This is a genomic window from Oceanobacillus iheyensis HTE831 (assembly GCF_000011245.1).
GTDB classification, from domain to species: Bacteria; Bacillota; Bacilli; order Bacillales; family Amphibacillaceae; genus Oceanobacillus; species Oceanobacillus iheyensis.
Genome location: NC_004193.1, coordinates 794557 through 909899 on the forward strand (window position 1 = coordinate 794557; position 115343 = coordinate 909899).

Below are 115343 nucleotides of genomic sequence, written 5' to 3' on the forward strand. Positions count from 1 at the left end.
TAGACCAGATAGTGATGTGAACTATGTGAATGTCCATGCGTCGAGAAAACAAATGGGGAAAGAGTTAGCGAAAGAATCATCCGTTGATGCGGATATCGTTGTCGGTGTACCTGATTCTAGTATTTCTGCTGCAATCGGCTATGCGGAAGAAAGTGGACTCCCTTATGAAATGGGCATCATAAAAAATCGTTATGTCGGACGTACCTTTATCCAACCATCTCAAGAACTCAGAGAATTAGGGGTGAAGATGAAGCTTTCACCTGTTCGAAGCATTATTGAAGGAAAACGAGTTGTTATGATTGATGATTCAATTGTACGTGGGACAACAAGCCGACGCATTGTTCAGATGTTACGAGAAGCGGGTGCAAAAGAGATTCATGTTCGGATAGCTTCTCCAGCGATTCAAAATCCATGTTATTACGGAATTGATATGTCTACTAAAAAAGAATTAATTGGAGCCAATTATTCTGTTGATGAAATCAATGGAATTATAGGCTCAGATACGCTAGCTTATTTATCAGAAAAAGGGTTGGAAAAAGCAATCGTAAAAGACAAAACGATTAATCAAGGTGTTTGTATGGCTTGTATGACTGGCAAATACCCAGTAAAACAAGACGGTGAATTGGAAATTCATTATACAAGTTGTTAAAAGAAGTTTACGTGGAGGGATTACCATGTCAGAAGTCTATAAACAAGCAGGAGTAGATGTTGAAAAAGGGTATGAAGCTGTAGAACGGCTAAAAAAACATGTCGCTCGTACACATCGTCCAGAGGTATTAGGGGGCATAGGTGCTTTTGCAGGAGCGTTTGATCTATCGTCGTTACAATATAAAGAACCCGTTCTCCTTTCTGGTACAGATGGGGTTGGAACAAAATTAAAACTAGCTATTGACTTAGATAAGCATGACACGGTTGGGATTGATTTAGTGGCAATGTGTGTCAATGATATCATCGCCCAAGGTGGAGATCCTCTGTTCTTTTTAGATTATATCGCATGTGGTGAAAATGATCCTTCTAGGATAGAAGCAATTGTATCTGGTATTGCCGAAGGATGTGAACAAGCAGGAGCTGCGTTAATAGGTGGAGAGACTGCTGAAATGCCTGGTATGTATGATCCTGATGAATATGATTTAGCAGGATTTGTCGTTGGAATTGTGGAAAAATCAGCGATGATCACAGGTAAAGATATCAAATCTGGTGATGTAGTAATTGGACTTTCATCCAGCGGGATTCATTCAAATGGCTATTCACTCGTCCGTAAATTAATAGCGGATGTCGATTTAAATCAAACATACCCTGGCTTAAGTCAAACAGTAAAAGATGCAGTAATGGCACCAACTAAAATTTATGCAAAATCGATTCAAGCATTAAAAAAAGAAGTGAATTTAAAGGGAATATCGCATATTACTGGTGGCGGATTTGATGAAAATATTCCGCGTATGTTACCAGATGGATTAGGTGTTCTAATTGAGACAAATAGCTGGGATATACCAGAGGTTTTTCACTTCCTAGAAGAAAAAGGGAATATTGATAACAGAGAAATGTATGGCGTGTTCAACATGGGAATTGGAATGGCAGTGGTTGTGGCTGAAGAAGATGTTTCTATCGCATTACAGTTACTCGAAAAAGTAGATGAACAAGCATATGTGATTGGTAAGGTAACAGAGGAGGAAGGAGTGCACTTTACATTATGACTATAAAAGCAGCTGTTTTTGCTTCAGGTGCGGGTAGTAATTTTGAGGCAATAATGGAAGCAAACGATTTGAAGTGTAAGATTTCTCTTCTCGTATGCGATAAACCAGGAGCATTAGTGATAGATAAAGCAGCGCGTTATGGTATTCCCACATTGGTCTTTAATCCAAAGGAATACGGTTCAAAGTCTGAATACGAAGAAATGATTCACCGTCATTTACAACATTATGGAATTTCATGGATTTTTTTAGCAGGGTATATGCGACTGATTGGCGATACGCTGCTGAATGAATATGAAAGTAAAATCTTAAATATACACCCTTCTTTACTGCCATTTTTTCCTGGAAAAGATGCTATTGGTCAAGCATATGATGCGGGAGCAAGAGAAACAGGGGTTAGCATTCATTATGTTGATGCAGGGATGGATACGGGACCTGTTATTGCTCAGGAAAGCGTCATGATCGAAGAAAATGATACAAAAGAAAAATTAAAAGAACGTATACAGAAGGTAGAACATCAACTTTATCCAACAGTAATTAATCAAGTATTGTCTAATAAAGTGAGGTAATAACAATGAGTAAACGTGCGTTAATTAGTGTGTCAGATAAAACAAATATAATCGAATTTGCCAAAGGTCTCAAAGAAAGTGGATTCGAAATCTTATCTACAGGTGGGACATTAAGAAGTATAGCTGAAGCGGGAATCGATGTAACACCAGTAGATGAAGTAACTGGATTCCCAGAGATGTTAGATGGACGTGTGAAAACGTTGCATCCAATGATTCATGGGGGATTACTTGGTAAACGTTCCAACCACGAGCACCTTAGCCAAATGGAAGAGCATGGCATCAGATCAATCGATCTAGTAGCAGTTAATCTTTATCCGTTTAAAGAGACTGTGCAAAAACCGGACGTAAGCCATCAAGATATTATCGAGAATATAGATATTGGCGGTCCATCGATGTTACGCTCTGCTGCAAAGAACTTTGAAGATGTACTAGTTGTAACGGGTCCTACAGATTACAATCGTGTGCTAGCAGCAATTACATCTGAAACAGATACATATGAATTTCGTCAGCAATTAGCAGCAAAAGTATTTCGACATACTGCTAGCTATGATGCGATGATAGCGAATTACTTCCTATCTCAGACAGAAGAGCAATATCCAGAAAGTTATACAGTTACGTATGAAAAAGTGCAAGATTTACGTTATGGAGAAAATCCACATCAGCAAGCCGCATTTTATAAAGAACCAATTCAATCTCGTCCTACATTAGCAACAGCAAAGCAACTTCATGGTAAGGAGCTTTCTTATAACAACATTCAAGATACGAATGCAGCGATAGAAATTGTAAAAGAGTTTGCAGAACCTGCTGCAGTCGCAGTAAAACACATGAATCCTTGTGGAATAGGAATTGGCGAATCGATTTCAACTGCATTTGAGCGGGCATATCAAGCAGATCCAACCTCGATATTCGGAGGAATTGTAGCGTGTAATCGACCGGTGGATGCGGCTACTGCAGAACAATTAAGTCAGATATTCTTAGAAATTGTTGTGGCACCATCCTTTGAATCACAAGCGCTAGAAATTTTAACTCAAAAGAAAAATATCCGACTATTGGAGTTAGATGTTACGAGTGATAATAAACAATCCAATCGTTTAACAACAGTAGATGGTGGCGCATTAATCCAAGCTTATGATGCAAAAGAAGTAAGTGAAGCGGACCTTGAGGTAGTCACCAATAAACAACCTACGGAACAAGAAATCAATGATATGTTGTTTGCTTGGAAAGCAGTAAAACATGTGAAGTCAAATGCAATTGTCTTAGCTAAAGACTCACAAACAATTGGTGTTGGTGCGGGTCAGATGAATCGTATTGGAGCTGCAGAGATTGCTATTAAGCAAGCGGGAGATAAAAGTGAAGGAGCTGTTTTAGCTTCAGACGCATTCTTCCCGATGCCAGATACGGTGGAAGCTGCTGCTAAAGCTGGTATTAAGGCAATCATTCAGCCTGGAGGATCAAAGCGAGACCAAGATTCGGTTGATGTATGTAACCAATTTGGGATTGCTATGGTTTATACAAAGGTAAGACACTTTAAGCACTAATAGTAGGAGGGACGCTCTTGAACGTTTTAGTAGTCGGCCGAGGCGGCAGAGAACATACCATTGTAAAAAAACTGAAAGCAAATACAAAAATTGTAAATCTTTATGTAGCACCAGGAAATGGCGGAATCGCAAATGACGCTACATGTGTGGAAATTGATGAGATGGATATCGATAAATTATGTGCATTTGCAAAACAAAACGAAGTGGATTTTACCATCGTCGGCCCAGAAAATCCTCTAAACGCTGGCATTGCAAATAAATTTCATGAAGAAGGATTAGCGATTTTTGCTCCAACTAAAGAAGCAGCATTATTGGAAGGAAGTAAGAGCTTTGCAAAAGACTTTATGAAAAAGTATGCTATTCCAACTGCTGCATATGGCGTATTTATCGATGTGAACGAAGCGAAGAAAATGGTAGAACAACAAGGTGCTCCTATTGTTATAAAAGCAGATGGCTTAGCAGCTGGAAAAGGTGTAATTGTGGCTATGACAGAAGAAGAAGCCTACCAAGCAATTGATGATATGTTAATAGATAAAGCATTTTCTAATGCTGGTGCAACTATCGTGATTGAAGAATACCTCGAAGGTAAAGAATTTTCTTTAATGGCTTTTGTTCATGAAAATCATGTGTATCCTATGCAGGCTGCAAGAGATCATAAACGCGCCTTTGATAATGATCAAGGTCCAAATACAGGTGGTATGGGTGCTTTTTCTCCGGTTCCCGATCTAACAGAAGAAGCATATGACTTTTCTCTTCAGCATATTTTACAAAAAGCTGCAGATGGAATGGCGGAAGAAGGGCGCCCCTTCACAGGTATCTTATACGCCGGGTTAATGATGACAGAAGCAGGCCCAAAAGTCATTGAATTTAATACCCGTTTCGGGGATCCGGAAACACAAGTTGTCCTACCACTGCTTAACAATGATTTATTGCAAGTAATGCAGGATGTGCTGGAGAAGAAAGACCCACGATTAACCTGGTATGACGAAGCTTGTGTTGGTGTGGTGCTAGCATCGGCAGGCTATCCGAATGCCTATGAAAAAGGACATATAGTACCAGAATTTCAATTGCAAGATAAGGATTTTGTCATTCATGCAGGTACAAAAGTGAAAGATGAGAAATTAGTGTCTGATGGGGGACGCGTTCTTTTAGTAGGCAGTCGTGCGAACACAATGGAAGAAGCAACAGCAAATGTATATCGTCAACTGGATAATACAACGATTAATATAGATTCTTTCTTTTACCGAAAAGATATAGCAACAAAAAATGATCATAAAGCTAGAACTTAAGAAATTTATATAAAATGTGAGAGGGTGGGCTTTGCAAATTAAATGGAGGCCCACCCTTTCTATGTCTGAACCGCCAATAGTATTTGGAAAATTTTAGATCATAGAAGTGTTCTAAAACCCAAAACAGCTGGAGAAATCGGTAAAAGTGGTGAATAGAGTGGTTCTAAAACCCAAAACAGGCTGAAAAATCCGGAAAATTGGTGAATAGAGCGGTTCTAAAACCCAAAACAGGCTAAGAAATCTGGGGAATTGGTGAATAGAGCGGTTCTAAAACCCAAAACAAGCCGAGAAATCGGAAAAATTGGTGAATAGAGCAGTTCTCTAAACGAAAAAAGCCCGACATACTCAAAATAGTAGTAAATAACCCGGCTGTACACTTCAAAAAAACTTCGGGATCTCCTCTAAAAATCTACATATCTTCTATCATATTCTACAATAGATATATTATAATGTTATTATATACCTATTAAGTGAAAGTACCTGATTAATGGTAGGAACACAAACTCAAAAATATCACAATAATAATATTTGGTAAATTTTACTAAAATATACACATTCTTTACTTTATTAAAGCAATATATATGATAGAATAAAAGAAATTATAATTACTGGAGAGTTGCCGTATGGAAAACGGAAGGAACTGGAGAAATCGCGAATTGCGCCAACATGTAAAGGTGATAGATGGAACAGTATCACCAACTTTACTTTTAAAGAATGCAACGTATTTAAACGTTCATACAAAACAATGGTTAGAGGCAAATATTTGGATTTATAAAGATCGGATTATATACGTAGGAGAAAAATTACCAAATCAATCGCAAGAGACAGAGGTTTATGATTGTGAAGGTAGGTTTGTTGTACCAGGCTATATTGAGCCACATGCTCATCCATTCCAATTAGCAAATCCGGAGATAACAGCAATGCATGCAGCAAAAACAGGAACTACTACCCTCGTAAATGACAATTTGACATGGTATTTGCTAACTAATAAAAAGAAAGCGTTTTCTATCATTGATCAATTTAACAAATTACCTATTTCGATGTTTTGGTGGTCAAGGTATGATTCTCAGACAACCTTACAAGAAGAGAATCATTTTATTAATACAAACGATGTGCTTGATTGGATAAATCATCCGTCTGTAGTACAAGGTGGAGAATTAACAGATTGGCCGAGTTTGTTAGCTGGAGATGATCGACTATTATATTGGATTCAAGAGACAAAACGAAATGGAAAACCAATTGAAGGTCATCTACCAGGTGCATCATTACGAACATTAACAAAGATGAAGTTATTAGGAATTAGTGCTGATCATGAAGCAATGACTGGAAAAGATGTCATGAATCGTCTGCAGCTCGGATATATGGTTGGTCTACGTTATTCACCAATTCGACCTGATTTGCCTGCTATTTTAGAAGAATTATTAGAGTCTGGGCTAACTACATTTGATCAACTTACATTTACCATGGATGGTCCAACTCCTTACTTTATGAAAGACGGGGTAATTAATACCTGTATTCAAATTGCTATCGATAAAGGAATTCCATTAGAAGATGCTTATCGCATGGGATCTTTTCATGCTGCAAAACACCTGCGGATGGATGAGGAACTTGGAAGTATTGCACCAGGTAGAATCGCACATATTAACATTTTACAAGAAAAAGAAAATCCAAATCCGATAGGTGTGCTTGCAAAGGGCGAATGGATTGTGAAAGAGACAAAGGAAATCGATATTCCATCAATTATTGATTGGAGTAAGTATGAGATTAATGAAATGAATATTGATTGGAATCTAACGGAAGATGATCTACAATTTTCTGTTCCAGTTGGAATGGATGTAGTCAATGATGTCATTATTAAGCCTTATACAATTGATTCAGATGTTAGTTTTGAAGAATTAAATGAAGAAAAGGGCGAACAATTTATCCTGCTAATAGATAGAAAAGGAAAATGGAGAGTAAATACGATTATTCGAGGGTTTGCGCCGAAACTTGGGGCGCTCATAAGTAGTTACTCTGCATCGGGAGATATTATTATAATCGGAAATAGCAAAAAGGATATTTTTATTGCTTGGAATCGACTTAAAGAGATAAAAGGTGGCATTATTTTAGTTAATAATGGTGAAATATTGACGGAGATTCCATTAACACTTGGAGGATCTCTGCCAAATGAGCCAATGGAACAAATGATAAAGTACGATAAACAATTAAAGGACACATTACAAAAATATGGATTTGCCTTTTACGATCCAGTTTATAGTCTATTATTCTTGTCCGCTTTTCATCTACCTTTCTTTAGGATCACACAGAAGGGTCTATTGGATGTAAAAAATCGTGATATACTCTTTCCAGCAACGATGAGGTAGCCTATAATAAAAGATAACTTAAGTACAAAAAGGTGTTGTCTATGAAAAGAGTAGGGTTCATTATATTGCTTATTATATCTTTATTAATTGCTTGCGAAGAAGAGAATCATGATGCATCAACAAACACACAAAAACAACCAGGAGTAGATAAAAAAGAACAAGTGACAGATAGCCGTTCTCAAGAAATATATCCATTATCAGGGACGATTTCTGAAGACGGGGATATTGATCAACGTCCCATTGGTGTAATGGTTAACAATCACCGATCTGCTCGACCTCAATCTGGTTTATCTAACGCTGATATTGTCTATGAAGTATTAGCTGAAGGTACAATAACTCGATTTCTTGCAATCTATCAAAGTGAGTTGCCGGAAGTAGTGGGTCCTGTTCGGAGTGCAAGAGAGTACTATGCAGATATTGCGAATGGATACAATAGTATATATGTATATCATGGTGCCGCTAATTTTGTAAATGATATCATTGCTTCTAAAGGAATTGATCATTTAAATGGTTCTACTTATGATAACGATGGACATTTATTTAAAAGAGAGAGCTTTAGAAAAGCACCACATAATTCCTATTTGCAACTATCAGCCGTGAACGAAGTAGCTAGCGAAAAAGGTTTTGAAATATCAAATTCGGTTGAACCGTTTGAGTTTTTAACAAATACGGATGTAGAAGGCTTAACTGGAGATTCGGCGAATAGAATTGAAGTTGTCTACAGTAGTAATCCTACAAATGTGGTAGAATATATATACCAAGAAGATAAAGGTACTTATACTCGCTTAAGTGATGGGGTCCAGACCGTTGAATTACAAACAGATCAACCAATAGAAGTGGAGAATATATTTGTCTTAGAGACCGGCCACGAAGTAATTGATGATGCAGGCAGAAGAGCAGTTGATTTAACAAGCGGGGGATCTGCTTATTTAATTCAGCATGGACAATATCAGAAGGTGGAGTGGGAAAATAGAGACGGAAGAATTGTACCAATAAAAGATGGTAAGGAACTTGGATTTATTCCAGGAATGACTTGGGTAAACATCGTACCAAGCAGTGATCCTGGCATGGAACAAGCTGTTACTATTTCTAATTAGAAGGGCTAAGGGTAAGGAGGAAATTTCGTGCAAATCGATAAATTACGAGGAGAGCAATTAGATCTTTTGTTTGATGCTATTCTATCGTTAAAAGACAAAGAAGAATGCTATAAATTTTTTGATGATATTGCTACGATGTCAGAAGTTCAATCATTGTCGCAACGATTTCAAGTAGCGAAAATGCTAACGGAAGGAAATACGTATAGTGCAATTGAGAAGGAAACAAAAGCATCTACTGCGACAATCTCTAGAGTAAGACGTTGTATTAACTATGGTAGTGACGGATACAACTTAGTATTAGAACGAATGAATATAAAAGAATAGCGGCAGCACCTTCCAATCAGGAGGGGGTTTCTTTTATGTGTGCTAGGCACCCAATTCCACTGTAGAGGTACATATTAACCAACCGCTAGAGAAACGAAAGTACTTATTTCGAGGTAAGGGATGAAGGAATTGTGCCATAGGAAATCCTATGAAAATAGTTAATAGGATAAAGGTTCCCAAGAACATCTCTCGCTCATAATTGTCCCGCAACATAAGTGGATTTCCACATAGCACCGAGTCCAATCAATTGAGGTAACTACTGATGAACTTATAAATTGAAAGGAAAGCACAAAGCTTTCCTTTACAATTCCGTACGAAGCTCCCACAACTCCGGGAAAAAGTACTGATCGATTACTTTTTTCAAATAAGCAACACCGCCGGAACCGCCAGTACCACGTTTAAAACCGATAATTCGTTCAACAGTCTTCATATGTCTGAACCGCCACTGCTGGAATAGATCTTCAATATCCACTAGCTCTTCTGCAAGCTCATAAAGCTCCCAGTACTTATCAACGTTCCGATAAACAGTTAACCATGCTTGTTTTACACTCTCATTTGATTGATGTGTTACACGTACATCACGATTCAGCACTTCTTCATCGATTGGTAAACCAGCCCTCACTAGTGCCTGAATAGAAACGTCATAAAGACTTGGTGCATCGTAAGCTTCCTGTAAAATCTCTAGCAGCTCTGGGTCTTTTTCATAAATCTTCAGCACATATTCTGTCTTGTAACCAAGAGCAAACTCAAGCATCCTGTTTTGATATGACTGAAAACCGGATGCGTTGCCCAGCTTGTCGCGGAACTCCATATATTCAGCTGGAGTCAACGTGGAGAGAACATCCCATACATTTTTCATCTGCGCTTGTATTTGTGATACGCGTGCTAATTTTTTAAAAGAAGTAGACAAATTATCAGCCTGAATATCGCGAATAGCAGAATCTATTTCATGTAGAATCTGTTTCATCCAAATCTCACTCACATGATGCACTGAAATAAACAGCATTTCATCATGATGGTCACTCAACGGATGATGACTGCTCAATAATGTGTCCAATCCTAAATAATCACTGTATGTCATCTTTTCTTTAAAGTCTGTATGAATACTTCTTTCATTTTTAAATGCTTCATGTTTATTTTGCATCGTGATTTCCTCCATTTATTGGTTTAATCACAGCCCTAACCAGACTTCCGTCAGCATCCTGAAGCGGGAGTGGCAGAGCAATCATTTCATAGTCGCCTTCAACCACCTGATCAAGCATGACATTTTCTAAAATGTTAATGTCATGCTTGAAAAGTGCATGATGTCCAACTAGCTCCTTACTTGAAAGCGGATCTACCGAAGGGGTATCGACACCGACCAGTTTAACTCCAAGAAAATGCATGTAAGCAGCGCCGTCCGATGTAATTGGCGTGACATCAGTCGGAAATTGTTCCGGATTATTCGGCAGTGATGTCCGGATTAATAATCGTTCTGTATCTTCTTTCACTTTACTTTTTAAAGCTGTTTCATCTATTTCGTCAAATGCACTGAGGTCTATTACTTTACAAGGACCAATATACCGATCGATTTCCAGGTCAAGAATCCGTTTTCCATCTTCCATAAAATGATAAGGAGCATCCGCATGGGTCCCCACATGCGTGCTCGTCGTGATCCTTCCAATATTCACAGAACCGGTCATTTCCTTCGTTACCGGTGTATGAAAATGAAATGATTGATCCCCCGGCCAACAAGCTAAATTATTATTTATCGGTTGCGAAATATCAATCCATACACCCATTTAGGAAACAACCTCCCTTACATTTTCAAATTGCTTATATAATTCATCTTCCATAATCGTTTTAAAAATTTGTACGCAATCATAAACATCTTCAAATGTATTATATAAAGCAACAGGTGCTAGGCGAATGCCGCTAGGGGTTCTGAAATCCGGGATAACCTTTTTCATTTTTAATGCTTTACATATTCGAGCAGCTTCAGGATGTTCGACATATACGTGACCGCCGCGTTGTATATGATTTTCCGGATTACAGATCACTACGCCATGCCCATCGAGTTCATGTTTAATTAACTCCATTAAATAGTCCGTTAGCGCGAGTGATTTTTTACGTACTTTTTCAATTCCGGCTTCATGAAATAAATCTAGTGATCCAATCAGAGGTGCCACACTAAAAAGATGAGGTGTTCCAATTTGAAAAGCCCCGGCATTATTAGCGTGTGTTAAGGTATGTTCCATGTCAAATTGCTTATCCTTAGCAGAACTGAACCATCCCGCCAGTCCAGGTGCAACACCAAAATGTTTTTCATGTAAAAATAAACCTGCAACACTACCCGGTCCTCCGTTTAGATGTTTGTAGGTGCACCAGAAGGCAAAATCAACACCCCATTTATGAAGGTCATGTGGAATAGACCCAATTGAATGGCATAAATCAAAACCAATTTTAATATTGCGTTTATGGGCCTCCCTTGTAAGTCGTTCCATATCAAGAATTTGTCCACTCCGGTATAGAACACTTGGAAGCACGATCAGCGCAATATCATCTGTCATCGCTTCAATAAGGTGTTCCTCGTTTAACAGATTTCCATCCTCACTCTGCACCTGTACCAAATGGGATTCATCATACCCTTTTAATTGTAATTGTGCCTTCAATGCATAAATATCACTTGGAAACGTTAATGCATCTGCTAAAATCTTTGTCCGCTTTCCTTCCGGCTGAAAAAAAGTTGATACAAGCTGATGTAAATTAATCGTTGTAGAACCGGTCGCAATAACTTCATCTTTTTTTCCACCAACTAGGACTGACATCTTTTCACCTAGATGTTCAGACAGATAGTACCACGGATGATCTCCTTCCATCCAACCGTCGATGCCATATTTCTTCCAAGAGTCAATTATGTTATGTAGTGCGTTTTCTGCCCTTTTAGACATTAAACCTAATGAATTCCCATCCATGTAAATGCTTTCATTTTTAAGATGAAATTCACTACGGAACTGTTTCAATTCGTCCTGTTCATCCATTTCCTGCGCATGCGATCTAGTGTATTTTTTAACCATATGTTTCCCCCTGGAACTATAATTTTTAACTTGAATTGTTTATTTATTGTATGGTTAAATTATATTTAATAACTGACATAGTGTCAATGACATAATGTCAGTGATTTCGTATCATTGACATTGTAGGAGGTTGTCATGAAAAATAAATTGACCAATCGAGATAAGCAAGCGCAGGAGACAAAAAGAAAACTAATGAAATCTGCGCATCATGTCTTTTTACAAAATGGTTTTGAAAAAACGACTATTTCTCAGATTATAAAAAATGCTGGTGTTGGATATGGAACTGCATATGTATATTTTAAAAATAAACATGAACTATTTATTACTGTTATGGAAGAAGTCATGCAGGATTTTTTCAAAGTAGCCAATCAGGAATTTCGCCCTGCTACACCTGAAGAAGCATGTTCACGGATAAAAAATCAGGTGAGAGATTATATGTCTCTAGCAATTAAACATAGACCGATCATGAAAGTTGTGAAAGATGCGATTGGCTCTAGTGAGGAGATTGAAACAGAATGGGGAAATATACGAAATGAATTCATTCAAGGTATTACTACCGATATTAAACACTCCCAGGATAAGCAGCTGGTCAATACGGCCTTTAATCCCTTCATTACTGCAAAAAACTGGTATTACATGAATGAGATGTTTATGTGGGAATTGGTTGACGCAGATAACAATGAAAACCTGGAACTTATTGTCCAGCAATTATCACTCTTCTATACCAGCGCATTGTATGGGGTTAGTGACAGCTGATTATAAAAATTAATACGAAAGCCTGCATAGATGAAAATTGCCCGTTCAAATCCGGGCCTTCTATCCTCTTTAGAATAAATCATAAATGTTTTATCATTTGTCTCCTTAATCTACGAATTGTTTCAGTACCCACTAGGGGGGAACCCTATAGACTATCTCTACTCCAAAAAAGCAGAACACTAGCTACGTTTCTAATGAGCACATGCACTTCTGTTCTTTAAATTCGTCAGATTATGGTAGGTAATAAAAATTTCGCTCAATCACTAAATTCCGTATACTATTTTTGGTATAATAAAGTAATGAATTTATTGATGGAGGAATTACGGTTTGAAAAATATAAATGAGTGGCATCATATTTTTAAATTAGATCCTGCGAAAGAAATATCGGATGAACATCTCGATCAAATTTGTGAGTCTGGAACAGATGCTATTATTGTTGGCGGAACAGATAATGTCACCTTAGATGGTGTACTAGATTTGTTATCTAGGATACGCCGTAGTCATATGGTTCCCGTTGTATTAGAAGTTTCAGAAGAAGAAACGTTAACTCCAGGTTTTGATTATTACTTTGTTCCAATGGTATTGAATTCAAAAGAAAAAAAATACATGATGGATATTCAACATAAAGCTATCAAAGAATTTATCGACATGATGGAATTTGCTGAAGTATACTTTGAGGGATACTGTATTTTAAATGAAGATGCGAAGGCATTTCAATATACAAATTGTGTAATGCCTGATCTTGATGATGTAAAAGCATATGCCTATATGGCAGAGAAGGTATTTCATTTACCATTCTTTTATATAGAATATAGTGGTGCATATGGAGATCCTACGTTGGTAAAAGAAGTAAAAGAAGAACTTCAAAATACTCAACTTCTATATGGTGGAGGAATTGAAACAACGGCACAAGCGAAAGAAATGAAGGAATATGCTGATACAATCATTGTAGGCAATAGCATCTATACTAATATAAATGAAGCATTAAAAACAGTAGAGGCAGTTAAAGGGAATTAAACAGTAGTAAGGACGGTGCACGTATGAATCAATCATTGGAAAGTATGATCAATACGTTAAATAAACAACAGCAAGAGGCTGTGCGACATACAGAAGGACCATTATTAATTATGGCAGGAGCAGGAAGTGGAAAAACACGTGTGTTAACCCATCGAATCGCATATTTAATGGGAGAAAAAGATGTATCGCCACGAAATATATTGGCCATTACATTTACGAATAAAGCCGCACGAGAAATGAAAGAACGTGTGAGCAAATTAGTCGGACCACAGGGAGAATATATGTGGGTATCCACCTTTCACTCCATGTGCGTCCGTATTTTGCGTCGAGACATAGATCGGATTGGATATTCAACGAATTTTTCTATCTTAGATAGTAGTGATCAATTATCCGTAATCAAGCAAGTACTAAAAAATTTGAATATAGACCCAAAAAAATTCGATCCACGTGCTATGCTGGGACAAATAAGTACAGCAAAAAACGAATTAATTACTGAAGAAGAATATTCGAAAAACGCTGGGGATTTCTTTAGTCGTCAAGTGGCTCAAGTATATGAAGGATATCAAAAAATGCTCCGCAAAAATCAATCACTCGATTTTGATGACTTAATAATGCAAACCATTCATTTATTCCAACGTATACCAGAAGTGTTGGAATATTATCAGCGTCGTTTTCAATATATTCATGTGGACGAGTATCAAGATACCAACCATGCACAATATTATTTAGTGAAACAATTAGCTAGCAGATTTCAAAACCTATGTGTAGTGGGAGATTCTGACCAGTCGATATATCGTTGGAGAGGTGCGGATATTGGTAATATCTTAACTTTTGAAAAAGACTATCCTTCTGCTCGTACGGTTTTATTAGAGCAAAATTACCGATCTACAAAATCTATATTACAAGCTGCTAATCAAGTGATCTCTAATAACTCTGGCAGAAAGCCGAAAAACTTATGGACGGATAATATTGATGGGAAAAATCTAAACTATTATCAAGGCGGAACAGAACAAGAAGAGGCTCTCTTTGTTACAGATAAGATTCAGCAGTTAATAAGAGAGAATGAGTATAAACCAAGTGATGTTGCCATTTTATACCGAACAAATGCTCAATCACGTGCGATAGAGGATACTTTATTAAAATCAGGTATTAATTATCAAATGGTTGGAGGCATGAAGTTCTACGATCGTAAAGAGATTAAGGACATGATTGCTTATCTAAGATTAATTACAAATCCAGATGATGACATTAGTTTTGTACGTGTAGTGAATGAACCGAAACGTGGTGTTGGTAAGACGTCAGTTGAACGTTTACAAGCGTATGCTGGCGAGCATGATATTTCATTATATGAAGCGGTAAAAGAAGTTGATTTTACAGGAGTATCGAAAAAAGCAGCGAATGCGCTAGCGGGCTTTGAAAGTCTTATCCGTACTTTATCGCAACAACAAGAATTCTTAACGGCAACAGACATGGTAGAAGCTATATTGGAACGAACGGGCTATGAAGAAATGTTAAAGAATGAGCGCACTATCGAGGCACAAAGTCGCCTAGAAAACTTAGAAGAATTCATGACAGTTACAAAAGATTTCGAAAAAGCAAGCGAAGATAAAACACTAATCGCCTTCTTAACGGACCTTGCGTTAGTCGCGGATATTGATCGAGTGGACGAAGAAGATCCAGATCATAATGAAAAAATCACTTTAATGACATTACACGCCGCAAAAGGATTAGAATTTCCTGTTGTATTCTTAATTGGAATGGAAGAAAATGTCTTCCCGCATAGTCGATCTATTATGGATGAAGATGAAATGGAAGAGGAGAGAAGACTTGCTTATGTAGGGATTACCCGTGCAGAAAAAGAATTGTATGTAACCCATGCAAAAATGCGTACACTGTATGGTAGAACGAATATGAATCCAATAAGCAGATTTATTAACGAAATACCAAAAGAATTAATTGATGGTTTAGAAGAAATAAGTAAACCGATGTTTGGCGCAAAATCTCTCGAACGTTCCCCACAACGACCAGCTCCAAAGAAACGACGTGCTGAAAAAATGCAATCTTCTACAGGTGCTGAAAGTAAGGAATGGGCTGTTGGTGAAAAAGCAAACCATAAAAAGTGGGGCATAGGAACGGTTGTGAAAGTACAAGGCGAAGGAGAAAAAATGGAATTAGATATCGCTTTTCCTGCACCTATAGGTATTAAACGGTTATTAGCTAAATTTGCACCAATTACGAAGGAAGAATAGGGGCAACGAAAATGAATAAAGAACAAGTAAGTAAGAAGATAGAATCCTTAATTGAATTGTTAAATCAATATGGATATGAATATTATGTGTTGGATAATCCTACAGTTCCTGATGCGGAATACGATCAGAAATTAAGGGAGTTGCAACAATTGGAGCAGGACTTTCCAGACTTAGTAATGGAAAATTCACCTACCCAGCGTGTAGGTGGAGCTCCGTTAGCATCATTTCAAAAAGTAACCCATAATGTTCCTATGCTAAGTCTTGGAAATGCATTTAATGAACAAGATTTACGTGATTTCGCAAGACGTGCTAGTAACGGAACAGATCAACCAATCAGCTTTGTATGCGAGCTTAAAATCGATGGTCTTGCTATTTCTCTTACATATGAAAATGGTAAGTTTGTCCGAGGAGCTACTCGTGGAGATGGAACAATTGGAGAAGATATTACCTCTAATTTAAAAACAATCCGCAGTATCCCTTTATCGATAAAAGAACAAGGAACATTAGAAGTCCGCGGAGAAGCATATATGCCACATAAGTCATTTCTTGCATTAAATGAACTACGTGAGAAAAATGAAGAGGAACCTTTTGCGAATCCGAGAAATGCTGCTGCTGGATCATTGCGTCAACTCGATCCAAAGATTGCGGCAAAGCGGAATTTAGATATTTTTCTATACGGTGTAGGAGAATGGGAAAATAGCGACCTTACATCGCATAGTGAGCATTTAACTCGTTTAAAAGAATTAGGATTTAAGACAAACAAGGAATGGAAAAAATGTAATACGATAGATGAGGTTATTGAATACGTAAACTATTGGACAGAACATCGAAATGACCTGTCCTATGAAATTGATGGAATAGTAATCAAAGTAGATAGTCTCGACCAGCAGGAAGAATTAGGATTTACAGCGAAAAGCCCCCGTTGGGCAATTGCTTATAAATTTCCTGCAGAAGAAGCGATGACGACCCTAAGAGATATTGAATTGAGTATTGGAAGAACGGGTGTTGTAACACCAACAGCAATATTGGATCCAGTGCGAGTAGCAGGTACGACAGTTCAGCGTGCTTCTCTACATAATGAAGATTTAATTCGCGAACAAGATATCCGTATTGGTGATAAAGTAGTGATAAAAAAAGCAGGAGATATTATTCCAAAAGTAGTCCGTTCTGTAGTCGAACAACGAAACGGGGATGAACAAGAATTCCATATGCCGGATGAGTGTCCTGCATGTGGCAATGAACTTGTCAGATTGGAAGAAGAAGTCGCTCTTCGGTGTATCAATCCGAATTGCCCTGCTCAATTAATGGAGGGATTAATCCATTTCGTTTCTCGTAATGCTATGAATATTGATGGGCTTGGCGAAAAAGTAATTATTCAGTTGTTCCAAGAGAATCTTGTTCAAACTATGGCTGATCTTTATCGACTGGATAAGGAAGAACTCTTACAATTAGAAAGAATGGGAGAAAAATCAGTTACAAATCTTTTAGAAGCAATTGAGAAATCGAAAGAAAATTCATTGGAACGTCTTTTATTCGGATTAGGAATTCGATTTATAGGTTCAAAAGCAGCGAAAACACTGGCGATGGAGTTTGAGACAATGGAAAATCTTCAAAAAGCAACCTATGAAGATGTGTTAGCGATAGATGAGATTGGAGATAAGATGGCTGATTCCATTGTACAATATTTTGCTGAAGAAAAAGTTACAGAACTCTTAAGCAACTTACGGGAGCTAGGAGTTCAAATGGAATATAAAGGTCCGCGTAAATCGGAACAGGCAACAGATAGTGTATTGTCAGGAAAAACAGTGGTACTTACAGGCAAGATGGAGAAGTTTTCTAGAAAAGAGGCAAAAGAAATAATTGAATCATTGGGTGGCACTGTAACAGGAAGTGTCAGCAAGAAAACGGATATTGTTATTGCTGGTGAGGATGCTGGTTCAAAATTGGATAAAGCAGAGAAATTAGGAATTGACGTGTGGAGTGAACAACAGCTAGAAGATGTTGTTGGGAAGTAAGGAGGGAGCAGCTTGAAAAAAGTCAGCTTGTTAATGTTAGTGCTACTTCTTTTGTTAAGTGGATGTCTTCAAAATCAAAATAGTGAAGAAGAAGTAGTGCAAGATGATGCGGAACAAGAGACATCAATTGTACCTAGTTATCAATTATCTGGTGAAAACTATCGTATGATTTTACCATACAAGACGAGTGCAGCTAGGGGAGCGATTGTGAATCAGATGGCGAATCGTGTCGATATCGACGAAATGGAAGAAGGGCTAAGAAGATTGTCAAAGGATGTATACGATCCAGAGGAATTATACTTCCAAGAAGGACAATACTTTGATACAGATCGTGTATATACGTGGATTGATGATTTGAATCCTGAAGTGGAAGAAGGGTCTGAAGTTCAAGAGTATAAAGATAATCCTCGTTACCTCACGCATGTACTAGAGCAAAACTTTATGCGACATACGGATGACCAAAGTGTTGAGCTTGAAGGTATTTCTCTAGGTATTGCAATGAAGTCAGTATATAGTTTCCAGACGCAAACAGGTGGGACTACTTATTATCAGGATATACCAAAAGAAGAAATGTTAAGTGTAGCGAATGATGTTGCGCAAAATATTGTAAAAGACATAAGAGAGAATGATGAAAATTTACGTGATGTACCAATAATGATTGCAATATATAGAGAAGAAGAAAAAGCATCTCCTGTTCCAGGTAATTTTGTAGCAAGAACAAATGTCCCAGGTGGAAGCAGTACGATTGACGATTGGGAAGAAGTTAAAGAAGAGAATATACTATTTCCATCGGATGAGGGATCAGAAAAATATTTTGAGGATCAAGAACTTGTAACAAACTTTGGTAATGAAGTAAGAGAATTCTTTCCAAATTATGTAGGATTGGTAGGAGAAGGGTTCTATATTGATGAAGAGCTGCAAAAGCTACAAATTGAAATACCTATCGAGTTTAATGGTAAAGGTGAGGTGATTGGCTTCACTCAATATGCTTATGGACTTGTACAGGAGATCTTCCCTAATTATTATGATATTGAAATAAATGTCGTTTCTAGTCAAAAAACAGAGAGTATCATTTATCGAAATGCTGGAGAAGATCAGGTTAACGTCCATATATATGATTAGGTACGTTGATTCAAGTTTCATTCAAAATAACTATAAAATAAACAAATATTGGTAAAAATGAAAATTTACTGTTTCTAGTTACTTCTACTTAAAGAAACAGTAAATTTTCTTTGTTTAGGAAAACAGGAAAACTTTTTATATATTAAACAAGTGTATCACTCTATGATTTTCCCAATATGAAAATATAGGAAACATGTTATAATTAATTTAACGAAAAAGAATCAAGAATTAATTGATAGGGTGGGTACAATGATTGAGATTGGATCCTTTATAAAATTACAACGAAATAAACAAGAAATGACGCTAGGTGAGTTGTCAGACGGGATTGTTTCAGTATCTTATCTATCAAAAATTGAGAATCAAAAGACTCAAGCGAGCCCGGAAATCATTCAAATGCTCTGTAATCGACTAGGAATAGAGGTCGATAATAGTCAAGAAGATCTAATTAAGCAACGTTGTGAAGAATGGTATGGAATGTTGTTTGATAGTCACGATAAAGACGATATTGTCGAACATTATCATGAAATTCAGGAGCTAATGGATAAAAATTTGTCGGAAAGTTTAATGATGTTTGAAATCCATAAAATTCGATATTATTTAGTCTTAGGAGAGAGAGAAATTGCTCTACAAAAAATTAATGAGTTGGGAGAAATTTCTAATTCATTTGATAATGCACAGTTGTATTATTTATTTAAATTTAAGGGCAATTATTATTCGATTTCTGGAGATTTAACTCAAGCAATGCATATGTATAAAAATGCAGAAGATAAACTACAGAATGTTAGATTAGAAGAAAAAGAAATCGCAGACTTGAAGTATGTAATATCAATAACTCATAGTAAACTTATTAATACTTTAGAGTGTATTGAATACGCTAATCAAGCTTTAGATATTTTTATGAAAGATTATAATTTTACACGATGTGCTCAATGTCATAACCTTTTGGGTATCTCGTATAGAAGGATAAAATTATATGATAAGTCAATTAAGAATTTTAATCTTGCTCTACATTTAGGAAAGCTAGAAAAAAATGAACAATTAATACAGTTAACAAATCAAAATTTAGGTTATCTGTATTCATCTAAAGGTGATTCACTAAGTGCGATTAAAAGTTACCAGGAAATAATAAATGATAAAAATTTATATATTGGAGAAAAAATAGAAACCTTAGCATCGTTAATTAGAGAATATTTTAATATTGAAGCTTTTGAAGAAGCACAAGAAAGCATAAATTATGGTTTAGAATTAATTTCAGAGTTAACAGTTCAAGAACCTTACTTAATTTTTATATATATCATTAATACGTACAACTACCTTTTAACCGAGCAATATGATAAGTTTGAAAACTTAGTTGTTAAGGAATTTATTCCTTTTCTAAAAAAAATTAACGATTATGCCAGTTTAATTATTTATGCTGAATTGATTGCTATTCATTATGAAAAGCAATATAAATATAAAGATGCAACAAAATATTACAAAGAGGCTAACTTTGCCTATGAGCAAATTTCTAATATATAAAATTCCTAAGGAGGGAAAGTTTAATGAAGAAATTAGTTGTAGGTGCACTAACTGGATTATTCATACTATCTGGATTTAGTTTGGTTGGTGATTCCAATATAGCTATGGATAAACATCCGGGAGTACTAGATTCTGAAATTGAAGTAGCTATGGATAAGCATCCGGGAGTACTAGATTCTGAAATTGAAGTAGCCATGGATAAGCATCCAGGGGTATTAAGTTCTAAGGGAATTGAAGTAGCTATGGATAAGCATCCAGGAGTATTAAGTTTTAAAGGAACTGAAGTAGCCATGGATAAGCATCCAGGGGTACTAAGTTCTAAAGGAATTGAAGTAGCCATGGATAAGCATCCAGGGGTACTAAGTTCTAAAGGAATTGAAGTAGCCATGGATAAGCATCCAGGGGTACTAAGTTCTAAAGGAATTGAAGTAGCCATGGATAAGCATCCGGGGGTACTAAGTTCTAAAGGAATTGAAGTAGCCATGGATAAGCATCCGGGGGTACTAGATTCTGAAATCGAAGTAGCTATGGATAAGCATCCTGGTGTCCTATCCATCAACACTACTTCACAAGCTTAATTTTGAATTATTAACACATGTTTTTTTACCCTATACAAATGACAGATTTCCTGAGACGGTGTGGAAACCAGTTTCAGGTATTTTTTTGTCCATTTTTAGAAATAATGTATGCCACTATGTATTTCAATTATATTATTATGGCTAACTAGAAGATTTGCCTTCAATAAGCTATCTTTGCTATTATCAATAGTGTTATAATAGGGGAATGAAAAAAATGTAGATACATGTTAGAAAACATATAGGAGGTACATACAATGGCAGAGATTTCAAAAGATCAAGTGAAGCATGTTGCTCACTTAGCTCGTCTAGAATTAGACGATGAAGCTGTTGAAAAGATGTCGGACGAGTTGAGTGCGATTATTGATTTTGCTGAACAATTAAATGAACTGGATACGGATTCTGTAGAACCTACTACACACGTACTTAATCTTAAGAATGTAATGCGAAAAGATGAACCGAAGAAATGGATAAGCCAGGAAGACGCATTGCGTAATGCTCCTGATCATAAAGATGGTCAAATTCGTGTTCCATCGATATTAGAATAGGGAGGAGAAAATCATTATGTCTTTATTTGATTACACTATAAAAGAATTAGAAGAAAAGCTACATAATAAAGAAATTACGGTTGAAGATCTAGTTAAAGAATCCTATCAACGTATTCATGAGGTAGATCAAGAGGTCCATGCTTTTCTTACGTTAGATGAAGAAAAAGCGTTAGAAAAAGCGAGAGAATTAGATCAACTTGAAGATAAAACAGGTATCTTATTTGGAATGCCTGGTGGTATTAAAGATAATATTGTAACAAAAGGACTTCGTACAACTTGTGCAAGTCAATTCTTAGATAATTTCAATGATCCATTATATGATGCGACTGTTGTTCAAAAGTTACAGAAAGAAAACATGGTTGCTGTTGGTAAGTTGAATATGGATGAATTTGCCATGGGCTCTTCCAATGAAAACTCTGGTTATGAACCAACTCGTAATCCTTGGAATACAGAACACGTACCAGGTGGATCTAGTGGTGGTTCTGCTGCCGCAGTAGCTGCAGGAGAGGTACTATTCACATTAGGCTCTGATACGGGTGGTTCAATTCGTCAACCAGCAGCATTCTGTGGAGTAGTCGGTATGAAACCAACGTACGGAAGAGTTTCACGTTTTGGATTGGTTGCTTTTGCATCTTCTCTTGATCAGATTGGACCAGTTACTCGTACAGTAGAAGATAATGCACGCGTACTTGAAGTTATTGCTGGGCATGACCAAATGGATACAACTAGTGCGAATGTAGAAGTTCCTTCCTATACAGAAGCGTTAAAACAAGATGTAAAAGGACTTAAAATCGCTGTACCAAAAGAATATCTTGCAGAAGGTGTATCGAAAGAAGTAAAAGACGCGATTTTAGAAGCATTAAAGGTATATGAATCCATGGGTGCTACATGGGAAGAAGTTTCCTTGCCGCATTCTAAATATGCACTAGCAACTTACTATTTACTTTCATCTTCAGAGGCGTCTGCTAACTTAGCTCGTTTTGATGGCGTACGTTACGGTGTGCGTTCAGAGAATGCAGATAACATGATTGATATGTTCAAAAAATCCCGTAGTGAAGGATTTGGAGAAGAAGTAAAGCGTCGTATTATGTTAGGAACCTTTGCGCTTAGCTCTGGTTACTATGATGCTTATTATAAAAAAGCACAAAAAGTACGTACATTAATAAAAAATGATTTTGATAAAATTTTAGAGGAATATGATGTTATCGTTGGGCCAACAACTCCAACTCCAGCATTTAAAGTCGGAGAAAAAACAAGTGATCCATTAACGATGTATGCGAACGACATTTTAACTATTCCAGTTAACTTAGCTGGTGTACCAGGAATTTCTATTCCATGTGGATTCTCTACAGAAGGTCTACCTATCGGGTTACAAATTATAGGTAACTATTTCGATGAAAGCACAGTATACCGTACAGCTTACGCATATGAACAAGCAACGGAACATCACAAGAAAAGACCTCAACTTGGAGGTGCAAAATAATGAATTTCGAAACAATAATAGGTCTAGAAGTACACGTAGAATTAAAAACAAACTCAAAGATTTTTAGCCCAAGTACAAATGAATTTGGCTCTGATCCGAATACCAATGTGAACCCGATTGACTTAGGCTATCCAGGTACATTACCTGTACTTAATGAAGAGGCGGTTAACTTTGCAATGAAGGCTGCAATGGCTCTAAATTGTGAAATCGCAACGGATACAAAATTTGACCGTAAAAACTATTTCTATCCGGATAATCCGAAAGCTTACCAAATCTCTCAATTCGATCAACCAATAGGCGAAAACGGATGGATTGAAATTGAAGTAAATGGTGAGAAGAAGAAAATTGGTATCACTCGTCTACATTTAGAAGAAGATGCTGGTAAATTAACACATGGTGAAGATGGATATTCTTATGTCGACTTTAACCGTCAAGGTACGCCGTTAATCGAGATTGTATCGGAACCAGATATGCGTTCTCCAGAAGAAGCATATGCATATTTAGAAAAACTAAAAAATATTATTCAATATACTGGAGTTTCTGATGTGAAGATGCAGGAAGGTTCTTTACGTTGTGATGCGAATATTTCCTTACGTCCAATTGGACAAGAAGAATTTGGTACAAAAGCGGAATTGAAAAACTTAAACTCCTTCTCTTATGTTCAAAAAGGATTAGAGTTTGAAGAAAAGCGTCAGGAAAAAGAATTGTTATCAGGTGGAGAGATTCTACAAGAAACTCGCCGTTATGATGAGAAGACAAAAGAAACCATTCTTATGCGTGTTAAAGAAGGTTCGGATGATTATCGTTATTTCCCAGAGCCAGATCTAGTTCCACTATATATTGATGAAGAATGGAAAGAGCGTGTAAGAAGCGAAATCCCTGAATTACCAGATGCACGTCTGGAACGTTATATCAATGAACTTGGACTTTCAGAGTATGATGCCAACGTGTTAACAGCTTCTAAGCAAATGTCTGATTTCTTTGAAGAAGCAACAGCAGAAGGTGCTGATATGAAGCAAGTCTCAAATTGGTTAATGGGTGAAGTTTCTGCATATATGAATAAGCATTATAAAGAGTTGGACGAACTGGCAATTACACCAGAAGCACTTGCGAAAATGATTAATCTAATTGAAGATGGAACCATTTCTTCTAAAATAGCTAAAAAAGTATTTGCAGAGCTAGTGGAAAATGGTGGCGATCCTCAGAAAATTGTAGAAGAAAAAGGGCTCGTACAAATTTCTGATCCAGCACAATTAAAACAGATTGTGAATGAAGTACTAGATCAAAATGAACAGTCTATTATTGACTTTAAGAATGGAAAGAACAAAGCAAAAGGCTTCTTAGTTGGACAAATTATGAAAGCAACAAAAGGACAAGCAAATCCACCATTAGTAAATAAAATTCTTGCAGAAGAACTTAATAATCGCTAATACTCTAAGAGAGGCTGTCATTATAAATTAATGGCAGCCTACAAAATTATCAAATATCCTTTTCAAACTATAAAAAAAGGACTATGATATTGGATAGGCATGATTATTATGGTCGATATTAAGAAACCTAGGAGATACTTCTTCAATAAGTAAAACACCCAAGGGTTCTCCGATAATATGATAAAGTTTCTATCTGTTGAACGTATGGGGAGGAAATAACATGAAAAAGGCCCGAATCATCTATAATCCAACTTCGGGACGCGAAGCAATAAAAAGAGCTTTACCGAATATACTTGAAAAATTAGAAGTTGCTGGTTTTGAGACATCCACACATGCCACAACATGTGAAGGAGATGCTACGGAAGCTGCAAAAATAGCTGTCGAACGTAGATATGATTTAGTTATCGCGGCCGGGGGAGACGGAACGATTAATGAAGTAATAAACGGACTAGCAGAACAAGAACACCGTCCGCAATTAGGAATAATCCCAGCTGGTACTACGAATGACTTTGCACGAGCTCTACATATTCCTCGTGATATTGACAAAGCAGTAGATGTCATTATTGAAGGAAATAGGATGAAGCTTGACATTGGTAGAGTCAATGATGACCATTATTTTATCAATATTGCTGGTGGAGGAAAATTAACGGAATTAACCTACGAAGTTCCAAGCAAATTAAAAACACTCCTTGGTCAGCTAGCTTACTATATAAAAGGTATTGAGATGCTCCCATTCTTGAAAGCAACAAGAGTGAAGATTGAATATGATGATCAGGTCCTAGAAGATGATATTATGCTGTTTCTTATTTCCAATACAAACTCTGTAGGAGGATTTGAGAAGCTTGCTCCAGATGCAAAATTAAATGATGGATACTTCGATCTTCTCATACTAAAGAAAACAAATCTTGCAGAATTTATTCAAATCGCTACTTTAGCTTTACGTGGAGATCATTTTAAAAGTAAAAACATTATCTATACACAAGCAAAGCACATAAAAGTATCGAATGAAGAAAAAATGCAATTAAATATTGATGGAGAGTATGGCGGGTTACTCCCGGGAGAATTTTTAAATCTACGGCAGCATATCGAATTTTATGTTCCTAAGGAATTTATAAAAGCACAGGAAGACTTGGATTAAAAGTCTTCCTTTTGTATGTTTAGAAGGATAAGAAAGATGGGATTCTATTCTTGAGACGGCGCTTATGGTAGAATAATTATTTAAGACGAATATCGTAATAAAAAGGAAGAGTGTTATGGCAAAAACAAAGCCTCCAGTAAATAAAAATGAAATATATACACTAACCTTCGAGGATCTAACACATGAAGGGAACGGTGTTGCTAAGATAGAAGGATACCCATTGTTTGTACCAGAAGTTTTACCTGATGAACAAGCAAAGGTAAAAGTGGTAAAGGTCAACAAGAACTTTGGATTTGGAAAATTACTTGAACTAACGAAAACAAGTTCCCATCGTGTAGAACCTACATGCCATGTACATTGCGGTGGATGCCAATTACAACATATGAGTTATGATTTACAGCTTCAAATGAAGCAAGGTCAGGTGCATAATGTGATGAAGAAAGTAGCTCACCTGGATCAAGTACCAGTACATCCGATATTAGGGATGGAAGAGCCATCGCACTACCGTAATAAAGTACAAATTCCTGTAGGGGAGAAGAATGGAGAAGTCATTGTGGGCTTTTATCAAAAACGAAGCCATCGAATTCTTCAAAATCAAGATACCTGTCATATCCAAGATGAAGCAATCAATGAGGTATTACCTTTCACTCGACAACTGATGAATAAATATGGCATCCAAGCTTATGATGAAAAATCTCACCGAGGTCAACTCCGCCATATTATGGTTCGTGTCGGTCACTATACGAAAGATATTATGATCGTATTTGTGACGAAAACGTCCAAGTTCCCGGAAAAGGATCGAATTATTAAGGAATTAACAGAACAGTTCCCTCAAGTGAAATCCATTGTTCAAAATGTGAATGATCAACGAACGAATGTGGTACTTGGTAAAAAGACAAAGGTTCTTTGGGGAGAGAATTATATATATGATAAAATTGGGGATCTTACATTTGCGATTTCCCCTAAATCGTTTTTCCAAGTAAATCCTGTTCAAACAAAGGTCTTGTATGATAAAGCATTAGAATATGCCAATATTGATAAGGACGATGTAGTAATTGACGCTTATTGCGGTATCGGTAGCATTTCCTTATTCTTAGCTCAAAAAGCAAAGAAAGTATATGGCATTGAAGTCGTTCCAGAAGCTATAGAAGATGCGAAAATGAATGCAGAGATAAATGGGATGAACAACGTGGAATTTTCTGTTGGACAAGCAGAAAAAGTGATGCCGAAGTGGAAAGAACAAGGATTAGATCCGGATGTCATTGTAGTCGATCCGCCTCGAAAAGGATGCGATGTTGATTTCTTAGAAGCAATGATAGCAATGAAACCTAAACGTATTGTCTATGTTTCTTGTAACCCTTCCACATTAGCTCGCGATCTGCGTATATTAGAAGATGGTGGTTTTGAAACAAAACAAGTACAACCTGTTGATATGTTTCCGAGCACCAATCATGTTGAATGTGTAGCGGAATTAACTCTGAAATTGTCTAACTAAAATAAACTCTTGCTAAATCGACCCTGATTCCGTAAAAATAAACATTTGCGAAATCGGGGTTTTTTAATAATAACCAGGTGTTTCATTAAATAAAAAACTGTCCAATTTAGTGTAGCTTATTCAATAACAACATTGCCTACATATTGAGCTTTTCCAGCTGAATTGACAAATTCAACTTCTAAAACATAATTTCCTGTTTTTTTAGGAAAGAGCAACTCTCTTGATTCATCCAATTCAAGCTCGATTCGTTCGTTGTCATTTAATAACGAAACTGTTATCTTTGAATCAGTCCAAATATCACCACCCCCACCATTCTCTTCGTTCTCTATTAAATCCAAAAATACCTTTTTACCTGAAGAAATATTTGTTTCATTTAATGATGATGCAAATTGTTCAATATCCTCTATTGTTTTTTGTGAGCCTATATAATCTGTATTCCAACTGATATTTGCCTCAGTCAGTCCAACAATTTTATTATCAATATATAATAAAGCAATTGGAACATCGCCATCATATTCTTCACCAATTCTATCTTCATATTGGCCGGTATTATCATAAGAATAAATTATTTTAGACAGAAATGGTACGACTACACCCAAGAGAAACAAAGCAATGACGAAGTAAAAGATGGTTCCAACTGTTAGCACAATCCATTTTCTTTTCTTGTAGGATTGGTACCAGTAATTCCACCCCCAGATTAGCAGCATTACAATAATATAGCCAAATATGAGACCATAGGGTTTTGGGCCTGGGCTGATATTTACCACCAAGAAAAATGCGATAAAACCGATAAATCCGAGCAAGATCCAATTGACAGTATGCACGACAATTCCATAAATAGTATCATTGTTTTTCATTAAATCTTCACCCCAATCACTTTTAGTTCATCATTTCAATTTATTAATAAATTGAGTGAGACTCTCCTAACGAGAGATGGTTTCTTCGTTAACACCCCGGTGTGTTACTCAATAAAATTTCAGTATCTTCAATAATTATTATTAATAATAATCCAATAAAATTACTTATATGTTATCCAAAACAACTTGCTTTGTAAAAAAAGAATGAATGTATAATTATTCGGGTACATATATGGATAGGCTTTTAAGATATTAATTGTCCCAATTAACATAAAGTCAATGAAAATTGGAGGATATTTATGGATGATAATGGTAACAAAGAATCTACAAACCAAACAAAAGAAACGAAAGAAATCCCAGAAAGGCAATTTTTATTTCCAGTCCAGGTAATGCAGTCCTTTAGTAATAAAGGAAAAGAACATCTTGATACAAATACTCCCTCACAGTTAGTGCTTGCATTAAAAGCAGGTTCATTTATGACCTTTGGCGCTGTCTTTTCTGTATTGTTAGCTATTGGTGTGGATGCAAAAGGACTAACATATATTTTACAGGGAATTGGCTTTACTGCAGGTTATCTAATGGTATTTATGTCACAATCCGTATTGTTTACGGAAGTTAATGTTCTTTTGCCAACATATTATTTACAAAAGTCTTACTGGATAAAGCATAAGTTTATCAAATTCTGGGCGGTCGCATATATTGGCAATCTTATAGGTGCGTTATTTGTGGCGTTATTAATTATTATCTCAAACTCTTTAACACCTGAATTCTCAAAAGAGCTTGAAACACTAATCTCACATAAAATGAAATTTGCCGATTATGGATGGGCAGGCTGGTTCCAAGTACTGCTGTCAGGAATTTTAGCCAATTGGCTTATCGGTATGGCTACATTTCTAACAACATCTGCTAGGGACGTAGTAGGTAAGATATTAGGAACAGCTCTTCCAGTTATTTTGTTTGTGGCAGGTAATTTTCAACATAGTGCAGCAAATATGGGATATTTCAGTTTAGGGATTTTAACATCTGATAACTATGCGTGGTATGAATATATATTGTTAAATTTAATCCCAGCTAGTATCGGAAATATTATTGGTGGAGCTATATTCATCTCCTTGTTGTTCTTATATGCTTTTCGGAAAGAGATGCGAAGCTAAACAAATTTATGGATCTCTCTAACCTGAAAAAGTGTGACGTTTATTGTCTCTCTTTTTTAGGCCTTTTACCTAAAATGTACAACTAAATAAATTATTACTAGTAAAAACACAATTGTAACACCACCCTGATTCCGTATAAACATTTGCGAAATCAGGGTTTTATCGATAAAATACCAGTGCTTAACTGAAGGATAAATATTCGAAATTCTTTTGTTCGAAAATACCTAAAAATCCCGCTAGATAGTATCATCCTGACTAATAAACACTTTTATAAAGGATTATCCATAATATTGTTTTTTCTTTCTTGTAGATCTTAAAGCATGTTCTCTATTATTCTATCAGCATAAATAATTGCAACAAGAATTTTACGTACTGCTTCCATTTTAAGTCAATAAAACTATGCGGAAACGATTCAATATAAATTACATGTTGTTATATAGTCACTTACTATATTGTATTGTATGATGGATAAGGATTCGATTAATTTAAATGCCGTAAACAAAACTTCCATTTATGAATTTGCAAAGTGTGAGGTGTATGTATGAAATATAAGAATTTTTTAATATTTATTATCATGACTATTATACTATTAGTAGGTTGTAATGTGGACCCTGATTTTGATGATGAAACCACATCAAAGCTGAAAAATGTTACTGAGAGTTATATTGAAAACAACTTTGAAGCAGTTGAATCTATTGAATTGGATGAACCTTATATAAGTCCAATGGGTGGAACAAAAATTGATGGAACTGTAAACGGTCAAGGAGGATTCTCTATTTCATTAAATGATGACCTTACCGTGGCCGCCATCAGTACAAAAGAAGGTTTCCCAGATACAAAAGAAAAATGTAAAGACCAAATTTGTGATTATTAACTCGAAGGGAATTACTGGTTCGTTTATGGTCTTACTTCTATTGTCCTAAGTTTTTAGTAGGTTGCTTTGGTTATGGAAAGGAAATTACCAAAATTATGAGAGAAACAAAATCGAGATGGGATATCTTATATAATATGGTTCCCTTAAGTTAAAACAGATTTATATTTTTAATCTGTTTTAACTTAAGGGAATTTTTATGTCCATACATAGTCTCTCTACTATTCTAGAACAAATCTATATGAGGATCGTCACTCACCAAAAGTTTGTCGAATTTTCAATAAAAATGTAGAATATATGTTGATTCTAAATAGGGAGAGGTATAGAATAACATTAATTATCAAAATAACTAGATAAATTACGGTTTTCTATTTATTGAGATAAAGTTTATAGCGAAAGGGATGTAATGATGGACAACCTTGTAAAACAACTAAGTGAATTAAACGGTCCTTGTGGCTACGAACAAAATGTTGCTTATTTTATTCGTGATTATGTAGAGGATAAAGTGGACAGTGTTCAAGTTGATGCCATGGGAAATGTGATTGCAAGAAAAAAGGGCGGAAAACCGGGGCCTGTAACACTTATAACAGCTCATATGGATGAGGTCGGTTTTATTATAAAGAAAATTGAGAATAATGGGTTATTACGTTTTGAAAAATTGGGTGGACATGACGATCGCATTTTGCTGGCACAGTCAGTAAAAGTACTAGGTTCGAAGCAAGAGCTTGATGGAGTAATTGGAACAATGTCTGCACATTTTGTGAAATTTGACGATCCTAAAAAAGTACGCCAACATGCTAATTTATACATAGATATTGGGGCAACATCGAAACAGACTGCTCTTGAAATGGGAGTAGAAGTTGGAACACCTGTTACATGGGCGACTAAGAGCAGGATTATTGGTCCTGAAGATAAGCAATTGATTGTTGGAAAAGCACTTGATGATCGGGCAGGATGTGCTGTACTTTTATCTGTATTAAATGAGATTGACAAACAAGAATTTGCTGGAGAAATTGTTTTCCTTTTCACTGTTCAAGAGGAAGTTGGATTACGTGGTGCACAAACGGCAATTAATGGTTTGGAAGACGTAGACGTAGCTATCGCAATTGATACGACTGCTGTAAGTGATACTCCTGAAGAAACCATGGATCAAAGTCTTTTCCTTGGTGAGGGAACTGGAATAAAGGTGTTGGATTTTAGCTTGATTGTACAAAAGAGCATATTAGAAGAATTGAAAAAAATCGCAGTCCAAGAAGAAATTATTCATCAGTTGGAAGTCTTTCCTGGAATTGGAACAGATGGAGGAGCAGTAGCTGTAGCAAATAAAGGCATACCAACAGGGGTGCTATCGATTCCTTCCCGTTACGCACATTCTCCTGTTGAAGCAATCAGCCTATCCGATTTAATTGCAACAAAAGAACTAGTGAAAGCATTTATATTTAACTTAAATGAAGATACAAAATTTACATTTTAATACATAAATGGGGGAAATCAGCATGAAATCGCGTAAAGTTTTAGTCGGTTTTATCATAACACTTGTGTTTAGTTTATTGCTTGCTGCATGTGCCAGTGAGCCAGAAGAAAATAGTGATAGTAACTCAGAAAAAAGTACGAGTCAGGGTGGGGACTTAGTAATTGCTAGTCAAGCAGATGCGGTATCATTAGATCCTCATGCAACAAACGATACACCTTCTGCAAATGTTCGCATTAATATATTTGATAATTTGGTTACACAAAATGAAGATATGGAGCTTCAGCCTTCTCTAGCAGAAAGTTGGGAGCAAGTAAATGATACAACATGGGAATTTAAGTTGCGAGAAGACGTCACTTTTCATGACGGATCTGTCTTCAATTCAAATGTAGTGAAAGCAAATATAGAACGTATACTAGATCCTGACATAGGGTCACCAGTAGCATTTATGTACGATATGATAACAGAGGTACAAGTGGTTGATGATTATACGGTACGCTTTATCACTGAATATCCTTTTGCTCCGTTGCCAGCTCATTTAGCACATCCGGGTGGACAGATGGTGTCGCAAGAATTAATTGAAGAGGATTATGCAGCAATGGAGAATGGGGAAGAACCAAGCAGTGTAATTAATTCAAACCCAGTGGGTACTGGTCCTTTTACATTTGAGAATTGGCAAACTGGTGAATCCGTGAAGCTAATGAAAAATGAGGATTACTGGGATAAACCAGCAATGCTTAATTCTGTTACCTTTAAAGTAGTTTCAGAGGATTTAACTCGAATCTCTGAATTATCTACGGGTGATTCTCATATTATTACTCCTTTAAGCCCATCTGATGTTGCAGAAGTTGAAAATACAGATGGAATGAATGTGCAACGCCAGGAAAGTTCTTCTTTAGCTTATATAGGTTTCAATATGGAAAAGGAACCATTTGATGATGTGCGTGTACGACAAGCAATTTCGATGGCTATCAACAAAGAAGAAATCATTAACGGAATTTATGAAGGTGCTGGCATTCCAGCCAAGGGCCCACTAGCTCCTGGGATTTTTGGATATGATGAGCAATTAAATGGTTTGGAATACAATGTTGAAGAGGCAAAATCTTTATTAGAAGAAGCGGGTTATCCCGATGGATTCTCTGCGACGATCTGGACGAATGATGATCGTCAACGGATTGATACAGCAACAAATGTTCAAGCTCAACTTGCGGAAATCGGAATCGACTTAGAGGTAGAAACGGTTGAATGGGGGGCTATGCTGGATCAAACTGCTAAGGGCGAACATGAGATGATGGTATTTGGTTGGACGACTGTTACCGGCGATGCAGATAATGGCATGTATCCACTATTCCATTCTGAAAATGTTGGATCACCAGGAAATCGCACATTTACAGTAGATAAAGAATTGGATTCTTACTTGGAAGAAGCACGTCAAACAGCTGACCCTGAAAAGCGTCTAGATTTATATAGTAAGGCACAGGAAAAGCTAGTTGAGCTTTCTCCATTTGTGTACTTACTTCATCAAGAATATTTACTTGGAGTTCGTGATGAGGTGAAGGGCCTTACCCAGTTGCCAACGCAGTTATTGCAATTAAAGAATGTTTCTTTAGAAGATTAAATAATATAAAGTCTGATGTCCACTGGTTGGATATTGGGCTTTTTTAAATGGGTTAGTATTAAGCAACTTATTTTAATAACAGAACAATATATTGTTGTAAATCACATTGTACGGTTTCCTTTTTGAAAATGAAAACGCTTAACTATTTCCTCCTTGCACCGGAAATAGGTTAGGTTTAGTTAAAAAATCGTATCAAATAAAATAAAAGTATAAAAGAAAAAGTTTTTAGTGAAGCGTGTAAGCTGGTGGTAATAACTAGCCGCTCGCATATTTCAAACGATTAGGCATCTAAGAATGAACCCATAAGAAAAAAATCCAAGCTATCTGGCTAGCGTTAAGTAATTGAAGGGTAAGAAAAAACATGAAGACTAGCAGAAAGGAGTTGTTTGTCTGAGGTAAGTTATTTTTTAAAATATCTGTATTTTTTGGATATTTTTATAGAATTATAGGATACCAAGTAAATACATGAATTGCTACAATCTTTGTAAGCGCTTAATAAACGAGGGGGAATATGATGAAAACGATTAAGCTTTTACTATTGGGTGTAGCAGTTATTTTTATTTTAGCAGCTTGTGGGGACAATGAAGAGGCACAATCCGAGGATGGGGTGATTGAACTAACATTATGGAATGATTGGACAGAGGATCGACCCGAAAATACTGTGTACAAAGATATAATAGAAAAATTTAACGAACAGAATGAAGAAATTCAAATTGTTAATGAAAGTATTCCACATGATGATTATGAGATCAAGCTGCGGACACAGGCAGCTGGTAATCAGTTGCCAGATATGATGCGTGTCTGGCCTGGGACTCGTGTTCAGCCATTAGTTCAAGGTAATGCACTTCTTCCTTTAAATCCGATAATTGATCATTGGGAAGGGATGATTCCGGAAGAGATTCTACAGGATTATGCAGTAGATGGAAATTATTATGCTATTCCATCTAATATTAGCGAAACAAGCTTGGTTTTTTATAATAAAGAAATTGTGAGCGAAGCTGGGTATGATGAATTTCCAACAACTTATGAAGGGTTTAAAAGTTTAATAGAGGAATTAAAATCAAATGATGTTACACCAATTTCTCTTGGCAATAAGGCAATTTGGCCATTGCAATCTGTATATATTTCAGGAATTGCTGATCGTTACACAGGAAGTGATTTCCTGGGAAATGTTCTAAACGGTGAAGGTACGTTTGAAGATGAACAGTTCATTAATGCTTTATCTGTCATTGATGAATTGACCAAATTAGAAGCGTTTAATGAAGATATGAATACAGTAGATGAGGCTCAATCTAGAAACGAATTTATTAAAGGATCTACTGCAATGCATTTTGCGGGTTCCTGGGCAATCGGACCAATAATGGACAGTGTAGAGGATGTGGAAAATATCGGGGTTGCTGCGTTTCCGTCTTTTGAAGGTGGAGAGGGAGATCCATCTAAAATATCTGGAGTTGCTGGTGGTGGAATTGCGGTTAATAGTAATTTAAGTGAAGCGGAGCAAGAAGCTGCATTTGAGTTTCTTAAATTTTACTATAGTGAAGAACTATTCCAGCAGCTTGTTCAAGCAAATATAATTGTACCCGCTGATGTGGAAATGGATGATAGTATTCCACAAGTATTTAAGGATGCGAACAGCATGGCCCAAAATGGGTTATCACCAGTTTATGATGCGACATTAACTCCGGAATTAACGGACATTATTAATAATGGTCTTCAATCAATTACACTTGGTGATAAAACACCAGAAGAGCTTGCTGCTGAAATGCAGGCGGAATGGGATAAATCTAATGAGTAAACAATTAGTTCACAGGTTGCCGGCATTTCTGGCAGCCTGTGAAAATTGGGGTGATAGAAGATGCAGCTGACGCGTAAAAGCAAAGCAGCGATTATCATTGGGTTACTACCAGCTTTTCTGATTTATGCTGTTTTTGCTATTTATCCAATCCTTCAATCATTTTATTACTCATTAATGGAATGGGATGGATTTACCGATATGACCTTTATTGGTCTTGATAACTTTAGAAATTTATTTGAAGATCCGTTGTTCTGGAATTCCGTCAAAAATAATCTTTATGTTGTTATTGCTTCTGTATTAGGTCAGGTACCAATAGCGCTATTCTTCGCACTCTTACTGAACCGTAAGATTAAAGGAGTAAAGTTTTTCAGAACAGTCGGTTTTCTCCCTGTAGTCTTATCAACGGTGGTAATCTCCTTAACATGGAGTCTTATTTATAATTCTCAGAATGGTATGTTAAATGAATTTTTGCGTAATATTGGTCTAGGATTCATGGCACAAAATTGGCTTGGTGATACGAAATGGGTCATGATTGCCGTTTTAGTTACTGTGGTTTGGCAATTTGTTGGGTTGTACTTCATTATTTTTCTAGCGGCGTTGCAAAACGTGCCGACAGAAGTACTGGAAGCAGCAAAAATGGATGGCGCTTCAGAATGGATGACGACATTTAAAATTACGATACCGATGATTTGGGATTCGATTATCGTGGCAGTTATCCTTTGTATTTCTGGAAGCTTGAAGACATTTGATCTGATTTATGTAATGACGAATGGGGGTCCAGCCCATTCTTCAGATGTGATGGCACTCTATATGTTTCATGAGACATTTAATAACTTGCAATATGGGTACGGTAGTGCAGTTTCTGTATTTATTTTCTTCTTTAGTCTCATTTTAATTTTTATAGTTACGAAATTACTCGGGAAGAAAATGATATGAGGAGGGATGTATATGGAGTCCATTGTTACTACAAAAAATAACCGACGTACCAATGGAAAGTTGAAAAAACGACTATCAAGAATCATCATCTATACCTTGCTGGGCCTATTCGCAATTGTAAATGTCTACCCAATTATATGGATGGCAATCAACTCTTTTAAGTCTGAGCAGGAATTTACGGTGAATCAGTTCGGTTTTCCAAATGAATTTATATTGGAAAATTATGCAAATGCATGGGAAATAGCTAATCTTGGTGTATTGTTCAAAAATAGTATATTCGTCTGTGTCACAGCTACACTTGTCACCGTAATTATCGGTGCATTGGCATCGTATTTCCTAGCTAGATTCAAGTTTAGATTTAATAAGATAATGTATACATTTTTTATATTTGGTTTATTAATTCCGATTCACGCTACGCTCGTTCCGATGTTTATTCTGATGAAAAACCTCGGATTGCTTAATACTGAAATTACATTATTATTCCCGTATGTGGCTTTCCATCTGCCAATTACAATATTTATTTTAACAAGTTTTATGAAAGCTTTTCCAAAGGATATTGAGGAATCGGCAATTATGGATGGGGCTGGGATATTTCGAATCTTTTGGTCGATTATCCTTCCTATGTCAAGACCAGCAATAGCTACGGTTGTTATTCTTAATTTCATCTATAACTGGAATGAGTTTTCTTTTGCATTAGTACTAATTAATGATCCAGCGTTGCAAACATTGCCACTTGGATTAGCTAATTTTGCTGGTCAGTTTACAACCAACTATGGGGCACAGATGGCAGGATTAACGATGTCACTAGTTCCGATTGTCATCTTCTATTTATTCTTGGAGAAAGAGATTGTGAATGGAATGACTTCTGGAGCCGTAAAGGGTTAATGAGGAATTAACTGTTAAAGGACTAGATTGGATGAAAAAGTGGGGATTAAAAAGAAAGTTCATTACATTTTTTCTTGCATTAATGATACCGATATTGTTTGTTAGTTTATTAATTTATTATCAAACAAATGTAGCGTTGAAAAATCAAGCAATTGAGGAAGCAACCGAAAGATTAAGCAGAAATGAACAAAATTTATTGACCGTATTTTCAACAGTAGAAGCGATGTCCTCGTATATGATTTACGATCGTAATTTCCGGAAAATTTTTATCTCCCAAAAAGATGAAATGTATCAACCTGATTACCAAGAGGCGATGGAAGTTATTAAGGGCTATTTTACATTTCAACTTATATCTAATCCATATATTAATTCTATTTTATTAGAGGGAAGAGATGGGCATTTGGTGAAGCATGGAGAACCAGTTACTGGGAATGAGCAAGAATTGGATAAAGTCGCCAAGGAAGCGAAAGGGAGTCCAGTATGGAGTAATCCTTATCAAGTTAAAAGTGATTGGAATGAAGATAAATATGTAATCAGCTTAACTAGAATAATTAATGATATGAATAATATCAGTGAACAAATTGGGATCGTGCGTATCCGGCTTGATCAAGCGGAATTATATAACCAAATAGAGGTACGGTCTCAACAGAGTGACTATTTTATTGTCTCTGATAAAGGAGAGGTCATCTTACATCCGGATGTAGATCTGGTTGGCAAGCAATTTCCAGACTCCGGCTTAATTAAATGGATTGTGGATGGAGTGGAGAAATCATATAGCTATCAGGACGGAGAAAGCCACTTAGTAGTTGTAAAAAATCAGCTTACGAATACCAATTGGTTTTCTGTTACTGCTATCGATGAAGATAAGCTAGCTGAGGATTTAACAGAAGTGCGGGCATTGATCGGGTTTCTAATTGGCATTCTTTTTCTTGCAGGCTTGCTTTTCTTTACCTTCTTTTATCATTCTAATATTAAACGGATACTAGAATTGACTAAACAGACAAAGCAAGTGGAAACTGGGAACTTAACTGCAAGTGTCCATGTAGACTCCAATGATGAGATTGGGAAACTAGGTTACCGTTTTAATAAAATGGTTAAAACTATTCAAAAACATATTGATACAGAATATCGATTAAAAATAAAGCAGAAAGAGTCGGAACTTAAAGTCTTACAGAATCAAATAAATCCACATTTTCTGTATAACACACTGGATATGATCCGTTGGAATGCAAGACTGGAAAACGCACCAGAAACTAGTCAATTGATAGAACGGCTTTCTAAAATATTTCGCATGAATCTAAATAATGGAAAATCCTTGGTAAAGTTCGAGGAAGAAGTGGAATATAGTCAGGCTTATCTGGAATTGCAGAAGAAGCGATTAGGTGAAAAACTTGATTATCAACTTGTGATGGAGGAGCAACTTAAAGGCTATTATGTTATGAAACAAATGATTCAACCTTTAATCGAGAATAGTATTCAACATGGTTTTAAGAACCTTCCGAGACAGGGGATAATTCGCATTCATTGTTATCGTGATGAAAATCAAGCAGTAATTGATGTTATCGATAATGGTTGGGGATTTAATGAACACAAGAAGAACGGTGAGCTACGTGCTGGATATGCGTTGAAAAATTTGAACGATCGGATTTCTATTGTTTTTGGAAAACTTTATGGACTAACTATTTTGGATTCAGATGAAGGTGCATTTCTTCGCATGATCTTACCACTATTAAATGAGGATAAATCAAAAGAATTAGGTGATTAGATGTCGTCTTACAGAATATTGATTGTCGATGATGAACCGATAATTCGATTAGGTCTTCAACAAACTATACCTTGGGAGAAATATCAGATAGAAAAGGTCGAGATAGCTTGTGATGGATTGGATGCCATTCGAAAAATAGACGGGTTGGGCGGTATTGACCTTGTGTTATCTGATGTCCGTATGCCGAACATGGATGGATTACAATTAGCATCTTATTTACACAAAAACCATCCACAAACAAAAACGATGTTAATTAGTGGATATGATGAGTTCGCATACGCAAAAAAAGCAATTCAGTCAGGTGTAAAGGATTATTTATTAAAACCGGTGGATATAAATGAATTGGAATCCAAAGTGAATAGCCTTGTAAAAGAACTTGAAGCAGAACAACATGTGAAAAACAAAACTAGACAAAAGGAAATAAGGAATATTATTTTTCAACAGATTTATCATTTCCCAGAGGAAACGATAAGTGTTAATAGATATCCAGATATAAAGATTTATCCATTTATCAGTACGCTAAAATATGGTAAAAAAATTAATCAACTATCTGAACAAGGTCTAACATTCTTTAATCAACAATGGAAGGACACGATAAATCAGGCGACGGAAATGCTTGGATTTGACGCTGAATCGATTTTTGTTCATCGCAATCAATTGCTTACCTGTTTGATACAGCCAATAGATTCTCAAATTAATCCAATTGAGGTAGCTGAATTAATCACTCATAAACATTCTTTTTCTTTTATATGGAGTGATTCAGTTATTAATGTGACGGATTTAAAAGCCAAATATAATCAACTAAAGACTATCCACAACTATTTACCCTTAATTAGAGAACATGATGTTATTTTTTCCAATTATCAAATGGACCGTTCTGATATGCAAGCTTACCCTTACGAAATAGAGAGGGAATTGATAGAAACGTTATTCCGTAGAAAACCATTACAACATAATCAAGTAGAAAAATGGATAACTACTTTATTTGACTATTTTCGAAGACATTCATTTCTACTTCAAGAAGTACAAGACGTGTGCAACCATATGTTAAAGGTGATTATGAAGGAATATGAAGCACTACTTGGTGAAATATCAGTAAAGTTAGATTGTCATTTCTTAAATGATGTGGATCTATTCCTTTATAATTCTTATTCATCAATACAGTATTTATTTGAGCAGGATTTGGAGCTAATTATGAAAAAGCTGGCTCATCATAAGCTGGAAAAAGCGGATTGGCTAATAAAACAGGCGGAGAGATACATCAATGAATATTTTCGCACAACAATAAAAGTTCAAGAAGTTGCGGATGTCATAAATGTATCATCCAATTATTTCAGTACTCTTTTTAAACAGAAAACAGGAGAAAATTTTAATGAATATGTCAATAAATTAAGAGTAGAAGAAGCTAAATCATTGCTTATAAATACCCCTTTCAAAGTAAGTGAAATCTCAATACAAGTAGGCTTTCAAGAATATAAATATTTTGTCAGTGTGTTCAAGAAGTTTTCTGGATTGACTCCAACGAATTACCGAAAATTAACTGCAATTGAATAGAAGCTATAAAGGAGGAAGTTTGAATGGAAAATGTAACAATAAAGGTGCCGAATAATTTTATGTTAGGGGCAGCTGTTTCAGCGTGGCAGACCGAGGGATGGATTGGAAAAAGGGACTCTCAGGACTCCTATTTGGACATCTGGTATAAAAACAATAAACATGTTTGGCATAATGGTTACGGTCCTGCGGGAGCAACAAATTTCTATCAGCGTTATGAGGAAGACATAGATTATATGAAAGAAATAGGATTAACTCATTTTCGAACATCGATTAACTGGTCACGTTTTTTAATAGATTATGAGAATGCTATTGTTGATGAGGAATATGCAGCTTATGTGGATGATGTTATTGAGAAATTAATACAAAACGGTGTAGAGCCAATGATCTGTCTGGAGCATTATGAGGTTCCGGCTGTTTTATTTGAAAAATATGGAGGCTGGGAATCAAAGCATGTAGTGGAATTATTTGTTCAATATGCTAATAAAGTTTTTGAGAGGTATGGAGACAAGGTAAAGCATTGGTTTACCTTTAATGAACCAATCGTAGTACAGACTCGCGTATATTTAGATGCTATTCGCTGGCCGTTTGAACAAAGCACAAAAAAATGGATGCAGTGGAACTACAACAAAGTGTTGGCGACAGCCAAGGTAGTAAATTTATTCAAAGACTTGCAACTTAAAGATAAAAATGGAGCAAAAATTGGCGTTATCTTAAATCCAGAAGTCACCTATGCACGTTCTACTGCTACACATGATCAACAAGCGGCAAAGATGTATGATTTGTTTTTTAATCGTATATTTCTGGATCCCTCGATTAAAGGAGAATACCCGAAAGAATTATTTGATGTAATGAAGAAACATGGGATTACATTTGATTTTACGGAAGAAGAGTTAAATTTGATTAAGGATAATACGGTAGATTATGTCGGTTTAAATCTATATTTTCCACACCGAGTTAAAGCACGTACAGCTGGGTGGAATGAACAAACCCCATTTCATCCTGCGTATTATTATGAGATATTTGAACTCCCAGGTAAGAAAATGAATCCCTACCGTGGATGGGAAATATATCCACAAATTATGTATGATATGGGAATTCGAATGAAAGAGGAATATGACAATATTGAATGGTTCATTGCGGAAAACGGGATGGGAGTAGAAAACGAGAAGAGATTTAAGGATGCGTCGAATATGATTCAGGATGATTATCGAATTGAATTTATTCGTGAGCATTTAAAATGGCTATTAAAGGCAGTAGAAGAAGGTGTTAATTGTAAAGGGTATATGCTTTGGGCTTTTACCGATAATGTATCACCTATGAATGCTTTTAAAAATAGATATGGATTAGTAGAAATTGATTTGGAGGATAATCGTAATCGTCATCTGAAAAAATCTGCTTACTGGTATAAACAGCTAATAGAATCAAGAAAATTTGAAGCGGAAAATGATGAGAATTACAAATAGAAAATAATTTTCTAGCCAGAGATTTATGGATAAATCGTTAAGGGGTGGATAGATGGACAGGTATTTAGCATTCGATATTGGTGGAACTTTTTTGAAATATGGTGTGGTATATGAAGATATGACTTTATTTGAAACTAATAAATTGAAGACACCAAACTCATTGGAAGGGTTATTACGTGCTATGAAAGAAATCTCAGTTTTGTATAAGGGAGTGAACGGAGTAGCAGTGAGTTGTCCAGGGGCAGTATCGGGTGAAGGAATCATAAAAGGTTCGAGTGCACTGCATTATTTACATGGACCAAATGTAAAGCGTTTAATAGAAGATCGGCTAAATGTACCTATTTTTATGGAGAATGATGCACATTGTGCAGGATATGCAGAATTTTGGAAAGGGGCTGCAAAAGGCAGGAAAGACGTACTTGTTATGGTGCTTGGAACGGGCATTGGTGGTGCTGTATTTAAAAATGCTGAGTTGCATAAGGGAGCAAATCTGCACGGTGGAGAGTTTGGCTATATGCTTTTGAACTCTGAGGTTCAAGATAGTAATGATGTTTGGAGCAGAGTAGCTTCAACAAAGGCATTAGTAAGAGTGGTCGCGGAACGGAAAAATATTGATGTAGACTCTCTTACCGGTGAACAGATTTTTACCATGGCCGAGGCTGGAGATGAGGTTTGTTTGCAAGCATTAGATAGATTCTATCATCTATTAGCAGTAGGTATTTATAATCTCCAATATATTTATGATCCCGAAGTAATCTTACTTGGTGGAGGTATTAGCGCTAGAGAAGATTTAATTAAAAAAATTGATGAAAAGCTGGACGGAATATTGGCAGTAGTAGATTTAGCGAAAGTCAAACCCAACATAGAAGCTTGCAAATTCAAACAAAATGCTAATTTATTTGGAGCTGTATATGGGTGGTTGAAAGAATTTGATTGTTCAAAGGTAGCTCCTATCTAATAGAGATCGCTGTGGGTAGATTTTAATAGAGTAAAGAAATTACAGTAGGAATGGTAGATGGCTTGGATGGAGAAATACTGGGTTAATACAATCGATCGTGAGTCTAAAGGCTTTACTTTAGTGGTTGATTATAATCGTAACCTGGGACAAGGTAGCTTAATGAGCTTTAAAAGATAAAAGTATTAAATAAATGAATAATAAAAGGAGTTTAAAATGGAAAATAGCAAATTTATGCAGCTTATGGAACGTTTTTTTTTACCAATTGCAGATAAGCTTAATAATAATCGTTATTTAAGTGCTTTGCGTGACGGATTTATGGTAGCATTGCCTATCATTATCTTTGGATCAATATTTGTCGTTATTGCTAATATCCCATTTTTAGACCAATTACTAAGTGAAGATGCGTACAATGCGTATAAAGATGCGCTCGGACCAGCTTCAGCTGCAACGCTATCGATTATGGGAATGTTTGTCATTGTTGGGATTGCCTATAAACTGACTGCCTATTATGAGGGGGACGCTATATATGGAGGAGTTACTGCATTAGCATCCTTCCTCATTTTGACACCTCAAGTGTTAGAAGATGTTACAGGTGTAATCCCGACATCTAGTTTAGGAGCAGAAGGGCTTTTTCTCGGCATCTTAACGGCATTTATTTCAACAGAGATTTTTCGTTTCTTTGTACAGAAAAATTGGATGATTAAAATGCCACCTGGTGTTCCAGAGGCAGTATCAAGGTCCTTTAGTTCCTTAATTCCAATTTCCTTTACACTAACTATATTTTTGTTAATTCGTATTCTTTTTAGTATCACACCTTTTGAAACAATACAAAACTTTATTTATTCTGTTATTCAAGAACCAATAACTGCATTGGGAAGTGGATTGCCTGCAGCGATTATTGCAGTCCTTTTAATCCAGGTTTTTTGGTTCTTTGGTTTACATGGTCAGATCATCGTAAATTCTATAATGGATCCAATTTGGATGACACTGTCTTTAGAAAATTATGAAGCATATCAAGCGGGAGAAGAAAGACTGCATATCGTAAACAACCAATTTATCGATACCTTTATTGTTGGAATGGGTGGATCAGGAATGACGATGGCAGTTATCCTTGGTCTATTTATAGTGGCTAAAAGTAGGCAATTGAAACAACTCAGTAAAATTGGTGGTCCACCTTCAGTATTTAATGTAAATGAACCGATCATTTTCGGGTTACCCATCATTCTTAATCCGCTAGTTTTAATACCTTGGTTATTAGCACCAGTTGTTATTACAATTGTTACTTATTTTTCTATGGCAATAGGCCTTGTTCCCTGTTTCTACTGGAGTACATGTACCATGGACGACTCCAATCTTCATCGGTGGAATGCTGACAACAAATTCGATTGCTGGTGGAATTATGCAGTTAGTTAACCTAGTAATTGTCACGCTCATTTGGATCCCATTTTTAAAATTATTAGATAAACGGTATTTTAGTGAGGAATTAGTAGGTGCGGGTAAGGAAGTGGCAGCGGGTAAAGATAAGTAATGTATTATTTAATGATACCAAAGGGAAAAAATGTAAATTGTTTAATAAAAGAAAAAGCTCTGCGACGTTGCAGCAGGGCTTTTTAGGTTAATAGCTGATGACACAAGAGTGGTAAGATTCTTGTTATAAGGAATATCTTTTTACCAGTCTTTTCGTTTACACAAAGAAGTGATATGTGCAAGATGGTGCTTACCATGCCAAGCATAAATTCCTATGTTTTTACCTATAGAAATACTACCTGATTCGGGATGCTTGAATGTTCTTTCCATGTCAGTAGGACTTAAATCACGTAATAAACTACACCATCTTTTATGCAATGCTTCAATTAGTGATAAGGAAATCTCAATTGGTAAGTTATAATCATATAATTCTGCCCACTCTTTTTCGTCATACGGCTTTATCACAGGATTTTCCTCCGTAATAGCTAATTTCAAGCGTATGTAGGCATTCATATGACTATCGGCAAGGTGATGGATTACTTGTCGAACAGTCCATCCTCCTGAACGATAAGATGTATCAAGTTGTTCATTATTTAAGTCTATTACAGTATTTTTTAATAGTCTTGGTAAATCTTCAATTTCATTAATCCATTCATTTATAATAATGTTTGTAATTTCTCCATCAAATTGAAATTCTCCAATTGGATATTTTTCATTCATTTACTAATCCCCTTTGTATTATTGTAATTTTTATTTCTAGATGTGTATTTCGACATCTTTTTCTTAAACCCTTTTAAATTATCTGTAAAGGAAATTATGAAGGTAGGTTTCGCATTTATCCAATGTCCTTTATAATATAATAGTGCTCTATCCAAAGCCCACCTAGTGGCGATTATTGGAAGGGTTTATTTTAGGCAATCCGTTTGTTTAACTTACGGAAAAATGATATAAGTGTAAAAGAAGAAAAGATATATTGGGATAAGGGTTATTTATTACCCACAATGAGAGGATTGAAATGTAACAATGATAGATAATTTTTGGCGTGATTTACCACGTCCGTTTTTTGTACTTGCACCAATGGAAGATGTGACGGATGTTGTTTTCCGTCATGTTGTGACAGAAGCAGCTAGGCCGGATGTGTTTTTTACGGAGTTTACAAATTCAGAGAGCTATTGTCATCCAGATGGTCGCCAAAGTGTACGCGGACGTCTGACATTTACGGAAGATGAGCAACCGATTGTCGCTCATATTTGGGGAGATAAACCAGAATACTTCCGACAAATGAGTATTGGTATGGCTGAAATGGGTTTTAAAGGTCTAGATATTAATATGGGATGCCCTGTAGCAAATGTAGCAGGAAATGGAAAAGGTTCTGGTCTGATTAATCGTCCAGAGATTGCTGCAGAATTAATACAGGCAGCAAAAGCTGGAGGTTTGCCTGTAAGTGTGAAGACAAGGCTTGGTTACACGTATATTGATGAATGGAAAGAATGGCTGAAGCATGTGTTGGAACAAGATATTGTCAATTTATCGATTCATCTTCGTACAAGAAAAGAAATGAGCAAAGTAGACGCTCATTGGGAACTTATTCCGGAGATTAAAAAACTTCGTGATGAAATTGCACCAGATACTCTATTAACGATCAATGGGGATATTCCTGATCGTCAAACGGGTTTGAAACTCGTGGAGGAGTACGGCGTTGATGGAGTAATGATTGGACGAGGTGTGTTTAAGAATCCTTTTGCTTTTGAAAAGGAGCAGAAAGAGCATAGCAGTCAAGAAATGCTTGATCTTTTACGTTTACATTTGGACCTTCATGATAAATATGACGAGTTAGAATCTCGTTCATTTAAACCACTTCATCGTTTCTTCAAGATTTATGTTAAAGGATTTAGGGGTGCAAGTGAATTAAGAAATCAAATGATGAATACAAAATCCACTGCGGAAGTGCGCGCATTACTAGATAACTTTGAGATAGAAAATACGATTGAAGTTGATCAGTAGAAGTAATCTACTGATCACAAAAAAGGCTGAAAACATTATTCCAGCCTTTTTTGCTATATACAACGCTTGTAGAGTGAAACTGTTAATAGCAGTTTGAATTTAAGAGGAGGGTGCATAGTGGTAAAAGTCTATGGAAAGGTTGTCGATCATCAATCTCGGTGTGAACACTATCATTCTAAGAAAGATATTATCAGTATTAAATTTAAATGTTGCAACGCATACTATCCTTGTTACAAGTGTCACCAAGAGTGTGAAGACCATGAAATAGAAAGATGGCCAAGAGAAGAATTTGATGAAAAAGCTATCTTGTGTGGTGCGTGTCAGACCGAATTAACAATAAATGAATACTTGAAAATGAATTCTTGTAAAAATTGTAATGCCTCATTCAACGAAAACTGTCAATACCATTATCATCTTTATTTTAATTATAAATAATAAGAGAAACCCGCCGATTAAGTTAGGCGGGTTTCAATTAGTTAGCAGAGTAAATATCTAACTTTTTGTTTTTATGAATATCTTCTGTTCCTGCATTTAAAGCAGTCTTATAATAATCGCATTTATGATCGATAATTGCCATTGTTTTAGTTAATTCTTCTAATTGTGCTTCTACATTTGCTTTTCTTTCTACAAATAAATCATACCTTTGTTGCAACGTAGCATCGCCTTCTCCACACCAATCTATAAAATTTTTAATTTCTTTAATTGGCATTCCAGTGGATTTAAGACACTCGATAATGTGTAAAGCTTCAATATCGGCGTCTTTAAATAAGCGTGTTCCATTGTCTTTTCTCTCCACAAAAGGCAATAAGCCTTCCTTGTCGTAATAACGTAGGGTATATACAGTGAGATTCAGTTTATTGGCAACTTCACTAATAGAATATGTTTTCATCTTTAGTTTCTCCTTTATAAATGAGTATAGACTTAGAGCTAACTCTAGGATTTTAGAGTAGTTTATCATACTAATATGAAGTAGTCAAAATTAGTATGATGTGTGGAAGTTTAAAAAATAAAGGATAAACCTCTTGACTTAGAGTTAACTATAACGTTTACCATTAATTTGTAAGTAAACATAAATTTCTAGGAGGTTCTTTATATGTATACTGCTAAAGCAAGGGCTGTCGATGGGCCACATCAACCATTTCACGCAACGGAAATTAAACGGCGTAATCTTGATTCACATGATGTTTTAATCGAGATTAAGTATTCAGGTATATGCCATTCTGACATTCATACTGCTCATGGTGAGTGGGGAGAAGTAAATTATCCCCTAGTACCAGGACATGAAATTGCTGGGGTAGTATCAGATGTTGGACCTGAAGTTACCAAATATAAGGTTGGTGACCGAGTAGGAGTAGGATGTATGGTTGACTCTTGTGGCGAATGTGAAAATTGCCGCAGAGGAGAAGAACAATACTGTCATCAAGGAAATGTCCAAACTTATGGCGGTGTTGATAAATATGGTGAACCAACTCAAGGCGGATACTCTACTCATATTGTCGTAACAGAAGATTTTGTACTCAGAATTCCTGATAATATCGAATTGGATGTTGCAGCACCGTTACTCTGTGCTGGTATTACAACGTATTCTCCATTAAATCATTGGAATGCTGGTCCAGGAAAGAAAGTAGCTGTTGTTGGTATGGGCGGCCTCGGTCATATGGCTGTTAAGATTGCACATGCTATGGGAGCAGAGGTTACGGTTTTATCCAGAACATTAAATAAAAAAGAAGATGGACTGGAATTCGGAGCAGAAAATTATTATGCTACTAGTGAGAAAGAAACTTTCGAGACACTTGCGGGATCATTTGATTTAATTATTAATACAGTAAGTGCCAAGCTTGATATGGATGCTTACTTTAGTCTTCTAAATCTTGATGGTTCCTTGGTAAATGTCGGAGCACCGGCAGAACCATTGTCCGTTAATGTATTCTCTCTGATTGGACATCGCCGTTCATTTGCTGGTTCTTTAATCGGAGGAATTCGCGAAACTCAGGAAATGCTAGATTTCTGTGCAGAGCATAATATTGTTCCAAAAATTGAAGTGATTTCTGCAGATCAAATTGATGAAGCATATACACGAGTATTAGATTCAGATGTGAAATATCGCTTTGTTATTGATGTCAGCACAATTTAACTTTAATAGTTTAAATATAAGGTGTTCTATAAGCTATGCTTATGGAACATCTTTTTTTTAAGCAAATGTTTCCGGTGGATAAGGCTTCAGTCTTTACAAATAACATCATACTAATTATAGTTATTAAAGAGTAATTATATCTGTAATTAGTATGAAGTATAAAGGAGATAGAAACATAATGGAATTTTGGGAAGCGAGTTTTTTAGATAAACAAGCGATGTGGGGATATGAACCAACTGATGCTGCTATTAAAGCAAAGGACGTCTTTATTGATAAAAATGTAAAGAGTATTTTATTGCCAGGAATCGGCTATGGGCGAAATGCGAAAGTATTCCTAGAAAAAGGAATAGATGTTACAGGTATAGAAATATCAAAAACAGCAATTAATCTCGCTAGAAAAAGTGGAATAGATATTCCTATTTTTCATGGTCCTGTGAGTGAAATGCCATTTGATGACAAGCAATATGATGGGATATTTTCTCATGCACTTATTCACTTATTGAATAACGAAGAACGAGACAAGTTCATCCAAGATTGTTATGACCAATTAATACCAAATGGATATATGATTTTTACTACAGTTTCAAAAGAAGCTCTGATGTATGGTAAAGGCAAGCAATTAGGTGAGGATTACTATGAAACAAAAGACGGTGTAAAATTGTATTTTTACGATGCTGAATCCATCGACCAGGATTTTAAAGACTATGGGTTAGTAGATTTTCGCCAAGTGGAGGAGCCAAATAAAGATAATAATCATAAACCTTCAATGAAATTTACGATGATTATTTGTAAGAAAGATGCAAAGTGAGAATAGAAGTTTGGAGAAAAGCTGCTTGAATGCGTTTACTACACAATCAATTTTAGTTATAGTTAGATTATCATTAAAAGTTTAAATTTTAAAAAAATAAAGAGGTGAATAATTGAATAAAGTAAATGGCTATTAATTATTGTTACTCTTTATTTGTTTGTGATTACTTTTTTTATTTCGAAATCTATTTATCTGTTTTTTGCTGTTCATATAGATAAATGGAATAGTGCGATAGATATTATTGCGATAGTCATTTTTGTAAGTATTATCCTACCGTTTTCCATATTTATATCTGAGAAACTAACCACTTTTATTTTAAAGACAAGGTTAGTAGAGAAAAAAGTATATTCTGCGCTGTTTACATTACTAATTTTAATACCGATTATCGTGTTTTCCATTAGCTTGATGAATAATTATAAAACAAAAAGTCTAGAAGAAATACTTGAATACGATCGATCCAGTTTTGAAGCAATATTTATTAACCATCAAAATATGTCAGAAGATTATTCTGTAGCTAAGGAGTTGTTGGATTTCCTTAGTCAATACCAAGTGAAGAAGATGAGTGATCGACATTGGAACCCCGATGTCAGTAAAGAGGCAGGTTTTATGATTGAGATTAGAAGTGAAAATGAGGTTGTCATAGCTAGTATTTATGAAAATAGATTACTATTGATGAATAAAAATGGTGATTATTATAGAGTAGTGAATGGTCCAATTGAAATACAATGGGTATATGATTTTATAGCAGGTTTTGATGATTTTTAGAGGTCTTTGAAAAACATTTAAAGGATGATATAGATGAATGAACAATCGGTTAAAGATATTTGGAATGCATTTACAAAAATACAAAGAAATGCTCCGAATTTTGATGAAGTAGATGTATGGGCTTTTGGAGATGCACCGGATCATGCTGACGGTTTGGCGAAATTGGTACTGGAAGGAAAGAAGACAGCTACCTCATCGAGCTATCGGAATTATCTGGCGGATGGGGATTCCTTACCTGAACGAGGCCTGCATAATATTATTCTTAATAGCTATGGAGAGGCCGTTGCAATCATTGTTACGACGGATGTAGAAATAGTACCTTATCATGAAGTAACGGAAGAACATGCTTATTTAGAAGGAGAAGGAGATCTATCTTTGCACTATTGGCAAGAAGTTCATGAAGCTTTTTTTTCGAGGGAGCTGAAAAGAATTGGAGAAGAATTTAGCGGTGAAATACCAGTTGTTTGTGAGAGATTTGAATTGGTATATAAATCAAAAAGTAATTGATTTATAAGGAAGGATAAAAAGAAAAGTAGTAGATCAATGTTCAATAGGATTCGCTATGTATTAAGAGTAGTAGATATAAGTTAATATTTATCCGGTTATATTACAGATTTGGGTGAACATGTTCTTCATTATTTTAATTTTTAATGGAAGGAAGAAGTACATTGGAAAAATGGAAGACTTTACAATCTGAATATATACATCAAAGTGATTTTGGTAACATTAGACTAGATAAATGTGAATTACCAAACGGCACAGTAATCGAAGCTTATCATGTAAATGAACATCCTGATTGGGTTAATGCTGTAGTGATAACGAAGGAGAAGGAGATTGTAATTGTTGAACAATTTCGCTATGCAGGTAATGATATTTTTTTTGAGATACCTGCTGGGAATCTTGAACAATATGAAACCCATGAGGAAGGTATCGTAAGAGAGGTGTTGGAAGAGACGGGATATATATCGGTTCATCAACCAATTCTACTAGGTGATTGTAAGGTTAATCCTGCAACGCAAACGAATAATATGAAAACATTTTTAATCCTAGATGCTGTAAAAGAGAAGGAACAAAACTTAGATAAGATCGAGGATATAAAAGTTCATCTATTTGATTTTGATACATTCGGTCGTATGCTCTGGAGAAATTCGGTTAATACTCAATTATTTACTGCGTATGCTTACTATATGGCAAAAGATTATTTAACCTATAGAAATAAAAATGATGAATCTGAAAATAACGAGGTTCAAAGTTACAGAGGTTAATACCTATATCTGTATATTGGAATGAATAGATTATTACTATAAAAGTAGAATTATATCTGAAAATGGGCTAGGAGAACCTAGAATGCAAATAAATATACATAAAAATCATGATTATAATAATCCGCAGTTAATGCCTTTTATACTGAAAAATAATGAAGAAGAATTATTACTATATCTATTAAACAATAATAAAGTAGATTTTATTTATACTGCTTTAATTGAAAATAATATAGTTGGAGTACTTTTAGCATGGAAAAATAGTATGCATCCATATTGTTTATATTTTCGCATTATTACCGATGACTTGATTTACACCGTGGATATTGAGAAAGGGTTATTAGATAAGCTTAGTAAATCAACAAATCAACTACCTTTACAAACATCTATTGCGGATATTTATACTGACTCCAAAAAGGTTTATGAAGATATAGGATTTAAACTAATTCGAAAAACGTATATGCCTAAGTTAGATTTAATGAATGTGAAAATTGATTGGTCTAAGAGTGAAGGTTACGAATTATTTTCATTAGAAAAATGGCTGAATAATGATAAAAAATTATTGGAACTAGCATCGCTTGTAAAAGAAAACTATGAAGAAACTCATTTAGATAATCCGGTAGTAGAATTATCTTCTGAAGAGTGGAAACGTATGATTTTTACAAATGACCTTATTATTGAAGGTAGTTTTGTGAGTTATGACTCTGTAAAACAGGCCATAATTGCTTACTCATTTTTGCATGAAGGAGAAAGTAGTAGGGAATATGAACTTGGATTGTGTGGCTCATCAAGTGGATATTGCCTTGAAAGTATAGTGCCTCTAGTTAACAGGCAAATAAATTACTGTATAGAACAAAGAATTGAGATGTTAAAGGGAGAATTCGATACGACAAGTAAATATGCAATGAAAGTAATATCTAGCTTTCCATTTTCTCCATGCTCAGTATGGCTAACGTATCAGTTGCGAAACTAATTTAGATTCGTCAATATATTACAAAATATAATAAATAATCAAAATAAATTGACAATTAATGAATAAAATCATATATTGTTGTATAGACATCTATATATCCTCGTGTATTGTAATAATTTATCATCATAAAAAGACTAGATGTCAAAAAATATTAGAGGGGAATGAAGTGTTGTTGAAAAAGAGAAAGTCTATTGTTTTGGTATCTAGTTTTTTGATGTTGTTTTGTTTAGTATTCATGAGTTTCTTTGCAGTAAACTCGAAAGTTGTACAAGCCGAGCAAGGTGGCAATATTGTTTTAGGATATTATTCATCATGGAATCCTCCACAAAATTTAGATGCGAATAAGTTGACGCATATTAACTATGCCTTTGCCGATGTGTGCTGGGAAGGGATGCATGGGAACCCGGATAACGAAGAAATACCTGAAGGAGAAGTAAAAACCTGGCCATGTCGTGATCTACAAGGAAATGAAGCAGATATAGAAAATGGCTCAATCGTTCTATATGACTATGAAACTGATTTAGTAGAATTACCAAAATTAAAAGCATTAAAAAAGCAGAATGAAAACTTAAAAACATTGATCTCAATTGGAGGTTGGACGCTCTCGAATAATCTATCTCTTGTAGCAAGTACAGAAGAAACCAGAGAAAATTTCGCAGAATCTGCAGTTGAATTTGTTAGGGAATTTAAATTAGATGGATTGGATTTAGATTGGGAATATCCAGTTGCTGGAGGAATGCCAAACAATGAGCGGGATCCAAGCGATAAAGAAAATCATACCTTATTGTTACAGGAAGTACGTGATGCTTTTGATGAAGCGGAACAAGAAGATAATAAAGAGTATTTAGTAACCATTGCAGGATCTGCAACATGGGCATATGCCGATAATAACGAGTTGGGCGCAATTAGTGAAATTGTTGATTATATGGCTATTATGGCATATGACATTAATGGTACATGGAGTGAAATCACAGGCCATAATGCACCGCTCTATTATAGTCAATTAGAGGCTGATGTACGAGGGTGGAGTTTTGGTGTAGATTCAACTCCTAATGTGTACAGTGCTGTGCCAAAGGACAAGCTTTTATTAGGACTCCCGTTTTACGGGCATTCATGGGCTGGTTGCAATGCAGATAATGATGGGAAAATGGTTGTTGAGAATGGTGCTTATCAAACATGTGCTCCCGGGTGGCAGCAACCTGGAGTTGAAGGTGGGACAGTAAATTACAATGTCGTCAAATCTTTGATCAATCAGGATGGCTATAATTACTTTTTTGATAATGAGGCAAAAGTTCCTTATTTGTATAATGAGCAAAAAGGAGAATTTATTTCTTATGACAATGTAGAATCCCTCGGTTATAAAGTTAATTTTATAGAAGAACAAGGTCTTGGGGGCGCTATGATTTGGGACTTAGCTGGAGATGATCAAGAGTATAATTTGTTAAAAACTGTTTCTCATGGGTTAGGAGTATCTAGTGAAGCACCAGAGCCAGACCCGATACCAGAATTGGAGGTAGAAATTACAGATGCCATTCCTGTTCTACCTGGTGGTATTATCCATGTATTAGAAGATGGAAAGAAGACAGGGGTGCAGGTTCAACTTCCAACGGATTTACCTGAAGGAACTAAACTTAGTATAAAACATGCGGAGAATTTAGATAAACTTTCCGGTCTAAAACAAACTGGTCCTGCTTATACATTCGCTATTGAATATCCAGAAGGAAATTTTATAAGTGAGGAAGGATTTCAGTTAACTTTTCCATTCAATGATGAACAAGAAAATCAGTCTATATATTCCTTTAATTCAGTTGAAGATGAATGGGAGAAGAACAATAGTAAAATAGAAAATAACCAGATAAGAACAACAGTAGATTCGCTAGCAACTCATGGTTTATTTGCTATGGAAGATGAAGAAGATCCAAAAGATGATAATAATGACGAAGACAATAATAAAGAAGATGATGGAAATGGAAAAGATAAAGATGATGGAGATGTTGGTGGAGCCGGAAATCCCGCTGATAAAGATAAGCAAGGAGACGATGGGGGAGGCGGCAGTAATGGGGGAACAGTAAAAGGTTCAGACGACAATAAAACTCCCCAACCAAATACGAACAACAAGATTAAAGGTACAACACTTCCAGATACTGCAACCAATCTGTATAACTATTTAACTATAGGAATCTCCATTATATTAATAGGATCAGGAATTTTATTCTTTCTACGGAAAAGAAAGTTAGCTATGAATTTATCCAAAAAAGGTAACTCATAAGGGTGAGGTTGATGAGTGCCGAAAAATCTTGAGAATCAGAAAAAAAGTAACTCATTAAGCCAATGAGTGCCCAAAAATCTTGAGAATCAGAAAAAAAGTAACTCATCGAGCCAATGAGTGCCCAAAAATCTTGAGAATCAGAAAAAAGGTAACTCATTGACTCCATGAGTTACCAAAATTATTAGATCCACAAAAAAAGGTAACTCATTTAAACAATTTCTTAGTCTACGGAATAATCATATTTATACATAATATGTCCATTGACTATTCCCCTTGACTTCATAGTTTTCACTTAGAATTTTACGTATCCGTTTTTTTGAAGAAATAATGGCGCACCAGTCTTGGACTCTGTTTGTAGTTATTTTTAGGCCAGGGAAGAGAACTTTTATTTCTTCCACACATCTACTAACAGCAGCATTTACATCTTCCTCCTCCCCGCAATAATTACACACAAGATATTTGTATTTACCACAAGCATGATTAAAATAGTGGCTACAATGACGGCAGTAGATTCCTTTTTGAAGTTCATCGTATTGGTAGTCTGGGACGTTACTAAAGTGAGATTGCGCAGATGATGATGTAAGAGCTCCTCTGCTATTATATGGTGTCGTTCTGTAATATTTTTGGTGGAATTACGCTTGAGTTTTTGTACAAATGATTGGACTTGAGTTGGTAAGACAAAGGGGGTTTTTACAGGAGCTTGATATAGCGTGAAGTGCGGGTGTATAAAGATAACCAAGGTCTTAATAGGAAGAGTATATTTAAATCCGGTCATCATATTACGAAATAATGCTTCACTTCGATGCAGTTGATGAAGTGGTTGTATAATTTCAGTATTCGGCATTTTAATTAATTTGTCATTTTCATAAATATATTCTCCTTTATAATTTTTTATTTCTATTAAATAAATAGTATCTGCAGTAATAATCACCGAATCGATTTGGTAAGTTGTATTATTATGTGTAAATAGTAAATCTTGTAGTATTAAGCTATAACCATTCATCTCACCGTTTAATTGGTCGAATCTTTTTTCACCTTCATATCCTTGTTTTATCATTTCATAGATTTGCCGATCTTTAATAGAGAAATCCATTCTGTGAACCAAGAAATCATACAACATTAAATCCCTCGTTTTTTCTCTGTGCTTTATAATCATAAATCACTTCCTATCCTTATTTTCTCTATTATATATGAATATTTCGATAAGTGTATCAACGAATAGAAAAAGAATGATATAATTTGTAATAAATGGTTTAAAAGGGTGGTCTAATGAATTATATATTTTTCACACTTTATGCTATATTACTAGCAGTACTAGCATTTTTCACTGGAGAGATTGTTACTTTTATTATGTTGGGGGTTATATTGGTAGCGTTGCAGAATATTCATGGCACTTTAAAAAATATTCTTAAAGTCTTAAAGGAAAATAAATTAAAGTCGTAAAGTGTGATCATATTGGTGTCCTTACATACGATTACTCAACCGTTTAATAACCTCTCCATCAAAAAATGATCAAGATCATAAAAATTCGGGAATAATAATAGAAGACGTTTGATAAGGAGAGAGGATTAATGAAGACAGTAGCAGTCATAGTAAATCCGAACGCTGGAAATCAACAATTAAAAAATGAAATAGATACGATTGAAGCGAGATTAAAAGATGTTTTTGAAGAAGTAACCATATATAAAACAGAAAAAGAAGGCGACGGTAAAAAAATTATTGAAAAAATCTATAGTAAAGTGGATTTAATTATTGGTGGAGGTGGAGATGGGACAATATTTGAGCTTGTAAATGCGCTAGCTCCACTAGATCATCGACCAGCTTTTGCGGTGTTGCCAGGCGGTACATGTAATGATTTTTCTAGAACAATAGGTATGAATCAAAATCCGCTAGTTGCACTGGAACAAATCTTACAAAAACAAATAAAAACGGTTGATGTAGGAAAATACAATGAAAATTATTTCCTTAACTTTTGGGGGATTGGAATTATCTCTAAAGTAGCTAAAGAAATGGAAGGCGACAATAAAAAATTACTTGGAAAAATGTCCTATTACATTAATACCTCCAAAGTTGTTTTTCAGAATGAAACATTTCAATTAAAAGTAACTAGTGAGGAAATGAATTATGATGAGGAAGCGGTAATGATGGTCGTTGGAAATGGAGCTTTTCTAGGAGGAATGAAATCATTTTTCCCTCATGCTGATATTCAAGATGGAAAATTTGATGTGCTTATTATTAAGTTAGCAAAGTTACAACACTTTTGGACATGGTTAGAAACGCAAATGCAAAATGATTATCCAGATAATAGAAATGATGAAGTTATGTATTTTCGAACAAGTAAACTTCAAGTGGAGAGTTCTCCAGAGCAAAACATTGATAGTGATGGAGAGATATTGACGCAAACGCCTGCTGAAATTACGGTACTTCCCAAACATCTAAAAGTAGTTATAGGTGATGAAGCATTTGGCACAGTATAGATTATTAATTAGGGGGATTGTATGAAAAAAGCAACAATATTTATAAGTAGCATGATTATAGTGTATTTTATATTACAGTTAGGTACGGGGATGATTTTAACGACATTATATGTACCTAATGTATCGCAGGCGTGGCAAAATATTGAAGGATTATTACCTGAAATTGCTTTCGGACCGAGCTCCATTGCTTTAGCTCCTGTTTTAATATTTGGGATTCTATCAGTAGTAATTGCCTACGGAATAACATCAGTGTTCAGCAAAAAATTAAACATAAATTAATCAAAAGGAAGTCTGAGCTATCATTAGCTTGGAACTTCCTTTTTATAATTAAGGCTCTATAATATTTGTTGGGGTAAAAGAAAAATAAAAAACACGCAATCTCCTATTTTTGTTATCATTGTTTAAACCACTAAACCAAACAAAAAGGAGATGCGTGCAATTGAATTCTAACATAACATTACCTGGGTTGGAAGAAGGAAATATATTAGATACAGAAGTACGAGAAGGTATTTATTACATTAGGTGGGAGTTGGAGAGAGCCTCTCATCGTTGTCCACAGTGTGGAGAGTGGACAAACAAGGTACATGATTATCGTACGCAGAAAGTCCGTCATCCTAGCATATTCGGAAGGCAAACGATTATTTTTTACCGAAAGAGAAGATATAAATGCGTTTTCTGCGGAAAGCGATTCTTTGAAAGAAACCCTTTAGTCAAACGTTATAAAAGACAATCCATTGAGTTTAATCAAGTATTGTCATTAGAGCTTGTTCATGGAAAAAGCTTTCGAGACTTGGCGACACGTTTTCATACATCGCCAACTACCATTATGCGTCGATTTGATGAGATTACTGCATCGAAGATGAAGGAAACACAAGCATTGCCTAAAAAGTGATAGCGATTGATGAGTATAAAGGGGATGCAGGGAACGAGAAGTATCAAACGGTTATAGCTGATCCGATTAATAGAAAACCTTTAGAGATTTTAAAAGATCGTAAAAAAGATACATTAGTGGATTATCTAAGAATGCATGGTGAGAAGGTAGAATTTGTAGTCATGGACATGAGTCCATCCTTTAAAGCAGCTGTTGATAAGGCATTAGGGCACCCCATTGTTATCGCCGATCGTTTTCATTTTACACGATATATATATTGGGCTTTAGAAAGAGTGAGAATTCGTGTACAGAGAGAGTTTCATGATTATGATCGGAAGAAGTGTAAACGTATGCGACATGTGTTTTATAAAAAGCAATCGAAGTTAACGAAAAAGCAACAATGGTATTTAGATCGCTATTTACACATGTCACCAGATTTAAAACGCGCCCATGAGTTAAAAGAAGCGTATAATGTCTGGTTTCAACTAGCCAAGGCCAACGGCCCTAATGCTTTAAAAAATACTAAAAAGTATCTCTATCAGTTTTATGAACTTGTGCAAAATGCAGGGCTGCCGGAATTCCTAAAAGCAAAAGAAACCTTTCACAATTGGCAAAAAGAAATTATGAATAGTTTTGCTTTTGATTTACATAATGGTTATATCGAAGGAATCAACAATCAAACAAAGGTTATAAAACGAAATGCATTTGGATTTAAGCGATTCGATCGCTTTCGAGCAAGAATACTATTACATCATCAATATAAAAAGAAAGTGGTTTAATATAAATAGGAGTGAGCTAATTGCTCACCCCAACATTTGACTTAGAACCATAATTAAAAGGGAACGATAATATGAAAAAGAATAACTGAAATAGTCTTACAACATGCTACCATCAATTGAACAATTATAGAATCCAAAATGTGCCCATAACTAGTAGGGTGCATTTTTTTTGTTCTTTCATAATTCAAGTTCCTCATTCGCCAACTAATTATAATTTGAACATTTTCACCCAAGTGAATTCCTTTTATCAATCCTTTATACCTATTTAATTAATATAGTAATGAATAAACAATACTTTAAGACTGATACTTTATAATTATGAAAAATATTTATTTTCTTAATTTACAAAATATTAATGTTAACTCCATAATCTATTAACAGTACTCTACTATACTTCAAATGTAGAGAAAGTAAATCTATTAGAAAATAATAGAATTAAGTAGGATTTTTGCTAAATAAATGTAAAACCGGAAGAAGCCAGGCACATCTATAAATTCCCGGGAGTGATTGAATGAAAAGAAACCCGATTAGAAAAATTAAGTTCCATCTTCTTATTCAATTAATCGCTATATTATTTTTGTCGATCTATATTTCTACGATGATAACATCACCAACAACCGCTGTATTTCAAACTGAAACGGAGTTGTTGAAAGGAGGCATATTGGCTTCCGATACATATGCTGGATATGATGATCCTAATAAAGTAGATGAAGCAATTGAGGATGGGTTGGAAAATGAACCGACAAATAATTTGAACAAGCAATCAATTGATGATTCAACGAATGGATCAACCAATGGTACGAGCACTAAACCAATGGAGGAATCAAATGATTCTAACAAACCGGTGGCAGAAGAAGAGCTTGAGCAAAGAGAAAAAGATGAAAATGAATCACAAGAGAAAGATGCAGATGAAGAGGTTGATGATACAACTGGCGATGAATAACAGCTCTCAAAGTTTATATAAACATGATTAAAAAAATGAAACATTCAAGGAAAAAACAATGTGAGGTGAGATTAGATGATGTGGCGAAGCATGAAAAAGCTTACAAGCGGACTGATAACAACCGTACTATCTATGTTACTGATTGTTACTGTGTTCACAGTCATTTTACAACAAGCAACCGATGGAACACCAAATGTATTCGGATATCAATTAAAAACAGTTTTATCCGGATCTATGGAGCCAGAATTTCAAACAGGATCTATCATATCAATCCATCCACAAGAAGATACTACACAATTTCAAAAAGGAGATATCATCACTTTCCAAAATTCAGATGGGATGGTAATTACCCACAGAGTTGAAGAAGTAAAGAATAACGGAGAGCAATATGTGACTAAAGGGGATAACAATAATAGAGCAGATTCTGAATTGGTGGTCGCTGACAGTATCCTTGGGCAATATACCGGGTTCACCATTCCATATGTAGGATATGCGACTCAATTTGCTAATTCTGAAGAGGGTGCACTTTTCTTATTGATCATACCTGGTGTAATGCTAGTTGGCTATTCGATTATTAATATTGGACGAGCGTTAAGGCAAGTAGAAACCTCAAGTAAAGAAAAAACAGAAGTAAGTAATCATCAGTGACTTCGTCTTATCAGGCTTACCACCTGATGATGCGTTCACAATAAAATTAAATCTTTTTAAGGAGGAATCATGATGGGAATCAAAAAGCAATTAGGTATGGGTGTAGCTACAGCAGTATTGGGATTATCATTGATAGGAGGTGGCACGTTTGCATACTTTAGTGACAGCACAGAAACAAGCAACACATTCGCTGCGGGCACACTGGATCTAACAGCAGAGCCTACGGAGATTATTAATGTGGAAAATATGGCACCTGGAGATTCGATGGTTCGTGACTTTGAGCTTCAAAATAGTGGTACGCTCGATATTAATACAGTGTATTTAGAAACGAATTATACTGTTGAGGATGCACAAGGTGATAATTCCGAGGATTTTGGAGAACACATAGAAGTAGAATTTCTTTATAACGTAAATAACTTGGATGAAGTGATTTATCAAACAACATTAGCTGAGCTGCAAGACATGACACCTGAAGCGATTAATGAACATATTTTTTATCCAGCTATTGGCAATGAAGGTCTTGCGGCAGGAGACTCACATGATCTTGTCGTTCAATTCAACTTCAAAGATAGCGGAGAAGACCAAAATCAGTTCCAGGGTGATGCTTTAAACCTTGAGTGGACATTTATTGCAACACAAGGTGAAGGAGAAGATATCTAGGTAAATACAGTGATGATCGAACAAACTTGAACGAACTTGTAGTGCAATTTTTAATATTACTCTAATAAACTAAGAATCTTAATTTTTCAGGGAGGGAAGTTATTTATGAAGAATGTATTAAGAGATTTGAAAAGTGAAAAAGATTTCAAATTTAAAAAGCGCTCTATAGCTGCGTTGCTTACAGTTGGAATTATTTTACCAAGTGCAGTTGCTGTGGCAGATCAGCAAGAGCATCCTGATGCAGAAACGTATAAACCTAGCCCAGTTCCGGATCGAGTTTTACTAGGATGGGAAGGGGATACAGCTACAACTCAATCTGTTTCATGGAGAACAGATGAAAGTGTTACGTCTCCTGTGGCAGAAATTGCAGTAGCCGAAGAAGGGCCTAATTTTACTAGTAATACATCAACGATTGAGGCAGAAACAAGTGAAGAAATTGAGGCTAACCTTGGCTATACGAGCCAATACCATACAGTGAACTTTGAAGGTCTTGAACCAGATACACAATACTTGTATCGCGTGGGCGATGGTGCAAATTGGAGTGAGTGGTATGAGTTCACTACGGCATCAGAAGAAGACGAGCCTTTTTCATTTATTTACATGGGTGATGCTCAAAACGATATCAAAGAGCACTGGTCAAGGGTGATGCGCAGTGCGTATTCAGACTTATCTGAAGCAAGCTTTATTGTTCATGCTGGAGATATGATAAATCATGGTGATGCAGATGAGCAATGGGGTGAGTGGTATGAAAGCGCTGGATGGATTAATGGCATGATACCAAGCATTGCAACAGCAGGAAACCATGAATATTATAGAATTACAAATGGACCTAATACACTCTCTGAATATTTTGGACCTCAATTTGCCTATCCTGGTAACGGTCCTGAGGGACTAGAAGAGCAAGTAGGCTACTGGGATTACCAGGATATGCGAATTATCTCTTTAGATTCCAATACAGGACATGTAGATATTGATCAGCAAGCCGAATGGTTGGATGAGGTCCTGGAGAACAATCCGAATAAATGGACAGTTATTACGTTCCATCATCCAATTTTCTCTTCCGGAGAAGGACGTGATAACGTAGCGCTACGTGAAGCGGTATTGCCTGTGATTGAAAAGCATAATGTAGACTTAATCTTTCAAGGACATGACCACACATATGCTCGAGGACATTTGAGTAATGAAGAAGATGGAGAAAAAGAATACAGCACTGGTACGATGTTTGTTAACTCCGTCTCTGGTCCAAAGATGTATAATAGATCTGAAGTAGTTTGGGAGGAAAATAACGCTTATGTGAGAAGTGGTGCAGAAGATACTCAGATGTATCAACACATTTATGTTGATGGAGATGAATTGAAATATGAATCATATAACGCTTTAGGTGAAATATATGATGAGTTTACAATGACAAAGCAGTCAGATGGTCAGAAGATTATTACTGAAACAGAGGGGTCTGAAGAACCAGTTGAATCTACTATCGAAGAAGTGAAAACACAGGTTGATGAGTTATTGGCTGCAGGAGATATATCAAGTGAAGAAACAGCTAGGCATTTAAAGACTCACTTGAATTCAGTCGCGCATTATCAAGAAAATCAATCCGTGGATAAGGCAATAAATCATATGAATAGTTTTATAGAGTTATTGCAAGTTATAAAAGAAGAACAATTAATTACTGAGAATGCTTTCAATGTACTAAAAGCTAGTGCTGAAGAATTAATTGAACAGTGGAGATAAAGGAAGAGGCCTAATTAGAACATCTCTTGTAGTGAAAAAATCTACTGCAAGGGATGTTCTATTTTTATTGTTACTACCTTAGGGTTTATTCAATTTCTATTAAGTAGGAATGATTTTTCTTATCCATTAAACGGAAAATGTTGAATACCATAGACAAATAAAAAGGAACTAAGCATGAGAATAATTGCTATAATTAGTAAAATATAAACGACTCTCTTGCTCATATATCATCACCTCTTTTTTAATAAGGGATTTAGCACATAATCAAAATTTTACAAGTGACAATCGAATACGAAGAAATATGTAGATTGTTTTGGGAGAAGGGGAAGGTGATACCGCTGATGTATAAGTATCAGCGGTATCACCTATTCGCTGGATAAGCAAGTACATTTCGTTATGGATTCAGCAAAAGTGTTTATTCGGATGAGCCTTTTTGTTAAAACACCTATTTCCCAATCTCATTTCCAAATATATTCAAATAACCTAGTTGATACGACGTGTAATAAGCAATGATTAATGCAAAAATCATTCCAAAAAGGAATATCCAATCTTTTCTATTAACCTTCATTCGATGATAGTACGTACGCTCGCGTTCTCCAGTAAAGCCTTTGGATTCCATTGCTATTGCAACTCGTTCGGCTTTTCTTATCGAATTTGCTAGCAAAGGAATAGCATATTGTTTCATATTTTGTAGCCGGTTCTGCCACCCTTCTGCTCTGCTGATTCCTCGGATACGATGCGCTTGTTTCAGTAATTCAAATTCATGTTGTAACATTGGCAAAAAGCGATAACCAGCTAAAATACCATAGGTTAATTTTGGAGATAACTTACATTGTTGCATTAAACTTAACATAAATTTTGTTGGATTTGTCGTGAATACAAATAATAAGGATAATGCTATAAAACATAAGGAACGTAAAGCAAGGCTTATTCCGACTTCAGCACTACCTGTCGTCACTTCAAACCAAAGAAATGTAAAAATAACGTCTCCAGTTGCGTAGGATTCATCGGTGTAAAGCATTGTCATCCAAGCGAGTGATGTAGCAAACAACGAAAGTGGCATGAAAATCAGGAACCATTTCTTCAATGGGACGCTTGCTAGGATAAATGTTATTGCTAAGATATACAATAAATAGATGAAGGGTGTAATCATATCGAAAGAAAAACTAAGAAATATTCCAGGAATTAAAACTGCCAGAGCTTTCATGCTAGGATTTCTATTCTCAATCATTGCATATGCACCACTTCTCGTTTAACAGATTCTCGAACACGATAAGGTTCTCTTAATCTAGTATCTTGTAATAACTCTTTCTGATTCCAAAGCGATTGTGGATTCCCATCAAAACGTACGCTTCCTTTATCTATCACTAATGCCCGTTCACAATATGTATCTACTAAATCCATATCATGTGTTACAAAAATAATAGCTGTTCCTTGAGCTTGCAGTTCCAATATCATGTTCATCAATTCTTTTGTAGTATGAGCATCCTGTCCAAATGTAGGTTCATCAAATAAAAGTAAATCTGGTGTTTCATCTAACATTGTAGCTACACTTAAACGACGTTTTTGACCTCCGCTTAGTGTAAAAGGATTCTTCCATTGATGATCCAATAGTCGAAATGCCTGCAGTAAAGAAATCGTACGATGATTAATTTCACTAGTAGTATAATTGTTTAAGCGCATACCAAAAGCGACCTCATCAAATACCGTATCACAAATAAATTGATGCTCGGGTTGTTGAAAAACAAACCCAGTATGTTTCGATAATATTTTCCGATCCCATGCTTGTAAATCTTTTCCTTGAAATAAGATATTACCATTGTGATACTTTTTTAATCCGATTAAGCATTGTAGTAGGGTAGATTTTCCAGCACCATTTTCTCCTAATATCGTAATAAATTCACCTTGCTTAACTGAAAAAGAAATATCCTTTAATATAGCAGACTTCTTCTGGTAATAGTGAAGATGATGAACTTCTAAACACACAGGCATAGATTTTTCGTGCGATACTTTCTTAATAGTTTCTTGGTTATCCAGATACTTCATTGGAATTGCAATTTGTTGGTTTCGCAGCATATTTTGATGTAATTGGAAAGCTGTTTCGGGCTTTTCATCTATTAGAATGTGATTATCTTTACTTAATACGACTAGCCGATCTGCATACATTTCCCAATCATCGACTTGATGTTCAATAATTAGTACGCCGGTATTTGTTTTCTTTTGTATTGCAATTATAAGCTCAATAAATTCTAATCTGGACATAGGGTCGAGATTCGCTGTTGGTTCATCTAAAATGATATACTTTGGCTCCATTAGTAAGACAGAAGCTAAAGCTATTTTTTGTTTCTGGCCTCCGGATAAACGGTGAATGTCGGCATCTATGTACTCGAGCATTCCTATTTGTTGTAATACCTTCTTTATCTTTTTTTTCATTTCAGAACGTGGAATAGCTAGGTTTTCTAGTACAAAAGCTAATTCATCTTCCACTCGAACCATACAAAATTGACTTTCCGGGTCTTGAAATACGATGCCAACCTCTTGGTTAATTATACCTCTTGGGTACTCGGCAATATTCTTACCCTTATATAAAATATTTCCTTTTGTGGTTCCTTCTACAGCTTCTGGATAAAGTCCATTTAAACAAAGTGCCAAAGTACTTTTCCCAGAACCACTTGCCCCCATTAGAATGGTAATGTCATTTTCATAGATCGATAAAGATAACTGATGAATACTAGCAGTTTCGCTTGTATTGTACATAAATGAAAAATTATCAAGTTTAAATAGGGGTTGATCAAGATGCGCTTTGTTCACGTTGTTTCTGACGCTCCCTTCCTAGTGGATAACCACTAAGCACTCCAGTTTTAGCTAGTTGGTCAGCTGTTAATTTTCCAAGAAGACCAGATAAAATTGCGCCGCTTATAATTCGAGTGACAAACATTAATCCTACTAACCACGAGGCATAAGCATCGTATCCAGACATGAAGTAATGGTAAGGAAAACTAATCACTGCGGCTCCAATTCCAGAAAAAATGAGTATTCTCAGGCGGTAATCTTTCCAACCAGTAGCTGCGAAAGCGAGTTCCGCACCGAGACCTTGTACCATACCGGATAATATTAATGTTGGTCCTGAGGTAGAGCCAATTAGAACTTCAGTTAGAGCAGCAATTGTTTCGGAAGTGAAAGCGACGCCTGGTTTTCTAATAATGTAGGCAGCAACAATAGATACAATAAACCATATCCCGAATATAAATTCATAACCTAATGGACCTAATCCTAATGGAGTGAGTGCTCCAAATAATATATTTCCCACTCCAAAGAAAGCAAGATAAATTAACCCGAAAACTACTCCAAGCATTGACATTAAAACAACATCTTTTAATTTCCAGTTTTTCGTCATAGATATCCACCTTTTAACCTTTATTTGACGGACTATTTGCAGATATAGTAAATGTCATCGTCACATGTGATACAACTTCTCGTACATTGTCAAAGGATTGTTGTAGTGCAGAGAAAATATCATTTACATCTCCGTCTAGCCGTGTTGCATAATGAGAATGACTAACCTGTACACCTGTATTTTTAGATAAATCAATTTGTTCATAGATTTTATCCATATAATCTTCACGGCCAAGCGGGTATAGAGAAAATTTACATCCTGCTTGCTGCTTTAAACTATTTGAATTAGATTCGTTCATTAATTTATCAGACTCCTCCATGTAAACATCACCAGAAGAATCACCTGGGCATCCAATGGAAAAAGTTCCACTCATGGCTACATGTTCTCCAGTTTTTGCTGCATGTAAGAAAATAGCTTTTGTCACATCAAAGATATGAATCGATTTTCCGCGAATACATGTAGTAACATCATCTGTTTCTTTCCATACTTTTGACGTATCCACTTCCTCAAGGGTAGATAAAATAATATCGACAAAATCACTACTCATCGGAAATAAAGTAAATTGGCATCCTGTAATTCTGCTTGTACTGCAAATGTTTGTCATCGTGTATTCCTCCTTATTTTTGGGCAATAAAAAAACTGCACTCCTAAGGGAATGCAGTTTGTATATATGAATGAAAAAAAGTAAATATATATTCATACAACGAACTACACTTCCCCACGCTAGTATTATCTAGTTCGGGTTATAAGGGTCAGGCATTGCCTTCTCAGCCATAGTTATAGCTCCCCTAGTGCGTACGATAGAATATGCAGTTTTATTTATTATAGTTTCATCATAAGCAATATTCATTCAAATGTAAACCATTCAGTTATTTTTATATTTTTAATTGTTTTAAATACTTGTCTGCTTCTTTTGCGCTCTTAGTATAGCTATTGTTTTTCCAATGATTCCAAATCTCCGATAGTGCTAATGCCAGTACTGATAATCCCGTGGCAATTTCTTCATTCGTAAAAGGAATGAGTTGATGGCCAAATAGCATAGATACTGTATTAGCAAATACTACGAGAAGTATAAACAGGCGGACCCATTTATTATTGATACTTTCTAAAGCTGCTCTCATGGACAATCCCTCCTTATTTAATAAATATGGAGAGCACCTATCCGTTATGATTAAGTTCTGAATATTTTGTTATAATTAAAGTAGTTTGTTTGACATCGTGATATGAAAAAGAACAGGAGGGTCAATACTGAGAGGGGAAATTGTAATTTTAAATGGTGTACCACGATCCGGAAAATCAAGTGTTATTAAAGAACTTCAATCACTATCAAAGGAAATATGGGTTAATTTAGGAGTAGATCAAACAGCAGCTATGATCGATGAAAAATTTTCACCTGGAATGGGATTGAGACCTGGTGAAGAGTTTCCAGAACTAGAGGAGAAAGTGAAAAAACTTTACATTGCTTTGTTTCATTCCATTACTTGTTATAGTAACCAAGGGCTTCACGTTATTGTCGATGTAGGTTTTCATACAGATTATTTTATGGAATTTAATCCATATGAAGAAATGAAAAAAATCCTCAAAGAAGAAAATGTGCATTTTTTTACCATATATTGTCCACCTGAAGTTGTGATGGAAAGAAGAAATCGCACATGGGGACAAGAATGGGACGGTAAACAAGTGCCAGAATATGTATATCGCTGGCATCATGCAGTTTATAAGAGCAATTCATCAACACATCAATTTGATACTATGTGTATGTCTAGTAAACAAATAGCTAAAGAGATTCTTCAAATAATCAATTAGGGGGATTTATGTGAAGAAAATACTGTTTATTTTTCTTAGTGGATTGATATTACTTACGTTTCTTGGCGTGGTTACATTTGTTATGTTACCTAGTTCCAATCAATCGTCGTCAGGTACTTCTAATTTGAATGAAAAAGATAATCAAGATCATGAAATACCACTAAGTGAACAAGAGGGAACTCTGCAAGGTTATTATTTCAATGGTTATATCGATATGCGTGATTCGTTTGAAAGTTTTGAGGAAGAATCAGAGTACATTTACTATATGAGTCAGCATTTTGACTATTATCGCAACCAAGCTTTCGACCATGATACAGATGAATCCAAAGAAGACCACGCAAAGTATTTTAGCCAATTAGATCCTCTAAATGCGCTTGTCTCTTTTAGAAACAAGACGAAAGTTGACTTACAAAATGGTGATTATATAAAAGTGACCTTCAAAGGTGGAATTATGGAATCTTATCCAGCACAAATTGGTGAGGTTGTTGAAGTAGAAGTAATTGGCCGGAAGAAGGAATAAAGGAGTTTATGAAATGAAACGCTATGTCATTATCACGGTAGGCAAGACACATAGTGTGTTTTATTGTTCATAAACAAATTAAATATTTAATTATTATATCATTATAATGTTTAGTGACATATTATTTTGAATTTAATGTCATTTAGAATAACTTATTAGCGCAAAGTTTATAAAGTAAAATCCTTTAAAATTTCAATATTGTTAAAAATTTACAATACTGTAAAACATTATAATCTTTGTTGACGCTGCCAAAATGACCCTGTAAGATATAAAAATATAGGCGGTTGGAAAATAAAACCAATAAATAAAGTATTTTCCAAGTTTAATTCCGCTACTATTTAAAGGAGGAGTAACATGAAAGCAGTGTTTAGAACAAAGTCAATGAAATTATTCGGAACATCCATTGCTGCACTCGCCTTTTTTACGTTTGCTGCTTGGCAAACAGTTTCTGCACATGGTTACATCGAAGAACCTCAATCAAGGAATCTATTATGTCACGAACAAGTGAATACTGATTGTGGAGCGATTCAATGGGAGCCGCAAAGTCTAGAAGCACCAAAAGGTTTTCCAGGTCCAAGTATTCCTGATGGACAGATTGCATCTGCTGGAGGAGCTTTCCCAGAATTAGATGAGCAATCTGCAAACCGTTGGGAAAAGGTCGATATGGACTGGGGAACGAATACATTTACATGGCATCTAACTGCGATGCATGCAACTACGAAATGGCATTATTACATTACAAAACCAGATTGGAATCCTAATGAACCGCTTACAAGAGATCAATTTGAATTAGTACCATTCTATGAAATTTATGATGGAGGAGCCCGTCCAGGACAAAAAGTTACACATCAAGTAACTATACCTGAAAGATCAGGGTATCATATTATCTTAGGGGTTTGGGACGTAAATGACACGGCAAATGCTTTCTATAATGTTATTGATGCTAATTTTGGTGGAGAGTCTACAGGTCCAGATCCTGAACCAGGTGATCCAGAAGAACCTGAATTACCAGATGTACCGGAATGGAATGCAAGTACAGTGTACCTTGGTGGTGACCAAGTAATTTATAATGGCAAATTATATCAGGCGAAATGGTGGACGAGAGGAGATATTCCTGGCAGCTCCCAAGAATGGGAAGAAGTAGTTACAGGGACAACTACATCCCAAGACGCTTTTGAATCTATTACTGCTTGGAATACGCTTGCGTATTAATAGATTTCTATAATAAGAGAAAGTTCCGATCACTAGATTCAAATGATCGGAACTTTTCGTTGTTATTGGACTTTTTCAAAAAAGTTGGGCAGATAATCTTTATGTGCTTCTAACATTTCATTGAGAATTTTCTTAGCGATCGTATCTGATGGAACAAGGGGATTAATCGTCATTGCTAAAAGTGCTTTATTATAATCACCAGAAACAGCGGAATCTGCCGCTATCCTTTCGAAAGACTTGATCTGACTGACCAACCCTTGAACTGCTACAGGAAGCTCATCCATGATAATTGGTTTTGGACCTTCTTTTGTAATCACACAGCTTATTTCTACCGCAGACTCATAAGGGATACTTTGAATTGCACCACGATTTATTGTATTTACTGGCTGAATATCTCTCCGATCATTATAAATAGAATCTATTAAACTACATGCAGCCTCACTATAGTATGCTCCACCTCGCTTCTCTAATTGAGGTGGTTTAATTGATAGAGTCGGGTCTTTATACAGCTCAAATAACTCATCTTCTAATTTTTTTACTACCTCTGCACGAGTACCGCTTGATACGGCATTTTCTTTTTCATTGTCAAGCATCTCATCTGTTTTAAAATAATAACGATGGTATGGACATGGAAGGACTCCTAGGGCTTCAATAAAGGAGGGTTCCCATCCCAGGTCAACAATATTTTCCATAGTACCAGTGGAATTAGTCTCTGTCATTCGTTTTAATACATCAGAAGTAGTTTCTTTTCCGTCTACATAAATATGTAAACCGAAGACCATATGGTTGAGTCCAGCAAAGTCTATTTCTACTCGATGTGGCTCCACTTCTAAAAAGTTTGCAACCATCATCTTCATCCCTATAGGAACATTGCACAGACCAATAACTTTTTTCCAATTGCTATGTCTTAGCACAGCTTCAGTGACCATTCCGGCAGGATTTGTGAAGTTAATTAACCAAGCATTTGGACATTGTTCTTCCATATCTTTGACGATATCTAGAATGACAGGAATCGTTCGAAGTCCTTTAAATAACCCACCTGGTCCATTTGTTTCTTGACCAATTACTCCATATTCTAAAGGTATTCTCTCATCTTTTGCCCTTGCTTCCAGTTGGCCAACCCGAAATTGTGTGGTTACAAAATCTGCGTTCTTAAGTGCTTCTTTTCGGTCAAGTGTCAGATGAATATTGATAGGGACATTTGCTTCTTTTACCATTCTTTTTGCTAGATCACCTACAATTTCTAACTTTTCTTTTCCTGCTTCAATATCTACAAGCCAGATTTCATTGACGGGTAATTCATCATAACGCTTAATAAATCCTTCTATAAGTTCAGGGGTGTAGCTTGACCCTCCACCTATAGTGACAATTTTTATTCCGTTCATAAAATGAAAACATCCCTTCTAATAATTTAAAATTATCAAAATATGATTTATAATAAACTTACATACTAAAGAGAAATGGCGAGTGAATGAATGATGTTTTCCAATAAAAAAATTAGTGAGTTTTCCGATTTAGAGTTCGCTTTATATAATTTTATTGTCACACATCCAGAAAAGGTGATTTATATGCGTATTCGGGATTTGGCAAATGAAACGCATGTTTCACCAACTAGTATTTTAAGGTTTTGTAGAAAACTAGGATTCGATGGATTTACTGAATTTAAAGTTCAATTAAAAATCTATATAAATCAAACGGAAAAATTAAGTTTTATTCATTCAACTACCACATTAACCGAATACTTAGAACGTACAATGCAACATGACTATGATCAGCGAATTCGCATGATTTCTCAATCTATTGCTGCTGCAGAAACAATTATTTTCATTGGAATAGGAACATCGGGTATTTTAGCGGAATATGGTTCTAGGTATTTTTCAGCCTTAAAAAAGTTTTCACTGTATATAAAAGACCCCTTTTTTCCCATGTACACTTCTCCACTGAAAAATAGCATTGCTATAGTATTATCAGTATCTGGGGAAACGGAAACCATCATCAATCTTACTAATCGAGCAAAGGAAGAGGGAACAAAAGTAATTAGTATAACGAATTATCCCGACTGTACGTTGGCAAAACTATCTGATTACAATCTTTCTTATTTTGTTTCCACAGAGTATAGAGAATCATTTAATTTGACTACGCAAATACCTGTCATTCATTTATTAGAAAGCCTAGCTAAAGAAACGTATAAATATATTCATACGTAAATCTACAAATAGTTAAGCGCTTATATTTAACTTATATGAGATAACCAACTGTTGTAAATGTATATACGATGTTTTGTTTTTTGTTCCATCAAGTTGGGAGCTGTTTCAAAGTAGGAACAGGGTGTACCTTATAAGCTTATTAGATTTATACGTTCACATAAGTAGTAGTACTACACTTAAATAACAGAATTTTTATAAATTAATTTTGGAATGGGGGATACATATGACTGACAAAATCATTGATTGGATGTATCCGAATCCACTTTATTTACATCCAGAAGAACCTTTAAAACGTGCGCTTCACATTTTATTGGAAAATAATCTGACAGAAATAGCAGTAGTAGAAAATCAGAAATGGAAAGGGATAATTAAATTACAGGATGTGGTCCAAAAAGATAATGATGAAAAAGTTAGCTCATTTATAAGGAGTTGTGATCGAGTGGCTTCTGCTGACTTACTAATAGATAAGCTTCAAGATATCCCTACATATATTGTTAATGATGAAGGAGAATTAATAGGAGAAATTACAGGTAAGGAATGGCTTCATTATCATACAACGATAACGAAAGAATTAAAGCAAAAAGAAGAAATGTTACATTTATACGAAATGGTATTTGATACTGCATACGAAGGGTTGACTGTGGTAGATGATAAAGGGATTATTCGCTTATTTAATGAAGCATATAGTAGATATGTAAAAGTACCTACAGAAGAAGCAATTGGAAAAGATGCTGCATTAATTATTGAAAATACTCGATTACCTGTGGTGCTAAAAACAGGTGTACCAGAACGCAGTCAAGCTCATCGATTACAAGGTCAGAATCTTGTCGTACATCGAATTCCTATATGGAAAGACAATAAAGTGGTTGCTGCAGCAGGCATCTTGGTTTATGAAGGGGTATCTGAAATATATCAAGTTATCGATCAGATGGAAGAATTAGATAAGACAAAGCATAGTAAGTTTACTAAAGATCCCAATAAAAAAAATTCACTGACTCGATTTGAAGATTTACTAGGTGATAGCCCGTGTTTTACGAAAACTAAGAAAATAGCTAGAAAAGCTTCGCAATCAAAAGCACCGGTCTTAATAACAGGGGAGAGCGGAGTTGGGAAAGATATTGTTGCCCAAGCGATTCATAATGAGAGTCCGATAACTAGAGGAAGATTTATAAGCGTAAATTGTGCCGCTATTCCAGAAGCACTATTAGAATCTGAATTGTTCGGTTACAGTTCGGGAGCATTTACTGGCGCAGAAAAAGGAGGAAAACCTGGAAAGATAGAATTAGCTCATAAGGGGACGCTTTTTCTAGATGAAATAGGTGATATGCCATTAACCATGCAAGCTAAAATTTTACGTGTTATTCAAGAAAAAAGTGTGGAAAGAGTAGGAAGTAATCATCAATCAAATATCGATTTCAGGTTGATAACCGCTACAAATAAAGACATCAAGCAAATGGTTCATGAAGGTACGTTTCGAGAAGATTTATATTATCGTTTGTATGTAATACCTATTCATATTCCTTCTTTACGCGAGAGGGCGGAGGATATCCCAATCATTGTTTCCCATAAAATAGCCGAATTAAATAATGAATATGGTGATAGAAAAACGATTGATCAATTAGTAGTCCAATGGATGTATACTCAACCATGGAAAGGAAACATTAGGGAGCTTATCAATTTTTTAGAACGATTATATGTGTTGTCGGAATCCCAACATATGACATTAGATAATTTACCTGATGATATTGATGACAAACAACGCTTATCATCGTATAACTTTTTAGCGAATAAAAAAGTAGCGGAATCATTATCGGAAGAAGAAGAGAGAGATCGTATAAAAGAAACATTAGAACATGTAAAAGGCAATAAAACAAAGGCTGCAAAATTATTAGGAATATCGCGTGCTACACTCTATAATAAACTATCTCGTTATACACTTGAATAAACATGTCAAATTAGGCAGTTTTGACATTGAGTGTCTATACAATTTGACAATATAATACCTTGAATGTAGGGGAAGTGACTTCAATTTGAGTTGGCATGCTTTTTGCATGTATATAATTGGAAGGAGGTTTTAAGAATGAAACTTACTGATAAGAGATCTTTGTTCCCTGATGAAAGGGGATTAGAAGTAGACAGCTATTCAATCAATTTAAATGAAGACGAACAACTAATTTCTAAAACGATACATCAATTAGTGGAAGAGAAAATTTTGCCTAATATGGACCAATTAGAAGATCATGACTATACGTTACAGAAAAAGAGAATGAAAGAAGTTGGACAATTAGGGTTAATGGGTGCAGAAGTCCCGGAAGAATATGGTGGACTTGAAGCTGGAAAACGAATGTCTGGCATTATTGCAGAAAAAATGGGATATGCTGCTTCCTTCAGTGTAGCATTTAATATTCACTCTGGTGTTGGTACGTTACCGTATGTTTATTTCGGCAATGAGGCTCAAAAAAATCAATATTTACCAAAACTTGCTTCAGGTGAATGGGTTGGAGCATATGCATTAACAGAACCAAATGCCGGATCAGATGCATTGGCTTCCAAAACGACAGCAAAATGGAATGACGAGAACCAGACATGGACTATCAATGGAGAGAAGCAATGGATTACAAATGCACATATTGCAAATGTATATGTGGTATTTGCGAATACAGAACAAGGTATTACGGCCTTTATTGTTGAAAGAACATTTAAAGGGGTATCTATAGGGCCTGAAGAGAAGAAATTAGGTATCAAAGGTTCATCCACAGCGACATTAATTTTAGAGGATGTAGAATTAGATTCTGCACAAGTTCTAGGTGAAGTTGGAAAAGGTCATCGTATCGCATTAAATATACTAAATCTAGCAAGATTGAAAATTGCTTTCTCCAACATAGGCATGTCGAAACAAGCACTAGAATTTGCTATTAAATATGGTAAAGACCGTCAACAGTTTGGCAAAAATATTGTTGAGTTTGGATTAATCCAAGAAAAAATAGCAAATATGGCTACAGCTATCTATAAGTCAGAGTGTACGGCATACTACACTGCTAGTTTGCTTGATCGACAATTGATAGATAATGGTAAAGAAAATTTTATTTCATCGCTTGCTCGTTTTTCTATGGATTGTTCCATCAACAAAGTGCTCGCATCTGAATCGCTTGATATGATAGTAGATGAGGCATTACAAATCCATGGTGGATATGGTTATATGCAAGAATATGAGGTAGAAAGATTATATCGCGATTCGAGGATCAATCGATTGTTTGAAGGAACATCTGAAATCAATCGTTTAACAATTGCGAAATCATTTTTAAAACAGTACGATGAAGAGAAACTAAATGAAGAGATAAGATTAGAGCAAAGTGTATACATTCGACAAGGGATAATATTATTAAACAAAATGTTGAAAGCGGTTACTTCAAGTGATAGGGAAACAAAACAAATGTATCAAGGGGTAATTGCGGATACAGTGATGGATGTATATGCAATGAAAACAGCTGAGATGAATAGTGATCACTCCGAAGTAACGAAGCATATGACTCAAATTATATTAGAAGAGAATTTACAACGAATTCTTGAAAGAACCAAACGTATCATTGTAGCTCTAGAGGGTGATGATTTAGAAAAAAGCCGTTATTTAGATGAAATTAAGGATTTATTAATTCCTGATTTTATTAATATCTACGAAGCAAAGGAGAATATTGCTAAATCACTAATAAGAAAAGGGGGATATTATGTCTAAGATCGGATTTATTGGATTAGGAAACATGGGGTTACCGATGTCTATTGGTTTAATGAACAGTGGATATGAGGTCATAGGCTTTGATGTTAACGAGGAAAGATCGCTGCTTTTTAAAAAGTCTGGAGGAAATATTGCTCTTTCGAGTGCTGACTTAGTTGCAGAAAGTGATGTAATTCTTACTAGTTTGCCATCGAATAAAGCAGTGGAAGCTGTATATCTGAATAAAGGTGGATTGCTTGATCATTGTAATTCTTCACAAGTAGTGATTGATACAAGCACGGTCGCTCCTGAGTTAAATCAGCAATTGGAGGCTTCCTTGTCAGAAAGATCAATCCCATTTTTAGCAGCTCCGGTTAGTGGTGGAGTGGTTGGTGCAGAAAACCAAACTTTAACGGTGATGGTTGGAGGAAAAGAAGAAACTTTTCAAAAAGTGAAAGATATTCTGAACGTTATTGGAGGAAATGTCTTTCATGTTGGAGAACAAATAGATAAAGGAACTACAGTAAAGCTTATCAATAATCTATTGATTGGGTTTTATACTGCAGGAGTAAGTGAAGCACTTCAAATTGCTAATCAAAAAGATATCGATTTAAACGATTTATTTTCGATGATGAATGTTAGCTATGGACAAAGTCGAATATATGAAAGAAACTATAAAACGTTTATAGAACCAAATGATTTTAATCCAGGGTTTGCATTAAAGTTATTAAGAAAAGATTTAGAGTTTGCTATGGAAGTAGCGGACAATAATCAATTAGACTTGCCAATTAGTAAATCGTTACTAGATTTGTATAGGAATTTAGAACATCAAGGATATGGGGATCAAGATATGGCAGTACTTTATAAATATCTGAAAGATACTATTGATCAAAATAAGGAGGCGACGACATGATTAGTTCTGAAACAAAACACATGCAAAATTATATTAATGGGAAATGGGTAGATGCCAAAAGCGGGAAGCAAGAAGTGATTCCTAATCCCGCAACAGGAGAAACAATAGCTACGGTGACTATCTCTGATGTAGAAGATGTAGATATGGCTGTTGCCGCGGCAAAAGAAGTATTTCCAGAATGGTCAGACATTCCTGTACCAAATCGTACAAGGTATTTACTCGATTATTGGAAGTTACTACAAGATAATAAAGAAGAGTTAGCTAAGATCATTACGTTAGAAAATGGAAAATCACTGAGAGATGCACAAGGTGAGGTACAACGAGGAATTGAAGTGGTAGAATTAGCTACTTCTACTCCATCTATGATGATGGGCGATGCATTACCTAGTATTGCTAAAGGTATAGACGGTTCAATATGGCGTTATCCTTTAGGAGTTGTAGCAGGTATTACGCCTTTTAATTTTCCGATGATGGTTCCACTTTGGATGTTCCCTTTAGCTATTGCGTGTGGAAATACGTTTGTATTAAAGACTTCAGAAAGAACACCAATATTAGCAGAAAGACTCGTTGAATTATTCTATGAAGCTGGATTTCCAAAAGGAGTTTTAAATTTAGTCCATGGCGGAAAAGAAGTCGTTAATCGTTTCTTAACACATCCAGATATTGAAGCGGTTTCCTTTGTTGGTTCAGAGCCTGTGGCTAAACATGTTTATCAAACTGGAACTGCCCATGGGAAACGTGTTCAAGCTTTGGCTGGAGCAAAAAATCATGCAGTAGTAATGCCTGATTGCGACGTAGAAAAAACAATTCAGGGAGTTCTTGGAGCAGCGTTTGGAAGTAGTGGAGAAAGATGTATGGCTTGTTCCGTTGTTGCGGTAGTAGATGATATAGCTGATGAATTTTTAGAGAAGTTAGTAAAAGAAACAAAAAAACTTCGAGTTGGCGATGGAATGGATGACAGTAATTTTATCGGACCAGTTATTCGGGAATCCCATAAGGAGCGTGTACTCAGTTACATCGATTCTGGTGTAGATGAAGGAGCACATCTTTTAGTTGATGGAAGAAAAATTAAAGAAGAAACTCCAGATGGTTATTATGTGGGAGCAACGATTTTTGATCATGTAACCCAAGATATGAAAATTTGGCAAGATGAGATTTTTGCACCAGTTTTAAGTGTCGTACGTGTGTCAGATTTGGAGGAAGGTATTCGGGTGACGAATCAATCAAAATTTGCTAATGGAGCTGTAATTTATACGAATAGCGGCAAATCTGCTCAACAGTTTCGTAATAGAATAGATGCAGGCATGATCGGGGTAAATGTTAATGTTCCTGCTCCAATGGCTTTCTTCTCATTTGCAGGAAATAAAGCATCATTTTACGGTGATCTAGGAACAAATGGAAAAGATGGGGTACAATTCTATACGCGTAAAAAAGTAGTTACTGAAAGATGGTTTTAAATCTAGAGAATAACTAAAATTGATGGGAGAGGTCATTTCTGTATGACCTCTCCCACTATTATAGTACGTGTAGCCGGTTTATTTAATTAAAATAGGATTCTACTAAATCAGCTTTAACGTCATCTAATTTCTTATATTGATAGTTTGGTTTTTTATCTTTATCGATAACAATAGAACGAACTCCTTCATAAAAATCAGTTGATTTTAAGAAGTTCTTCGCAAGTATTAAATCCATATCAAAGCAAGCTTCTAATGATTTATCTTTTCCTCTTCGTAATTGCTCCAAGGTAACTTTCAAGGAGATAGGTGATTTCGATAATAATAGTTGTTTAGTTTTGTTGGCAAAATCACTATCCGTACTCTCTAAAGATGTAATAATCTCTTCTAAAGTAGAATGAGAAAAATATTCATCGATTTCAGAATGATGATTTTCTAAGCTACTTTGGCCTGGTGATGCAGTAAATTTCTGTACAATACTATCGATTGTTTGGTTGATATTTGTCTCGCTTGTCCAATCTTTTTCCGTAATTTCATGGATGAATGTATCTAAGGTATCGGTTTTGATATAGTGATCTGCAGCATTTGCATAAATCGCGTCAGACCCAGATATAACAGATGCTGATAAGGCAAGATAATAACCAATTTTTCCAGGAGCTTGATTAAAAAAGTAGGATGCTCCAACGTCTGGGAAAAAGCCAATATTCATCTCTGGCATCGCCCATTTTGTTCTTTCTGTTACAATACGATGACTAGCCCCATATGTGAGACCAACTCCTCCTCCCATCGTTACACCATCTAAAATGGCTAATATAGGTTTAGGATAATGATAAATAAGTGCATCTGTTTCGTATTCTAGTTGGAAAAACTGAATTGCTTGTTGGTATTTAGATTCATTCTCTTTTGCTTGATAAAGTGTTTTGATGTCTCCCCCAGCACAAAATCCTTTTGGTCCATTTCCTGAAAATAGGATAAATTTAATATTAGAGTCATTTTTCCATGCGGTTAACTGTTGATGAATTAATTCAATCATTCGTTGAGATAAGGAATTAATCGCTTTTGGTCGATTTAACTCTATGGTTCCAATACCATTTTTTTCACTAAACAATACAACATCTTGTTCCATTTCAATCTCTCCTTCATTCTTCGATTCTCAGATAACGCTTACATAATCAAAAATCTATCTTTATTTAATCATCTATTCTAAGTATTCTATCATTTATATTGTACCATTCATTATTATAAAGGGAAACTTGATAGGTAATTGCCGTTTGTTGAATTTTAGTTAAGACGGGTAGTGTATGCATGATTGTCATTTATTCTCCAATAAATTAATATCATTGTATGAGAATGATTAATTTATACTATAATGGGGAACAAAATACATAGAATGTAATAGAAAGAGGGATAAGATGAAAGCAATTGTTATTGAAAATTATGGACATGCAGATGAACTTCATGAACAAGATGTTCCTAAACCTACAATAAATGATAATCAGATTTTAATAGAACAATATGCAACGTCAATTAACCCAATTGATTGGAAATTGCGTGAAGGGTATTTGAAGGATGGATTTAATTTTGAATTTCCAATTATTCTAGGCTGGGACTCTGCAGGTGTTGTAGCTGAGGTTGGAAAAAATGTAAGTCAATTTAAGGTTGGGGACCGTGTATTTTCACGACCAGCGACTACTGCTCAAGGAACTTATGCAGAATTTGTAGCAGTTGAGGAATCAAGAGTGGCTAAAATTCCAGAAAATGTGTCGTTTGAAGAAGCAGCAAGTGTTCCACTCGCAGGTCTTACTGCTTGGCAATGTCTAGTAGATTTTTCAGCAATAAAAAAAGGTGACAAAGTTCTTATTCATGCTGGTTCCGGTGGTGTTGGTAGCTTTGCCATTCAATTCGCTAAGCATTTTGGTGCTTATGTAGCGACTACAGCAAGTGGTAAAAATGAGTCATTAGTAAAAGAATTAGGAGCCGATCGATTCATTAATTATAAAGAAGAGAATTTTAACGAAGTGCTAGAGGATTATGATATTGTTGTCGACACATTAGGTGGAGATATATTAGAGCAAAGTTTTGAAGTCTTAAAAGAAGGTGGAAAACTAGTATCTATTGCAGGAAATCCAGATGAAGAAAAAGCAAAAGAAAAAGGGATAAAAGCTGGGTTCCTTTGGTTAGAAGAAAATGGAAAGCAACTTAGTGAAGTAGCAGATCTCTTAGAAAACGGTAAAGTAAAATCAGTTATTGGTCACACCTTCCCATTAACAGAACAAGGATTACGAGAAGCACATCAATTAAGTGAAACACATCATGCTAGAGGGAAAATCGTAATAAAGATTAAATAAATTTGGGGAATAGTTGGTAAGGCCCCGTTTGCTGAAGCAATCTAGGGGTCTTACCGAGATCTCCTTCTAATCATTATCCCAATATCTTTTGAATGATTAAGGCTGCGAATGAGTTCGAAATACAATATATTGTAGGTCATCGTTAGTATACATTTCCACCTGGAAAGGAATGTGTTGTATAAAAATCAAATTAGAACTTCTTTCTACCTCTAAATTATGTACAGAAAGAACATCTAGGAGATTATTTAAAATTTCTAGTTTGGTATTATCACTAGCTGCAATCTCAAAAACATATCCATCTAATCCTTCTATTTGTACACATTTACAAAAATGAATAAAGGAAGGGATGCTTTTCTCAATATTGTTTACATAATTTTTATTAGATTCCCATTCAAAACTCCCCCATAGTTTCTGTTCTGTAATTTTACCAATCGATGAATTAATAAAATCTCTATATCTTTTTAACGACAATGTTGTTATTGGATCGTACATTAGGGAAAACCGATTTTTATCTCGTAGGGCCGATTTTTTTAACACGTTATCAATAGATTTGAATAAGTTAAACTGAAAGTGATTTGCAAGAAGAAAGAGATATTTATGTAAATAAGCAACTTCCCAACCTAAGTTTCGATCTTTTTCAGTAGGTTTTTTTATTTTGTCTCCATCATAATGATTAATGATTCGCGCAATTTTGCCTGCTTGAATTTGGAGTTGAAAAAATAAATTCGAAATAGAATGATCACTATTTAGTTTTTGTAATTCTAATGTATTTGTTGGGATAGAGATTTTCTTATATACATCTTGTAATTTTTCTAAATATTGGTTAGCTAGGCAGGTGGAAATAATATAGATATCTGCTATTTCTTCTTTCAGTTCATTTACATTAGGATTTTCTTCTATTATTATCTCTGCTAATTCCCCAATCTCTTCCTGAAGTCTGGCTAGAGCAGAGATGGATCGCCAGTACCCACCTAATTTTTGAATATGCTCGTCAATATTACTCTGATAAATATGGATGTCCTGCATATATAACCCTCCTTAGCGTAAGTATAACAAATTAAATTAGTTCTATTTTAAATTTTAATAAGGCTATATTCATACTAACTAAGAGGTTATAAAAAGGAAAAGAAAGTACAATTACGATCGTTTAAAATCATGTCGAATAAAGAAAATGATCATATATTTGAGTATAAACTTGATCGTCTTAAAGATTTTAGAGGAGGAATAGAATGGAATGGATAAGCGTAGCAAAAAAAGAGATCGTGATAAATACAAGTGCGGAAAAAGTTTGGGAAGCATTAACTATACCTTCACTACGAAATAAATGGGAAACAAAGCGGTGTGAAATTGATTTTCGAAAAGGAGGTAAGATATATTTAGAATATGGTCGGAACGTAACTTTTAAAGGAGTTATAATTGAAATTATAGAAAATGAAAAACTGGTGCTAAAAGATATAGAGGGTTATCTTACTACATGGACGATTCAATCACAGGATGAAGGAACGAAACTCTCCATTGAATACACGGGAAATTGGGTCGGTGATCACGATATTTCAGAAATGGAGAATATGCTATTTCGAACATTTCTGTTCATGCTAAATTTAAAAAACTTCATCGAGGACAATTATGATCAACGTGAGCAGTTCTGGAAAAGTTGGTTAGGGTTAAAAATGCGAACAGAAATAGATCGAGTTAAAGTTGTCCATGTCCATGAGAATACTCCCGCTTCAGGTAAAGTTCAGGCAGGAGACTATATTCAGGCAGTAAATGGAGAAGTCGTGAATCATTTTGATGGATGCGAAATTGCAATAACCCAGCAGCCTGTGGGATCAAAAATAAAGCTTGATATAATAAGAAATAATGAAAAAATTAAAGTTACAGCAAACACTATCCGATTTGGAACGTTGCTGAAATAATAGATTATTGCCTAATGTAAATGTAATAGTAATATTATGATCAATTCTCTAAACGAAAAGAACTTCGAAATACGATGAAAGTGTTGAATAGAGGGGGTCTCTAAACGAAAAAGCTTAAGAAATCTACAATAGTGGTAACTAGAATTGGTCTATTATTATTATGATTTTAGAGTTTAATGATCCATAAATATAAAGGAGTATATATATGAATAGTCTACAAAATTTAAAATGTGGTAATCGAGAGCAGAAAAAAGTGTATGAGGCAGTGCAGTCATTAGGAGTTATAGAAAATTTCAAGATATACCATCCTGTTATTTGTGGCACCTATCCAATCGATATTTATATTGATGAGTCCGATATTGACATCATTATGTTTGTCGAAGATTTTCAATTATTTTCGCATAAACTACAATCGCACTATAGCGACTTAAGAGAATTTAATATTAAAGAAAAAATCATTCGTAATAATCATATTGTTAAGGCACAATTTGATTTTAAAGGTTTCACGTTTGAATTATTTGGCCAAAATGTTCCTGTGGTTGAACAGTACGCGTATTTACATATGAAAATTGAAAATCATATATTGGACCTACATCCATCGATGAAAAATAATATTCGCTTATTAAAGGAAGCAGGAATCAAAACAGAACCTGCTTTTTGTAGGTTATTAGGTATTGCGGGAGATCCATACGAGGGATTAATTAATTATGGGAGGGCTAAAGGGATTATTTAATATTTCGACTAGACTCTTTCTTTTTTAGCCAATCCACATAACGTTTGCCCTCAAGTAAAGAAAATCCAAATGTTTCACGTGCTAATTTTACTGCTTTTATATCCTGTTGTTGATCAATTAGTAGTAATAATTGTTGATGTACAGGATGATCAGTATGTTGGAAGGTCTCCTTCTTATTCATAGTTTGCGTATTTGATTCTAGCACTTTCAATTTGCTTTGTGTTTTTATTAATTGAATCGTCAAATACATAATGATAAAAATAAGTAAAATAATAATTGCCAACTCCATATATACACCCCTTCACTTATATATTTTAAATATATTGTATCATCAAAAAGAATCATGTGCTTTCTGTAACTTGTTGTATAATTAGAGTTATAGCAACTAGGGAGAATATCAACGAACATTATATAAGTGCCCAAAAAGAAGTGTGTCGAATAAAAAATGTAACTCATGAGACCGATGAGTGCCCCAAAAGAAGTGTGTTGAGTAAAAAAGGTAACTCATCAGTAAATTGTCTGATAGAACCACCATCCAAATTAGGTTATAAGGGGTGTTGAGGATGGGGACGATTATAGCTTTTATTAGTATTATAGTAGTCGCTAGTATATTTCAAACTGGTACTGGATTTGGGTTTTCAATTATGGCTACTCCTTTTTTACTTTTATTATTTTTACCACAGGATGCTATTCAGATAAACATTATCCTTTCTTTAATTATATCGATGGCATTAATATGGAAAATTAGAGCGGATGTAGACATAATATTATTAAAGCGGATGATAATCGGAAGTATACTTGGGGTGCCAATTGGGATTATTATTTATATGACGGTGGATATTCTAATATTTAAATTAATGATTAGTATTATATTATTGTTATTAACACTTCTTCTTTTATGTCGTGTAAAAATGACTCCAACACCTAAAAGAGATTATTTCATTGGATGGACGTCCGGCATTTTAACTACAAGTATTGGCATGCCTGGACCGCCCCTATTGTTGTATTTTACAGGTGCAAAAATAACCAAAGAAAAGCTACGCGCAACTACACTGGCATTCTTTTTATTCATCTATAGTATAAGTTTGGTTACACAAATAACATTTAGCGGGACGACAACTACGGCTTGGCTCTCTAGTTTATATGCTTTACTGCTAGTGATTATTGGTTTAGGATTGGGGCAATACTTATTTAAAAAGATGAATCAACAAATATTTACAGTCATTACTTATGTTTTATTACTTATAACAGGTATCTACTTATTATTAGATAGTATGATTTCGATGATAACAACTTAGATATGGAGGAGACATGATGGATTGGTTTGAGCGATTAAATAATTATTTCCCAGAGGATGAAATGAAAGCAAAACAACAAATGGATTTACTACTTAACGAAAAAGGAAACCACTATCATAAAGATGAAAGTGATGTACATATTTTGATGTATGCTGAATTTGAGCATTTTGTATTTATCGACTTTTTATGGGTGTCAGAAAAAACAAGAGGACAAGGTATCGGAAAACAACTAATCCAAATGTTAAAGGATAAAGGTAAAACTATTTTGCTTGAAGTTGAACCTGTGGATGAAAATAATCAAGATACGGAGAAACGACTGCGATTCTATACAAGAGAAGGATTTAAACTCGCTCCAAACATAGGTTATGTTTTCCAGGCGTTTGTAGCGAATTCAGAAACACCACTTCGTATTATGTATTGGGATGATCATGAAAAGACAGATAAGGAAATATATCAACAAATGATAACAGTTTATCAAGAAATCCATACGTATAAAGCATTTCAAGTCTATGGATATAAGCCTAAACCAATATCAGATGTGGTTTGGATAAAAAATGAAGGAGGTCTTTCGTAATTAATATTAAAGGGCTGAATCATTTGCTGTTTTCTGTATCCAATTTGGAACAATCAATTGACTTTTACCAACAAGTTTTTGATGCAAAGCTATTAGTTAAAGGTAGGTCAACAGCATATTTTGATTTGAATGGTATATGGTTAGCGTTAAATGAAGAAAAACATATTCCGCGAAATGAAATTAATGAATCTTATACCCATACGGCATTCTCCATTGATGAATCAGAGCTTGAAAGTGCTATTCAACATCTAAAAGCGTTAAATGTAAACATTCTAGAGGGACGAGAACGAGCTGAACAAGATAAACAATCGATTTATTTTACAGATCCAGATGGGCATAAATTTGAATTCCATACGGGAACATTGCAGGAAAGGTTAAAATATTATCGGGATCAAAAAAAGCATATGACTTTTTATTAGATGTAAAAATGGCAGAGGAATATCTTTCTCCTGCCATTTTTCAATATTGTAGTTCTCTTTTTTGAAAGTAATCAATGATTAAGCTAAAAGTTAAAGATAACATAGTATAAATTAAGGTCCATATTAAGAAGCTCGAGTTATATACAAAAATAGTAAGCGACATAAAAACAATGAGCGTAATGGAAGGAAAGACAAACCATTTTCGAAATAAGAAATACCCAAAAACAGATGCTAGGATTACAAAAATCGGATAGACGATAAGAACCAATAGATACTCCAAAGCTATCAGCTCCTTGAACTTTTATTATATTATACATTAAATATGTAGGTCTAAATATTCCAATTTCATTTCAATTGGTAAGAAAAAATAAATAAGAGTGCAGGAATTAACAGAAAGGTGTAGAAGTACATAGTTAAAGTATAAAAACAGGAGAGATTTTATGGTTACACCTATATTAGAAGCTATTGGGATAGAATATCCCATTATTCAAGCACCCATGGCAGGAGGAATTACAACCCCAGAACTGGTAGCTAATGTCTCCAAAAATGGAGGATTAGGAATGATAGCAGCTGGTTATTTAAATCCGGATCAATTAAAAGTTGCTATTCATGAAGTGAAAAACAGAGTGGACCAACCTTTTGGCGTTAATTTATTTGTTCCCAATGATGTTACATATTCTTCTCAACATGTGGAAAACATGCAATTAATGATGAAGAACGTATATGATGAACTTCAAATAACTGATTATAATGTAGATGAATTTCCGAAATATAAAGATCAACAAGCGGTATTCGAGCAACATTTACAAGTGATTCTCGATGAAACAATAAAAGTGTGCTCATTTACTTTTGGATTACCAAATGAAGATCAAATAAAACAGCTGAAGCAAGCAGGTGTCTATACGATTGGAACAGCTACCACTGTAAAGGAAGCCCTTATCATACAAGATCTAGGAATGGATGCAGTCGTCATGCAAGGTAGTGAAGCTGGTGGACACCGTAGTAATTTCATAAGTTCATTTCATGAAGGTAATATCGGTTTAATGGCCCTTGTTCCTCAAGCAGTTCAAGAAATCAAAATTCCTATAATCGCTGCTGGTGGAATTATGAACGGGAGCGGGATACGTGCTTGTTTACAATTAGGGGCTCAAGCTGCCCAAATGGGTACGGCTTTCTTAACATTAAAAGAAAGTGGTGCACAGGACCTTCATAAAAACGCAATTCTATACGCAACAGAGGATGAATTGGTCTTGACAAAAGCTTTCTCTGGAAAATGGGCAAGGGGAATCCGAAATGAATTTACAGAAGAAATGAATGCAAATGAAGCGATGATTTTACCTTTTCCAATTCAAAATTCATTAACAAAACCAATTCGAAAAGAGGCAGCTAAGCAAAACCAGGCAGCATACATGTCTTTATGGTCTGGCCAAGCCCCACGTTTAGCAACAGATGATGATGTATCTACATTTATGAATCGCCTGATTAAAGAATTGAATGAAGGGGATTAATCAAACAAGTATTACATATCATGGATACGCAGAATTTTTCATTAGGCAGAATTTATAAGAGCTCAGTATGTACGAAGGAGTGATTAGGTGGATGTAATATTAATTTTTGTCATAGGTTTTGTGGTATTATTACTTGCCATTATCGCCATAATTAAATCAATTACTCATCGAATTAAACATTCGGGTAAAGAAGTACAAGATAAAATTGAACACTTAGAAAAAAGATTAGATGAGTTAGAAAATAATAAGAAATAGTCATGATACATCTTTCTGAATAGATGGAAATGTGCTGGGTAAACTATCGATGATATATCATCGAAAGGAGCTTGTTGGATGAACCAATTAACACAGACCGAATTAGAAAACTTGCGGAAGATGATTGGAGAGCATGGAATGATTGCCAATAAATTAGAATCTTATGCTCAAGAAGCAATGGATCAGGAATTAAAGTCAATATTGCAACGTGATGCGCAAGCAGCTCGACAAGCACAGCAACAGTTACTTCCATTTTTACAGTAAGGAGAGAGGTATATGTTACAGGATAAAGATATTGTAAATGATTATTTAAATGGGTTAAATGCAAGTATGAAAAGTTATGCTGGTTATATTACCGAGGCAAATAATCCAGAACTGCGTCAAAAATTAGTTAGTCTCCGTAATGGTGACGAGGCAAGACAGCTAAGCGTATATCAATATGCAATACAAAAAGGTCACTATAAACCTGCACAGCAAGCGACTCCGCAAGAAATACAGCAAGTACAAACGGAATTAAATCAAGGAAGTTAATCATAAGCTGGTGAATATCCAGCTTATTTTATTTATTCTTCAATTTAAAAGTTCCAGTTTACATGATTATTCTAACAGTTGCTAATGATTCTATTAACATTCTATAACATGAAAAATTAAACAAAATCTTCTTTTTTCCGATAGTGAAAGTAGATCACTTTGGAGGATAGAAAAATGTTTAATTTATGGAAAATCAGTTTTGTAATTGTAGCATTATTTTTTTTAGTAGCATGTAAACAAGAAGTAACAAAGGATACATTAGAAGTAGCGGCTAAAGAGGAAAAGGTAGAATCGGTAGAAGTGAATTTTGAAGAAAAGATGATAGATATGTACCTTCCAGAAGAAAATTCCGAACCAAGAGATTCATTAGTAACCCATGTAATGTTGCATTTTAGTAGTAATGTAATCGAGAAGCCAGAGGATCCCTTTCAAGTGGAAGATATTTATAAGGTATTCCATGATTATGGGGTATCGACACACTATGTAATTGATCGAACGGGTGAAATATATCGATTTGTGTCCGAAGATAGAAATGCTTACCATGCTGGTGAAGGAAAGATAGAAGGGGTTCCAAAGTATGAAAATAATATGAACCGTTATTCTATTGGAATTGAACTACTGGCAATTGGTACAAAAGAAGAAATGATGCCAATGATGAGTCCTGAACTTTATGATACAATAAGCTCTAAACATATAGGCTATACAGATAAACAGTATGACGCATTACAAGATCTATTAATTGATATTTCATCAAGACATCATAAATTAAAACTGAACCGTAACCATATCATTGGTCACCAGGAATATGCTCCAGAACGAAAGACAGATCCGGGCGCGCTCTTTGATTGGGAACGGTTAATGAGTGATTTCGAGAATTAGAGAATGGAGGTATAGTACAATTTGTTTCGAGTTCTTATAATTGAAGATGATCAAACATTGTTAAGTGAGTTAATCAGCCAGTTAAGTCAATGGGATTATGAAACCTATGGAATGGAAGATTTTAATTTAGTAATGGAGCGTTATAATGAAATTCAACCTGATTTGATTATTATAGATATTCAACTTCCAAAATATGATGGTTTCCATTGGTGTAGAACGATACGATCTCACTCTGATGTACCAATCATTTTTCTATCTAGTAGAGACCATCCCATGGATATGGTAATGGCGATGCAACTTGGTGCAGATGATTACGTTCAAAAACCATTTCATTTTGAAGTACTACTTGCTAAAATCCAAGCAATTCTTCGCAGAACTTATCGTTATAGTCAAACTACAAACGTTGATATAAAAATTTGGAATCAAGCTACCATTAACTTTAGTAAATGTGATATTCAATATAAGGGTGGTAGTGTTGAGTTAAGTAAAAATGAAAGTAGTATTCTTCGCATTTTAGTAGATCAAAAAAATCAGATTGTTTCTCGAGATGAACTAATTCGAGCATTGTGGGATGATGAGCGATTTATTAGTGATAATACACTTACTGTAAATGTAAATAGACTTCGTAAAAGCCTTGACGACATAGGACTTGGGAAATTTATTGAAACGAGGGTTGGCCAAGGTTACATAGCGATAGAGGAGTAAGACAAATGATTTTCAGTTATTTGAAAGAAAGAATTAGTTGGATTATATTGTTTATAGTACTACAAGTAATCACCTTAATCGTTGGATACATGGATATGACGATACCAATGAAGTCCATTTACTATATTGTGTTTATCCAATTTGTTATTGGTATTATTTTCTTATGTATACGTTATAGGAAAGAAACTAAGTTTTATAAAGAGTTAATGGAATGGAAGCCAGTGATAGATTTAATAGATATGCCTGAAGGAGACACAATATTTTCTAAAATTGTAACTAGAGCATTAGAGGATCAATCTCAGATTTACCGCAAAGAATATACGCAGCTTCAGTTAGATGTACAACGAGAAAAAGATGATCTCCTTGTGTGGATACATGAAGTAAAAACGCCATTAACTACGATGCAGTTAATGTTAGAACGGGTAGAGGGGAAAGAACTGCGTGCCCAATTGTCCTATGAATGGCTTCGTATTCATTTGTTATTAGATCAACAACTTCATCAACGAAGAATTCCTTTTATGAAAAATGACTTGTATATAGAAAATGTAGATTTGCAATCTATCATTAACGAAGAAATTAGAACATTACGTTCTTGGTGTATGCAGAAAGGGATAGGCTTTCAAATTGAACTAAATGTCACTCAGATTCTTTCGGATGCGAAGTGGCTGCATTTTATACTCCGTCAAATTATCACCAACGCTGTTAAGTATAGTGAAAACAATGACATAACGATTGAAAGTTTAGTCATTAACAATCAACATACACTTCAAATATCAGACAAGGGGCGGGGAATCTCTGCTAAAGATTTACCTCGTATTTTTGAGAAAGGTTTTACATCAACCAAGGAACATTTTGATCAAGGTTCCTCAGGCATGGGTTTATACTTGGCGGTACAAGCAGCCGATTCATTAGGCATTCGAATAGAAGTTACTTCAGAATGGAGTAGAGGGACTTGTTTTCAGTTGATTTTCCCAAAAAAGAATGAATTATTACATCTAACAAGCATGTGACAGCAATGTCACATGCTTTATTATATTGTTCGGAGAAACGAAGGAAATTCGTTATTATTATACGATAAAATAGGTTCATACTAGAGATTAGATATAAAAAGGAGTAATAAATGATGAGTATATTGCAAGCTCAGCAAATTTATAAGAGCTACGGAAATAAATTCAATCGTCAAGAGGTGTTAAAAGGAATTGACTTAACAGTAGATAAGAGAGAGTTTGTAGGAATCATGGGGGCATCAGGATCTGGAAAAACCACTTTACTTAACGTACTATCTTCTATCGATAAAGTGAGTCAAGGAAAAATTCAAATTGAAGGAAAAGAATTTACAAGTATGAAAGATAAGCAGATTGCTGAATTTAGAAAGCAACATCTAGGGTTTATTTTTCAAGAATATAATCTACTTGATACATTAACGGTTAAAGAAAATATCTTATTACCATTAACTGTACAAAAAATATCTAACAAGGATGCCCAAATAAGATTTCAACAGGTTGCACAGGAATTAGAAATTTTTGATATTCGGGATAAGTATCCGAATGAAATTTCTGGAGGACAAAAACAGCGTACCTCAGCTGCTCGAGCATTTATTCACAATCCTAGTATGATATTTGCTGACGAACCAACAGGAGCATTAGATTCGAAAGCAGCTTCAAATTTACTTAATCGACTAGTGGATTTAAATGAGAAAAGAGCATCTACGATTGTCATGGTGACACATGATCCACTAGCAGCTAGTTACTGTAGTAGGGTTATTTTTATAAAAGATGGAAGAATATACTCTCAATTAAATAAAGGTGATGAGACGCGTAAATCTTTTTTTGATGACATTATAAAAACTCAAGGCGTGTTAGGTGGCGTACATCATGACTATTAGAAGGCTTATTTTTACAAATTTAAAAAAGAGCGCCAAAAATTATTATTTATATTTATTTGCGCTGACATTTTGTATTGCATTATATTTTTCATTTGTTACATTGCAATATGACCCAGCGATGAATGAAGTAGAAGGTTCTATCAAAGGAGCTGCAGCAATACGGGCAGCATCAGTCATGTTAATTATTATTGTAGGTGTATTTTTAATCTACGCAAATAATCTATTTATTAAGCGTCGTAGTAAAGAAATTGGTCTACTTCAATTAGTAGGTTTTACAAAAGGAAAAATCTTTCAGGTTATTAGTATTGAAAATATAATTATGTATATCATAGCTTTGATCACAGGTATTTTCATAGGATTTATTTCTTCGAGGCTTATGATGATGATTCTAATTCGGTTAATGGGTTTAAATGAAGTGGCTGAATTAAATTATTCTAGTCAAGCAGTAATACAGACACTTCTGGTTTTCCTGGGTATTTATATTGTTATTATGATAGTAAGTGCTTTATTTATTCACAGACAACGGTTAATCAACTTATTCCAACTTCAATCTTCTTCTGAGTTGAAAAGTAAGAAGATATCAAAATGGCAATTATTCACTGGAATATTAGGTATTGTCGCTATCTTGTTTGGATATTATATGTCTTCTAAATTATTTGATGGAGATTTTGTGACTATAAATAGTTTGTTTGCTGTGATGCTCGTTATATTGGCCTCCGTCATTATTGGTACGTATTTATTTTACAAGGGATCAGTAAGTTTTATTTTCTATTTGGTAAGAAAGAAAAATAATGGATATCTAACTATTAATAAAGTACTTTCATTATCGTCTATTATGTTTCGAATGCGTTCAAACTCTCTCTTATTAACGGTAATAACAACAATATCAGCTTTAGCAATCGGATTTTTATCTTTAACATATATATCTTATTATTCTATAGAAAAACAAGCGGAGAATACAAATCCCGATCATTTTTCTATTCCAAGCTTTGAGGAGGCAGAGGAATTTTATATTGCACTAGAAGATAATGATATTGCCTATAAAACTACAGAAATGGAATTATATGAAGTTGGTGCAGATTTAAGTAACATAATAAATGGACCATCAGATAATAACGTTTTCAGACCGGATGATACGACAATGATTGTAATTAGTGATGATCATGTGACTGATGTTGATGTAAAACAAAAAGAATCTATATTTATAAATGTACAAGGTGTTTTGGAGGAATTCATGCAATTGGATGAAGAGGGAGAATTTACGCTCTTCACTGATACTCAAAATATTACATTAGACTATATAGGAGGAAAAGAAGAAAGTATTGTTCCATTTTCATATACCAATGGCGGGTTTCCGTTAGCTGTTGTAGATTCCTCTGTCTACGAACAATTAATAAAAGGCTTCGAACATGAGGGAACTTCAAATTATGAGGAGTATGCAGGAATTGATATTGAAAATCAAAGGGAACTAGAAGAAGCAAATGATCTTTATCATTCGATTTATAGTGAAGGTGATCCAGATTATGGTTCATACCTACAATCTATTCAATCTCGAAAATATACAATGGGAATGATTATGTTTATCGTAGGATTTTTAGGTTTAACCTTCCTTATTACTTCAGGATGTATTCTTTATATTAAACAGATGGATGAGTCGGAAGATGAAAAAAGAAACTATACCATTCTACGGAAAATAGGATTTACTCGTAATGACCTACAGGGAGGTATACGGATAAAACAATTATTTAATTTCGGCATACCTTTAGTTGTTGGTATTTGTCATAGTTATTTTGCTGTTAGATCTGGATGGTTCTTCTTTGGTACAGAACTTTGGACACCAATGATTGTTGTCATATTAATTTATACACTTCTATATTCCTTGTTTGGAATATTATCTATCTCTTATTATAAAAAAGTAATCAAAGCATCACTTTAAAAAAAGAAGGTTCAGAGCTGTTATGAGCTCTGAACCTTTTTAAAAAATTTATATCCATCCTTTGCGAAATGCTAACAGCATAGCATTCGTACGGTCGTTTACATCCAGTTTACGAAGAATCGTAGTAACGTGATTTTTAACTGTCTTATCTGATATTTCTAGATTTAAAGCGATCTGGTCGTTGTTATTACCTTTTGCAATTTCAATTAATATGTCCCATTCTCTGTCTGTGAGTAAGCCTTCTGGTCGTGCTTGTAGAGTATTGGCGATACGGACATATTCTTCATGGAGAAGTTTTGCAAGTTCAGGATATACGTAGGTATACCCGTTCTTAATAAATTCAATGCCAGATATGATATCCTTTTCCAACATGGAATGGTAAAAGTATCCGTCAAATTCCATTTCAAACAATCGTGTTACGTGAGCCATATCAATATCCGAAATGACAATAGCAACAGATGTAGGAAGTGGGTTATATTCTTTAATCAGTTGTTCACTATCTTTATGGTCTTTAATCAATACGATTAAAAAGTCGGTTTTTTTAAGCTCTTCTTCTGTCATATGAAATAATTCAACTGGGGTTTTAACATATATAGCTAAATTCGTTATTTGAGTTAATGTTGAAGAATTAAAATGGTAAGCTTGTCCATTTGTAGTAGGTGCCATACTCATTATGATCAGCTCCTATCTTTGATTTGAGTAATTGGTCTTTTCCATATGTCGTAAATATAAAAAAAGTTGTATAAAAATTCCATTGACTTGAATAATTTTATGTTGTTATAAGAATATTTTCAACCCTTTTAAAGTGAATTACTAGGAATTTATAAAGTTGTAATCATATTATAATATATCATAAAATTAAGACAATTTATATAAAATACAATAACTTGGAAAAAACGTGACAAACCACCCAGACCAATAAGTCTAGGTGGTTGAGAGGTTTTTAGAAAAACAGTGCTGTTATACTAACCTAAGAAATCCATTATCAAATGTAGCTTGCTGGCTGATGTTTTTCACTGGGAAAATGAAAGCCCATGGCATGCTTGTCTTAGGAGGAATAATTACTGTCTTTAGAGTAAAGAAATGGGTAGCAAGTATTTGACCTCTTTCGATATAATGAATTGACGTTTGATCAAATGTTAACTCTTTCTCGCTATAGTTATTAATAATTACGGTTACTAGCAATTCTCCTTTGTAATTTTTGGCTTGCCAAAGGGGTGTGAAAGTGATGGACGGTTCACTAGTATCATGATCTATTTGCGCGAAAGTTTGTTTTATCTTTAGTCGATCTTGTTCAGGTAGAGCTTTATCCCATGAGGGTTCAAATGTCAATGTTTGTGGCATATTTTCAACCTCCTATATTAACCATAATTATATAAAATCGAATGACTTACAAGTATTCCAATCATTTTCTTGAAAAATGATGAAAATCCCAGTAAACTTATGATACTATTGGAGGGGATTCAAGAAGTTATAAATAATCTCTATCGAATGAAAGGAATAATATTTCCTAATATGACATAAACGTTTGAAGGAGGCCCAAACATGGAACAAGAAAACACAGAACCAGTAAAACAAGAAGATATGGCAGAAGTTGGAGAAACAATTGATATCGTTCGAGGAGAACACAAAGGCAATAAAGCTAAGGTCTTGATTGTTAGAGAAAACTCTGTAATTGTTAATATCGGTAATCATCCTTCAACAGGAGAACCTATAAAGACAGTTGTAAATCACAAGAACTATAAAAGGAAAAAATAAGCAGCTCAGGGTAAGTATGATAAACCATACTTGCCTTTTTATTTTGAGATAAGTTATATCTCCGAGACTAAGTGATAGCAGTGAAAGTGGTAAGGTAAAAGAATTTGTGCCCAGAATGAAGAGGGTTGGGAAGAATGGTAAGACAATAATTGTCAAGAAACTAAAAAGGCACACACTAATGAGTGCATGCCTTTAGGAGATTCTTATTTTGTAACAGGTTTTCTCCAAAATCCTAAAATTAAAGCGGTAATGATTGTACCGATCAATAAGGATAGCAAGAAGAACAGAGGTCCTTCTGCTAATGGTATGACGAAAAGTCCTCCGTGTGGTGCTGGGATGGAACTATTCCATAACTGCGTAAGTCCACCAGCGATTGCGGCACCTATCACAGAGGAACCAATGACACGTAGTGGATCTGCAGCTGCAAATGGAATTGCACCTTCTGTAATGAAGGAAAGCCCCATTACATAGTTTGTAACACCCGATTTACGTTCTGCTTCATCAAATTTATTTTTGAACAACGTGGTAGCAACTGCGATCGCTAGTGGTGGTACCATACCACCAGCCATGACAGCGGCCATAAGACTACCATCACCAGTACTTGTAAATATACCAATAGAAAATGTGTATGCAGCTTTGTTAAATGGACCACCCATATCGATAGCCATCATTCCACCAAGTAATGCGCCTAGAATTACTGCATTTCCAGTCCCTAACCCTTGTAAGAATTCAACCATTATCCCATTTAAACCAGAGAAGATCGGTCCAATGATAAAGTACATAAGTAATCCTGTGAAGAATAGACCAAATACAGGATACAATAGAATTGGTTTTATTCCATCAAGAGACCGAGGAATGCCTTTGAATACATATTTCAGTCCAACGACAATATAACCTGCAAGGAAACCACCAACTAGTCCACCGATAAATCCAGCATCACTATTAAATGCTAATAGTCCAGCTACCATACCAGGCATTAGACCAGGCCGGTCAGCAATACTCATCGCAATATAACCTGCTAAAATCGGTATAAGAAGATTAAAAGCATTGCCTCCAAGATCATTCAGGAAACTAAATATTTCACTTTCTGAACCTAGAACACTTTCGAATAAGAAAGAGATGGCCATGATAATTCCGCCACCAATAACGAATGGTAGCATATGAGAAATACCGTTCATTAAATCTTTATAAATTTTTCCCCATAAAGAAGTAGATTGATTGTCTTCATGTTCACTATTATTGGATGAAGATGCGCCCTGATATATTGGTGCATCTTGATGAATTGCTTTGGTTAAAAGTTCTTCCGTTTTCTTTATACCGTCACTTACTGGGCGTTCAATGACATGCTTGCCATTAAATCGTTCCATTTCCACTTTTTTACTGGCAGCGATAATAACTGCATTTGCACGTTGAATATCATCCGAAGTCAATTGATTTTTGGCTCCGTCCGAACCGTTCGTCTCCACTTTAATATCAATATTCATTTCTTTTGCTTGTTTTTTTAATGCATCCTCTGCCATAAATGTATGAGCGATACCTGTTGGACAAGCAGTTACTGCTACAATAAATGGTCGTTCATTTGAACCGTTTTGAGAAGTGTCAGCTTGTAACTCCTCTTTGGGAGTATCTTCTACAGACTCACTCACAAATAGTTGCTGCACCTCTTCTGGAGTAGAAGTTGCATTTAATTTCTCGACAAATGTTGATTCCATTAAAAGTTTGGATAAAGAAGCAAGTGTCTGTAGATGTGTATCATTACTGTCATCAGGAACAGCAATCATAAAAAATAGGTGAGCTGGTTGTCCATCTAATGAGTCATATTCGATTCCTTGATTACTTTTAGCAAACAATACAGCAGGTTCGTTCACTGAACTTGTTTTGGCGTGTGGCATAGCAATCCCATCACCAAGTCCTGTTGAAGATTGAGCTTCACGGTTAAGAATTGCTTCTTTAAATGTATCCATATCATTAATAACTTTATATTTATGAAGATTATGGATCATCTCTTCGATAACAGATTGCTTATCCGTCGATTTCAAATCCATAATCATAATATCTTTGCGTAATAAATCAATTACGTCCATCTCTATCATCCTTTCTGTTTTATAATGTCGTTATTTCAATTTCTGAAAGTAAGTTATCAATTTTATTTCTGGTTGCTAGATCATGAGAAAAAGCAGTGGCACTTCCTGCAGCAATACTCATTTTGAATGCCTCAAGTACGTTCTGACTAGTTAAGTAAATGCTAAGAAAACCAGCAATCATAGAGTCTCCAGCTCCGACAGAATTACGTAATGTCCCACTTGGAGAAGTACCTTTATAAACTCCGTTATTCGTTATCAAAATAGCTCCATCAGCACCCATAGAAACAATGACATGCTGTGCTCCTTTTTTTAGAAGTTTCTTTCCGTATTTAATGACATCTTCATTAGTGGAAATAGTTACCCCAAATAAATCCTCTAGCTCATGTTGATTTGGTTTAATAACTAATGGCTGATAAGCAAGTGATTGCATTAATGCATCTCCAGTAGTATCTATGGCAAATCTGGCACCAGTTTCTGTTACTTTTTTGATAACCTTTTCATAGAAATCAGCTGGTAACGAAGGTGGTTTACTTCCAGACAAAACTACAAAATCATTTGCAGTTATTTTTTCTAATTGTGAAAGAAGTTTGGATGACTCATCACTAGAGATAGAGGGTCCTCGGCCATTAATTTCAGTCTCACTACTTGATTTCAATTTAATATTGATTCTTGTATCTTCGCTTATAGATATAAAATCCGTTTTAAGATTTCTTTTTTCTAGAAAATCAATAATAAAATTTCCAGTAAAACCACCAATGAATCCTAATGCGGTGGAGGAGGTTGTGAGTTCTTGTAAGATACGGGAAACGTTAATTCCCTTGCCACCAGGTACTTTATACTCATCGTTCATGTAGTTTAGCTTTCCAAGTTTCAGTTGATCGACAGGTACAATGAAGTCAATCGATGGATTAAGAGTTATTGTGTAAATCATTTATGTTGCCTCCAAGATGTTAGTATGAGGTTGAAAAGGTTCGTGTGTGGGTGTCAGTTTTTCTATAATAAAGTTAACTTCATTAATATCACAGATTTTTGCAAAGTTAACGTTGTTCCATTTACTTTCATCAGCAAGCATATATGTGGTTGCTGATTGTTGTAATGCTAAATTCTTCATGGCTGCTTCTTCTGGATCCGCCGTAGTACACCCATATCGCAAATCAATGCCATTAACGCCAAGAAATGTTTTAGTAAATTGATATTCCTTTAATTGGATTAGACTATTTGCTCCAACTATTGCGTTTGTAGAGTGCTTCAATTTTCCTCCAACTAAATAAGAAGGGATTTGTTTAGTTGCAAGCATCGATGCGTGAACAATTCCATTCGTAACAACTGTTAAAGGGATATCTGGCAAATAAGGAATTATTTCTAGTGTAGTTGTTCCTGCATCTAAATAAATAACATCATTTTCCTCTATTAACGATGCTGCAAATTTTCCAATAGAAGTTTTATGTTGAACGTTTTTGATTGTTTTTTCTTGGTAGGTTGGTTCTTTATCGAATGAATAGTGTTTTTTTGCTCCTCCGTGTATTCGAGTTAGCATTCCTTCTTCTTCCAATTGTGCTAAATCTCTTCTTATTGTAGATTCAGAACAATTAAGATCGTTTATAAGATCGAAGGACTTAACTACACCGCTTTCATTTAGTTTCTTCAAAATTAGTCTATGTCTCTCATCGGTTAACACATCATCACCTCAATCATCATAATAACATTGGCATATATATAAAACAATCATAAACAATCAAAAACATTCATTTTCATTTATATATGTAGAAGATTTTAATAAAACGCTTTCAATTAAACGACTCTTATCAGAAAAAAATAACTATTGACTCTAATTATAAATGGGTTTAATATAGTAACAATTTACAACATTGAAAGGGGCATAATTACGATGTGCAAAACAGCTGTAACTCAAATAGGAATTTTAATTATATGACTATAAGATAAGTTGCTACATATTGGAATTTCGATGACGATCTTATGGTCTTAAAACAAGCCTATTGAGAAGGGCTTTTTTTTCTTATTTGAAAACCACTCGCTGCGTTTCTAAACGGGCGCTTGCGCTTTTGTTCTATCATCAGGTTAAAAACATATTGAATTAGGAGGGTCTATGGATGAAGCAATCAACAAAGAAATATATTATCGATAGAATGTATAAAGGTTCACAAGGTTTAGCGAATGCGGTATTAGTAACATTAGGTATAGGCCTTCTAATTGAAACATTTGGTACATTTACTGGTTGGGAAGGATTTATTACGATCGGAAATGCCGCCCAGCTAATGTTATCACCGGCAATTGGTGCAGGAATAGCCTATCAGTTAGGTGGAAATACGCTAATAATCTTTAGTGCTATGGCTGCAAGTACAGTAGGCGCGAATGCACTGGCGATGACTCCTGATGGGGCTTGGGTATTAACCACTGGCCAACCGATTAGTGCTGTATTAGCTGCTGCTGTAGCTATCTGGGTAGGAAAAAAAGTTGCTGGAAAAACGAAACTGGATATGATGTCTATTCCTTTCTCGGCTATATTTGTAGGTGGAATTGCAGGAGTTGGTTTGGCTGCGGTAACGACACCTTTGTTAGAGGAAATTAGTCGTATTATTGCCAATTCAACCATAGGATCACCGCTTTTGACATCTGTAGTTATTGCACTTATATGGAGTATTTTCTTGATGTCACCTGCGTCTTCAGCAGCGTTAGCGATAGCTTTACAACTTGATCCCGTGTCTAGTGCAGCCGCATTAATTGGATGCACGGCTCAATTTGCCGGATTTACAGCAATGTCTATAAGACAAAATAATTTAGGTGCAAACATTGCCCAATCATTTCTAACACCGAAAGTTCAAGTTCCGAATATAGTTAAAAATCCACGCTTAGTTGCAGGGCCGTTTTTATCATCAATAATTTGTGCTCCGATTGCTATCTTAGTGTTTGATTTTCAAGTGCCGTATGAGCTAGCAGGTCTTGGTTTGAATTCGTTCATTGCTCCGTTAAATATACTAGCAAATCAAGGTCCAGGAGTGTTATTGATGTATATCGTTGTTGGGGTCGTTATTCCAGCAGTGATATCAGTTACTGTGTATCAATCATTAAAAGCAAGAGGTTGGGCAAAAACAGGGGACTTGCATATGGAAATTCAATAAATTAATTATAGAGAATGAAGAGAAATAGGAGGCTGAGATAACATATTGATGTTCCCAGCCTCCTATATTTAATCTCCATTATTGCTCCTCTCTTTACATTGCTTTTAGAAGCAATCGTTTGAGCAGAGGAGTAAAATGTTCTGGTAGTTCTTCAACATGGGGGATCATGATTCGTTCTTTTCCGTAAATGTTCTTCATCGTGGTGTCGTTTTTCTCCTGTATTTCTCCATTGGCCAGAAACATCCCAATTACATCGATATGATGTTTTCTTGCTTCAGTTACTGCTTGATGAGTATCAAGAATTCCATTCTGATCATACCCACTTGCAGCAGGTTCGCCATCTGAAAATACAAGTAAGAACTTATTTTTTTCATTACGTTTCATTAATTGTTTTGTAATGTAGCGAATACTAAAACCATCACGATTATCTTCTTGTGGTTCTAGTTGCATAATCTTTGCACCATTATTCTCATATAAAGAATCATTTAATTCATGGATATATTGTAAATAGTTAGGCTGATAATTTTCTTTTACTTCATTGGCGTCTTCCCAAAAACCAATGATTTCATGTGGGATGCGTAATTCTTTTAATACTTCATGGAAAAGAACAACGCCACGCTTCGTTTCTTCCATTTTATTTACCATTGAAGCTGAACAATCAATCAGTAAAGTGAAAACTGCATCAAATTCTTTTGATTCTTGTTCTTTCTTATAAAATACTCGAGGAGACTCATCTATGATAATAGGTAATAACTTCTTAGAGAGTCGGCCGAATAAAAGCTCAGTTCTTGGGAAATTACGTTTATGCTCTAATGTTAGTTGAATTGTTTTTGCTAGTTTTCGCTTATATGGGTCAACCTCAACCACATATTGATCATATTTTTCTTGGTCATCTAGAGAAGGATGCTCTGCTTTTTCGATTAGCATGACTGCATCTTCATTTTCTTTTCCATATTCAGAACCACTATTACCAGATTGTTGTTCTTCTTGTTTGGATAATGTTTCTTTATCTGAATAATCCTGTTGTTTACTTTGAACCGAGGAACCTTGAACAGCAGCCATGGCTTGATCAGCATCTTCTGTTTCACGAGCTCCTCCGCCCATCATATTGGTTTTTGTTCCTTGCTCAAGTTCAAATTGAAGGAAATTTTGCTTTCTATTCTCATTTTTGTTCTCACGATGCCATGTAGAAAAAGTCTCATCAAAATATTCATTCTCATTATCTTCGTCTAGCCATTGTTCATCATCATTTACTACATCATCTGTTCGTGTCAGCTCATCAAACAATGTGTTTTTTTCGTAAAATTCGATATGCCCAATAGGAAAGACAAAATACTCGTGAATGCTATCGTTATAGTCCGTTGCTTGAATTAGACGAACAATAGACAAGCATAATTGAGTATTATCTAATGTTGTCTTTGCTTCAAACACTTGATAGAGATATGGTTTTAATTTTTCCAGCATGTCTAGTTGCGCCTGAGGGACTCTTGGAAACGAGGGATCAGGTCCATCTGCGTATATAAGAAGATAAATCATACAAAAAAGTTCATCGGTAGCATAACTTCTCGTTATGTTCGATTGTAATTGAGTTTGAAAATAGCGTTGGAAGAATTGGTGACGCTTTTCAAACCACTGTTTTGTCCCTGGACGATTTTTTCGAATCATCTCTTCCAAACGTATATCTTCGAATAGCGTAATGAGTTGATTGGCAAATTTAGGTATCATTAACTCTGATACATCTTCTTTAAAGGTTTGCATAGTTGGAATATGAGTTTCCATCATCGTACCAAGTGTACGAAGAAGTACATCTGACTTCGTTCCCGCTGTTTTCGTTTCTATATCTAATTTATCCCAAAAACGACTAGCAGTAATTTTATTGTCTGTAATGTCGACAAATGAGCCATAGCTATTTTCGAATTGCAACTTAGCATTACCGGACAATACAGTGGTTAGATCTTGTAATTGCATAAATAAATGCGTATCTACTTTGGATTCATGAAATCGATACATTTCATATTCTCCTTAATCAAATAGTGTATCCGCAAGATTTTGTACAAACGCTTTTTCGCGATCTTCATCTAGTTTGTCTATTATTGAACGAAGTATCGCACGTTTAGGAGGAATGAAGGTAGTAAGATCACATGCATCTAACAGAGCTCTAATCGATGCGGCATCTTCTGATAGCTTACCTTGTTCCACAGCAGTTATTAAATCCTTTGATAAAGTAACATATAGATTAATCAAAGTTTCATCTTCTAATTTAGTACTATTAGTAATAAGTTTGTTTAGTTGATCTCCTTGAATATAAGGGACATCGATAACGATAAAACGGTTTTTTAATGCTTCATTTAAGGGAACAGTTCCAATATATCCTTCGTTAATTGCTGCAATTACACCAAACTGCTCCTCAGCGGTAATAATCTCATTAGTGAATGGATTAGTAATCGTACGACGATAATCTAGAACACCATTAATCAATGGTAGTGTTTCTGGTTTAGCCATATTTATTTCATCGATATATAAAAATGTACCATGTTTCATTGAATTGGTTACAGGACCAGGCACAAAATCAATTGTTTGTTTGTCATTTTCATAACTTAACGTTTTAAATCCCATCAAGCTCTCCGCATCTAAATCAACCGAACAATTAACACTAAACATCGGTTGTTGAAAAAGAGAAGATAGTGTTTCAGCAAACTTAGTTTTCCCAGCTCCAGTAGGACCTTTTAAAAGAATGTTTTTTCCCATACTTAGCGCAGTGACCGCATCAATAATTAGTTCTTCATTTGGAGGCATATAACCACCATCTCTAATCAAATCTTGATATTGGTCATGTTTGTATTGATTATTTTTAACTAGTTGTTGTATTCGTTGTGGTAAAAATTCGGCGTTCATGTCATTACTCCTTTCCATGATATTGTATTACTAGTCTGGTAAAAAAACAAAGAATGCGCAGTTCGTTGCGATTTAACTGGAAGGTTGATAAGATAATTAATAGTTAGATTTTTTGGAAAACCTATTTTTATAAAGGATGTCCTTCGTGTGGACTTCTAGACTGGAGGAACTATGACAAAGAAATCAATTGCAATTAATTTAGATTTAGATGAAAAAAACGTACAAGCAATTCAGGAAGTGGCTCCAGACTGGGAAATTTTTACTGGGAAAGACTTAGAAGAGGAGAAATTAAATCAAGCAGAGATACTGTTACATTGGCGTGAATCACAAGCAAAAAAATATAGGAAGAGTGACAATTTAAAGTGGGTTCAATCCTGGAGTGCTGGAGTAGATTATTTGGACCTGGATTATTTAAAAAAGAACGATATACATTTAACTAGTGCAAACGGAGTTCATGCATATCCGATCTCTGAAACGATATTTGCATATATGTTAGGTTTTACACGATTAATACATACATATATTAGACAACAACAAGAGAAAAAATGGCATCATGCAAATTTAAAAGCAGAAATTCATGAGAAAACAATTGGAATTATTGGAGTAGGAGAAATTGGCAAGGAAACGGCTAAAATCGCTCAAGCATTTGGCATGAAAGTACTAGGAGTACGTCATTCAGGAAGACCTCTTGAATATGTGGATGAAATGTATACACCAGCTGATTTATCACTTGTTTTAGAACAAAGTGATTTTGTAGTGGTCACGCTACCTTTAACAAAAGACACACATCATATGTTTGGTAAAGAACAATTTGCACAGATGAAAAATAGTGCATTCTTTATCAATATCGGAAGAGGGCCTATTGTTGATGAAAGTGCATTAATTTCTGCGTTGCAGCAAAAAGAAATAGCGGGAGCAGGACTTGATGTTTTTGAAACAGAACCACTTCAATCGGATAGCCCATTGTGGGAGATGGAAAACGTAATTATCACACCACATTCTGCAGGTGCCACAGAATATTACACAAATCGAGTCATACATGATATTTTTATTCCTAATTTAAAAAGCTATCTTGATAAAGGAGAACCTACTATTAATGTGTTTCAGCATAAACTAGGATACTAAATGATTATCAGTAGTTTCTACAGAACAAGCACGGATCTAAAATCCAAGGTAAAGTTAATTTTACTCGCCGGATTTTAGACCCGTGTTTTTTTGGTTAGTAGGAAATACACTTACTTATAAAGAAATTTCAAAAATGTGTTTTCATATGTATCTAATTAGATTATAATCTAATTAGATGAGGAGGTGTATTTATGCAATTAAATCGAATCGTTAATTTTCATAAGACAATGGGAGATAAAACTAGAATTCGTATTATTACCTTACTAAAGCAAGGACCACTTCACGGTCAAGCAATCGCAGGGAAATTAGGGTTAAAGCCTCCAACAATTTCTCATCACTTAACAAAATTAAAAGAAATCGATGTAGTTTATCAGCGACGTGATAAAAATACCATCTATTTCTATCTCAATGATGACAAACTTGAAAGAATGGCTTTAGCAATCACTCGAATAGGGGGAGACGATATGTTTGGGAAATTTGACATTACCGATCAAGAGAAAACAAATGTCATAAAAAACTTTGTGGATAGTAAAGGAAGAATTGAGACTCTACCAGCGCAAAGAAAGAAAAAATTAATCATTCTAGAGTACATGATAAGAGGGTTAAAGCATGGACAAACGTATAAGGAAACAGAGATGAATGAATATATCATGCAATATCACGAAGATTATGCAACAGTGCGGCGTGAACTCGTTATGACTCACTTTATGTTTAGGCAAAATGGTATTTATGAACTTAATCCAGTAGAAATGTGGCCTGTGTAATCAGGTCTTTTAAAAAAAGAACTAATTAGATAAGTGTCTAATTAGTTCTTTAATGAAATAAAAAAGGATTACTTGAAGAATCAATTTCATAATTAGGAGCCGAAGTACTCTTCCCAATCTTTGTTTGTGCCTCGCAAATATGAAATTGATTCTGATATTATTTAACTAGTGTGCAACTTTAAGTTTTATGATTATATTCCAATAAAGAATGCTTATTCAATTGATTCCAATTATCGATACTCATTCCATGTAATATCCATGGTGAATCGATACTGAATGGATGATTCGGTGGTAGATGATGTATATGATATTCTGGAATATCTAACCAAATATATACTTTCTGATCTGGGTGAATGGATTTAAGTTTATAGTAGTCATCATATACCGTTTCCCATAATCCTGACTGTGTAAAAACATCTGAAAATGGAAAAATAACATGTAACAATATATCCTTTTTCACATCTTTCTTCGTAACAAGAGGGTAATCATGTTGATGAGTTTCATACACGTTCCAATTATCGATGTTTGAATGAGTAAATAATGAATTAGTCGCCGGAAACGGATAGTAACATTCGAAAGGAAATACGCGCTTGTCATGGATATATGTATCCTTAAGTAAGTTTGCTTTATCATTGGATTTCTCGATGAGGTGCCATCTCTTATTTTCCTGAATAAACATATCAATTTCTTCTGTTATCGCAGGGTATAATTTCTCTTGCTCGATTAAACCAATATTTGTCAACACACGTCTAGCAGCAAGATTATTCTCTTGTGTATTTCCGCCAACCCAAGTTATATTTGGCAATTGAAAAGCAATATCTCTAATGTATTTCATTATTTTTGTAGCGTAGTTTTTTCCTCGGTATCTGCGGTCACTCCGAAGTCTTCCGAGCATCACATATTGATGTGCAAAGATTGAGTAACCAGCAATACTCACTAATTGTTCATCAACGAATAACCCGTATATACGATTTTGATCAGTGCTTAATCGTTCAAAAACTTGAATAACATAATCATCTATAATACCGGTATCCATGGATTTTAGTAATGGTAAATCAGTTGTTGTCAGTTCTCTTATATATTCTTTCATCATGGCACCTCCTCTATATAGGATAATTATAGCTTTTGGAAAACATATACGTCTATCAATTAAATTACATCCTTTTTCTACAAATGTATGCTTTAAATGACAAGCGAATTGGTAAGGCTAGAGAGAATCAATGATTTAATAACATGATAAATGAAAGAATATAGGAAAAAATATATGCTTGTTCCAATAAAATGATAGGAGTATAATGTAGTAGATGCTTAAATAATAGGAGGGGTAGTGTGGCTACTATTAGTAAGGGTGAAAATAAATTTTATGTAGGTGAAGATATTCGTAATCCTCAAGCTGAAATAACTTTTGTCGAATCTGGGGAGAATCGTTTAGTCATTGATCACACCTATGTAGCTACTGATCTTCGTGGCCAAGGTATTGCCCAACAATTACTAGACCATGTGGTGACTTACGCTAGAGAAAAGGGGAAAACAGTTGTACCTCTATGTCCATTTGCTAAAGGGCAGATTCAAAAACAAGCAAAGTATAATGATGTACTAAACGTACAACATATCTAATATAATGGAGAAAGGTGCTAGGACATGTACATTACTATTCCTGAAGCAGCTGAATACTTATCCATGAGCGAATCAACAGTATCTGCACTTGTCCTGCAAGGGAAAATTAATGCAATACATGACGGCAAGCAGTATTTAGTAAATAAGCAGCAGTTCACAACTCACTTTGAACAAGTGGAAAAATATAAAAAAATGATAGAAGAATATTTACAAGAGCCAATTCCTGAAGATCTAGATGTAAAAGATGAAGATTAGGCCAAGATGGAAGGAATAAGCTATTTTAGTTAGGGTGAGCCATCATCTTAACTTTTTTATATGAAGGAGTTATGATATATGAAGAAAAGAAAACCTCCCCGATCGAAGAAGGAACCTGCTTCCCTCACCTATGAGGTCGAAGAAACAGAACAGCTTTTACCATTTCTATTAAAGGTAATGGATAATCGAAGCAGGAATTCCGTAAAGTCGATTTTGACGAGAGGGCAAGTGTCTGTAGATGACCATATCGAGACGAAACATAATTTTATGTTGAACAAAGGTAGTACGGTGCGGATTTTGAAGAACAAAGCAGCTATCCAACAGGATGTATTTGTAGGAATGTCGATTATGTATGAGGATGACGATATTATTGTAATAGAGAAAGAGTCAGGATTACTCTCGATTGCAACAGAAAAAGAACGAAAACATACGGCGTTACATCAATTAATGCATTATGTGAAACAACAACATCCAGCTAATCGTGTATATGTTGTTCATCGACTTGATAAAGATACGTCTGGGGTAATGATGTTTGCAAAAAATGAACGGGTCAAACGCAAACTTCAAAATAATTGGAAAGATATTGTAAAAGAACGGACTTATGTAGCACTTGTAGAAGGGCAGGTAGCTAAGGAGAAGGGATATATCGTCTCTTGGCTCAAAGAAAGTGCAACTCGGAAAATGTATTCTTCACGAGTAAAGAATGATGGTCAACGAGCAGCGACACGCTATCGAGTGCTGCAAACAAATAATCGTTATTCACTTTTGGAGTTACAATTAGAAACAGGAAGAAAGAATCAAATTCGTGTACACATGGAAGAGCTTGGACATCCAGTAGTCGGTGATAAACGCTATGGATCGAAAGGCAGGAGTGTAATCGGTAGATTGGGTCTTCATGCGAAGATACTTTCGTTTTATCACCCTGTAACCAATAAATTAATGCTTTTCCGTTCTGATGTTCCTAATGCCTTCTTTCAAAAAACAAAATAGATAATAGCAAATCGAACTATAGCCAACGTAATTGGTAGTTAGCTATAGCTCGATTTTTTAATTACATCTTATATAAAGCGGATAATTCAGTCATGTCCGTCGCTATCTGCTTTGATTTTATAATGGAGCTTTCTCTACTTTATGTCCGGATCTTCCTAATGTAGTTTTGGCTTTTTGAAGAGAATGAATGACACAGGATTCAATTACTTCCACAACGGCTTGAAATAGTTGATTCATGACTGGGTGATCATCACGAAGATAAGCTGCAGACATCAGGTGATTTTTTGAATCATGGCTCACTTGGTTTGCTGTAGAAAAAGCAATTGCTATATCCCCGCTTCCATGATCGAGAGCACTTCCTGTTCGTCCAAGACCTGCAGCACATCGCTTAGCAATTCGATTTAATTGACGATCGGATAAGGGTGCATCTGTAGCCAATATCATCATAATAGATCCATCTGGTGTTTCCTGCCCTGTGTGTTCCCAATCAGCAAAGGTAGCTTGTTTGCGATTCCCATAATTGCTAACAACAAGTCCTCCTAAGGTATAGATAACATCCTCGACTTGAATAAGACGCGATGCGGTACCAATCCCTCCTTTATAGCCAAAGCATTGCATCCCTGTTCCTGCACCAACTGCACCTTCTTCGCTGGATTCATTACTTGCGGACTCGATTGCTTTAATAGCATGGGATGGTGTAATCGCTTGTAATCGAATAGAATTTAGATAGCTGTCATTACATTCTCCAACAATGAGATTAATCGTTCCTGTTGTATCTCCAATTTCTTCAGTGCGATTAAGCATGTATGTCAATGTTCCTTGCATTACCGGTGCTATGCTTAGTGTGTTGGTAAGCATAATAGGAGATTCGATGAGACCTAATTCATTTAATTGAACGAGTCCGGTTGTTTTTCCAAATCCATTAATTACGGAGCATCCTGCGATGACTTTTTGACGAAATAAATTACCTGGATGCGGTAATATTGCTGTCACTCCGGTACAAATAGTATCTTTTTCATTTATTTTTTCATAAAGTGTAGTATGTCCAACCTGTACACCATGGACATCAGTAATACAATCTTTCAAACCGCTTTTTAATGCCATTATGTTCAACTCCGTATCGAAGATATTACTATCTCATAGATATATTTTTCCTACATCACTTTACCTTAGGGATTATTCATCGTCGAACCGGTTAATTCCTCTTATTTTGCTAAAATCCTTATTGTTTTCTATAAAATTCTTTTCTTGATCTTCACTAAGTATGCCAGTTGCCATTCCTCTATCTTCATCTTCATGAGAATTTCTATATAAAGTATTGTGATCTGAATCCACTTGAGAAAAATCTCCATTACTCCAGCGATCTAATATATTTCTGATACTCGCACGTTCTTTAACTTCAAACGCATTAGAGTCTATAGTATTGAATGATTCTTGTAAAAATGCGATTCTGTCATCTGTAATTTCATAAAATCCCCATTTGCTTTGAGCTTCCACTTTTTGATGCGACATAAAGTGCATATACTTTATTAACCTTTCTCTATTCATCCCAGAAGCACTTACCATGTCACCAAAAGGATTGGCGTTTTCTTTTGTTTCTTCACTTATAAGTGGGTCTTTTTCTACTACTTCTTTCTCTTCGTTTTCATCAGAATTTTTGATGGTTGCATTTGTCTCAAATTTCTCCACTTGATCATAGAAAATTAAAAAACCAAATAATAAGATTAAAACAGTGCCAAGTATAATCGTAGGTTTTACCCATTTCTTTTTCACTAAATCCCCCCTAACAAAGAATTTTCCCACTTTTTGGTATATATTTCAAGTTACTTTTGTGCACAAAAGTCAGGTTCTTATTAAGACGAAATTTTCTTGTATGCAAATTTAAAGAACAGGAAAACTATGATTAAAGCTTGTGATGGAGGGGAATAAATGAAAATTTTAAAATATGTATTGATCATAAGTATAAGCATGTTTTTACCAATCATGACTGCTTATGCTGAAGGGACTGAAGTTGGGGAACGTGCACCCGATTTTGAATTGAAAACAATTGATGGTCAACAACTCCGACTTTCAGATTTTAAGGGAGAACGCGTGCTAATAAATTTTTGGACGACGTGGTGTCCCCCTTGTAGACAAGAAATGCCTGATATGCAAAGGTTTTATCAAGATTTGCAGCCTAATATCTTAGCTGTTAATCTAACCGATACGGAAATGAATAAGGAACAGGTAGTGCGTTTTTCGCAAGAATTGGAGTTGACATTTCCAATCTTATTAGATGAAAAAGGTGAAGTATCGAAAGCTTACCGTATTAGTCCAATTCCAACCACATATATGATTGATTCGGAAGGTATTATCAGGCATAAATCTTATGGTGCGCTAACTTACGAGCAGATGGTAGCAGAGTATAATAAAATGGAATAGCAGTGAAAAAAGGAAGAAAAATCAACGGAATAAAACATTTCGGTTGATTTTTCTTTTTTATATTATTTTTTGTTTTAGGGTGTGAAAATTGACGAATACATGCCTTTATATATAAAAGGAGGTGGGGACATGGACAAAGGAACGATTATTCGAACTATCGTACTTGTTCTAGCTTTAACGAATCAGTTTTTGATCACTGCTGGATACCATCCCATACCTGGAACACAAGAGCTCTGGGGAGAAATCCTTTCATCTATTTTTACTATTGTAGCTACCTTAACAGCTTGGTTCAAAAATAATTATGTGACATACAAAGGCAAAAAACAACATCAAGTACTTGTGGAACATCAATTAGCAAAATAATAAAATATGGACAAGGAGGATAAGTATGAAGCGAATTTTTATTGATCCTGGTCATGGAGGAAATGACCCTGGTGCAATGGGAAATGGATTACAGGAAAAAGATATCAACTTAGATATTGCGCTTCGTATGAAAGAATACTTGTTACAAACATTTGGTGGACATGAAGTACGATTGTCTCGTGAAACAGATAAAACGGTCTCTCTATCGCAAAGAACGACAATGGCAAATAATTGGCAAGCTGATTATTTAGTTTCTATTCATATTAATGCTGGTGGAGGCACTGGGTTTGAATCATATATTTTTAATGGCATATATTCTGGAAAGGCGGAAACTCATCGCTTGCGTCAACTAGTTCATCAATCGATTGTCAATGAGACAGGATATTATGATAGGGGCATGAAAGAAGCGAATTTTCACATGCTTCGTGAATCGCAAATGCCCGCGGTGCTAACGGAGAATGGATTTATTGATTATAGAGAAGACGCTAACAAACTTAAATCTTCTTCCTTTCTTCAATCGATAGCAAAGAGTCACGCAACTGGAGTTGCCGATGTACTTGAACTGCCAGACGGTGAGGGTGCATCTCAAGGGTATGTAGAAATTCTCGCAGATTCTTTATGGACATATAATAGTCCAGAATGGGAAGATAAGGCAGTTATTGTTCATAAAGGAGAAGTATTCACAGTAATAAAAGATAAGTTTCCTGTTGGTGATGGACATATGTATCAAATTAAAAGTGGTTTATATATTACAGCAAATAAAAATTATGTGCGTTATTATACTCGCTCAACTTCCAAAGTAAAATCCGTCTTAAGTTAAATATTTCATTTCATTACCATAGAAAAATACCTACGTATAAGATAAACTATACGTTAGGTATTTTTTTATTGAATGGGGAGAGTCAAAATGAAGCTATTAGTTGGACAGCTCGTAATTACCGCTTTAATTTGGATGGGTATGGCTAGCTTTTATGATCAAATGAATGAATTAAATACATGGATATTTTATCTTGTGACTTCTTGGATGTTACTATTATTAGTATTGGTAATAAAAGAATGGTTTCGATTAAAGAAAAGCACTAAAGAAGATAAGGATATTAACGAATAAAGAAGGTCTGTACAATGTTAATGATAGATAATTTAAGTAAAACATATGGAGATAAAACTTTATTTAACCAAATCACCGCAACCATTGGTGAGAAGGAACGAATTGGTCTTATAGGAGTAAATGGGACAGGAAAATCAAGTTTTCTTAAAGTAATTGCAGGAATGGATAGTCCGGATCAGGGAGATATCAAACATTCCAAAGATTATCATATAGAATATGTAACACAAGAAACGAATTTGCAAGAAGATTTGACGGTGTTGGATCAGATTTATTATGGTGACGCTTTAATCATGCGAGTGATGAGACAGTATGAGCAGGCATTGTTGGATTTAGAAAACAGCCCAGAGGATGCAGCTTTACAGCAGAAATTAATTCAAATGCAACAAAAGATGGATGAAGTAGAGGCTTGGGAAGCTAATACAACAGCGAAAACGATTTTAACTAAATTGGGTATCACTAATTTCACTACTACAGTTGAGAAACTATCAGGTGGCCAGAAAAAAAGAATAGCTATCGCAAAAGCTTTAATACAGCCGGCAGACTTGTTAATAATGGATGAACCTACGAACCATTTAGACCATGATACGGTTGAATGGTTAGAAAAATACATGCAATCCTATTCTGGATCTGTTTTACTTGTCACACATGATAGATATTTCTTAAATCGTGTAACAAATCGAATTTTTGAATTAGACAAAGGAAATTTGTATACCTATGCAGGAAATTATGAGTTGTTTTTAGAGAAGAAAGCGGAAAGAGAGTCTTTAGAGCGCAGTAATGAACAAAAACATCAAAATACGTTAAAACGTGAACTTGCATGGTTAAAACGTGGTGCGAAGGCTAGGTCAACAAAACAACGAGCTCGTGTAGAACGAGTGGAAGAGATGAAAGACAAAACATTTGATACGAAGAAAGAAGAAGTTAAATTTCAAGCAGGTTCTAAAAGACTTGGTAATGATGTTATTGAAATTGATGGGCTATACAAATCATTTGGAAATCAGACTGTATTGAGTAACTTTTCTCAACTCATTATACCAGAAGATCGAATTGGTATTATTGGTAATAACGGTACAGGAAAAACAACGCTTCTAAATATGATGGCAAAACGTACGGAACCAGACCAAGGGTATGTCAAAATAGGAGAAACGGTGTTAATTGGTTATTATACCCAAGGAGAAGAAGAATTAGATGATCAACAGCGTATTATCGAATATATTAAAGATGTAGCTGAGGTCATCCATACAAAAGGTGGAGAAGTGATTACCGCTGAGCAGATGCTTGAACGATTTTTATTTGACCGTGCGCAACAATGGTCCTTTATTCGAACATTATCTGGAGGAGAACGCCGTCGACTCTATTTATTAAAAGTATTAATGAAAGAGCCAAATGTGCTGTTCTTAGATGAACCTACGAATGATCTTGATACACAGACATTATCCGTCCTAGAAGATTACTTGGAACATTTTCCTGGTGTAGTAATAACTGTATCGCATGATCGATACTTTTTAGATAGAGTGGTCAATAAGTTGATTGTATTTAAAGGGAATGGCAATACCGATACTTTTTATGGGAATTATACAGAATTTCTTGAAAAGCAAAAGGAAGCAGAGAAACTACAACCTACACCTAAAAAACAATCATCTACTAAAACTTCACAGAATGAGAAGAAAAAGAAGTTATCGTATATGGAAAAAAGAGAATGGGATACGATTGAAGATGAAATTACAAAATTAGAAGAAGAAATTGTAGAAATTGAACAGGCGATCGTTGATGCTGGAAGTGATTCAGAAAAAGTACAAGAATTATATGCCAATCAACAAGCAGTCGAATTAGCATTAGAGGAAAAAATGGCACGATGGGAAGCATTATCTATAAAAGTAGAACAACTTGAAACATGAAGAACCTAAAATCTTCATGTTTTTTGCCGTCAAGCCCCAACGTCTAAAATTAGTCGACTTCACGAAACGCCCTTCAGTAGCTGGGGCGACATAGGTCGAATTTCTTCTTTTCATTAAGATAAAAAAAACAGATGGCACACTTCCTATGCGCTAACCAAGCACTTATACCTTTGTCCTTGAATTTAATAGGAATTTTAAGCTAAACTAACAAGGTTGAGGAAAGTTATTTCACTTTGTACAATTTTTACAGTAGACTGTACTTACCATCTAATTAGAATCAGGTGATTATGTCATGCAAGAAATCTATTCAGATGTAATAACTTTTAGAGGATCTCATTATCAGTTTGGAAAAATGCAAGGAGAAAGTATCAAACGTTCTTTTGTGATGGAAAACCGTAAGAAGCAATGGAAATTAAGGAGACCAAGATTTACAATTAATATCGATGAAGTAAAATCTATGATTAATACCTATGCACCGGGAATCTGGGAAGAGTTAGAAGGGATTAAAGATGGAATAGAGTGGTCACTTTCCGATACGCTTCAGGAATTTGCAGGATATCGAATCAACTTACCTTCGAGTGGATGTTCCGTATTTACAAGTAGCAATTATATGATTAGAAATTATGATTATCATCCAAAAACATATGAAGGAAGATTGGTATTGTTTCAACCTACGGATACTGGATTAACTACTATTGGTCCGTCTCAACGTATTACAGGAAGGTTAGATGGGATGAACCAATATGGGCTTGTATTAGGATATAACTTCACCCATCGTAAACAGCCTGGGGAAGGATTTATCTGTAATATGATTAGTCGAATTGTGTTAGAAACATGTTCTAGTGTAGAAGAAGCAGTACACTTACTACAAGAAATTCCACATCGATATGCTTTTAGTTATTTAGTATTGGACCAACACGAAGAAACATTTATAATCGAAGGGTCTGCACGTGGAACATCGGTAAGAAAAGGAAATTTGTGCACCAACCATTTTGAGAATTTAACTGCAGAAAATCGAAATTACTTAGATGATTCCTATCGCCGATTATTAGCAATGCAAAACAACAGTGCTAAGAAGCTAAGTGCAGAAGAAGCTTTTCGAATGATGAATGATACGGATAGAGGAGTTTTTTCTAAACAATATAAAAACTGGGGAGGTACAATCCACACCTCTGGGTATCTGCCTGCAGAAAGGAAGGTCTGGTTCAGTTTAGGAGGAGATGCTGATCCATATGTCATTGATTTTGATAAATGGATGGAAGGTATAGATATTCCTGAAAAAAAGCTTTATGGCAAGGTAGACACGTCCTTACCATTTGCACATATGGAAGCAAATGTCCGTTAATCAAAGTTCCATGTTTAAAAAGTCGCGTTTCAAGGGAATATAAAAATGGATTCTAATAAATTATTTTTTAGTAATGAAATTAAGGAGGCTACATTAAATGAAACTTTACCAAGTTAGAAAAGGTCAATTTGTTTTCTTTGAGAACGAATTGCATAAAGTGTATTCTGTAAAACCCATGTTTAAAAAATCAGTTCATATGTATCGTCTAAAAGATATGAAGCAGGTGTTAACTACTGCCAAAGAGATTGAGTTATATCGTCCTCAGCATAATGATACATTTATTTTTTACGGGAAGAGATACACCATTGATAAACACGCTAAACCAGAACCGGGAGATTACATTTTAATCGTAAAACCAACGCCTGATTTTCTCGATCACTATTCATTGAATGAAATTGAAAAAGTAGAGAAAGTTGAAAATGGAAATGTATTAACCACCCGCGATAATGGTGTGAAACATAATGAATATGTTGTAATGGTACCAGGGAAATCAGAGGCTAGTCAGGAAATTGCTTACTATGATAAGAATTTAGTACCAGAGGAGCAACAAATTCAAGATGAGTCGATCTCTTATTTAGCAGAGAAAGATGATGCTCTAAAGCCGGCAGTGGGTGATATATTCTTAGATGTTCAAAACAATACAAAAGCGATGGTAGTCGCAATGACGGAAGATGAGATTGTTTTTGGACATGGTGTAAGAATTCATGTGGCAGAGTTATTAGATGAAAGTAAGTATGAACTAATTTATCAATTTGAAGATAATTAATATTTTTATATAACATCTTTTCATTACGTAGCCTTCTAGCGTCGTCGATGATAAGATGTTTTTTATAAGATTAAAAATAGACTCCACCTCTAGTTGTCAGATTGTACTTTCAATCTGTATCTTAGAGGGGGAGTTTAATGTCCAATGCGTTAAATCTCTATTTACATTCATTACATCATTTATTCTGTATATCCATTGCAGATACCGCTTTT

At 35.2% G+C, this 115343-nt stretch carries 110 protein-coding genes, 2 pseudogenes and 1 riboswitch (1 of these 113 running past the window's edge); of the genes and pseudogenes, 85 read left to right on the forward strand and 27 right to left on the reverse strand.

What is annotated here, in order from left to right:
* The 8 genes from purF to OB_RS04065 all read left to right on the forward strand — a co-directional run.
* Positions 1-649, forward strand: partial view of an amidophosphoribosyltransferase gene (gene purF, locus OB_RS04030; protein WP_011065154.1) — the final stretch only. The gene continues 758 nt to the left of window position 1, outside the view; the window shows 649 of its 1407 coding nt (coding positions 759-1407); the start codon falls outside the window, past its left edge; it ends in the stop codon at positions 647-649.
* Between the two features lie 25 nt (positions 650-674).
* The gene (gene purM / locus OB_RS04035; RefSeq protein WP_011065155.1) at positions 675-1694 is read left to right on the forward strand and encodes a phosphoribosylformylglycinamidine cyclo-ligase; all 1020 of its coding nucleotides are present in this window, start codon (positions 675-677) and stop codon (positions 1692-1694) included.
* Positions 1691-2260, forward strand: a complete 570-nt coding sequence (gene purN, locus OB_RS04040; protein WP_011065156.1) for a phosphoribosylglycinamide formyltransferase — start codon at positions 1691-1693, stop codon at positions 2258-2260. Before purM ends, purN begins: the two co-directional genes overlap by 4 nt.
* Before the next feature lie 5 nt (positions 2261-2265).
* A complete protein-coding gene (purH, locus tag OB_RS04045; protein WP_011065157.1) occupies positions 2266-3798 on the forward strand; it encodes a bifunctional phosphoribosylaminoimidazolecarboxamide formyltransferase/IMP cyclohydrolase in 1533 nt (510 codons plus the stop codon).
* Positions 3799-3815: 17 nt separating this feature from the next.
* On the forward strand, positions 3816-5087 hold the full coding sequence (gene purD, locus OB_RS04050; RefSeq protein ID WP_011065158.1) for a phosphoribosylamine--glycine ligase: 1272 nt from the start codon (positions 3816-3818) through the stop codon (positions 5085-5087).
* Positions 5088-5710: 623 nt separating this feature from the next.
* Positions 5711-7450, forward strand: coding sequence for an adenine deaminase (locus tag OB_RS04055; protein ID WP_011065159.1), 1740 nt, complete (start codon positions 5711-5713; stop codon positions 7448-7450).
* 41 nt (positions 7451-7491) lie between these two features.
* On the forward strand, positions 7492-8547 hold the full coding sequence (locus tag OB_RS04060) for a DUF3048 domain-containing protein (RefSeq protein ID WP_041544091.1): 1056 nt from the start codon (positions 7492-7494) through the stop codon (positions 8545-8547).
* A 27-nt stretch (positions 8548-8574) separates the two neighbouring features.
* Positions 8575-8871, forward strand: coding sequence for a YerC/YecD family TrpR-related protein (locus OB_RS04065; RefSeq protein WP_011065161.1), 297 nt, complete (start codon positions 8575-8577; stop codon positions 8869-8871).
* A 301-nt stretch (positions 8872-9172) separates the two neighbouring features.
* Here the strand turns inward: OB_RS04065 and kynA are convergent, their stop codons facing one another.
* Genes kynA through kynU form a run of 3 tightly spaced genes read right to left on the reverse strand, consistent with a single transcriptional unit; the run spans position 9173 to position 11927 of the window.
* Positions 9173-10015 (reverse strand): tryptophan 2,3-dioxygenase, encoded by an 843-nt coding sequence (kynA, locus tag OB_RS04070; protein ID WP_011065162.1) that lies wholly within the window; start codon positions 10013-10015, stop codon positions 9173-9175.
* Positions 10005-10652, reverse strand: a complete 648-nt coding sequence (kynB, locus tag OB_RS04075; RefSeq protein ID WP_011065163.1) for an arylformamidase — start codon at positions 10650-10652, stop codon at positions 10005-10007. Before kynB ends, kynA begins: the two co-directional genes overlap by 11 nt.
* Positions 10653-11927, reverse strand: a complete 1275-nt coding sequence (gene kynU / locus OB_RS04080) for a kynureninase (RefSeq protein ID WP_011065164.1) — start codon at positions 11925-11927, stop codon at positions 10653-10655.
* Positions 11928-12062: 135 nt separating this feature from the next.
* Here kynU and OB_RS04085 point away from each other — a divergent pair, with 135 nt between their 5' ends.
* The 12 genes from OB_RS04085 (at position 12063) to rlmD (ending at position 27273) form a co-directional block, all read left to right on the forward strand.
* Positions 12063-12683, forward strand: coding sequence for a TetR/AcrR family transcriptional regulator (locus tag OB_RS04085; RefSeq protein WP_011065165.1), 621 nt, complete (start codon positions 12063-12065; stop codon positions 12681-12683).
* A 327-nt stretch (positions 12684-13010) separates the two neighbouring features.
* Positions 13011-13700, forward strand: coding sequence for a heptaprenylglyceryl phosphate synthase (locus OB_RS04090; protein ID WP_011065166.1), 690 nt, complete (start codon positions 13011-13013; stop codon positions 13698-13700).
* A 23-nt stretch (positions 13701-13723) separates the two neighbouring features.
* Positions 13724-15949: a DNA helicase PcrA gene (pcrA, locus tag OB_RS04095; RefSeq protein ID WP_011065167.1), complete on the forward strand. Its 2226-nt coding sequence runs from the start codon at positions 13724-13726 to the stop codon at positions 15947-15949.
* 11 nt (positions 15950-15960) lie between these two features.
* Entirely contained in the window at positions 15961-17964 is a 2004-nt protein-coding gene (ligA, locus tag OB_RS04100) for an NAD-dependent DNA ligase LigA (protein ID WP_011065168.1), read from the forward strand.
* Between the two features lie 12 nt (positions 17965-17976).
* A complete protein-coding gene (locus tag OB_RS04105) occupies positions 17977-19086 on the forward strand; it encodes a CamS family sex pheromone protein (RefSeq protein WP_011065169.1) in 1110 nt (369 codons plus the stop codon).
* 249 nt (positions 19087-19335) lie between these two features.
* The gene (locus OB_RS04110) at positions 19336-20604 is read left to right on the forward strand and encodes a helix-turn-helix domain-containing protein (RefSeq protein ID WP_011065170.1); all 1269 of its coding nucleotides are present in this window, start codon (positions 19336-19338) and stop codon (positions 20602-20604) included.
* A gap of 23 nt (positions 20605-20627) precedes the next feature.
* On the forward strand, positions 20628-21182 hold the full coding sequence (locus OB_RS04115) for a hypothetical protein (RefSeq protein ID WP_011065171.1): 555 nt from the start codon (positions 20628-20630) through the stop codon (positions 21180-21182).
* A gap of 254 nt (positions 21183-21436) precedes the next feature.
* Positions 21437-21727: an Asp-tRNA(Asn)/Glu-tRNA(Gln) amidotransferase subunit GatC gene (gene gatC / locus OB_RS04120; protein ID WP_011065172.1), complete on the forward strand. Its 291-nt coding sequence runs from the start codon at positions 21437-21439 to the stop codon at positions 21725-21727.
* A gap of 16 nt (positions 21728-21743) precedes the next feature.
* Complete coding sequence (gatA, locus tag OB_RS04125; protein WP_011065173.1) at positions 21744-23210, forward strand: Asp-tRNA(Asn)/Glu-tRNA(Gln) amidotransferase subunit GatA; 1467 nt, start codon at positions 21744-21746, stop codon at positions 23208-23210.
* A complete protein-coding gene (gene gatB, locus OB_RS04130; RefSeq protein WP_011065174.1) occupies positions 23210-24640 on the forward strand; it encodes an Asp-tRNA(Asn)/Glu-tRNA(Gln) amidotransferase subunit GatB in 1431 nt (476 codons plus the stop codon). The genes gatA and gatB overlap by 1 nt, the downstream gene beginning before the upstream one ends.
* A gap of 220 nt (positions 24641-24860) precedes the next feature.
* Positions 24861-25778 carry a diacylglycerol kinase gene (locus OB_RS04135; protein WP_011065175.1) on the forward strand — a complete coding sequence of 306 codons (918 nt, stop codon included), beginning with the start codon at positions 24861-24863 and terminating at the stop codon, positions 25776-25778.
* A 115-nt stretch (positions 25779-25893) separates the two neighbouring features.
* Positions 25894-27273, forward strand: a complete 1380-nt coding sequence (gene rlmD, locus OB_RS04140; RefSeq protein ID WP_011065176.1) for a 23S rRNA (uracil(1939)-C(5))-methyltransferase RlmD — start codon at positions 25894-25896, stop codon at positions 27271-27273.
* A gap of 116 nt (positions 27274-27389) precedes the next feature.
* On the opposite strand, the gene OB_RS18575 is transcribed toward rlmD, so the two are convergent.
* Entirely contained in the window at positions 27390-28130 is a 741-nt protein-coding gene (locus tag OB_RS18575) for a hypothetical protein (protein WP_011065177.1), read from the reverse strand.
* A 299-nt stretch (positions 28131-28429) separates the two neighbouring features.
* Here OB_RS18575 and OB_RS04150 point away from each other — a divergent pair, with 299 nt between their 5' ends.
* From OB_RS04150 to celB, 12 genes and pseudogenes are all read left to right on the forward strand, one after another.
* The gene (locus tag OB_RS04150; RefSeq protein WP_011065178.1) at positions 28430-29284 is read left to right on the forward strand and encodes a formate/nitrite transporter family protein; all 855 of its coding nucleotides are present in this window, start codon (positions 28430-28432) and stop codon (positions 29282-29284) included.
* A gap of 541 nt (positions 29285-29825) precedes the next feature.
* Positions 29826-30158: a hypothetical protein gene (locus OB_RS04155; RefSeq protein ID WP_011065179.1), complete on the forward strand. Its 333-nt coding sequence runs from the start codon at positions 29826-29828 to the stop codon at positions 30156-30158.
* A gap of 406 nt (positions 30159-30564) precedes the next feature.
* Positions 30565-31629, forward strand: a complete 1065-nt coding sequence (locus tag OB_RS04160) for a M42 family metallopeptidase (RefSeq protein ID WP_011065180.1) — start codon at positions 30565-30567, stop codon at positions 31627-31629.
* Positions 31630-31651: 22 nt separating this feature from the next.
* A complete protein-coding gene (locus OB_RS04165; protein WP_011065181.1) occupies positions 31652-33244 on the forward strand; it encodes a glutathione ABC transporter substrate-binding protein in 1593 nt (530 codons plus the stop codon).
* Positions 33245-33758: 514 nt separating this feature from the next.
* Positions 33759-35039 (forward strand): extracellular solute-binding protein, encoded by a 1281-nt coding sequence (locus tag OB_RS04170; RefSeq protein WP_011065182.1) that lies wholly within the window; start codon positions 33759-33761, stop codon positions 35037-35039.
* A gap of 60 nt (positions 35040-35099) precedes the next feature.
* The gene (locus tag OB_RS04175) at positions 35100-35975 is read left to right on the forward strand and encodes a carbohydrate ABC transporter permease (protein ID WP_011065183.1); all 876 of its coding nucleotides are present in this window, start codon (positions 35100-35102) and stop codon (positions 35973-35975) included.
* A 12-nt stretch (positions 35976-35987) separates the two neighbouring features.
* Positions 35988-36860, forward strand: a complete 873-nt coding sequence (locus OB_RS04180) for a carbohydrate ABC transporter permease (RefSeq protein ID WP_011065184.1) — start codon at positions 35988-35990, stop codon at positions 36858-36860.
* 31 nt (positions 36861-36891) lie between these two features.
* Positions 36892-38625, forward strand: a complete 1734-nt coding sequence (locus OB_RS04185) for a cache domain-containing sensor histidine kinase (RefSeq protein WP_011065185.1) — start codon at positions 36892-36894, stop codon at positions 38623-38625.
* Positions 38626-40179, forward strand: coding sequence for a response regulator transcription factor (locus OB_RS04190; RefSeq protein ID WP_011065186.1), 1554 nt, complete (start codon positions 38626-38628; stop codon positions 40177-40179).
* A gap of 23 nt (positions 40180-40202) precedes the next feature.
* Positions 40203-41642 (forward strand): glycoside hydrolase family 1 protein, encoded by a 1440-nt coding sequence (locus OB_RS04195; RefSeq protein ID WP_011065187.1) that lies wholly within the window; start codon positions 40203-40205, stop codon positions 41640-41642.
* A gap of 52 nt (positions 41643-41694) precedes the next feature.
* Positions 41695-42600, forward strand: a complete 906-nt coding sequence (locus OB_RS04200; RefSeq protein ID WP_011065188.1) for an ROK family protein — start codon at positions 41695-41697, stop codon at positions 42598-42600.
* Between the two features lie 213 nt (positions 42601-42813).
* Positions 42814-44128, forward strand: a pseudogene (gene celB, locus OB_RS04205) (PTS cellobiose transporter subunit IIC).
* Positions 44129-44268: 140 nt separating this feature from the next.
* Here the strand turns inward: celB and OB_RS04210 are convergent.
* Complete coding sequence (locus tag OB_RS04210; RefSeq protein ID WP_011065190.1) at positions 44269-44787, reverse strand: YfiT family bacillithiol transferase; 519 nt, start codon at positions 44785-44787, stop codon at positions 44269-44271.
* A gap of 303 nt (positions 44788-45090) precedes the next feature.
* Here OB_RS04210 and OB_RS04215 point away from each other — a divergent pair, with 303 nt between their 5' ends.
* Entirely contained in the window at positions 45091-46071 is a 981-nt protein-coding gene (locus OB_RS04215; RefSeq protein WP_011065191.1) for a tRNA dihydrouridine synthase, read from the forward strand.
* Between the two features lie 117 nt (positions 46072-46188).
* Positions 46189-46506 carry a CHY zinc finger protein gene (locus tag OB_RS04220; RefSeq protein WP_011065192.1) on the forward strand — a complete coding sequence of 106 codons (318 nt, stop codon included), beginning with the start codon at positions 46189-46191 and terminating at the stop codon, positions 46504-46506.
* Positions 46507-46543: 37 nt separating this feature from the next.
* On the opposite strand, the gene OB_RS04225 is transcribed toward OB_RS04220, so the two are convergent.
* Positions 46544-46960 (reverse strand): MerR family transcriptional regulator, encoded by a 417-nt coding sequence (locus OB_RS04225; RefSeq protein ID WP_011065193.1) that lies wholly within the window; start codon positions 46958-46960, stop codon positions 46544-46546.
* Between the two features lie 204 nt (positions 46961-47164).
* Between OB_RS04225 and OB_RS04230 the strand changes: the two genes are divergently transcribed.
* The 7 genes from OB_RS04230 to OB_RS04260 all read left to right on the forward strand — a co-directional run bounded on the left by OB_RS04230 (position 47165) and on the right by OB_RS04260 (position 54282).
* The gene (locus OB_RS04230; RefSeq protein WP_011065194.1) at positions 47165-48205 is read left to right on the forward strand and encodes an NAD(P)-dependent alcohol dehydrogenase; all 1041 of its coding nucleotides are present in this window, start codon (positions 47165-47167) and stop codon (positions 48203-48205) included.
* Between the two features lie 178 nt (positions 48206-48383).
* Positions 48384-49013, forward strand: a complete 630-nt coding sequence (locus OB_RS04235) for a class I SAM-dependent methyltransferase (RefSeq protein WP_011065195.1) — start codon at positions 48384-48386, stop codon at positions 49011-49013.
* Positions 49014-49172: 159 nt separating this feature from the next.
* Positions 49173-49778: a hypothetical protein gene (locus tag OB_RS04240; protein WP_011065196.1), complete on the forward strand. Its 606-nt coding sequence runs from the start codon at positions 49173-49175 to the stop codon at positions 49776-49778.
* Positions 49779-49811: 33 nt separating this feature from the next.
* The gene (locus tag OB_RS04245) at positions 49812-50285 is read left to right on the forward strand and encodes an ASCH domain-containing protein (protein WP_011065197.1); all 474 of its coding nucleotides are present in this window, start codon (positions 49812-49814) and stop codon (positions 50283-50285) included.
* A 161-nt stretch (positions 50286-50446) separates the two neighbouring features.
* A complete protein-coding gene (locus OB_RS04250) occupies positions 50447-51043 on the forward strand; it encodes an NUDIX hydrolase (protein ID WP_011065198.1) in 597 nt (198 codons plus the stop codon).
* Between the two features lie 82 nt (positions 51044-51125).
* Positions 51126-52013: a hypothetical protein gene (locus OB_RS04255; protein WP_011065199.1), complete on the forward strand. Its 888-nt coding sequence runs from the start codon at positions 51126-51128 to the stop codon at positions 52011-52013.
* Between the two features lie 166 nt (positions 52014-52179).
* Entirely contained in the window at positions 52180-54282 is a 2103-nt protein-coding gene (locus tag OB_RS04260; protein ID WP_011065200.1) for a glycoside hydrolase family 18 protein, read from the forward strand.
* 418 nt (positions 54283-54700) lie between these two features.
* On the opposite strand, the gene OB_RS04265 is transcribed toward OB_RS04260, so the two are convergent.
* Positions 54701-55375, reverse strand: a complete 675-nt coding sequence (locus OB_RS04265; protein WP_160162345.1) for a nuclease-related domain-containing protein — start codon at positions 55373-55375, stop codon at positions 54701-54703.
* A gap of 478 nt (positions 55376-55853) precedes the next feature.
* On the opposite strand from OB_RS04265, the gene OB_RS04270 reads away from it, so the two are divergent.
* The 7 genes and pseudogenes from OB_RS04270 to OB_RS04300 all read left to right on the forward strand — a co-directional run bounded on the left by OB_RS04270 (position 55854) and on the right by OB_RS04300 (position 62394).
* Positions 55854-56759 (forward strand): diacylglycerol/lipid kinase family protein, encoded by a 906-nt coding sequence (locus tag OB_RS04270; RefSeq protein ID WP_011065203.1) that lies wholly within the window; start codon positions 55854-55856, stop codon positions 56757-56759.
* Positions 56760-56780: 21 nt separating this feature from the next.
* The gene (locus tag OB_RS04275; protein ID WP_011065204.1) at positions 56781-57038 is read left to right on the forward strand and encodes a hypothetical protein; all 258 of its coding nucleotides are present in this window, start codon (positions 56781-56783) and stop codon (positions 57036-57038) included.
* Between the two features lie 154 nt (positions 57039-57192).
* Positions 57193-58409 (forward strand): annotated as a pseudogene (locus OB_RS04280) (ISL3 family transposase).
* Positions 58410-58920: 511 nt separating this feature from the next.
* A complete protein-coding gene (locus tag OB_RS04285) occupies positions 58921-59352 on the forward strand; it encodes a hypothetical protein (protein WP_011065205.1) in 432 nt (143 codons plus the stop codon).
* Between the two features lie 75 nt (positions 59353-59427).
* Positions 59428-60000: a signal peptidase I SipW gene (gene sipW, locus OB_RS04290; RefSeq protein ID WP_011065206.1), complete on the forward strand. Its 573-nt coding sequence runs from the start codon at positions 59428-59430 to the stop codon at positions 59998-60000.
* Positions 60001-60072: 72 nt separating this feature from the next.
* The gene (locus OB_RS04295) at positions 60073-60660 is read left to right on the forward strand and encodes a CalY family protein (RefSeq protein WP_011065207.1); all 588 of its coding nucleotides are present in this window, start codon (positions 60073-60075) and stop codon (positions 60658-60660) included.
* 105 nt (positions 60661-60765) lie between these two features.
* Positions 60766-62394, forward strand: a complete 1629-nt coding sequence (locus OB_RS04300; RefSeq protein WP_011065208.1) for a purple acid phosphatase family protein — start codon at positions 60766-60768, stop codon at positions 62392-62394.
* Between the two features lie 445 nt (positions 62395-62839).
* Here the strand turns inward: OB_RS04300 and OB_RS04305 are convergent, their stop codons facing one another.
* The 5 genes from OB_RS04305 to OB_RS04325 all read right to left on the reverse strand — a co-directional run bounded on the left by OB_RS04305 (position 62840) and on the right by OB_RS04325 (position 66912).
* Entirely contained in the window at positions 62840-63625 is a 786-nt protein-coding gene (locus tag OB_RS04305; protein WP_011065209.1) for an energy-coupling factor transporter transmembrane component T family protein, read from the reverse strand.
* A complete protein-coding gene (locus tag OB_RS04310; protein ID WP_011065210.1) occupies positions 63622-65205 on the reverse strand; it encodes an ABC transporter ATP-binding protein in 1584 nt (527 codons plus the stop codon). Before OB_RS04310 ends, OB_RS04305 begins: the two co-directional genes overlap by 4 nt.
* Positions 65186-65791, reverse strand: coding sequence for an ECF transporter S component (locus OB_RS04315; protein WP_011065211.1), 606 nt, complete (start codon positions 65789-65791; stop codon positions 65186-65188). The genes OB_RS04310 and OB_RS04315 overlap by 20 nt, the downstream gene beginning before the upstream one ends.
* A 13-nt stretch (positions 65792-65804) precedes the next feature.
* Positions 65805-66395, reverse strand: coding sequence for a Ykof family thiamine-binding protein (locus tag OB_RS04320; protein WP_011065212.1), 591 nt, complete (start codon positions 66393-66395; stop codon positions 65805-65807).
* A gap of 94 nt (positions 66396-66489) precedes the next feature.
* A riboswitch (TPP riboswitch) is annotated at positions 66490-66591 on the reverse strand.
* A gap of 75 nt (positions 66592-66666) precedes the next feature.
* Positions 66667-66912: a phage holin gene (locus OB_RS04325; RefSeq protein WP_011065213.1), complete on the reverse strand. Its 246-nt coding sequence runs from the start codon at positions 66910-66912 to the stop codon at positions 66667-66669.
* A 145-nt stretch (positions 66913-67057) separates the two neighbouring features.
* On the opposite strand from OB_RS04325, the gene OB_RS04330 reads away from it, so the two are divergent.
* From OB_RS04330 to OB_RS04340, 3 genes are all read left to right on the forward strand, one after another.
* Positions 67058-67597 carry a phosphotransferase-like protein gene (locus OB_RS04330; protein ID WP_081427492.1) on the forward strand — a complete coding sequence of 180 codons (540 nt, stop codon included), beginning with the start codon at positions 67058-67060 and terminating at the stop codon, positions 67595-67597.
* Positions 67598-67607: 10 nt separating this feature from the next.
* Positions 67608-68117 (forward strand): DUF3221 domain-containing protein, encoded by a 510-nt coding sequence (locus OB_RS04335; RefSeq protein ID WP_011065215.1) that lies wholly within the window; start codon positions 67608-67610, stop codon positions 68115-68117.
* Positions 68118-68471: 354 nt separating this feature from the next.
* Positions 68472-69329, forward strand: coding sequence for a lytic polysaccharide monooxygenase (locus OB_RS04340; protein ID WP_011065216.1), 858 nt, complete (start codon positions 68472-68474; stop codon positions 69327-69329).
* A gap of 62 nt (positions 69330-69391) precedes the next feature.
* Here the strand turns inward: OB_RS04340 and OB_RS04345 are convergent, their stop codons facing one another.
* Positions 69392-70714, reverse strand: coding sequence for a 6-phospho-beta-glucosidase (locus tag OB_RS04345; RefSeq protein WP_011065217.1), 1323 nt, complete (start codon positions 70712-70714; stop codon positions 69392-69394).
* Positions 70715-70807: 93 nt separating this feature from the next.
* Here OB_RS04345 and OB_RS04350 point away from each other — a divergent pair, with 93 nt between their 5' ends.
* From OB_RS04350 to OB_RS04370, 5 genes are all read left to right on the forward strand, one after another.
* Positions 70808-71536 (forward strand): MurR/RpiR family transcriptional regulator, encoded by a 729-nt coding sequence (locus OB_RS04350; protein WP_041544463.1) that lies wholly within the window; start codon positions 70808-70810, stop codon positions 71534-71536.
* A gap of 223 nt (positions 71537-71759) precedes the next feature.
* The gene (locus tag OB_RS04355) at positions 71760-73481 is read left to right on the forward strand and encodes a sigma-54-dependent Fis family transcriptional regulator (RefSeq protein ID WP_011065219.1); all 1722 of its coding nucleotides are present in this window, start codon (positions 71760-71762) and stop codon (positions 73479-73481) included.
* A 135-nt stretch (positions 73482-73616) separates the two neighbouring features.
* Complete coding sequence (locus OB_RS04360; protein ID WP_050750206.1) at positions 73617-75269, forward strand: acyl-CoA dehydrogenase family protein; 1653 nt, start codon at positions 73617-73619, stop codon at positions 75267-75269.
* On the forward strand, positions 75262-76161 hold the full coding sequence (locus OB_RS04365; protein ID WP_011065221.1) for an NAD(P)-dependent oxidoreductase: 900 nt from the start codon (positions 75262-75264) through the stop codon (positions 76159-76161). The genes OB_RS04360 and OB_RS04365 overlap by 8 nt, the downstream gene beginning before the upstream one ends.
* On the forward strand, positions 76158-77618 hold the full coding sequence (locus OB_RS04370) for a CoA-acylating methylmalonate-semialdehyde dehydrogenase (protein WP_011065222.1): 1461 nt from the start codon (positions 76158-76160) through the stop codon (positions 77616-77618). Before OB_RS04365 ends, OB_RS04370 begins: the two co-directional genes overlap by 4 nt.
* 82 nt (positions 77619-77700) lie before the next feature.
* Here OB_RS04370 and OB_RS04375 read toward each other — a convergent pair whose 3' ends face one another.
* The gene (locus OB_RS04375) at positions 77701-78741 is read right to left on the reverse strand and encodes an enoyl-CoA hydratase/isomerase family protein (protein ID WP_011065223.1); all 1041 of its coding nucleotides are present in this window, start codon (positions 78739-78741) and stop codon (positions 77701-77703) included.
* 286 nt (positions 78742-79027) lie between these two features.
* Here OB_RS04375 and OB_RS04380 point away from each other — a divergent pair, with 286 nt between their 5' ends.
* A complete protein-coding gene (locus OB_RS04380; protein WP_011065224.1) occupies positions 79028-79963 on the forward strand; it encodes an NADP-dependent oxidoreductase in 936 nt (311 codons plus the stop codon).
* A gap of 96 nt (positions 79964-80059) precedes the next feature.
* On the opposite strand, the gene OB_RS17830 is transcribed toward OB_RS04380, so the two are convergent.
* Positions 80060-80989, reverse strand: coding sequence for a nucleotide pyrophosphohydrolase (locus OB_RS17830; RefSeq protein ID WP_011065225.1), 930 nt, complete (start codon positions 80987-80989; stop codon positions 80060-80062).
* Positions 80990-81192: 203 nt separating this feature from the next.
* Between OB_RS17830 and OB_RS04390 the strand changes: the two genes are divergently transcribed.
* The gene (locus OB_RS04390) at positions 81193-81879 is read left to right on the forward strand and encodes an SRPBCC domain-containing protein (RefSeq protein WP_011065226.1); all 687 of its coding nucleotides are present in this window, start codon (positions 81193-81195) and stop codon (positions 81877-81879) included.
* Between the two features lie 205 nt (positions 81880-82084).
* On the forward strand, positions 82085-82612 hold the full coding sequence (locus OB_RS04395; RefSeq protein ID WP_011065227.1) for a DUF4269 domain-containing protein: 528 nt from the start codon (positions 82085-82087) through the stop codon (positions 82610-82612).
* Here OB_RS04395 and OB_RS04400 read toward each other — a convergent pair.
* Complete coding sequence (locus tag OB_RS04400; RefSeq protein WP_011065228.1) at positions 82605-82901, reverse strand: hypothetical protein; 297 nt, start codon at positions 82899-82901, stop codon at positions 82605-82607. The two genes, OB_RS04395 and OB_RS04400, sit on opposite strands and share 8 nt — an antisense overlap.
* A gap of 274 nt (positions 82902-83175) precedes the next feature.
* Between OB_RS04400 and OB_RS04405 the strand changes: the two genes are divergently transcribed.
* From OB_RS04405 to fosB, 3 genes are read left to right on the forward strand one after another with little or no spacing between them, the layout of a single operon-like run.
* Positions 83176-83910, forward strand: a complete 735-nt coding sequence (locus tag OB_RS04405) for a sulfite exporter TauE/SafE family protein (protein ID WP_011065229.1) — start codon at positions 83176-83178, stop codon at positions 83908-83910.
* A 16-nt stretch (positions 83911-83926) separates the two neighbouring features.
* The gene (locus OB_RS04410; protein ID WP_011065230.1) at positions 83927-84484 is read left to right on the forward strand and encodes a GNAT family N-acetyltransferase; all 558 of its coding nucleotides are present in this window, start codon (positions 83927-83929) and stop codon (positions 84482-84484) included.
* Positions 84484-84903 (forward strand): metallothiol transferase FosB, encoded by a 420-nt coding sequence (gene fosB, locus OB_RS04415; RefSeq protein WP_070097408.1) that lies wholly within the window; start codon positions 84484-84486, stop codon positions 84901-84903. The genes OB_RS04410 and fosB overlap by 1 nt, the downstream gene beginning before the upstream one ends.
* A gap of 40 nt (positions 84904-84943) precedes the next feature.
* On the opposite strand, the gene OB_RS18055 is transcribed toward fosB, so the two are convergent.
* Positions 84944-85183 (reverse strand): DUF2651 family protein, encoded by a 240-nt coding sequence (locus tag OB_RS18055; protein WP_331436997.1) that lies wholly within the window; start codon positions 85181-85183, stop codon positions 84944-84946.
* A 160-nt stretch (positions 85184-85343) separates the two neighbouring features.
* On the opposite strand from OB_RS18055, the gene OB_RS04420 reads away from it, so the two are divergent.
* From OB_RS04420 to OB_RS04455, 9 genes are all read left to right on the forward strand, one after another.
* Positions 85344-86411 (forward strand): NAD(P)H-dependent flavin oxidoreductase, encoded by a 1068-nt coding sequence (locus OB_RS04420; RefSeq protein WP_011065232.1) that lies wholly within the window; start codon positions 85344-85346, stop codon positions 86409-86411.
* A gap of 87 nt (positions 86412-86498) precedes the next feature.
* Positions 86499-86666: a hypothetical protein gene (locus OB_RS18465; RefSeq protein WP_011065233.1), complete on the forward strand. Its 168-nt coding sequence runs from the start codon at positions 86499-86501 to the stop codon at positions 86664-86666.
* Between the two features lie 78 nt (positions 86667-86744).
* Positions 86745-86930 carry a hypothetical protein gene (locus OB_RS04425; RefSeq protein ID WP_011065234.1) on the forward strand — a complete coding sequence of 62 codons (186 nt, stop codon included), beginning with the start codon at positions 86745-86747 and terminating at the stop codon, positions 86928-86930.
* A 12-nt stretch (positions 86931-86942) separates the two neighbouring features.
* A complete protein-coding gene (locus OB_RS04430) occupies positions 86943-87197 on the forward strand; it encodes a spore coat protein (protein WP_011065235.1) in 255 nt (84 codons plus the stop codon).
* A 174-nt stretch (positions 87198-87371) separates the two neighbouring features.
* On the forward strand, positions 87372-88076 hold the full coding sequence (locus tag OB_RS04435) for an N-acetylmuramoyl-L-alanine amidase (RefSeq protein ID WP_011065236.1): 705 nt from the start codon (positions 87372-87374) through the stop codon (positions 88074-88076).
* Between the two features lie 21 nt (positions 88077-88097).
* Positions 88098-88781: a response regulator transcription factor gene (locus OB_RS04440; RefSeq protein ID WP_011065237.1), complete on the forward strand. Its 684-nt coding sequence runs from the start codon at positions 88098-88100 to the stop codon at positions 88779-88781.
* Positions 88782-88786: 5 nt separating this feature from the next.
* Positions 88787-89791, forward strand: a complete 1005-nt coding sequence (locus OB_RS04445; protein ID WP_011065238.1) for a sensor histidine kinase — start codon at positions 88787-88789, stop codon at positions 89789-89791.
* Between the two features lie 113 nt (positions 89792-89904).
* Entirely contained in the window at positions 89905-90666 is a 762-nt protein-coding gene (locus OB_RS04450) for an ABC transporter ATP-binding protein (protein ID WP_041544092.1), read from the forward strand.
* The gene (locus OB_RS04455; protein WP_011065240.1) at positions 90656-92602 is read left to right on the forward strand and encodes an FtsX-like permease family protein; all 1947 of its coding nucleotides are present in this window, start codon (positions 90656-90658) and stop codon (positions 92600-92602) included. Before OB_RS04450 ends, OB_RS04455 begins: the two co-directional genes overlap by 11 nt.
* A 48-nt stretch (positions 92603-92650) precedes the next feature.
* Here OB_RS04455 and OB_RS04460 read toward each other — a convergent pair whose 3' ends face one another.
* Both OB_RS04460 and OB_RS04465 read right to left on the reverse strand, forming a co-directional pair.
* A complete protein-coding gene (locus tag OB_RS04460) occupies positions 92651-93274 on the reverse strand; it encodes a response regulator transcription factor (protein WP_011065241.1) in 624 nt (207 codons plus the stop codon).
* Between the two features lie 288 nt (positions 93275-93562).
* The gene (locus OB_RS04465) at positions 93563-93946 is read right to left on the reverse strand and encodes an SLAP domain-containing protein (RefSeq protein ID WP_011065242.1); all 384 of its coding nucleotides are present in this window, start codon (positions 93944-93946) and stop codon (positions 93563-93565) included.
* 201 nt (positions 93947-94147) lie between these two features.
* On the opposite strand from OB_RS04465, the gene OB_RS04470 reads away from it, so the two are divergent.
* Entirely contained in the window at positions 94148-94360 is a 213-nt protein-coding gene (locus OB_RS04470; RefSeq protein ID WP_011065243.1) for a DUF2187 family protein, read from the forward strand.
* Between the two features lie 203 nt (positions 94361-94563).
* Here the strand turns inward: OB_RS04470 and OB_RS04475 are convergent, their stop codons facing one another.
* From OB_RS04475 to OB_RS04485, 3 genes are read right to left on the reverse strand one after another with little or no spacing between them, the layout of a single operon-like run.
* Positions 94564-96444, reverse strand: coding sequence for a PTS fructose transporter subunit IIABC (locus OB_RS04475; RefSeq protein ID WP_011065244.1), 1881 nt, complete (start codon positions 96442-96444; stop codon positions 94564-94566).
* 19 nt (positions 96445-96463) lie between these two features.
* Complete coding sequence (pfkB, locus tag OB_RS04480) at positions 96464-97375, reverse strand: 1-phosphofructokinase (protein WP_011065245.1); 912 nt, start codon at positions 97373-97375, stop codon at positions 96464-96466.
* Positions 97376-98092: a DeoR/GlpR family DNA-binding transcription regulator gene (locus tag OB_RS04485; protein ID WP_231846989.1), complete on the reverse strand. Its 717-nt coding sequence runs from the start codon at positions 98090-98092 to the stop codon at positions 97376-97378. It abuts the gene before it with no gap.
* Positions 98093-98555: 463 nt separating this feature from the next.
* Between OB_RS04485 and OB_RS04490 the strand changes: the two genes are divergently transcribed.
* A complete protein-coding gene (locus OB_RS04490; protein WP_011065247.1) occupies positions 98556-99584 on the forward strand; it encodes a PTS transporter subunit IIC in 1029 nt (342 codons plus the stop codon).
* Positions 99585-99677: 93 nt separating this feature from the next.
* Here OB_RS04490 and OB_RS04495 read toward each other — a convergent pair whose 3' ends face one another.
* Positions 99678-101594 (reverse strand): vWA domain-containing protein, encoded by a 1917-nt coding sequence (locus OB_RS04495; protein WP_011065248.1) that lies wholly within the window; start codon positions 101592-101594, stop codon positions 99678-99680.
* A gap of 12 nt (positions 101595-101606) precedes the next feature.
* Entirely contained in the window at positions 101607-102479 is an 873-nt protein-coding gene (locus OB_RS04500; RefSeq protein ID WP_011065249.1) for an ATP-binding protein, read from the reverse strand.
* Between the two features lie 171 nt (positions 102480-102650).
* Here OB_RS04500 and OB_RS04505 point away from each other — a divergent pair, with 171 nt between their 5' ends.
* Together OB_RS04505 and OB_RS04510 are read left to right on the forward strand one after the other, a co-directional pair.
* Positions 102651-103604, forward strand: a complete 954-nt coding sequence (locus OB_RS04505; RefSeq protein WP_011065250.1) for a D-2-hydroxyacid dehydrogenase — start codon at positions 102651-102653, stop codon at positions 103602-103604.
* Between the two features lie 191 nt (positions 103605-103795).
* Positions 103796-104368, forward strand: coding sequence for a metalloregulator ArsR/SmtB family transcription factor (locus tag OB_RS04510; protein ID WP_011065251.1), 573 nt, complete (start codon positions 103796-103798; stop codon positions 104366-104368).
* Positions 104369-104546: 178 nt separating this feature from the next.
* Here the strand turns inward: OB_RS04510 and OB_RS04515 are convergent, their stop codons facing one another.
* On the reverse strand, positions 104547-105458 hold the full coding sequence (locus OB_RS04515; protein WP_011065252.1) for a GNAT family N-acetyltransferase: 912 nt from the start codon (positions 105456-105458) through the stop codon (positions 104547-104549).
* A 239-nt stretch (positions 105459-105697) separates the two neighbouring features.
* On the opposite strand from OB_RS04515, the gene OB_RS04520 reads away from it, so the two are divergent.
* From OB_RS04520 to OB_RS04530, 3 genes are all read left to right on the forward strand, one after another.
* Positions 105698-105985: a GNAT family N-acetyltransferase gene (locus OB_RS04520; protein WP_011065253.1), complete on the forward strand. Its 288-nt coding sequence runs from the start codon at positions 105698-105700 to the stop codon at positions 105983-105985.
* 24 nt (positions 105986-106009) lie between these two features.
* The gene (locus tag OB_RS04525) at positions 106010-106240 is read left to right on the forward strand and encodes an excisionase family DNA-binding protein (protein WP_011065254.1); all 231 of its coding nucleotides are present in this window, start codon (positions 106010-106012) and stop codon (positions 106238-106240) included.
* Between the two features lie 78 nt (positions 106241-106318).
* Positions 106319-107230 (forward strand): RluA family pseudouridine synthase, encoded by a 912-nt coding sequence (locus OB_RS04530; protein WP_011065255.1) that lies wholly within the window; start codon positions 106319-106321, stop codon positions 107228-107230.
* A gap of 117 nt (positions 107231-107347) precedes the next feature.
* Here the strand turns inward: OB_RS04530 and OB_RS04535 are convergent, their stop codons facing one another.
* Both OB_RS04535 and OB_RS04540 read right to left on the reverse strand, forming a co-directional pair.
* On the reverse strand, positions 107348-108334 hold the full coding sequence (locus OB_RS04535; protein WP_011065256.1) for a P1 family peptidase: 987 nt from the start codon (positions 108332-108334) through the stop codon (positions 107348-107350).
* A gap of 72 nt (positions 108335-108406) precedes the next feature.
* Complete coding sequence (locus tag OB_RS04540; protein WP_011065257.1) at positions 108407-109003, reverse strand: PRK06770 family protein; 597 nt, start codon at positions 109001-109003, stop codon at positions 108407-108409.
* A 156-nt stretch (positions 109004-109159) separates the two neighbouring features.
* Here OB_RS04540 and OB_RS04545 point away from each other — a divergent pair, with 156 nt between their 5' ends.
* From OB_RS04545 to OB_RS04575, 7 genes are all read left to right on the forward strand, one after another.
* Positions 109160-109651, forward strand: a complete 492-nt coding sequence (locus tag OB_RS04545; RefSeq protein ID WP_011065258.1) for a peroxiredoxin family protein — start codon at positions 109160-109162, stop codon at positions 109649-109651.
* A gap of 129 nt (positions 109652-109780) precedes the next feature.
* Positions 109781-110014 carry a phage holin gene (locus tag OB_RS04550; RefSeq protein ID WP_011065259.1) on the forward strand — a complete coding sequence of 78 codons (234 nt, stop codon included), beginning with the start codon at positions 109781-109783 and terminating at the stop codon, positions 110012-110014.
* A gap of 25 nt (positions 110015-110039) precedes the next feature.
* Positions 110040-110834 carry an N-acetylmuramoyl-L-alanine amidase gene (locus OB_RS04555; RefSeq protein WP_011065260.1) on the forward strand — a complete coding sequence of 265 codons (795 nt, stop codon included), beginning with the start codon at positions 110040-110042 and terminating at the stop codon, positions 110832-110834.
* 87 nt (positions 110835-110921) lie between these two features.
* Entirely contained in the window at positions 110922-111122 is a 201-nt protein-coding gene (locus tag OB_RS04560) for a hypothetical protein (protein ID WP_011065261.1), read from the forward strand.
* A gap of 14 nt (positions 111123-111136) precedes the next feature.
* Complete coding sequence (locus OB_RS04565; RefSeq protein ID WP_011065262.1) at positions 111137-113020, forward strand: ABC-F family ATP-binding cassette domain-containing protein; 1884 nt, start codon at positions 111137-111139, stop codon at positions 113018-113020.
* 292 nt (positions 113021-113312) lie between these two features.
* Positions 113313-114365, forward strand: a complete 1053-nt coding sequence (locus OB_RS04570) for a C45 family autoproteolytic acyltransferase/hydolase (protein ID WP_011065263.1) — start codon at positions 113313-113315, stop codon at positions 114363-114365.
* A gap of 97 nt (positions 114366-114462) precedes the next feature.
* Positions 114463-115131, forward strand: coding sequence for a hypothetical protein (locus OB_RS04575; protein WP_011065264.1), 669 nt, complete (start codon positions 114463-114465; stop codon positions 115129-115131).
* Positions 115132-115343 lie beyond the last annotated feature (212 nt).

Coding starts and splice junctions, on each gene's coding strand:
- OB_RS04185 (WP_011065185.1), top strand. CDS start 36,892: ATGAAAAAGTGGGGATTAAAAAGAAAGTTCATTACATTTTTTCTTGCA.
- kynA (WP_011065162.1), bottom strand. CDS start 10,015: ATGCAAAATAAACATGAAGCATTTAAAAATGAAAGAAGTATTCATACA.
- OB_RS04355 (WP_011065219.1), top strand. CDS start 71,760: ATGACTGACAAAATCATTGATTGGATGTATCCGAATCCACTTTATTTA.
- OB_RS04515 (WP_011065252.1), bottom strand. CDS start 105,458: ATGAAAGAATATATAAGAGAACTGACAACAACTGATTTACCATTACTA.
- OB_RS04430 (WP_011065235.1), top strand. CDS start 86,943: ATGTTACAGGATAAAGATATTGTAAATGATTATTTAAATGGGTTAAAT.
- OB_RS04360 (WP_050750206.1), top strand. CDS start 73,617: ATGAAACTTACTGATAAGAGATCTTTGTTCCCTGATGAAAGGGGATTA.
- OB_RS04350 (WP_041544463.1), top strand. CDS start 70,808: ATGTTTTCCAATAAAAAAATTAGTGAGTTTTCCGATTTAGAGTTCGCT.
- OB_RS04510 (WP_011065251.1), top strand. CDS start 103,796: ATGCAATTAAATCGAATCGTTAATTTTCATAAGACAATGGGAGATAAA.
- OB_RS04150 (WP_011065178.1), top strand. CDS start 28,430: ATGGATGATAATGGTAACAAAGAATCTACAAACCAAACAAAAGAAACG.
- OB_RS04450 (WP_041544092.1), top strand. CDS start 89,905: ATGAGTATATTGCAAGCTCAGCAAATTTATAAGAGCTACGGAAATAAA.
- OB_RS04345 (WP_011065217.1), bottom strand. CDS start 70,714: ATGAACGGAATAAAAATTGTCACTATAGGTGGAGGGTCAAGCTACACC.
- OB_RS04390 (WP_011065226.1), top strand. CDS start 81,193: ATGGAATGGATAAGCGTAGCAAAAAAAGAGATCGTGATAAATACAAGT.
- OB_RS04160 (WP_011065180.1), top strand. CDS start 30,565: ATGGACAACCTTGTAAAACAACTAAGTGAATTAAACGGTCCTTGTGGC.
- OB_RS04165 (WP_011065181.1), top strand. CDS start 31,652: ATGAAATCGCGTAAAGTTTTAGTCGGTTTTATCATAACACTTGTGTTT.
- OB_RS04575 (WP_011065264.1), top strand. CDS start 114,463: ATGAAACTTTACCAAGTTAGAAAAGGTCAATTTGTTTTCTTTGAGAAC.
- OB_RS04395 (WP_011065227.1), top strand. CDS start 82,085: ATGAATAGTCTACAAAATTTAAAATGTGGTAATCGAGAGCAGAAAAAA.
- OB_RS04285 (WP_011065205.1), top strand. CDS start 58,921: ATGAAAAGAAACCCGATTAGAAAAATTAAGTTCCATCTTCTTATTCAA.
- OB_RS04465 (WP_011065242.1), bottom strand. CDS start 93,946: ATGCCACAAACATTGACATTTGAACCCTCATGGGATAAAGCTCTACCT.
- sipW (WP_011065206.1), top strand. CDS start 59,428: ATGATGTGGCGAAGCATGAAAAAGCTTACAAGCGGACTGATAACAACC.
- OB_RS04135 (WP_011065175.1), top strand. CDS start 24,861: ATGAAAAAGGCCCGAATCATCTATAATCCAACTTCGGGACGCGAAGCA.
- OB_RS04300 (WP_011065208.1), top strand. CDS start 60,766: ATGAAGAATGTATTAAGAGATTTGAAAAGTGAAAAAGATTTCAAATTT.
- OB_RS04230 (WP_011065194.1), top strand. CDS start 47,165: ATGTATACTGCTAAAGCAAGGGCTGTCGATGGGCCACATCAACCATTT.
- OB_RS18575 (WP_011065177.1), bottom strand. CDS start 28,130: ATGAAAAACAATGATACTATTTATGGAATTGTCGTGCATACTGTCAAT.
- gatB (WP_011065174.1), top strand. CDS start 23,210: ATGAATTTCGAAACAATAATAGGTCTAGAAGTACACGTAGAATTAAAA.
- OB_RS04245 (WP_011065197.1), top strand. CDS start 49,812: ATGAATGAACAATCGGTTAAAGATATTTGGAATGCATTTACAAAAATA.
- OB_RS04170 (WP_011065182.1), top strand. CDS start 33,759: ATGAAAACGATTAAGCTTTTACTATTGGGTGTAGCAGTTATTTTTATT.
- OB_RS04315 (WP_011065211.1), bottom strand. CDS start 65,791: ATGACGAAAAACTGGAAATTAAAAGATGTTGTTTTAATGTCAATGCTT.
- OB_RS04560 (WP_011065261.1), top strand. CDS start 110,922: ATGAAGCTATTAGTTGGACAGCTCGTAATTACCGCTTTAATTTGGATG.
- OB_RS04190 (WP_011065186.1), top strand. CDS start 38,626: ATGTCGTCTTACAGAATATTGATTGTCGATGATGAACCGATAATTCGA.
- OB_RS04340 (WP_011065216.1), top strand. CDS start 68,472: ATGAAAGCAGTGTTTAGAACAAAGTCAATGAAATTATTCGGAACATCC.
- OB_RS04270 (WP_011065203.1), top strand. CDS start 55,854: ATGAAGACAGTAGCAGTCATAGTAAATCCGAACGCTGGAAATCAACAA.
- OB_RS04570 (WP_011065263.1), top strand. CDS start 113,313: ATGCAAGAAATCTATTCAGATGTAATAACTTTTAGAGGATCTCATTAT.
- OB_RS04365 (WP_011065221.1), top strand. CDS start 75,262: ATGTCTAAGATCGGATTTATTGGATTAGGAAACATGGGGTTACCGATG.
- OB_RS04455 (WP_011065240.1), top strand. CDS start 90,656: ATGACTATTAGAAGGCTTATTTTTACAAATTTAAAAAAGAGCGCCAAA.
- ligA (WP_011065168.1), top strand. CDS start 15,961: ATGAATAAAGAACAAGTAAGTAAGAAGATAGAATCCTTAATTGAATTG.
- OB_RS04275 (WP_011065204.1), top strand. CDS start 56,781: ATGAAAAAAGCAACAATATTTATAAGTAGCATGATTATAGTGTATTTT.
- OB_RS04180 (WP_011065184.1), top strand. CDS start 35,988: ATGGAGTCCATTGTTACTACAAAAAATAACCGACGTACCAATGGAAAG.
- OB_RS04175 (WP_011065183.1), top strand. CDS start 35,100: ATGCAGCTGACGCGTAAAAGCAAAGCAGCGATTATCATTGGGTTACTA.
- OB_RS04535 (WP_011065256.1), bottom strand. CDS start 108,334: ATGGCATTAAAAAGCGGTTTGAAAGATTGTATTACTGATGTCCATGGT.
- OB_RS04555 (WP_011065260.1), top strand. CDS start 110,040: ATGAAGCGAATTTTTATTGATCCTGGTCATGGAGGAAATGACCCTGGT.
- OB_RS04305 (WP_011065209.1), bottom strand. CDS start 63,625: ATGATTGAGAATAGAAATCCTAGCATGAAAGCTCTGGCAGTTTTAATT.
- OB_RS04405 (WP_011065229.1), top strand. CDS start 83,176: ATGGGGACGATTATAGCTTTTATTAGTATTATAGTAGTCGCTAGTATA.
- OB_RS04225 (WP_011065193.1), bottom strand. CDS start 46,960: ATGAAAACATATTCTATTAGTGAAGTTGCCAATAAACTGAATCTCACT.
- OB_RS04505 (WP_011065250.1), top strand. CDS start 102,651: ATGACAAAGAAATCAATTGCAATTAATTTAGATTTAGATGAAAAAAAC.
- OB_RS04195 (WP_011065187.1), top strand. CDS start 40,203: ATGGAAAATGTAACAATAAAGGTGCCGAATAATTTTATGTTAGGGGCA.
- OB_RS04530 (WP_011065255.1), top strand. CDS start 106,319: ATGAAGAAAAGAAAACCTCCCCGATCGAAGAAGGAACCTGCTTCCCTC.
- OB_RS04110 (WP_011065170.1), top strand. CDS start 19,336: ATGATTGAGATTGGATCCTTTATAAAATTACAACGAAATAAACAAGAA.
- OB_RS04410 (WP_011065230.1), top strand. CDS start 83,927: ATGGATTGGTTTGAGCGATTAAATAATTATTTCCCAGAGGATGAAATG.
- OB_RS04265 (WP_160162345.1), bottom strand. CDS start 55,375: ATGGATTTCTCTATTAAAGATCGGCAAATCTATGAAATGATAAAACAA.
- pcrA (WP_011065167.1), top strand. CDS start 13,724: ATGAATCAATCATTGGAAAGTATGATCAATACGTTAAATAAACAACAG.
- OB_RS04445 (WP_011065238.1), top strand. CDS start 88,787: ATGATTTTCAGTTATTTGAAAGAAAGAATTAGTTGGATTATATTGTTT.
- kynB (WP_011065163.1), bottom strand. CDS start 10,652: ATGGGTGTATGGATTGATATTTCGCAACCGATAAATAATAATTTAGCT.
- OB_RS04320 (WP_011065212.1), bottom strand. CDS start 66,395: ATGACAAACATTTGCAGTACAAGCAGAATTACAGGATGCCAATTTACT.
- OB_RS04235 (WP_011065195.1), top strand. CDS start 48,384: ATGGAATTTTGGGAAGCGAGTTTTTTAGATAAACAAGCGATGTGGGGA.
- OB_RS04380 (WP_011065224.1), top strand. CDS start 79,028: ATGAAAGCAATTGTTATTGAAAATTATGGACATGCAGATGAACTTCAT.
- gatC (WP_011065172.1), top strand. CDS start 21,437: ATGGCAGAGATTTCAAAAGATCAAGTGAAGCATGTTGCTCACTTAGCT.
- OB_RS04325 (WP_011065213.1), bottom strand. CDS start 66,912: ATGAGAGCAGCTTTAGAAAGTATCAATAATAAATGGGTCCGCCTGTTT.
- purH (WP_011065157.1), top strand. CDS start 2,266: ATGAGTAAACGTGCGTTAATTAGTGTGTCAGATAAAACAAATATAATC.
- OB_RS04565 (WP_011065262.1), top strand. CDS start 111,137: ATGTTAATGATAGATAATTTAAGTAAAACATATGGAGATAAAACTTTA.
- OB_RS04200 (WP_011065188.1), top strand. CDS start 41,695: ATGGACAGGTATTTAGCATTCGATATTGGTGGAACTTTTTTGAAATAT.
- OB_RS04155 (WP_011065179.1), top strand. CDS start 29,826: ATGAAATATAAGAATTTTTTAATATTTATTATCATGACTATTATACTA.
- OB_RS17830 (WP_011065225.1), bottom strand. CDS start 80,989: ATGCAGGACATCCATATTTATCAGAGTAATATTGACGAGCATATTCAA.
- OB_RS04475 (WP_011065244.1), bottom strand. CDS start 96,444: ATGGACGTAATTGATTTATTACGCAAAGATATTATGATTATGGATTTG.
- purN (WP_011065156.1), top strand. CDS start 1,691: ATGACTATAAAAGCAGCTGTTTTTGCTTCAGGTGCGGGTAGTAATTTT.
- OB_RS04545 (WP_011065258.1), top strand. CDS start 109,160: ATGAAAATTTTAAAATATGTATTGATCATAAGTATAAGCATGTTTTTA.
- OB_RS04420 (WP_011065232.1), top strand. CDS start 85,344: ATGGTTACACCTATATTAGAAGCTATTGGGATAGAATATCCCATTATT.
- OB_RS04500 (WP_011065249.1), bottom strand. CDS start 102,479: ATGAACGCCGAATTTTTACCACAACGAATACAACAACTAGTTAAAAAT.
- OB_RS04115 (WP_011065171.1), top strand. CDS start 20,628: ATGAAGAAATTAGTTGTAGGTGCACTAACTGGATTATTCATACTATCT.
- OB_RS04055 (WP_011065159.1), top strand. CDS start 5,711: ATGGAAAACGGAAGGAACTGGAGAAATCGCGAATTGCGCCAACATGTA.
- OB_RS04255 (WP_011065199.1), top strand. CDS start 51,126: ATGCAAATAAATATACATAAAAATCATGATTATAATAATCCGCAGTTA.
- OB_RS04085 (WP_011065165.1), top strand. CDS start 12,063: ATGAAAAATAAATTGACCAATCGAGATAAGCAAGCGCAGGAGACAAAA.
- OB_RS04495 (WP_011065248.1), bottom strand. CDS start 101,594: ATGTATCGATTTCATGAATCCAAAGTAGATACGCATTTATTTATGCAA.
- OB_RS04425 (WP_011065234.1), top strand. CDS start 86,745: ATGAACCAATTAACACAGACCGAATTAGAAAACTTGCGGAAGATGATT.
- OB_RS04525 (WP_011065254.1), top strand. CDS start 106,010: ATGTACATTACTATTCCTGAAGCAGCTGAATACTTATCCATGAGCGAA.
- OB_RS04295 (WP_011065207.1), top strand. CDS start 60,073: ATGGGAATCAAAAAGCAATTAGGTATGGGTGTAGCTACAGCAGTATTG.
- OB_RS04375 (WP_011065223.1), bottom strand. CDS start 78,741: ATGGAACAAGATGTTGTATTGTTTAGTGAAAAAAATGGTATTGGAACC.
- pfkB (WP_011065245.1), bottom strand. CDS start 97,375: ATGATTTACACAATAACTCTTAATCCATCGATTGACTTCATTGTACCT.
- gatA (WP_011065173.1), top strand. CDS start 21,744: ATGTCTTTATTTGATTACACTATAAAAGAATTAGAAGAAAAGCTACAT.
- OB_RS04435 (WP_011065236.1), top strand. CDS start 87,372: ATGTTTAATTTATGGAAAATCAGTTTTGTAATTGTAGCATTATTTTTT.
- OB_RS04060 (WP_041544091.1), top strand. CDS start 7,492: ATGAAAAGAGTAGGGTTCATTATATTGCTTATTATATCTTTATTAATT.
- OB_RS04400 (WP_011065228.1), bottom strand. CDS start 82,901: ATGGAGTTGGCAATTATTATTTTACTTATTTTTATCATTATGTATTTG.
- OB_RS04210 (WP_011065190.1), bottom strand. CDS start 44,787: ATGAATGAAAAATATCCAATTGGAGAATTTCAATTTGATGGAGAAATT.
- purM (WP_011065155.1), top strand. CDS start 675: ATGTCAGAAGTCTATAAACAAGCAGGAGTAGATGTTGAAAAAGGGTAT.
- OB_RS04215 (WP_011065191.1), top strand. CDS start 45,091: ATGATAGATAATTTTTGGCGTGATTTACCACGTCCGTTTTTTGTACTT.
- OB_RS04460 (WP_011065241.1), bottom strand. CDS start 93,274: ATGAGTATGGCACCTACTACAAATGGACAAGCTTACCATTTTAATTCT.
- kynU (WP_011065164.1), bottom strand. CDS start 11,927: ATGGTTAAAAAATACACTAGATCGCATGCGCAGGAAATGGATGAACAG.
- rlmD (WP_011065176.1), top strand. CDS start 25,894: ATGGCAAAAACAAAGCCTCCAGTAAATAAAAATGAAATATATACACTA.
- OB_RS04470 (WP_011065243.1), top strand. CDS start 94,148: ATGGAACAAGAAAACACAGAACCAGTAAAACAAGAAGATATGGCAGAA.
- OB_RS04490 (WP_011065247.1), top strand. CDS start 98,556: ATGAAGCAATCAACAAAGAAATATATTATCGATAGAATGTATAAAGGT.
- OB_RS04550 (WP_011065259.1), top strand. CDS start 109,781: ATGGACAAAGGAACGATTATTCGAACTATCGTACTTGTTCTAGCTTTA.
- OB_RS04370 (WP_011065222.1), top strand. CDS start 76,158: ATGATTAGTTCTGAAACAAAACACATGCAAAATTATATTAATGGGAAA.